We start from the raw sequence: 114,036 nt of genomic DNA, 5'->3' as shown, positions 1-114,036 counted from the left end.
CTGGCCGATGGTTCCATCTCCGAAGCCAAAGCTCGCATCGTTGCCGATGAGACGGCATGGCTCACTCCCGAGGAGCGTCTCCTCGTCGACGAAGAGCTCAAGGACCGTGCATCCGTGGCCGGCAATCGCCGGTTGCGCACCGAGGCCCGCTCACTTGCGGCCAATGTGTCCTCAGACAATGCGCATGAGAGAGCCGAAGCAGCGGGGGCGCATCGGCACGTGACCGTGAGCGCACTCACCAACGGTATGGCGATGGTCAGCGCTACTCTGCCTCTGCAACAGGCTGTTGCTGCTTATGAGAGCCTGGAGGCCGCTGCCACCGAGCGCAAGATCAAGGGCCAAGACTTCGACCGCAATCGTAACCAGCTGATGGCCGATATCTTCGTCGAACGGCTCACCGGGCAGGACTCTGCCGGAGATGTGCCCACTGAGGTCCATATCGTGATGGAAGCCGAAAGCCTGTTCTCAGACGGACAGGTTCCTGCGTGGATTCCAAGCTATGGGCCACTGCCCGCGAAGACAGCACGGAATTTTCTGGCGGCGAATCGGGCCCGGTCCTTCATCCGCCGGATGTTCACTTCACCGGAGACTGGGCAGCTGGTCGGCATGGACTCGCGTAGGCGAACATTCGGCGGTCTGCTGCGACGCATGGTCGTCTTCCGCGACGAGGTGTGTCGCACCCCATGGTGTGACGCCTCGATCAGGCACGCCGATCACGCGAGTCCTGTTGCCGAGGGCGGACAGACCCAGTGGTCCAACGCCTCTGGACTGTGCGCGGCCTGCAACTATGCCAAGGAGCACCCCGGGTGGAAGCACGAGGCGACTGCCGACGACCTCACCGTCTCCACCCCCACTGGCGAAGAATACGAAACAGCCACTCCCCCGTTCGTCACCAAGTTCAGTCATCCACCACCGAGGAAGAACACGACTCCCGGAGACCCTGATGATTCCGGCGAACCTGGCAGTCACCCCGGCAGCGAACCTGTGCCGGAGACGAAAGAATGCATCGTCGACTTCCCCCGGCTGAGCCCGGCAGAAGAACTTTTCGAGAAGCTGATGCTGAGGGACACCGGCTGAATAGCCGCCGCGGCAACGGAGCCGCCAGCCGTCGCGGCTGCTGCACTTCGCCCCGCTACTCCGTTCCTCTGTTCGGTCGCTCTATTCAGCCCGACTACTCAGGCCAGGTTGTTCAGCCCAGGTTGTTCAGGCCAGGTTGTTCAGGTCAGATTTACTTCGATGATCCGACGGCCGCGTGTCTTCGTCTTCGGGCTGTCCGTTTCCATGCCGTCGTCGACACTGACAACAGCTTGTTCAAACTCTGCGATGAAGTCATCGAGCAAGCTGGTCCCATCGTGGAGTCCCACCCTCGAATACTCCCACCCATAGGCGGTCGCGAGATCGCTGAAGCCCCGGCCGTGAGGGACCGTGAAGTATCTTTCGAGATACGGTGCCACATGATCCTGCGAGTGTTCGAGTCCGGAGAAGATCGCACCCCCATCGTCGTTGAGGACGACGATGAGCACGTTCCCGCCCTCTTCGGCGCTCGGTGTGAGCAGGCCGCCCACGTCGTGGAGCATTGCAACGTCACCGATGACCAGCACGACCTGTTCTTCGAGGGCAAGGGAGAGTCCCGTGGCCGTCGAGATCAGACCGTCGATGCCGGCCAGCCCTCGTGACGCGTGGATGCACGCTCTCACATCGGTGGCTTCACTGAGATAGCGGATCGTATTGGAACTCGCGGCAAACAGGTTGATGCTGCGACCGGCCAGATGTTCGGTGACCGCCCGTGCTGTTGACGGCTTCGATTCGACCTCACGTTCACGTCGAGATGCGGCGACGATCGCCTCGCCAGCGCTTACCCACTCGTCGCGCCACGTCGTGTCTTCGCCTGCGTGGGAGTATCTGTCACCGGCGGTGGCAGTGGCCCCGTCGCCGACGCTGTCACCGTTGCTTGCGCTGTCGCCGTCGAGAACCCCGTCGCCGTTGCTCGCGCTGGCGCCCGTACCATCGGCTGCCGAGAGCGACACTGAAAGCGGCACCGCGTCGACATCATCGGGCAACCGCTGAACCAACACTTCGGAGTCGGCAAGCAGTGTGGCAACAGGCCTGGTCAGAGTCGGTTTACCGTGCACGATCACGCTGCGGATCGCTGTACGCAGGTCCTCTCGTTCGCTGAGCACGCGGGCATGCGCAGGAACCGCAGTAGGCGAATTCCGCAGTTCGGAGGTGAGGGGGCTCGAAGGCTCAGCCAGGACTGGAATTGAGTAGGACTCGGCCAGCGACTTCAGCGCCTGGGCTGAGTGACCGCCAGCATCTCCGGCGACGATGACCGTGCCCGGAAAGATTCGGACCGAGGTGCTTCTCGCCGCATCTGGCGTATTTCCCGCACCATCACGCGCATTCCCCGAGTTGAGACCTGAGAAGGCGGACGTCGACGCCTCGTTCGCTCCCCTTGCTGCCACCGTCTGCACTGTTGCTTTCCACTCGGCGAGCTCTGTCACCGTCGGTACGAGCGGCACATCGAATTGCACGTTGAACTGGACGGGGCCGGCTTCACCAGTACCTGTGCCCAGCGAGTGTGCGACTGCCTCGGCCAGCAGGTGATGTGCATCGGCGCTTCCGGCTGGCACATCGACTCGGGCACGCACATCACTGAGCACTTGCGACTGGTCGTCGATCGTCTGATTTGCACCAGTCCCCCGCAGCCGAGCGGGACGATCTGCCGTGATCGCAACGAGCGGAATATGACCGTAAGATGCTTCGAGCACCGCAGGATGCAGGTTGGCCACAGCCGAACCCGATGTTGTCACCAGGGCTACAGCGCCACCGACAGCAGCGGAAGCAGCAGTAGCGGCACCAACTTGCCTACTGCGCAGACCCCGCGCCAGACCCAGTGCCAGGAACCCGGCACCACGCTCATCGATGCGCACATGCGTGCGGATCACCCCCGCCTCGGCGAGAGGGGCGAGCGCATAGATCAACGGTGCGGAACGGGACCCGGGCGCGATGACGACCTCGGTGACTCCGGACGAGACCAACCCACGGGCAATCTGCTGCGCCACTGCGCTCGAATTCAACATCACCTGATATTCAACCACTAACCCACCTGCGGTTCACATTGGCTCCCTACGGTTGACCCATGCGCCGATCGATTCTCATCGCAGTTGGGGCGCGTGCAATCCGTTCGCTGACCGCCGCCCGTTCCCGCAGCGGACGCTTCCCCGCCCTCGACCAGAACAGCTCATTCCTCGGCCCTGAGCCTCAGGGCAAGGACACGAGGAAATGGCACATCCGAGACAAACGCAAACTCTCGAACCGGCTGCGGGAGTTCTTCATCTACTCCCCCGCACTCGGTCGCACCGTCGGCGTGCGTGTACTGCTACCGGGCATCCCGCAGGAGGTCAGCCCGGTCATCCACCTCTACCACGGTAGCGGAGACGACTTTCGGTCATGGACGGACTTCGGGTCTGCCGAGGAGCTCACACTCGACTCGCCCTACCTGGTGGTCATGCCCGATGCCGGAGCCGGCACCTACTCTCGGGTAGCGGTCGACCGCGAGGTCCACGACTGGCCGACCTTCCACACCAAGGAGATCCCGGAATTCCTGCGTAAGAACTTCTCCGTAGACTTCGCACCAGAGAACCAACTCCTGGCGGGACTGTCCATGGGCGGATACGGGGCGATGAAGTACGCCGCCTGGCACCCGGACCGCTACAGCTGGGCAGCGGCCTTCTCCTCACCACTCGACCCGCTGTCAGCGATCCCGGCATTCGACATCATCGCGATGCGGGAGGGCGCAAAGTCGATGACACTGTTCGGCGATCCCGTCACCGACCGCAGCGAATGGATCGCCAACTCCCCCTACGGCCTCGCGGAGAACCTGCACGGCCTGCACTTGTGGCTCAGTGCGGGATCCGGCAGTCTCGAAGAGTCAAAGGACCGCGACCTCCTCGAAACGATGGTCAACCAGCAGGGTGAGCGTTTCTCAGCGCGATTGAATGCGCTGGACATCCGCCACTCGTGGTTTCCCCGCACCACGGGCCTGCACAACTGGACCAGTTGGGAGCGAGAGCTGGGCGCTTGGCTGAAGACCCTGCGCCGTCAGCGCGACTATGCCAGCTCCGATCACCGCAGCATCGAGCGCCGAGGCGGCAGTCCCGATGCTTACCGAGGTGGCAATTCCAGCATCCGCCGAGGCGCCCCACGTGTCGCGGACGGTGGCGAGTTCTCCTATCTGACCGGACATGCCCTGTTCGACATCCGCGGATGGAGAGTTGAGATCTCACGACGCAGAGCACAGATCGTGTGTTTCGGCTCCGTGAGCACGGCCGGCTTCTCCCTGAGTGGCACCGGAAGCTTCCGGGTCCGCACACCGGGCCTGTACGATCCCGGCCGCCGGTACGACATCTCCGTCAGCGGACCAACAGGCTCAAACAACTATTCGCAGCGCGCCGACAAGAAGGGGCGGCTGACGTTCACCGGGCGATTGGCGGCGGCCATGCACGACCCGATCATCCCGAGCAAGCGCACTCAGCATTTCTCGACGGTGGGCCAGTCCGAGGTCACGACGGTGCACATTGCGTCGGCACCGGATGATTCGACTGTGCCGGATACGGCACATGCCGATGCGGATTCTCACTTGGAGACTACCTCTGGTGATAGAGGCTTTCGCGGTACCGTGTCCTTCACACCTGCAACTGAAGGCTGACGTCGAGAGGTCACCCATGAAACCCGTATTCTTAGCCGTCGCTCTCATCGCCGGACTGAGTCTGACAGGCTGTTCGGGAGCTGACTCCCAGACTGGTTCGGCAGAGGAAACGGACACCGCCGCCAAGCCCACTGCGGAGGAGCCTCCGCAGGTCACGCGGCTCGACGTGAACCAGCTCAAGCAGATCATCGAATCCACTGAGGTCGACGGCCGGACGTTCAAAACCCACGACGTCGGTGCGGTCTCCGGCAGCGAAGCAGCCAAGGCCGATGACACCGCCGACTACGAACCTGCCGAATGCAAGCAATTCTCGATGGCCGCCCCCAACGCCACCGAAGCAGGCAACGGGACCGCGCTCTCCGGCGTGTCCTCGGACTCGACGATGAGCGTGGAACTCATCAGCCTGGCCGATGAGACCGCCGCTGGTTTACAGCTGGCGCACTCAACCGAGCTCGCCGAGGCGTGCAGCGAAGTGACCGTCAAGTCCCAGGGTATGGAGACGACCATGTCCTATGCGACCTTCGATGTCACCGTCGCCGGTGCCGACGAAAGCGTGAGAGTCCGTGCCGCCATCGATGCTGGAGGGAAGGCGGTCCTCAACTCCGACACCGTCACCAGCCGCATCGGCGACACCATCGTCACCATCGCCAGCCTCGCCGACACAGCAGATGAGCAGGTGGTGACCACGACCGCCGAGGAATTCGTCGCCTCGGTCAACAACGTCGGCTGAACCCCACTCGTTCTTTCGCGTCAGTGACGCGCACTGGGCAGAGACGGTCGCAGAGCATTCCAGCACTCGTGCAGTCGCGTCGACCACCAGTCGAATCGTCCCGGCTCCACGGCCAGCCTCTCCAGCCGCTGCGGGTCCGGGACGATTCGCCTCACCGGGATCTGACCATCGACAGGGCTCAGGCTCAGATCCGGGTTCACGACATCTTCGGCGAGCAGTCGCCCCGTGCCCAGACCACACGCAGGGTGCTCACCGAGGAGTTCCCGACTCAACTGCGTGCGCGGCAGTGTCGCCGCCAGTTGGGCACCAGCGGCCAGCCCGACAGAGGATTCCAAGGCAGAAGACACCACAGCGGGCAGACCGCAGGCTTCGAGGACCGAACGTGCGGCAGTGATGCCACCCAGTGGCTGGACCTTGACGATGACAACCTCGGCGGCTCCCAGCTCTGCCACACGTAGTGGGTCCTCTGCCTTGCGAATCGACTCATCAGCAGCCAGGACCACAGGCAGTCCGCGTCCGGACAGCTGTTCGCGCAGCCGCGCCATATCCTCAACGCCCGCGACGGGCTGTTCGAAGTACTGCAGGTCAAAAGCCGCGAACTCAGCACAGGCGGCGAGCGCCTCGGGCAGGCCGTAGCCGGCATTCGCATCGAGGCGCAGGGCGGTCGTGGGAAACAGGCGTCGAAATTCTCGCAGCCGCTCCAAATCATCAGGCAGGGAGTCGATTCCGTGTTCGGCCACCTTCGCCTTGACCGTACCGACGGACCCGTAGCGGGCCAGGATCGACTCGACTTCGGAGGTCGCACACGCAGGCAGGGTCGCGTTGACGGTGACGGATCGGGCGACTGCCTCACCCGAGGAGCTGCCAGCAGAGTCCAGACCCGCAGATCCTGCCTCGGCGGCTCCCGGCAACAGCCCTGCGAACTCGAGTGCGGCCTGCAGCCACCGTGAGGATTCGGCTGCGCCGTATTCGGTGAACGGGGAGAATTCCGCCCACCCGTCGGGTCCTTCGAAGAGCATGACCTCACGCTCGGTGATTGACCGAAATCGGGTCACCATGGGCAGCTTGAGAACGTGGAAGTTCGGCACGAGATCAGTGATCAACTCGGGAATCTGCTCCATATCAGCCATGGAGCAACTCTAGCTCTCAGACCACAGACGATAGGCTTGGGGCTATGACGGTTTCTGAAATCTTTGACCCCTCCCAGTGGCGTGAAGTCTCCGGATTCGACTTCACCGACATCACCTACCACCGCGCGGTCAGACCCGACGGCAGCGACCTGGGATGCGTGCGCATCGCCTTCGACCGTCCCGATATCCGCAATGCCTTCCGCCCCCACACAGTCGACGAGCTCTTCCGAGCCCTCGACCACGCCCGCCAGACCTCGGACGTCGGCGCGGTCCTGCTCACGGGCAACGGCCCCAGTTCACGCGACGGCGGCTGGGCCTTCTGCTCCGGCGGCGACCAGCGCATCCGCGGTCGTTCGGGCTACCAGTACGCCTCCGGTGAGAACCGCGAGTCCGTGGACCCGGCCCGTGCCGGTCGCCTCCACATCCTCGAGGTCCAACGACTCATCCGCACCATGCCCAAGGTCGTCATCGCCGTCGTCCCAGGCTGGGCGGCCGGCGGCGGCCACAGCCTCCACGTCGTCTGCGACATCACCATCGCCTCCCGCCAGCACGCAAAGTTCAAACAGACCGATGCCGATGTCGGCTCCTATGACGCCGGCTACGGCTCCGCCTACCTGGCGAAGATGGTCGGACAGAAGAAGGCCCGAGAGATCTTCTTCCTCGGCCGCACCTACTCGGCTCAGGACATGGCAGACATGGGCGCCGTCAACGAGGTCGTCGACCACGAGGACCTCGAGACCGCGGCCCTGACCATGGCCAAGGAGATCCTCGGCAAGTCCCCCAACGCCCAGCGGATGCTGAAATTCGCATTCAACCTCGTCGATGACGGTCTCATGGGCCAGCAGGTCTTCGCAGGTGAGGCCACCCGTCTGGGGTATATGACCGACGAGGCCGTCGAGGGCCGTGACTCCTTCCTGGAAAAGCGCGACCCCGACTGGTCCCCCTACCCCTGGTACTACTGAGCGCCTCGACTCCATGAACGCACAGTCCGTTGAGGACCTGCCCAGCGCGATTGATCGCGCCCTGGACGGCCGGTCGATCCTCATCCTGCCCCGCACCCGTGATGCTGCCATCACCGAGGTCGCTCACAGTCAGTGGACGGGTTCCGGCCGGGCGCCGGCGCTGGTGCTCTTCACCTCTGGTTCCACAGGCACGGCCAAGGCCGTCGCCCTGTCCGCCGAGGCCCTGACCACCTCGGCGCGTGCAACCGAGCGGTTCCTGGCCGGTCCCGGCGATTGGCTCCTGAGTCTGCCCATCAACCACATTGCGGGATTCCAGGTGGAGCTGCGCGCGAAGCTCGCGGGACGGGAGCCGATCAGGACCACCTCGGCGACATTCACCGCCGAGACCTTCGCCGACGAGGCTGAACACCTGTTCTCACACTCCGGGCATCGGCCGACCTACACCTCCCTGGTGCCCACCCAACTGCACCGGATCCTTGCCAACGAACGGGCCACGCTCGCCGCGACGAAGTTCGACGCCATGCTCCTCGGCGGGTCCGCGATCTCCCCCGTCCTGCTTGAGCGCGCCGCCGGTCGAGGCCTGCACATCGTGCGCACCTACGGGATGAGCGAAACCGCAGGTGGATGCGTGTACAACGGGGTTCCCTTCGACGGTGTGGAGATCACGATCACCGAGTCCTCGACGATCAACCTGCGTGGTCACGTCGTGGCCGATTCCTACGTCGAGATCACCGCTGAGGGCCACATCACCCCCGTCGACACCCCCGGCCTGACCACCGACGATGACGGTGCACGGACCATGCACACGAGCGATCTGGGTCGGATCGACGAAGGGGTGCTCACGGTGCTCGGTCGCTCCGACGACATCATCGTCTCCGGAGGCACGAACGTCTCGCCTCATGCCCTCGAGACCGGACTGCTGCCCACCTGGCAGCACCATGGGATCGCCGAGGTGCTCGTGACCTGGGTGCCCGATGAGGAGTGGGGCAAACTGCTCGTCGCTCTCGTCCGCATTGATGATCAGGTGCCCAAAGCCGTGGCCGATTCGATGGGTTCACCGCATGATTTCGCGCGCTGTCTGGACGGACTCGCCCATGGAATGCACGAACAGCTTCTGCCTCGGCTGGTTTTTCCCGTTGCTGAGATCCCCAGACGTTCGATCGGCAAACCCGACCGACAGGCTGCGGCCCGGCTTGCAGCGAAGCTGGCCGAGACAAAGATCCACGGAGCCCCAACGTCCGAATACCCTAATGAGTGAACAATCGCTAATATGAGACCGTTCAAATTTTCATGAGGAAGGTATCGCGCCCAATGGCAACTGCCGCGCAGTGGATCTCCGGAGCCCGACTACGAACATTGCCACTGGCTCTTGCCCCCGTTCTCATCGGAACCGGCGCCGCAATCGGCTCCGTCGGCGGCTTCACCTCATTCATCATCGACGACTACACGCGCAACGGCCACGACCATTCGCTGCCGCAGATCTTCCTCCGGGCGGCACTCGCCCTCATCGTCTCGCTCTGCCTGCAGATCGGGTCGAACTTCGCCAATGACTACTCCGACGGCGTCCGCGGCACCGACGATGTGCGCGTCGGTCCCGTCCGCCTCACGGCCGCCGGCCTCGCCGAGCCGAGCACGGTCAAACGTGCAGCGTTGCTGTTCTTCGGTATCGCGGGAGTGGCAGGAATCGTCCTCGTCCTCATCTCACAGGCGTGGTGGTTCCTCATCGTCGGCGCCGCCGCCGTGGCGGCCGCCTGGTTCTATACGGGCGGCCGGAAACCCTACGGGTACATGGGGCTGGGCGAAGTCTTCGTCTTCGTCTTCTTCGGCCTGGTGGCCACGCTGGGCACGATGTGGATGCAGGTCGGCGGACTCAGCCTCAGCGGCTGGGCCGGTGCGATCGCCATCGGTTCACTCGCCTCGGCGGTGCTCATGGTCAACAACCTGCGCGACATCCCGACCGACATCGAGGCCGACAAGATCACTCTGGCCGTTCGCCTCGGGGACAACCGGTCACGGATCGCGTATGCAAGCCTCGTACTCGTACCCTTCGTCCTGCTGGTAGTGGCCATCCTCGATGGGCATCCGGCCGTAGCGCTGGCCATCCTCGCACTGGTGCTCGCGCTCAACCCGTTGAAGACCGTGATGCGCGGAACCACAGGCCCCGGGCTGATCCCGCCGATCAAGTCGACGGGTCTCACCGCTCTGGCCTTCGCCGCCCTGATGGGACTGGGACTGGCTCTCTAGTCTGGTTCAGCCCTCGTCGTCGACGTCTTCATCGTCGACGATCTTGTCTTCTGCATCCTCGTCGGCGCTCTTCCGGTGAGGGGTCTTGGCCCGCTTCGCCACCCGTTTCTCGATGTCGTCTGCCACCTTAGCGCGCATGCCGCCCAGAAAGAGGTAGCTGAGGATCGCGCCGACGATGATCGCAGCCATCGCCATCACAAGGTTGAATCCGAGGAATGGCTGCAGAATCAGCCCAACGGCGACGATGATGCCCAGACGAGCCAAAGTATAGATCCAGAAGTTGCGCATTGGGCCTATTTTAGTCCGTCCACATCAGTGATTCATCACCGCCCATGTGGGCGTGTGTTCAGCTTAGTGGACTATCCTAGTTGCATGGCTCGAATACTCATTGCCGCGATCGTACTTGCGGCAGCAGTCACATTGTACGGACTCTTCGATTGCCTTTTGCGCGATCGTGGTCTGATCCGAGTCCTGCCCAAACCTGTCTGGGCGATCATCATCCTGTTCATCCCCGTGATCGGCTTCGTCCTCTGGCACCTCTTCGGCCGCGGAACTGAGGACAAGCCCACAGCCGCACCTCGTCGTCGCGGCCCCAGTGCCCCAGACGATGACGACGACTACCTGCGGAAGGTCGATCGCGACGTCAAGTTCGGAAAGCACGCTCCCGAGGCGCAGAAGCCAGAGGACAAGACTCCCGACGCAGACGACATCAGTGATGATGCCTCCACCGATTCCGACACACACTCCGCCGACACCGACGATCACGGTCCGGGCGGTCCCTCCGGCGACGGCCGCGGCCACTCGAACTGAACTTTGCCACTTTGCCACGCACTGGCCCCGGCAAGCGCTGAGCAGGCCCTCCAGCGCCCTGGGTGTGCTGCTCTCAGGCTGATGTCCTGCGCCTCACGCCCTCGTCGAGATTCTCTTGACTGCGCACAGCCGTTGCGCACAGCCGTTGCCAGCCGCGCAAGGATCTTGTGAACTGGCGACAGTCCTGTTTGGGCGCATCGACGCTGATTGGGCGCATCGACCGCAGATCAGCGATAGTGCCTCGTGGCTCCGGCGTGATCTGCCTCGGTTCTGCCGTCGACAGATGGCGCGTTCGCTCCACGAGTCCGGGACAGAGATTGCCCACCAAGCGCGGTCGAGGACTCATCATCTCGTCCCGGTAGGGCTGAGATAACGCCTCTCAAACCGCTCCCGGTCACCGCTGTGCAGCCCTGACCGCTGTGCAGGCGCGCCACTCAGCCCTGGCTGCAGATCAGCCGAGTCCCGAGTACGAGTGCAAGCCGTTGAAGTACATGTTGACGACGGTGAAGTTGAAGATCACGGTGGCGATGCCGACGAGGTTGAGCACGGCGACTTTCGTCGGCCCCCAACCACGTGTGGCGCGGGCATGCAGGTATGCGGCGTAGATGACCCAGACGACGAACGTCCAGATCTCCTTCGAGTCCCAGCCCCAGTAGCGGCTCCAGGCCACCTCCGCCCAGATGGCGCCGGCGATGAGGGTGAACGTCCACGTGATGAATCCGACTGCGGCGATCGTGTAAGAGAACCGTTCCAGGTCGATGCTGGAGGGCATGCGGCGCATGAACCGCAGCCCCTTCGGATCCTTGGTCTCATGTGCGTTCTTGAGGAGCTGGAATACGGCCAGGATCGCGGAGATGTAGAGCAGCGAGGTCGACAGGATTGCGATGGGCACGTGAATGGCGATCCAGTACGAATCCAGTGCCGGAATGACCTTCGCTGCTGGTGTGTAGAAGACGGTGATGGCCAACCCCAAGCACAGGAGCACTCCCCCGGCCACGATGGTTCCCAGGTAGCGGATGTCCTTCTTCACGTTGACGATGAGGAAGATGATGACGGTGATCGCAGTGGCGGTGAGGACGTACTCCATCATGTTGCCCCAGGGCACACGCATCACGGACAGCGCGCGGGTGAGCACAGCGGCCACATGGAGGAGGCCGGCGAGAACGAGGAGCGAGGTGCCGATCCGCGCCCCGCGCCGAGGCTTTTCCCTGCCGGAACCGGTCGTGATCTCGGCCGAAGCATCGGTCTGCGGCGGGTCGAGAAGTGCCGTGGTGGCCTTCCTGTTCGTGCGTCGCACATTCGAAGGTTTGGCGAAGTTCCTCACGCCGGCTTCGGTCTGTTTGAGTTCGCGCCCGCCGAACAGGTCGAAAGCATAGAAGATCATGGCGACGGCGTAGACGACCATCGCCGAGATGATGAGCTGGTTCGACCACATTGCGAGGTCAGTGTTGACGTCCATACATCCTCCGCACCTTACGGTGCTCTTCCATTGCGTTGTGGGTGTTGCTGTAGTCGGGCCACCCGTGTCGGTGCCGACCCGCGACAATTCTACTCCGCGTAGTACCTAAAGCGAATCATTCGTCTCCCCCGGCATTCCGAGCCTGTGCAGTTCGAGCCTAGGCAGTCCGAGCCTATGCATTCCGATCGTCGGGATCATCAGCAGGATCGTCGGCGAGGTCCTTCGCCAGGTCCTGCGCCGCCCGTTCGACCATCTGGTCCTCACCGCGGGCCAGAGCCGCAACTTCGGCCTGACCGTCCTTGATACGCACCCACATGCGTCGGCGTGGGATGAACAGGGACAGACCCAATCCCAACAGCACGGCGATCGCGCTGACAAGCATCAGTCCCTGTGTCGGGTCCTGGGAGATATCGACGGCGATGTAGCGTTTGACTCCGTCGAAGGTCACCGAACCGCCGTCAGGCAGCTCCTGTGTCTCACCCTCGGCGAGTTGGATGAGCAGAGGATTGCCCGTGGCATCGGTCATCTCCGTCATGTTCTCGGCATCGATCGTGTACACCGACTGCGGAGTTCCGTCGTCGAGGCCCAGGTCACCGGTGTAGCCGCTCATCACGAGGTAGGGGTTGCGCAGACCGGCGAAGCTCGAGACCAGTTCGCCGTTCTCGTTCTGAGTCGCGGTCGGCAGGAAGACACCGACGAAGCCCAGCTGGGTTCCGGCGGAATCGGGGACCTTGATGACACCCTCCGAGGTGTATCCCGGGTCTCCACCATCGGGGATGAACACCTGCGGCCCGGACTGTACGACCTGCCCCTTGGCGTCCTTGACCGTGACCTCCGGGGCATACCCGTTTCCGGTCAGGTACACGCCGGTGCCGTTCACGCGCACGGGTTCGTTGACGCGCAGTGTGTGCTGCTGACTCTTCCCGCCGGCGGTGGCCGTGACCTTCGCGTCGAAGGTCCTGGGCTGACCGAACTGGCTGCCTGGGGCCTGATCGTCGAAGACGGCCTCGAAGTCATCGAGCCTGAGTCGGAAGTCCGACAGATTGTCCGCGTTGTAATAGGAGCCTGGCTCGAAGGAGTCGTAGGCCACCAGGGAGTTCGTGAAGGTGTCGCCCTCGACGAGGATCCGCTGGCCCTGATAGCCGAACAGGGAACCGATCGCCATCGTCAGAGTCGCGACGAGGAGGGCGATGTGGAAGACCAGGTTGCCGGTCTCACGCAGATAGCCGCGTTCGGCAGACACATGATCCTGGTTGCGCACGGTCCGGTAGCCGAGCTTCTTCAGCCGGGCCTGAGCAGCATCGAGGAAATCCTGATCTGCGGCCTCACGTGTTTCGGCTGATCCGGTCGCCGAGGTGAAGGTTTCGTATCCGGGCATCCGACCCAACCGCCTCGGCGCCTTGGGTGGGGCCGAACGCATGGCCTTCCAATGCTGGGCCGAGCGTGGGATCACGCAGCCGATCAGCGAGATCATGAGCAGAAGGTAGATCGCGGAGAACCAGATCGAGGAGTACACGTCGAACATCTGTATGCGATCGAGGAACTGGCCCCACGCACCATTGGATTCGAGGAACGTGTTGACCCGGCCCGGATCCTGAATGCGCTGCGGCAGCAGGGAGCCCGGGATCGCTGCCAGGGCGAGGACGAGGAGGAGGATCAGTGCCACCCGCATCGTCGTCAGCTGACGCCACGCCCACCGGCACATGCCGATGAATCCCAGCTGCGGCTGCGTCACAGCAAGTTTGCTGCTCCCAGCGTGCTTGCTGCTCCCAGCGTGCTTGCTGCTCCCAGCGTGCTTGTCGGCGGTCTTCTTCGCCACTAGATCACCACTTCGAAATCATAGATCAGACCCTGCAGAGAGGTCATCCATACGTTCCACAGCCCCGAGGCCATGAGAACGCCCAACACAATGAGCACGATGCCGCCGGCACGGACGATCGCCGTCTGGTGTCTGCGCACCCAGGTCAGGCGACCGGCGCCCTTGTGGATTGCCACTGCCAGGATGATGAACGGAACGCCCAGGCCAAGGCAGTAGACAAAGGCCAGCAGTGCTCCGCGCCAGATGGTTCCGTCTCCGCCGAAGCTCACCGACATCGACAGAACTGCCGACAGCGTCGGGCCCACGCAGGGAGCCCAACCGAGGGCGAAGGTGGCACCGAGTACCGGCGCACCCCAAAGTCCGGCCTTGGGTCGTGCCCGGATCCGGTGCTCGGTCTGGAGCAGACCGAAACCGCCCATGAAGACGAAGCCGGCGATGATGACGACGACGCCCAGGATCCTGATGAGCAGGCCCTGCCACTGTGAGAACAGCGCCCCCAGGGCCGAGAACCCGGTCCCCAGCAGGACGAAGACGACGGTGAACCCGAGGACGAATAGGGTGATTCCAACGACGACCCGCCAGGTTTCCTTGTCCTTGAGGGAGGATCCGCTCAGCCCGGTGACATAGCCGACGTAGCCGGGGACCAATGGCAGCACGCAGGGCGAGACGAAGGAGACGAGACCGGCCAGTGCGGCCGCGCCGGCGGCCAGAAGCAGCGGCCCGTCGAGAACCGTTTGGGCGAAGTCCGCCCCGATTCCACTCACTCCGCCTGCACGTCCTCGATGAGTCCTTTGAGCGTCGACTCATCGACCTCTCCCACGATTCGGGCCGCGGCGCGACCCTTCGCATCGAGGACAACCGTGGAGGGGGTGGCCTGCGGCGGGAGGACTCCCGAGAGCAGAGCCACCATGTCGCCGTTGGTGTCGAGCATGTTCGCGTAGGGAATCTGGTGGTTCGAGACGAAGGCGTTGGCGGCGGCTTCCTGGTCGCGGACGTTGACGCCGAGAAACTGGACGTCATCGCCGAATCCCTCGGCCAGGGACTTCAATGCCGGAGCTTCCTTCCGGCAGGGCGGGCAGGCCGCGTACCAGAGGTTGATGACAACCGGGGTGGGCCGGATGTCGGCCAATGACATCGATTTCCCGTCGAGGGTCTCGAAGTTCAGCTCCAGAGGTTCGCCGCGCTTGTCCCGGGCCACCTGTGACACGACACCGGATCCGGACACATACCCTTGATCGGATCCGGCCTGATCAGCCAATTTGTCATTTTCGCTGCAGGCGCTGAGCACCAGAGCCGTGCCGGCGACCAGTCCGGTCAGGACGGTGCGACGGTTCATCGGGTTGCGGGCATTCATGCCCCCGCCACCGCTTGCCCGGGCTGCAGATCTGCACAGATGCTCTCGTAACTCACGGATACAAGTGTGGACGATTCGAATGTGAAACTGGTGATAGATGCCAGGTCACATTCCCGTTTCCGAGGGTCGTGGACGAGTGAGCGCTGCTCCCCCGCCCGGCGTGTCATCCAGATCGGCAGCTGATGGGAGACGATGACTCCCTCAGCCTCGGGCCCGTGTTTGGCGAGTTTGGCGCGCAGGCTGGCCATGGCCGCCTGCATCCGCAGCACGATCTGCCGGTAGGGCTCACCCCAGGACGGTGTCAGCGGGTTGTACAGCCGCAGCAGATTGCGTGGTTCGCTCAGTCTGCGGGCGTTGACCTGCTGGCCTTCGAAGAAGTTCGCGGCTTCGATCACGCGGTCGTCGGTGAAGACTGGCAGCTCGAGTCGTTGGCGCAGCGGTGTGATCGTTTGTTGGGCCCGCAGCAGCGGGGAGCACACGAGCTCCACCGGGGGCGCCGAGGCTGTGGCGAAGTGTTCGCCGACGCGTCGGGCCATCTCATGTCCGCGTTCGGTGAGCCCGAAGTTCGGCAGCCGCCCGTAGAGGATGCCCTCGGGGTTATCGACCTCCCCGTGCCTGACCAGGTGGATCCTCGCCATCAGTTCCCCTGCGTGTTCGGTACGTCAGCTGCGGCCTTGGCCGCGGCAGGCAGTGCTGTGATGATCCGATCGAGGATCTCATCGGTGTGGGCGTAGGAGAGGAACCAGGCTTCGAACGCACTCGGCGGCATGTGGATGCCCTGGTCGAGCATGGCGTTGAAGAACGCGGAGTAGCGCTCGACGTTCTGCATCCGAGCGCCGTCGTAGTTGATGACCTCACGGTCGGTGAAGAAGACAGAGAACATCGAGTTCGCCGACTGAATGGTGTGTTCGACGCCTTCGGCCTCCAGGCTCGCAGCGACTGCGGGCCGCAGGATGTCCGCGGCGCGCGAGATGTGTGAGTACACGTCGAGTTCGGTTGTCAGCTTCAATGTGGTCAGGCCGGCGGCGGTGGCCACCGGGTTTCCGGACAGGGTTCCCGCCTGGTAGACCGGGCCTGTCGGTGCCAGATGCTCCATCACGTCGGCGCGTCCGCCGAAGGCCGCGGCGGGGAAGCCGCCGCCCATGACCTTGCCGAAGGTGAACAGGTCGGCAGGCCCGTCCGGGTAGCCGAGTGATTCGGACTCGAAGCCGTACCAGCCTGCTGCAGAGACGCGGAAGCCGGTCATCACCTCGTCGCTGACCATCAGCGCACCGTGGGCCTTGGTCAAACGACGGATGGTGTTGGTGAAGCCATCACGAGGAGGCACGACGCCCATGTTTCCTGGACTGGCCTCTGTGATGACGCAGGCGATCTCATCACCGTGTTCGGCGAAGACGGCCTCCAGGCCGGCCGTGTCGTTGTAGTCGACGACGATCGTGTCCGAGGCCTGAGCACCGGTCACGCCCGGGGTGTCGGGCAGGGAGAAGGTGGCCAGACCGGATCCGGCTTGGGCCAGAAGCGCGTCGACGTGCCCGTGGTAGCAGCCGGCGAACTTCACGATCTTCGCCCGGCCCGTGTATCCGCGGGCCAGTCGGATGGCACTCATGGTCGCCTCGGTGCCCGAGGACACGAGCCGGACCTGTTCGACGGGGTCGACGCGGGCGACGATCTCCTCGGCGAGTTCGACTTCACCGGTCGACGGGGTGCCGAAGGAGAACCCCTTGACTGCGGCTTCCTGCACAGCGGCGACCACCTCGGGGCGGGAATGGCCCATGATCATGGGGCCCCACGAGCCGATGAGGTCGATGTAGTCATTGCCGTCGGCGTCGCGCAGCCATGCTCCGGTCGCCGAGGTGATGAAGCGCGGGGTGCCTCCGACGGCCTTGAAGGCCCGCACCGGTGAGTTCACTCCACCGGGGATGACGTGTTCGGCGCGCTCGAACAGCGCGGCCGACTTCGCAGTCTCTTGTTTCATGGGTTCTCCTGAAGAAGTCGCCGGATCGGTGGTCGGTTCAGATGTTAGCTGAGTCAGTGCACTCAGGTGCAGACGTCGAGGCTTCGACATCGGCCGGTGGTGTGTCGACGGGACCCTTGCCGATCTCAAGCATGTGAGTGGTGACCTTTCCGAACACACGCCCCAGGGTCGCCATCTCCTCTGGTTCGAGCAGGTCGACGAGGTGGTCGCGGACGCCTCCCACATGTGTGGGAGCCATGGTGACCAGGAGCTCCCAGCCTGCCTCGGTCATCTGGCAGTTGACTCCGCGTCCGTCTTCGGGGATCGAGAAGCGTTCGAGGAGACCCTTCTTCTCCATCCGGGTCACACTGTGAGTGAGGCGGGAACGCGACATGGTCGTGTCCATCGCGAGAAGCGCCATCCGCATCGTCCGGTTCTCATGTTCGCTCAGCCGCACCAGGATCTCGTATTCGGGTAAGCCGATGCCGTGATTGTCCCGAATCTCCTTATCCAGCTGCACGGTCAGCAGCTGCGAACCGGTGAGATAGCTCCTCCAGGCCTTCTGATCAGGACCGCTCAGCCAGCGTGGCTCGCTCATCAGCGTGCTCCGCCCGGAGTCTCTGAGGTGAGTCGCTGCGCGACTTCCGTGGCCCAGTAGGTGAGGATCGCGTCGGCGCCGGCACGCTTGAACGCGACAAGGGACTCCTCAATCGCGCGTTCGCGTTCGATGGCGCCGGCGGCGGCCGCGAACTCGATCATCGCGTACTCTCCCGACACCTGGTAGGCCCACACCGGCACCGGTGATTCGCAGGCCACCTCGGCGAGGACGTCGAGGTAGGGCATGCCGGGCTTGACCATGACGATATCGGCGCCCTCGGCCAGGTCGAGGTCCAGTTCACGCATGGCCTCACGGCCGTTCGCGGGATCCTGCTGGTAGCTTTTGCGGTCGCCCTGGAGCTCCGAATCCACCGCCTCGCGGAAGGGACCGAAGAACGCAGAGGCGTACTTCGCGGAGTAGGCCATCACAACCACGTCGGTGAAGCCTTCGAGGTCCAGAGCCTCCCGGCAGGCCGCGACCTGACCGTCCATCATCCCGGAGAGTCCCACCACGTGGGCTCCGGCGCGAGCCTGCGCCACGGCCATAGAGGCATAGCGCTCAAGCGTTGCGTCATTGTCGACGCCGCCCGCGGAATCGAGGACTCCGCAGTGCCCGTGTGAGGTGAACTCGTCGAGGCACAGATCTGCCATGATGACCGTCGTATCGCCGAGGTTGTCCCGCAGCAGGGTCAATGCTCGGTTGAGGATGCCCGCGGGGGCATCGGCTTGGGAGCCCTCATTGTCCTTGTGCTCAGGAATTCCGAAGAGCATCAGTCCGCCGACTCCGGAGTCCACAGCCTCGTTGGCTGCTTCGAGAAGGGAGTCCAGCGTGTGCTGGACGACGCCGGGCATGCTGGTCAGCGGCGCTGGTTCGCTCAGCGTCTCCTTGACGAACATGGGCAGGATCAGATCGGCCGGGTGCAGGCGCGTCTCGGAGACGAGACGGCGCAGGGCCGAAGTCGTTCGCAGGCGACGGGGCCGAACGGTGCCGGGGACCAATGTCATGTCAGGCCTTCTTTCTGCGGCGCTTCTGGCTGGGGCGCGTCGGGGTGATTCCCGCCGCCAGGTCGTCCTCGCGTGCGGACATCGCGAATTCGACCAATCCGTCAATGAGGGAGGTGAGATTGGCTTCCTCTGCGAGGACGTCGACTCGCAGGCCGTGTTCGGCTGCGGTGTTCGCCGTGGCTGGTCCGATGCAGCAGATCACCGAGGTGGAAGCCGGTTTTCCGGCGATCCCGACGAGATTGCGCACCGTAGAGGAGGAGGTGAAGAGGAAGGCGTCGAAGTCACCGGCTTTGATGGCTTCCCGGATGGGAGCCGGAGGCGGTGAGGCGCGCACGGTCCGGTAGGCCGTGACGTCGTCTGGGTCCCAGCCCTTCTCGAGGAGTCCTGCTACAAGCACCTCGGTGGCGATGTCGGCGCGCGGCAGCAACACGGTGTTCATGGGGTCGATATCGTCGACGTAGTCCGGCCAGGCCGCGGCCAGGCCACGAGCCGAGTGTTCGCCGTCGGGGACGAGGTCGGGGGTGATGCCCCAATCGATGAGTGAGGCGGCGGTGCGGCCGCCGACGGCCGCAACCTTGACACCAGAGAGCGAGCGGGAGTCGAGACCGAAGTCCTCGAACCACATGCGCACCGCGCGAACAGCGTTCACCGAGGTGAAGCCCACCCATTCGTAGGACCCGTCGACGAGGCCCCGGATCGCCTTCTCCATCTGAGTCGGTGTGCGCGGGGGCTGGACGGCGATCGTCGGCACAACAGTGCCGACAGCACCCAGCTCCCCCAGCGCCTCGGCGGTGGAGGTGCCCTGTTCCTTCGTCCGTGGGACGAGGACCTGCCAGCCGAAGAGCGGCTTGGTCTCGAACCAGCTGAGTGCGCCTCGCGATTCCACACCTTGTCCCATGATGACCACCATACGATCTCCACCGGTCTGAGCCATCGTCAGGGCCTGTCCCAGTGTGGTCTCCACACTCGTCTGATCGGTTGTGGAGATGCCCCACCCCAGGAGCACTTTCGTGTCCACGTCCCATCCGTCGTCGAGCAGAGCCCGGATCGCCTGTTCGTGGTCGGCTGAAGTGCCTGTGAGCACATGGGTGGTGTTGCGGTGCCGGGAGACGTCGACGTGGGTCTGCGGACCGGCCTCGATGAACCGGACCGAGCGCACGCGGTTCGTCGTCAGCGCGGTGCCGGTGTATGCGGAGGTAGCCGCGGACAATCCGACTCCAGGGACGATTTCAACGTCGACGTCGGCTTTGCGGCACACGGCGGCTTCTGCTGTAGTCGTCGTGAATAGGATGCCGTCATCAGAGCTCAGGCGCACCACAGTCTTATCAGGTCGTGCCAACTCAGCGAGCTTACGTCCCCGTGTAGAGGCCGTCGCACCGAGCTGAGCAGCCTCGATGATCTCCGTGGCCTGCGGCACGTAGGCGGTGACGATCTCCGAATGCACGTGGGTGTCGTAGACGACGATCTCGGCGTTCGCGAGGATATCGGCGCCGCGAATCGTCATCAGACCCGACTCACCGGGCCCGCTTCCGATGAAGACGACGCGAGGTGAGACGGGCAGAAGACGACGGGGCTGAACCTGGCCGGTGGTCATACCTGCTCCTGGACTTTGACAGGGGTGAGGTGATCCGCGGACTGCGCGGGATCGATGCCGAGGCGTCCCAGCAGGTCTTCGGCCGCTGCGGTGCCGAGTTCGTCGGCGAGCCGAGCCAGCTCCTTGCCGGTGATCGACAGTTGGTTCGCACTGCTGGAGTCCAGATCCACGTCCGGAGTCATAGGCAGTGGGGCGCTCTGGCGAGTGCGGGCGAGGTTTCCGTCGTCATCGGCCATGACCGCGTCGACGACGAAGTCCGAGCCCTGGATCGTGGCGAGTGCTCCGATGGGGGCTGAACATCCGGCCTCTGCCCGGGAGAGGATCGCCCTCTCGCAGGTCACGGCCAGGTCAGTGGTCTCATCGTGGAGGCGCTTGAGTGCGTCGCGGACCTCAGCATCGGCTGCCATGACCTCGTTGTCGAGGGCGAAGGGGCTGTCTGCTCCCCGCGTTTCAATGGCCAGGGCTCCCTGCCCGGGGGCCGGGAGCATCGTGTCGAAGTCGAGGGAGTCGGTGGCCTCAGCCAAGCGACCGATGCGACGGACTCCGGCCGCGGCCAGCACGACGGCGTCGAGTCGTCCGTCACGGACGTGGGCGATGCGGGTGTCGACGTTTCCGCGCACTCCGCGGACCTCAATGTCGGGCCGAGCGGCGCGCAGCTGCACGGCGCGGCGCGGAGAGCCGGTGCCGATGACGCTTCCCGGAGGCAGATCCGCGAAGTTCAGGCCATCACGGCCGATGAGGACATCGGCAGGATCGACCCGGGGCGGGATGGCGGCCATCTGGATGCCCGCCTCGGGGGTGGTGGGCAGATCCTTGAGCGAGTGCACTGCGATGTCGATCTTTCCCTGGTGCAGAGCCTGCCGAACGGCGGAGACGAAGACGCCTGTGCCGCCGAAACCGGTCAGGGGCGACATGTTGACGTCGCCTTCGGTCACGACCTCGACGATCTCCACGCGCCAGCCGGTCAGTGCCGCCAGCTGGTGGGCGATCGCCGTGGACTGGGAGCGTGCGAGCTTCGAGCGGCGGGTGCCCAGGCGGATCGTGCGACCGGAGAAGTGCTCAGGTTCGACGATGTCGAGGGTGTGGTCGGCTACCGGCCGCACACCGTCCGCCTCAACGTAGTTGGCACTCGAGGCAGTGGCGACTTTGGTCTCTGGCTTCGCAATCGAATGGGCGACCTTGTTCGTCGGCAGGTCGAAGAGCTGCATGAGCGCCTGTGCGTAGTCGACGTCAGATTCGGTGACGGCCAGTTCCTTGACCTTGACCGTCGGCGTGTGGATCAGCTTCTCCGCCACCCGGTGCAGGGACTTGCGGATCTCGGCGAAGGCCTTGTCGCCGACATCGGCACCTATCTTCTTCTCCAGCCGTTTCGTCTCCGCATCGAGCACGTCCTCGGCGTGGCTACGCAGTGCCGTGACTGTGGGTGCGACAGCTCGTTCCTTGGCGCCGGATTCGAGCTTGGTCAGCTCCTCGGCGATGATCGCGCGCACTGCTTCGACGGTTTTGACGACCGCAGCGTCGCGCTGGTTCGCGGAACTGGTGAGCAGGGTGCGGATCTCGCCGAGACCGAAGAGCGCAACATGTTCGAACTCGCGCACCGTGGGGTCGATGTCGTGCGGCAGGGCAAGGTCAACGAAGGCCTTGTTCGCTGCGCCCTTGGGATTCTGGGACAGACCGGCCTGGATGTCTTCGCGGGTGACGACGACTCCTCGGGCACCGGTGCAGGAGATGATGAGGTCGGCGTCGGCGATTTCCTCGGCGAGGATCCGCGAGGTCAGTTCGCGGGCACGGCCGCCCACCTCGGCGACGAGACGCTCTGCTGTGTCTACGGTCCGATTGAGCACCGTGGTCCGCGCCACGCCCTCCTTGTGCAGGCCTGAGACGACGAGGCCTGACATGGCTCCAGCACCGATGACCAGCGCATTCGCGGCGCGCAGTGATCCGATGTGTGCCTGGGCGGCTTCAAGTGCTGCGCTGAACAGTGAGCGGGCGACCTCGTCGAGACCGGTCTCCGAATGTGCTCTTTTGCCGACCCGCAGGCTCTGCTGCAGTGCGTGGGAGAGGCCGGAGGTCAGTGCCCCGGCCGACAGAGAGTCGGTGAATGTCGAGCGCAGCTGTCCCAAGATCTGGGCCTCACCGATCGCCATCGAGTCGAGACCGCAGGAGACCTTGAGCAGGTGCTCCTGGGCCTGAGTGTCGTAGTGGGCGTAGAAGTGCCCGGCGATGTCCTGCCATTCCTTGTCGATCGAGGACACGAGGGCATTGCCGAGGTCGGAGAGGCCTCCGTGGAAGGAGGTGACATCGGCGATGAGCTCCAGGCGGTTGCACGTCGAGAGAACCGCGAGTCCCTCCACATTGTCGCCGGCCAAAGCGTCGGCGCGCAGTGATCCGACCTCACCGGAGCCGAATGCCAGAGCGTCCAACATGTCGATCGGAGCCGAGTGATGGGATATGCCGAGAACCAAGAGAGTCAATTCCTGTGCTCCTCAAAACCTGGATTGAGCGGTGCCGAATCAAGCGCCGAATAGTATGCGAGTACTTGCAGCTCACTGGCCAGATCGACCTGATGCACGCGGATAGAATCCGGGGCGTCGAGCACGGTGGGTGCGAAGTTCAGAATGCCGCGCACGCCTGCCTCGGCGGCGATGCGTGCCGCCGCCGGTGCCGCGGATGCGGGTACTGCCATGACGACGAGGTCGATGTCCTCGGGCCAGGTGGCAAGTTCGGTGAGGTCGGAGACCGGCAGAGTGCCGATCACGGTTCCGATCTTGGCCTCATCGGTATCGAAGATTGCGGTGAGTGAGAGTCCGCGGCGTTTGAATCCTGCGTAGTCGGCCAGGGCCGAACCCAGGCGGCCGGCGCCGATGATGGCAACGCTGCGCGCTCGGTCGAGACCGAGGAATGTGCGCAGAGTCGAGGCGAGGTCCTCACAGGAGTAGCCGACTCCGCGACGACCCGAGCGTCCCAGTTGAGACAGGTCCTTGCGCAGAATTGACGACGACACACCGCTGCGGGCCGCCAACGCCTCCGAGGAGATCGTTGCCTGACCCGTTGCGGCGATCGTCTCAACCGTCTGCAGGTAGATCGGGAGTCGGGAGATGACGCGTTCGGGCACGTCCTTACGAACGACACCCTCAATGCTGTTGGCGGACAGTATCTCGCCCACGAAAACGCGTCACTCCTTCAATCGATCTCATGTGTCCAAAGCCTCAAGGGCTCTGGACAGCCGGTCCGAATCGACCCGATGGAAGCTGTGCTGCCGACCGTTGAGCAGCACGACTGGGACGTCCCAGCCGTACTGTCCGGCAAGATCATCATCGCTGTCGATGTCGATCTCACTCACGCTGACGTCTCTGCCGGCCACAGCCTCGGCGACGGCATCCCTGGCGGTTTCGCACAGGTGGCAGTCGGCGCGTGTCAGGAAGGTCAATGTGACCACTGCAGACTCCTCATCGGGCGACAACAAACCCCGCCGAATTCAGATTCGAGCGGGGGCGTAGGACCGTATTCGGTCTTACTTCTTGTTGCGACGCTGGTGACGTGTCTTGCGAAGCTGCTTACGGTGCTTCTTCTTGGACATACGCTTGCGGCGCTTCTTGATGACTGAGCCCACGCGGGTACCCCTTGTGATCGTCGGTGGAGGTGAACATCTGGTGCCCACCCTTTGAACTAACCGTGCAATTCTATCGCTTGGGCCTCTGCTTTCCCAAAACTGTGTCCGGATCCACAGCGTCGATCGCACGATCCGATGGATTGGCGGTCGAACGATCCCCGAGGACGCGGGCTTCAGTCGAAGCAGGTGGTGAATTTCAGTCGAAGTAGGCGTCGAGGCCGAAGAACGGGAACAGGTTCTTCCGGGTGCCCATTACGGCGCGATCGAGTTCGGATTCGGGGTCGTAGCCGTTCGACCAGCGGGTGAATGAGCCGTCGAAGCCGTCGGTCATCGACAGGGGCGCTTCCCGCCCGGTCTTCGTCTGCGCATAGTTCGCCCAGCGGCCCGGAATGCGAGCACCTGGATCGATGTCGAGTCCTGCGGAGATCGCGAGCACGTTGGTCCAGGCGCGGGGCACCACGTCGATGATCGCATAGCCTCCTCCCCCGGTCGCCAGCCATTTTCCGTCCGAGTATTCGGCGGCCAGGTCGCGGACCCATTCTGTGGCCACCCGCATCGCATCAACGCTGAGTCGCATGTGCGTCAGAGGGTCGTTGCGGTGTCCGTCGCAACCGTGCTGGGAGACGATGACCTGCGGCTCGAATCCGCCGATGATCGCGGGAATCGTGGCATCGAAGGCCCGCAGCCAGTCCGCATCGAGCGTGCGCGGAGGCAGCGCGATGTTCGCCGCCGAGGCGGCGGCGCGCAGTCCGCCGATGTCGGCGGGATAGCCGGAGCCGGGAAACAGGAACTTCCCCGATTCGTGCATAGAGATCGTCAGCACTCGGGAATCGTCCCAGAAGAACTTCTCCACACCATCGCCGTGGTGGGCGTCAAGGTCGATGTAGGCGATGCGTTCGTATCCCGCACCCAGAAATTCGGTGATGGCTCCGGCGATGTCGTTGTAGACGCAGAAGCCGCTCGCGTGATCGGGCATCGCATGGTGCATTCCGCCGGTGAAGTTCACGGCGTGAGAGTAGTCGCCGGAGATGATGGCCCGCGCCGAGTCGACCGATCCCTGGAACAGCATCGCCGAGGCGGCATGCATGTTTTCGAAGCCGGGAACGTCTTCGGTGCCGATGCCGTACTTCTTCGCTTCTTCGTCGCTGAGTCCGCCTCCGTCGCCGACCTTCTTCACCGCTGCGATGAAGTCCGCGGTGTGGAGGTTGCCGAGTGTGCTCTCTTCGATCTCATTGACACCCCGGACGTGGACGTTGTCGGCATCGAAGAGGCCGAAGTCCATGGCCAGCTTCGCGGTCAGATCGAGTCTCAGGGGATGCATGGGGTGGCTGGGACCGAAGTTGTACCCGGTCACCGCATCGTCCCAGACGACGTACACATCGCTATCGGCCATGGGGACCATGGTATATGGCACAGCTCACCTACGAAGATTCTGGGGTCTCACGATCTACCATGGAGCTTGTGTCCAAGAATTCCACGCCGCGCTTCGACCTGATCCTGCGACCAGGTCGGTGGGCTCGCGACTTCGTCGACGAACTCGCCGTCGCTTCGCCTGCCCGCCTGGCGATCGGATCCTTCATTGCGGTGGTGGCATTCTTCGCGATCCTGCTGATGCTGCCTGCGAGCATGCGCGACCCCGGTTCGGTCCCGCAGACGCAACACATCGCAAATGCTGTCTTCGTGGCTGTCTCTGCCGTCTGTGTGACCGGGCTGACCCCGGTGGTGACGGAGACCTACTGGTCCGATTTCGGGATCTCGGTCATCACCGCCGGCATCCAGGTGGGCGGCCTGGGCATCCTCACTCTCGCCTCGGTGCTGGGCATGGCGGTCTCACGCCGACTGGGGGTCCGGCAGCGCCTCATCGCCCAGCAGGCCACCTCGGCGCTCAATTTGGGGCAGGTGGGCACGCTGCTGAAGGCCGTTGTGATCACGATCGTCACAGCCGAATCGATTCTGGCGGTGCTGTTCTTCCCGCGATTCCTGATGCGGGGCGAGACCATCGGCGACGCCGTCTGGTATTCGGTCTTCTACTCGATCTCATCGTTCAACAACGCAGGCTTCACGATTCACCCCGGCGGAGGCGCCTACTTCGCCTCCGATCCGTGGATCCTCTCCCTGATCATGATCGGCGTCTTCGTCGGCGCCCTCGGATTCCCTGTCGTGCTCATGGTGGCGATCAACTGGAACCATCCGAAGAAGTGGGATCTGCACACAAAGCTGACGCTGACGACGACGACCGCAATCCTTGCCATCGGCCTCCTGTTCCTCCTCATCTTCGAGTCCGCCAACCCTGCCACCCTGGGTGACAAGAACGCGGGTCATACCTTCGTTGAGATCCTGTTCATGGCGGTGATGCCGCGCTCGGGTGGGTTCTCAACGATGGAGATCGCGGATATGAGCCAGTCCTCGCATCTGCTGATGGATCTTATGATGTTCATCGGGGGAGGTTCCTCGTCAACGGCCGGCGGGATCAAAGTCACGACGGTGGCCGTGCTGATTCTCGCTGCCTTCGCCGAAGCGCGCGGCCTGCAGGACGTGCACGTCTTCGGCCGGCGCCTGACCTCGTCGACGATCAAGCTCTCGATCTCGGTTCTGCTTACGGGTGCGATCATCGTCTTCATCGGCACTCTGGCGATGCTCCAGATCAGCGCCGAGCCGCTGGACAGGGTCCTGTTCGAGGTGATCTCCGCATTCGGCACCGTCGGGTTGAGTTCCGGGGTCTCTGCCACCGTCAATGAGGCGGGTCTGTACTGCCTGTCCGTGATCATGCTCATCGGTAGGCTCGGTACGATTACACTGGCGGCAGCCCTGTCCATGCGAGACACTGCACGCCTGTACCGCTACCCCGAAGAAAGGCCGGTCGTTGGCTAACGAACACACCTCAATCCTGGTCATCGGTCTCGGACGCTTCGGATCGTCGACCGCCGCCACCCTGGCCAAACTGGGCCGTGAGGTCATGGCGATCGAGCACAGTGCCGAACTTGTCAAGGACTGGAGCGGAAAGCTCACCCACGTCGTCGAGGCCGATGCCACGAACATCGATGCACTGCGGCAGGTGGGCGCCGGTGACTTCTCCACGGCTGTGGTCGGCATCGGCACGTCGATCGAGGACAGTGTGCTGACGACGGCCAACCTCGTCGATCTGGGCGTGGGACAGGTGTGGGCGAAGGCCATCTCCCCCTCACACGGAAAAATCCTCCACCGCATCGGCGCCCACCATGTGCTCTACCCCGAATCGGATGCCGGCCGGCGAGTGGCGCATCTGGTGAGCTCACGGATGATGGAGTACATCGAATTCGACGAAGGTCACTTCGCGGTCGTGAAGATGCGGCCCCCGCGTGAGATCCAGGGCTTCACCCTCAGCGAGTCGGGTGTCCGCGACAGGTACGGGGTCACGATCGTGGGCATTAAGAGTCCCGGCCGCGACTTCACCTACGCCGAGCCCACGACCCGTGTGGGCAAGCAGGACCTGCTCATCGTCGCCGGCCACGTAGAGCTGCTGGGCCGCTTCGCCGGCCGACCATAGGCCGAGAGCGTCAGCTTCCCAAAGGTGCACAGGCCCCTCTTTGTCAGGCTGTGTGTGAGTCATTCAGCCTGACGAAGAGGGGGTGGTGCACATGTGGACGCACCTGTGCGCTTCGGGCAAGCGGGGAGCTGATTTTCGACGACAACGCCGCAGGAAAGAACGCGAATAGGACAACTAGACCGCACGAACGTGCACGAGAGCGGGCGACGGGAATCGAACCCGCGTCATCGGCTTGGGAAGCCGAGGCTCTACCATTAAGCTACGCCCGCAATTCGCCGCCGGAACCTGACCTCACCAGCGCAGATGGCTTGCTGTGGCGAGAGTGTGCCCCAAGCGACTTCCCCAGTGTATATCCTCGGCGCGGAGTCCCGGGTGTGTGGTCCAGGTGCAGGGTGGTCCAGCCCCCGCAGGAGAATACTGCGGCAACGGCTGAGGGGGCGGCCGCAGCCACCCCCTCAGATGAAATTCCCTCACTTTCAGTGCTCGACAGCCTCCTCGGCGCCGAAACCGGTATGGGCGCGCACGTCCATCTCAGCTGCCAGCTCCGGGCTCTCGACGGTCTTGTCGGTGATCGACGCAATCCAGCCGAGGATGAAGCCCAGCGGGATCGAGATGATGCCGGGGTTCGACAGCGGGAAGATCGCGAAGTCGGCTCCCGCGATCATCGCGGTCTCGGAACCGGAGACGACTGGGGAGAACGCGATCAGCAGAATCGCCGAACCCAGACCGCCGTAGATCGACCAGACCGCACCGCGAGTCGTGAAGCGCTTCCAGAACAGCGAGTAGATGATCGTCGGCAAGTTCGCACTGGCCGCGACGGCGAAGGCGAGCGCGACCAGGAATGCGATGTTCTGGCCTTGGACTCCGATGCCGCCGATGATCGCCACGGCACCGATGACGATGACGGTGCGACGTGCGACTTTGACCTCGGCGTCGGGGTCGTCGACCTTGCCCTTCTTGATGACACTCGCGTAGATGTCGTGGGCGAACGAAGCGGCCGCCGTGATCGCGAGGCCCGCGACGACGGCGAGAATCGTCGCGAATGCCACGGCCGAGATGAAGCCCATGAGAATGGGTCCGCCGAGGTGGAGCGCCAGCAGCGGTGCCGCCGAATTCACTCCCCCTGGTGCGTTCTCGATCGCATCGGCACCGACGAGTGCCGACGCGCCGTAACCGAGGACGAGGGTGAACAGGTAGAAGAGACCGATGAGCCAGATCGCCCAGACGACAGAGCGACGGGCTTCCTTCGCCGAAGGTACCGTGTAGAAGCGCATGAGAACGTGTGGCAGACCAGCTGTGCCGAGCACCAGAGCCAACGCCAGGGAGATGAAGTCGAGAGGATTCTCTCCGTACTTCTGACCGGGGGCCAGGAGCTTCTCACCCACGCCTGAATTCTCGACCGCGGAGGCCAGGAGGGTCGAAAGATTGAATCCGTTGAGTGCGAGCACCCAGATCGTCATTGCGAACGCGCCCGCTATGAGCAGGACCGCTTTGACGATCTGCACCCAGGTGGTTCCCTTCATGCCTCCGACGAGCACGTAGATGATCATGAGCGCACCGACCACGGCGACGACCAGCGACTGCCCGACCTTGCTGTCGATGCCCATGAGCAGGGACACGAGTCCACCTGCTCCTGCCATCTGTGCCAGGAGATAGAAGAAGCAGACAGCCAGGGTCGACAGGGCTGCAGCCATCCGCACGGGGCGCTGCTTGAGGCGGAACGAGAGCACATCGGCCATCGTGAACTTGCCTGTGTTGCGCATCAGCTCGGCAACGATGAGCAGAGCGACGAGCCATGCGACGAGGAAGCCGATCGAGTACAGGAAGCCGTCGTAGCCATTGACGGCGATGGCCCCGCAGATACCGAGGAACGAAGCCGCGGACAGATAGTCGCCCGAGATCGCAAAACCGTTCTGCGGTCCGGTGAAGGACCGCCCACCCGCGTAATAGTCGGATGCCGACTTGTTGTTCTTGCTGGCCCGCAGGACGATGAACATCGTCACCGCGACGAAGGCGGCGAAGATCGTGATGTTGAGAACCGGGTTGTTCTCCACCTCAGTCACGCCTTGGGACACTTTGTCGAGACCGGAGGCGAACAGGTCTCCTATGGCAATGGCGCTCATGGGGTGGTTCCTTCCGACTGCTGCTGAAGGCGTTGACGGATCGCCGAAGCCGGCGGATCGAGCTTCTTGTTCGCGAACGAAACATAGAACATCGTGATCGCGAAGGTCGTCACGAACTGCAGGAGGCCGAGGATCAACCCGAGGTTGATCTCACCGATGACCTTCGTGGACATGAAATCGTGCGCGTAGGTGCTCAGGATGACGTAGAGGAAGTACCACGCCATGAATCCGATCGACAGTGGTATCACCACCGAGAACCTTTTGCGCTTGAGCGCTTTGAATTCGGGATTTTCCTCTTCGACGAGGAAATCGACCCGAGTACTGACGGGATCGGTCATTACTTCTCCATTCGAATTGTGCGTCGAGCATCAGTGGTCTAAATCACACAAGTCAAAACTAGCGGTCAGCCTGCACTGTGGAATACCACCGAAAGTTGGTAGCTTGTTCACATGAATGTCAAAGCAAAAGAATCTCGGGCGCTGAAGGCCGAGACGCGTCGGCTCTTCGCTGAAGCCGTTGATTCCCTGCATCGAAGCGGGACCGGTGATGTCGTCTTCGGCGGCATGGTCGAAGAAGGCGAGGTCTCTGTGCAAGCGGTGGCCGGAGGCGGCCAAGATCGCCTGTCCTCGCTTATCGTCAGCACCGGACGCGGCCTCGGTGGACGTGCCCTCACCGAAGGCACCCCACAGCTGACCAAAGACTACGGGCTCGATCCCTTCATCACCCATCACTACGACGAGCAGATCCTCGGAGAGGGGATCCAGGTTCTCATCGCTGTGCCGACCCTGCGCGGCGGTGACGTCACAGGGATGATCTACTGCGGTCACCGCAAGAACTACAATGCGGCGGCCCCGCAGACCAGCGACCTGGTCAAACGTGTCAGGCAGCTGTCAGTGGATCTGGGTCGGCTCGGTCAGCCCCGACCGACCGAGGAACCGGTCGACCCTGAGCATCGGTACTCCGACCTCGAGTCTTCGAGCAGGGAAGCTCTGCGCCGCACCTACGCGGAACTGCGCTCAATCCGTTCAGGCGTCGATGAGAACGAGATGCGCCAGCGGCTGACCGTCGTGGAGAATCGCCTGGCCGATATCCTCTCCGGCCACAATTCGGATCTGTTTCCGAACCCGTCGCCTGCTGTCAGCCTCTCCCCCAGGGAAACCGACATTCTCTCGCACGTGGCACTGGGATGGTCGAATGCCCGGATCGCCGCGGGGCTGGGGCTTCGGGAGTCAACCGTGAAGTCCTACCTGAACACGGCCATGGTCAAGCTCTCGGCCAGCACCCGGCATGAGGCGGTGTCCATCGCGAGGTCGGCCGGGGGCCTCCCCTGAACCAAGCTGTCGAGCTGGCCGGTTTCTCAACCGTTGATGACCTTGGAGTTCTCTTTCTCCATTTCGAGGGAACGGTTGCCTGCAGCCTGCGCAGCCGCCTCGGCGGTGTCGAAGAGCCCCGCATCGATGAAGGTCTGCAGTCCGGCGAGCGTGGTGCCGCCCTTGCTGCTGACGGCCTGACGCTGTGCGCTCGGGTCCGGCTTCTCACTGAGGAGCCGACCGGCTCCGTCCGCTGTGGCCACGACCATCTGCTTGGCCGTCTCCTCGCTCAGCCCCATCTTCACGCCAGCGGCGATCATCGTTTCGGCGAGGAGGAAGAAGTAGGCCACTCCTGAACCGGAGATCCCGGTCATGGCGGGGATCTCGGTTTCATCAAGGGCCACGACGAGACCGGCTCCAGACAGCAGCGTCCGCAGTGTGTCCACTGTGGTCTCGTCCACCTCGGCGGAGGGTGCAAGAGCGATCACACCGTGCCCGATGGAGCTGGGGGTATTGGGCATGATCCGCACGATCTTGTTCTTCGGTGCCAGTGTGGCCAGGTCGGCCATGGCGACACCGGCAGCCATCGAGACGAGCACGCTGTTCGCGCTCAGGCTCGGGGCGAGGTCGGCCACTGTGTCGGCCATCATCCACGGCTTGACGCCGAGGAAGACGAAGTCCGCTCCAGCGGCGGCCTTGCTGTTGGCCTCGGCATCGTCCTCCAGCGAGGTGCTGGTCGCACTCGGGAGCTCCGCAGCGAGTCGCTTCGCCGAGGTGGCCGAATTGGTCGTCGCGCGAACGTCGAGCTTCTCGTCGGCGCTCATGATTCCCTTGATCAGTGCCGTGCCCATGTTTCCGGTGCCGATGGAGGCGATGGAGGTCAAATCAGACCTGCCTTTCTGTGGTGGTTCAGTTGGTGTGAGTTCCGTGTTCATTTGTTCGACGGTTTCTCGCTCGTACCCGTTTCACTGGTCCGCACATGGCTCGAGGCGTTGCGGTGACGGTCCTCGGTATCAAGCCCGAGATGGGTGCGAGCGAAGGCGAGGGAGTCGGCGAGCATCTGCTCCCGGGTGGGCTTCTTCGTCACGAAGCGGGTGTTGACTTCGACGACGACGTCGCCGGACCAGTTGTGTTTGGCCAGAAGCTGCAGAGTCTCGGCCACGGGCATGGTGCCGGCACCGGGGATCAGGTGTTCGTCCTTGAGCGATCCGGAGCCGTCGGTGAGATGGACGTGGCGGAGTTTGTCGAAGATCTCCGACACGGTCTCGACGGCGTTCATTCCAGCCGTCGAAGCGTGGGAGAAGTCGAAGGTCAGGGCATCGTAGTCCTCATCAAGGGGGTTCCAGTCGGGATAGTAGACGAGGATCTCGCGCACGCCTGCACGCCAGGGATACATGTTCTCCACGGCCAGGGTGACTCCGGTCTCCTGCGACACCTGGCGCACACCGTCGACGAAGCCCAGCGCGTATTCTCCCTGCCACCGAAATGGCGGGTGCAGGACCACAGTTTTGGCACCGACCGCCTTCGCGAGGTTCGCGGTGATGCGCAGCTTCTCCCAGTGGTCCTTGTGCAGCACGCGGGGCAGGAAGAGCAGAGTCGGCGCGTGCAGGGACATGACCTCGAGTCCCGTCTCCGCAGCCAGGCCGTTGATGAGGTCGACGTCGCGGGTCTCGGCATTGTGGGTGACCATGATCTCGACACCGTCGTAGCCGTGTTTGGCAGCTTGGGAGAAGGTCTCGGCCACGGTCATCGGGGACACCGAGGAGCTGGAGAGTCCGACCCGGATCCGGTGTTCCGAACTGTGCTGGGTCTCCTGGTCATAGACCTCGTGGCTGTCGAAGTACTCCCTGTGGCGTCGGAAATTGGACCGCGCGGAATTCTTCGCGGTGTACACCTTGCGTGCTGACTTCGACCGTTTCGCCCTGCTCATCTCACCCAGTTTAGTCCTCGAAGTTTCCGTATTCCCTCAGAAAGCATAAGCCCTGAAGTGGCTGAGTTGGATCGATGGCTGATTTTCGAGTCCACTGGGACAGAGCCGATGATGCCTCCCGCATCGCCGAAGTCCACATCGCCGTGTGGGAGGCTGCCCATCGCGGCATCATGGCCGACGAGATCCTCGGCCTTCTCGACCGACTCCCCGACGCCTCGGGACTGGGGCAGCTGGCAGCGATCAATCTCCACCCGGATGCGCTCCGGCGCCGCACGGAGATCACTCACGTCTTCGACGGAGTGTCCCCGGCGGCGCCGGAGTGCATGTTCACGATCGGCCTCAACTGAGGCAAGCCCCCCACTGAGGCCGACCTCGGCGAGGTTGGACCTCGGTCGGAAATCAGTCGGAGAGGGCCTCGACGTCCTCGTCGACCCAGTTCTTCGACCTTTCGACAGCCTTGTTCCACAGACGGTAGGCGCGAGCGACCTTGTCCTCGTCCATCGAAGGCAGCCAACGCTTGTCCTCGCGCCAGTTCGCCTTGACGTCTTCCTCACCGTTCCAGAACTTCACGGCGATGCCGGCAGCGTAGGCCGCACCCAGCGCCGTGGTCTCGACGACCTCGGGGCGGATGACTGGCACGCCGAGGAGGTCGGCCTGGAACTGCATGAGCGTCTCATTGGCAACCATGCCGCCGTCGACCTTGAGCTCAGTGAGTTCGACGCCCGAGTCGAGGTTCATCGCATCGAGGACCTCACGAGACTGGAACGCCACGGACTCGAGCGCCGCACGCGCGATGTGGTTCTTGTTGACGTAGCGGGTCAGTCCCACCATCACGCCACGTGCATCCGACTCCCAGTGCGGGGCGAAGAGACCCGAGAAGGCGGGCACGATATAGCAGCCGCCGTTGTCATCGACATTCTTCGCCAGCTTCTCGACCTCGGGGGCCTCGGAGATGATTCCGAAATTGTCACGAAGCCACTGCACGAGAGAACCTGTGACCGCGACCGAGCCTTCGAGGGCGTAGACCGCGTCAGCGTCGCCGATCTTGTAGGCCACGGTCGTCAGCAGGCCATTCTTGCTGGCCACCGGTTCGGTTCCCGTGTTGATGAGCATGAAGTTGCCGGTGCCGTAAGTGTTCTTGGCCTGACCCTTCTCGAAGCAGGCCTGGCCGAAGGTCGCTGCCTGCTGGTCACCGACGATGCCGCAGATCGGGGTGTCGATGATGAGGCCGTTCTTCGCACCATAGCCGTAGACCTCGGAGCAGGACCTGATCTCTGGGAGCATCGAGAGGGGAATGCCCATCTCGCCGGCGATCTCCTCGTTCCAGTCGAGGCTCTTGATGTTCATGAGCATCGTCCGTGAGGCGTTCGTGACGTCGGTGACGTGGATGCCGCCGTTGACGCCGCCCGTGAGGTTCCAGAGAACCCAGGTATCCATGGTGCCGAAGAGCAGTTCACCGGCCTCAGCCGACTCCTTGACGCCGTCGACGTTGTCGAAGATCCATTTGGCCTTCGGCCCGGCGAAGTAGGTCGCCAGGGGCAGGCCGACGCGCTCCTTGTACTTATCGGGTCCATCGTCTCCGGCGAGTTCGTCGCAGATCTTCTGAGTTCTGGTGTCCTGCCAGACGATCGCATTGTAGACGGGCTTTCCGGTGTTCTTGTTCCAGATGACCGTGGTCTCACGTTGGTTCGTGATGCCCACACCCTCGAGCTGGTGGCGGTTGATGTCGGCCCGGGTCAGGGCCTGACCGACCGCCTCATTCGTGTTCCTGATGATCTCCATCGGGTCGTGTTCGACCCAGCCGGCGCGGGGGAAGATCTGTTCGTGCTCGAGCTGGCCCGAGGACACGATCTGCCCGTCGTGGTTGAAGACGATGGCCCGCGACGAGGTAGTGCCCTGGTCGATGGCGAGGATGAACTTTTCCTGACTCATTCTGACTCCTATGTCGAGGTGATGCTGTGGATTGCTGGTGACTCAGACGAGGGTCTGATGGACTCAGCCGAAGGCCTGGGAGGCCAGCCCGGCGATGACGCCGCCGACGAGTGGGCCTGCGATCGGCACCCACGAATAGGCCCAGTCGGATCCGCCCTTGTTGCGGATCGGCAGCAGGGCATGGACGATGCGGGGTCCGAGGTCACGGGCCGGGTTGATCGCGTAACCGGTGGGCCCGCCCAGCGATGCACCGATGACGAGGACGAGAAGGCCGACCGCCAAAGGTCCGAGCCCGTGCGGGGTTCCTCCGAAGAGGAGGATGACGAACACGAGGACGAACGTGGCGATGACCTCGGTGAGGAAGTTCCAGCCGTAGCTGCGGATCTCGGGTCCGGTCGAGAAGGTGGCGAGAATATTACCGGCTTCCTTCTCTTCGTCGTAGTGCTTCTTGTACACGGCCCAGGCGAGAACCGCACCGATCATCGCACCGATCATCTCGGCCGCGAGGTAGGCGATGGTGTTGCCGAAGTTCACGGCGATGCCGGGCGCGTACTCTTCGGCCCCGCTGGCGAGGATGCCGAAGGTCACTGCCGGGTTGAGGTGCGCTCCGGTCTTGAAGGCGACGAAGACACCGGCGAAGACTGCCAGACCCCAGCCGAACGAGATGAGGAGCCAGCCTCCCCCGTTGCCCTTCGTCTTACCCAGAACCACATTGGCGACGACGCCGACGCCCAGCAGCATGAGCATCGCCGTGCCGGCGATCTCATAGAGGAAAATAGTACCCATATCTCACAAACTCCTATTGTTTGTCTGTCCTTTTTGCAGGTATTACGACTTCTGGGACTCTGCGAGGAGTGCCGCAGCCGAGGCATCGTCGTGGGTCGATTCCGCAGCGATCTGTGCGTCGACGTGGGCGTTGAAGTCTGCGATTTCGCTCGCTTCCCGCTCCTCGTCCCACCCGAGGATGGGTGCGACGATGGCGGCGACCGCCTCGGCGGCGCTCTTGCCTCGATCTTTGACCTCATAGTTGAGCCGCATCCGGCGTTCGAGAATATCGCCGAGGTGGACGGCACCTTCCGATGTCGCCGCGTAGTGGGCCTCGACGCGCAGGTAGCGCTGCGCGCCGGGCAGCGGCCGGCCGAGTTCGGGATGCTCGTCGACGAGGTCGAGGATGTCCTCGACCAGGGTGCCGTAGCGACGGATGAGACGCTTCACACGGTCCTCGTCCCACCCGTACTTCTCGGCGATGCCTGCCTGACCGCGTCTCACGGCACCAACGCCTTGGGCGCCGAGCAGCGGAATCGATTCGGTCAGCGAGCGACGGTCCTTCGCATCGTGACCGAGGGCGAAGTCGACAGCGTCTTCGGCCATCACCCGATAGGTCGTGTACTTTCCACCGGCGATCGCAGACAGGCCGGGTTCGACCTCCATCACCGTGTGCTCGCGTGAGACCTTCGTCGAAGCCTGTCCCTCCTTGGCTACCGGCTGGAGCAGCGGTCGCAGACCCGAGTAGACGCCGATGACATCATCGCGGGTCAACTTCTCCGCCAGAATCGCGTTCGCATGTTTGAGCAGATACTCGATGTCATCGGAGTTCGCCACCGGTGAGTCGACGTCCTGGTCCCACGGGGTGTCGGTGGTGCCGATGACCCAGTAGCCATCCCACGGGATGACGAAGAGCACGGACTTCTCCGTCTTCGAGATGATGCCTGTGTCCGGATCGGCCTTGATCTTGTCTTGGTCGACGGTGATATGCACGCCTTTTGAGGCGAGCACCTTGAGGCCGGCATCGGCCTGGGCCAGGTCCTGCTGCTCCTCGGTCCAGACTCCCCCGGCGAGGATCGTGCGGCGGGCGTGGATGTCGAACTCGCGGCCGGTCATCTCATCTCGGGCACGGACGCCGGAGACCCTGTCGCCGTCGTGAAGGTAGTCGATGACGGACACGTGGTTGGCTGCGGCTGCGCCGTAGCCAACTGCCGAACGGATCAGCGTCATGACGAAGCGGGCGTCGTCGACCTTCGCATCGTAGTATTCGAGGGCACCGACGGCAGCGTCATCTGCCAGGCCGGGGAAGTGAGCGCTCAGGGCCTTCTTGCTCAGGTGCCGGTGCATCGGCACGGCTCGTTTTCGGCCGGGCCGAGTAGCCATGGTGTCGTAGAGCAGAACGCCGGAGCCGATGAACGCACGGTCGATGAGGCGATGCTCGAAGGGGAACACGAAGGCGACGGGCTCAACCAGGTGCGGAGCCGTGTGCTGGAGAAGGAGATCGCGCTCCTTCAGAGCTTCGGCCACGAGTTTGAAGTCGAGCATCTCGAGGTAGCGCAGTCCCCCGTGCATGAGCTTCGAGGACCGCGACGAGGTGCCCGAGGCCCAGTCCTGAGCATCGACGACCCCGACCTTCAGTCCGCGAGTGGCCGCATCGAACGCCGAGCCGGCTCCCGTGACCCCTCCACCCACGACGAAGACGTCCAGGGGGTTGTCAGGGGTGGTGTTCTCTAGTGTGTGCAGGGCCTCATCGCGGAACGATGGGGACAGCTCGCCATTTCTCATTGACAGTTCAATTCCTTCTTCGAGCGTGTGAGTTCCCACCATTATTGCGCCCCGAACTTAACATCTGTTCGATGCGCGGCAGTTAGGGAAAATCTAGCAGGCAATGCGCCGAAGGGAAAGACAAGGGCCAGAAGCCAAAGGGCTCAGACCAGTTCCACCCGCATCGCCGAGGAGGTCTCCGCGGAATCGAGCAGGTCGAGTTTGCGCATGATGATGCCTTCGCGCAGTGCCCATGGGGAGATGCTCATGACGTTGACGTCGAAGATGGCGAAGGCAGCGTCGGCGACGATGGCACCGGCGAGGACCTGACCGGCCCGAGCCTGGGAGACCCCGGGCAGCGTCGCACGCTCTTCGGGGGTTCGGGAGGCCAGGGTCTCGATGATCCCGGCGAGGTCGCGGCGGAAGAGTTTGCGTGGGGCGTAGATGCCGTCCCCGCTCGGAGCGGCACCGGCGATGCGGGCCAGGGAACGGAACGTCTTCGATGAACCCACCACCTGGTCGGTGGTGCCCACTCGGTTGATCTTGCCCGCGATGCGACCGATCTGGGACCGGGCATACTTCTGCAGGCTGTGGATGTCCTCGGCGCTGGGCAGAGGATCGGGGAGGAAGTCGGAATAGGTGCGTCCCGCGCCCAGGGGCACGGACACGGCCGCTTCCGGGTATTCGTCCTGCCCAGCCGCGATTTCGAGGGAGCCGCCGCCGATGTCGAGCAGCAGGATCTTCCCCGCCGACCAACCGAACCAGCGCCTGACCGCGAGGAACGTCACCCGCGCTTCGTCCTTGCCCGACATCACGTTCAGCGTCACACCGAGCTGAGCATTGATGGCGTCGATGAGCTCGACGCCGTTCGGTGCGTCCCTGACCGCCGAGGTGGCGAACGCCAGGATCTGTTCCGATCCTTGGTCTTCGGCGATCTCCACCGCCTCGGCGATGAAGTTGTGGAGTCGTTCCTGACCCGCGGCATCGATCATCCCGTCATCACCGAGGTACTCGGCGAGGCGCAGGACCTCCTTGTGGGAGGTGGCAGGCAGAGGAGGAGCTCCGACATGAGCGTCGACCACGAGAAGGTGGACGCTGTTGGACCCGATATCGAGGACTGCTAGGCGCATTCGATCAGTCTAACCACAGTACGCAGGTTTCCCGGACGACAGTTGACGGTCTGAGAAGCAATTCCCAACCCGGTGCTCACTGCGCTGACCAATCCGTGGCGGCGAAGCCGAACTCGGGCGGGCGTTTGGCGAAGAAGGCTTCCTGTCCCGCTGCTATCTCCATGCGGTAGGCGTCATCGAGCCATCGCGGTGGGTTGAAGGCGGCCGTATCAAGGGCGTGCGCCTTCTCTGTCAGTTCGCCGGCGAGGACCGCCTTCGAACCGATCTGGGACAGCCGTGAGAGTCCCACGATCTTCTCCCCCATCGTCTGTGCCGTGGCCAGCGGAGTCTCGGAGACCTCGTGGAAGAAGCCGAGCTCGCGCATCGTCTCGTACTTCACGATCGATGCCGTGACCAGCAGATACCTGGCCCAGGAGTCACCGAGAACGGTGGCCAGGCGGCGTGTCGGTCCGGGCGGGTAGACGAGTCCGAGCTTTGCTGCGGTGACGCCGAAGATCGAGCCCGGGGCGCCGATGCGGATGTCGCAGGCGGCTGCTATCTCGGTCCCGCCGCCCACGCAGTTTCCTGTGATGGCCGCGATGGTCGTGGTGCGGGCATTCGCCACGGCCGCCTCGGCGGTGGAATTGAGCTCCCAGAAGTCGGCCAGGGCAACGTTGAGGTCCGCGATGTCGGATCCGGCGGAGAAGTGCCCGGCCGCGCCGGTGATCACCAACGCTCCGATCGAGTCATCGGCATCGATGCCGGCGATGATGTCCGGCAGCGCCCGCCACATCGGACGGGAGATGGCGTTGCGCTTTTCGGGCCGATCAATGACGAGGGTTCCGACTCCACCTGTGACAGTGAAGTCGAAACCCTCGAGATCGACCGGACGGTATGTGCCGTCAGCGGTCATGTGCGTAGCCTTTCAGCTGTGGCGCTTCAGCCCCGGTTTTCGGGAACTTCGCGCTGGTCGTGACCGTCGTAGGCGCTCAGCGGACGGATCAGAGCGTTGGACGCCTGCTGCTCCATGATGTGAGCAGTCCAGCCGGTGATGCGGGCCATGACGAAGATCGGGGTGAACTGATCGGTGTCGAAGCCCATCAGGTGGTACGCCGGACCGGACGGGTAGTCGAGGTTCGGGTAGATGCCCTTGCGTTCGACGAAGACGGATTCGAAGGTGTTGTAGAGATCGAGCAGATCGGTTGCGCCCTTGGCCGCGACCATGTTCTCGAAGGCCTTGCGCATAGTCGGCACGCGCGAGTCGCCGTTCTTGTAGACACGGTGTCCGAAGCCCATGATCTTGGCTTTGTTGGCCAGCGCATCGTCGATCCAGGCCGATGCCTTGTCGGCGGTGCCGACCTCTTCGAGCATCGCCATGACGGCCTCATTGGCGCCGCCGTGCAGGGGGCCCTTGAGGGCGCCGACGCCACCGGCGACTGCCGAGTAGAGGTCAGACGTCGTCGAGGTGATGACGCGGGTGGTGAACGTCGAGGCGTTGAACGAGTGCTCTGCGTAGAGGATCATCGAGATGTCGAAGCAGCGCACGACCTCCTCGGTGGGAACCTCGTCGAAGACCATTTTGAAGAAGTTCGCGGCGTAGTCGAGGTCCTTCGTCGGTGCTACGGGCGCGAGCCCGTGGCGGCGACGGTGGTCGATGGCCACGATCGTCGGCAGCTGCGCGTAGAGGCGCTCGGCCTTGGCCAGGTTGGCCTCTTCACCTTCGACGTCTGCTTCAGGATCGACGGCGCCGAGGTAGGACACGGCCGTCTGCACCACGTGCATCGGGTGGCAGTCCTTGGGCAGGTCGAGGATGAGCTGGACGAGCTTGTCGTCGATGTTCCGCTGCGAGCGCTCGCGGGCCTTGAACTCCTCGAGCTGAGTCTTCGTCGGCAGTTCGCTGTTCCAGATCAGGTAAGAGACTTCCTCGGAGCTGCACTTGGCAGCGAGTTCCTGCACGGGGTACCCGCGGTAGGTGAGCGAGTTGGTTTCCTGGACTACCTTCGAAACGGCCGTGGTATCGACGACGACGCCGGCGAGGCCCTTCTTGATTTCTTCGGTCACTGGTGACCCTCCTGTGAAAAGTTGAATACGGCCGCGTCAAAATCGTTGTACGCAGCGTAGTCGATCGTGTCGTACAGGTCCGCACGGGTCTGCATTCCCTCGAGCAGGTCCACCTGAGTGCCCTGGTCGCGAATGGTCTGCAGGCCCGATTTGATCGCACCCATGGCGAGACGCAGAGTTGTGACCGGGTAGATCACAACTTTGACTCCGACGTTCGCCAACTGTTCGGTCGTGAACAGTTCGCTCTTTCCGAATTCTGTCATGTTCGCCAGAATCGGCACATCCACGCTGCTGGCGAACTTCTCGAATTCGCCCAAGTTCCGCATGGCTTCGGGGAAGATCAGGTCCGCCCCGGCGTCTGCGTAGGCCTTCGCGCGGTCGATCGCCGCATCGAGGCCTTCGCCTGCGCGGGAGTCGGTGCGGGCGCTGATGACGAAGCTCTCGTCCCGGCGACCCTTGACTGCGGCGGCGATGCGCTTGGACATCTCAGCAGTGGTGACAACCTCTTTGCCGTCGAGGTGGCCGCAGCGCTTCGGGTTCACCTGATCCTCCAGGTGCATTCCCGAGATTCCGGCATCTTCGAATTCCTGGATGGTGCGGGCCACGTTCATGGCCTCTCCCCAGCCGGTGTCAGCATCGATGAAGGTCGGCAGGTTCGTCACCCGGGCGATGTTGCGCCCATGATCGGCCACCTCGGTGAGCGTGGTGAGTCCGATATCGGGCAAGCCCATGGCGGCAGAGAAGGCACCACCGGAGATGTAGACGCCCTCGAAGCCGGTCTGCTCGATGATCTGAGCATTGATCGGGTTGATGGCACCGGGGAACTGAACGATCTGGTCCCCGGCAAGGAGCTCACGGAACTTCGCGCGGCGTTCGGCCGGCGTTGCGGTTGCCCCCAACATCAGAAGATACCCTTCGAACCGGTGTGCTCGAGTCCGTCGACGGTGAAGCTGAGTTCGGCAACACCCTTGGCGTCGAGGTTCTCGAGGTTCTCGGCCAGGTCGATGAAGCGAGTCTGCTCGGTACCGGTGAGAATGCCCTCGGACAGAGTCTTGAACTTCTCGATGTAGTTCGCGCGAGCGAAGGGTCGTGCGCCGAAGGGGTGCGCGTCGGCCACGGCGATTTCGTCGACCAGGGTCGAGCCGTCGTCGAATTCGATCTCCACGCGGCCGCCGAAGGCCTTCTCATTGGGATCGGTGGAGTGGTAGCGGCGAGTCCATTCCTTGTCTTCGGTGGTCTCGATCTTGTGCCACAGCTCAACGGTCTCCGGGCGTCCGGCGCGCTCGGGAGCATAGGAGTGTTCGTGGTGCCAGCCCTGGTCCTCCATGGCCACAGCGAAGATGTACATGATCGAGTGGTCGAGGGTCTCGCGGCTGGCCTTGGGATCCATCTTCTGCGGATCGTTCGCGCCGGTGCCGATGACGTTGTGCGTGTGGTGCGAGGTGTGGATGACGATGCGCTTGATCTTGCTCAGATCCTCGATCTCGCCACCGAGCTTGCGGGCGAGGTCGATGAGCGCCTGCGCCTGGTACTCGGCCGAATGCTCCTTGGTGTAGGTATCGAGGATCGCGCGCTTGGCCTCGCCTGCGCCCGGCAGAGGAACGGTGTAGCGAGCCTCGGGACCGGAGAGGATCCAGGCGATGAAGCCGTCTTCACCTTCGTAGATCGGGTTGGGTGCACCCTCGCCGCGCATGGCACGGTCGACGGACTCGACGGCCATCTTGCCGGCGAATGCGGGGGCGTGTGCCTTCCACGACGAGATCTCGCCCTTGCGGGACTGACGGGTCGCGGTGGTCACGTGCAGGGCCTGCTGGATCGCCTGGAAGGTGATCTCCGTGTCCAGACCGAGCATGGCGCCGATGCCGGCGGCCGCGGATGGGCCGAGGTGGGCGACGTGGTCGATCTTGTGCTCATGCAGGCACATTCCCTTGACCAGGTCGACCTGGATCTCATAGCCGGTGGCGATGCCGTTGATGAGGTCCTTGCCGCTGATGCCCTTGTGCTGGGCCACGGCGAGGACCGGCGGGATGTTGTCGCCGGGGTGCGAGTATTCGGCGGCGAGGAAAGTGTCATGGAAGTCGAGTTCACGAACGGCGACTCCGTTGGCCCAGGCGGCCCATTCCGGGGAGAAGTGCTCTCCCAGGGGCAGACCGAAGACGGTTGCGCCCGGTGAGTACGGGTGGGTCTGTGCCTGCTCACGAGCGTGCAGCGGGGCCGAGCGGCGTACCGAGGCTGCGGCCACCGCGGCGTTGTCGATGACGCGGTTGATCACCATTTCGGTGACCTCTGAGTCGACCGGAGTCGGGTCTGAGGCGACCTCGGCGATCTTCCAGGCGAGTTGGTCTTCGCGAGCCAGGTTCTCTGAGCTCTTGTGCGTGCGGACTTCATGATCGATCATGGTTAACCCCTTCAAACGTCCTTGACCGTTCAGGTCTGACAGTGGCTGACACAACTGTAGGCTACGTCACGTCGCTGTCACGGTCTGGCCAGAATTTTATCTCGACATCAAGATACTTTACCCGACCGCACCGAGTTCCCACCACCCGGTCTCATCCAAAGAGCCCCTCGAGCACATCGGTGAACTGTGTCACAATTGAGCCATGACGCGCACTGCTCTGGACTTCGATGAAAACTGGTTCGATGATGCCGAGTTCGCTCAGCTGCGACGGCGACTGCCTATCCCCTATGTCAATGCGATTCCCGTGCGTGTGGGCGAATCGGGAAACGTCGAGCGGATCGGCCTGCTGCTGCGCAGTCTGGACGACGGGACACTGGGCCGAGAGGTCGTCGGCGGTCGGATCCGCTTCCATGAGAGCATCCGCTCAGCGCTGATGCGTCACGCGGAGAATGACCTCGGACCGATGGCGCTGCCGGTGATCCCGCCTGCGATCGCACCGTTCCACATCGCCGAGTACTTTCCCACCGAAGGCTCTTCTCTGCTCCATGACCCGCGCCAGCATGCGATCTCTATGTGCTTCATCCTCGAGGTCCGTGGTGAATGCACTCCCCGCGCCGACGCACTGAGCCTCGATTGGCTGACACCGGAGGAGACGCTGCGCGCCGATATCGTCAACGAACTGTGCCACGGTCAGGAACACATACTCAGGTATGCACTGGCCCACATGGGCTTCGCGATCTGAAGGTTCTTCTACGCTCCGTAGAATTGCTTTGGTAGACTGAGTCGCACGGGGACGGTTCTGATGATGGGGCCACCGTCGTCGTCCGGGTGCCTTCGGCCCCCATTGGGAGGTCTGCCATGACTGCCGAGAACCCCACCGCTGACCAGACATCGACGGACCTCGGGATCCTCGTCGGCTACGACGGCTCCGAACTCGCCGCGCGCGCCCTCGAATACGGAGCAGCCGAGGCCACTCGCCGCAACGCCGTCCTCACTGTCGTCGCCGCCTATACCGTTCCTGCGATGCTCTATCCGAACCTCGCATCAATGCCGAAGGAGAACGAGGAGAAAGCCTCACTCCGAGCGGTCGAGTCACTCCTCGGTGAGGCGGCCGGACTCCTGCGAGACCACAGCGGCAAGGTCGTCTACCGCGCCGAGCGGGGCGACGCGGCCGGAGTTCTGAAGGATCTGAGCGCCCACGCACGGACAGTGGTCGTGGGAGCGAGGGGCCGTGGCGGTTTCATCGGCCGAATTCTCGGCTCGGTGTCCACAGCACTGCCCGCACACTCCCACTGCCCGACGGTTGTGGTCGCGCCCCGCCCCTCGGAAACGGCCGAGGCCCCTGTTGTCGTGGCCGTCGACGGCTCGGATGCCGGACGGTTGACCATGTTCACCGCCGCCGAGGTGGCCAGCTCACGAAGAGCCGCACTCGATATCGTCTCCGTCCTCCCGGCTGGCAACGAATGGCTCTACTGGTACCCCGAGCTGGAGCTGAGCGCCGAGGCCTCCGGTCGGAGGCAGAAACAGCTCGAAGCAGCCCTCGAGGCAGAGGTCGCTGCCGTGACTCAGCAGTTTCCGGATATGCAGGTGCGCGCCGAGGTGCCGATCGGAGATCCGACCGAGATTCTCGTCGAAGCCACGAAGACTGCGCAGCTGACCGTCCTCGGCTCCCGCGGACGTGGTCCCGTCAGCAGTGCTCTTCTCGGGTCCGTCTCACGTGGAGTCCTCCACCGTGCGGACGGACCGATCATGGTCGTCCCGAGCTGAGCCGACGCCCCTGTCGTGGACTGCTGTACAGTGGGTGCCACGACAGGGGAGCGCCGACTAAGGCGCTGAGAGTGCAGATGAAGCTGCAGACCCTCGAACCTGATGTGGTTAGCACCGCCGAAGGAAGTCGAGACTCTTCTACCCCTCCTTGATCTGAGGAGGCACAATGCCAAAAACGACCGCGCCGGATACCACCACCGGATTCAAGCCGAAGTATTCCCACGTCCCCGTGACGAAGCAGTGGAAGGTCGTCGACTACGTCGTCACCGCCGTGCTCGGAATCTCCGTCGGACTCATCTTCTGGGTCCTGGCCCTGAGCTGGAAGGTCCTCGAACTCGGGTTCCAAGCCTTCCCCCCATCGATCGGCCTCATTGCCGGCCTGTGGGTCCTCGCGGGACCGTTGGCTGCGATCATCATCCGCAAACCCGGTGCCGCACTGCTATGCGAGATGATCGCCGCCATCGTCGAGGCCGTCCTCGGCTCCCACTTCGGCGCCACAGTTCTGCTCTCCGGGTTCATCCAGGGTCTCGGCGCCGAACTCATCTTCGCCGCCTTCGGCTATCGAAAATTCAGTCTGTGGGTCACGAGCCTGTCCGGACTGCTGGCCGCAGCATTCATGTCTGTGAGCGAGAACATCATGTACAACGCCGAATGGCAGCTGGGCTTCCAAGCCGCCTATGCGGTGTGCGCCATCATCTCCGGCATCGTCATCTCCGGCATCGGAGCCTGGTTCGCCTACCGTGCGATCGCGAAGACCGGTGCGCTGAGCTCCTTCGCCTCCGGCCGCATGCGCTGATGGCTCTGCCGATCACCGCCCGCGGGTTCTCATGGCAACACGCCGATCGTGACGAACCTGCCGTCGGTCCCATCAACCTGCACATCGCCGCAGGTGAGAAGGTCCTCCTGCTCGGCCCGTCCGGGGCAGGCAAGTCCACCCTGCTCCACGCCATCGCCGGTGTCGTGCCTTCCGAGTCCGGTACGGCGACCGGTGAGCTCCTCATCGGCGACTGTCCACCCGACCCTCGCCGAGGTGAGACCGGGCTGGTCCTGCAGGATCCCGATTCGCAGGTGATCTTCTCCCGCGTCGGCGACGATGTCGCCTTCGGCATGGAGAACCTGGGTCTGCCCGCCGAGGAGATCGAGGCCCGGATCGCCTCATCGCTGGCGAGGATGGGCCTCGCCCTCCCCCAATCACATCCCACTGCGGCACTGTCTGGCGGCCAGAAGCAGCGTCTGGCCCTCGCCGGCATCCACGCGATGAGACCTGAGATCATCGTCCTCGACGAACCGACGGCAAACATCGATCCCGACTCTGCCGGGGCCGTTCGCGATGCCATCCTCGAGACCCAGGCGGCAACCTCGGCGACGATGGTCATCGTCGAACATCGAGTCGGCCTGTGGCTCGATCACGTGGACACCGTCGTTGTGCTCGGCCGCCAGGGACTCATCACCCAGGGCCCGCCGAGGCAGGTCTTCGGTGATCCGCAGATCGCCGGGGAACTCCGCGAGTGCGGCATCTGGGTCCCCGAAGACCCGGAGGCTGTCGCGAATCGCGAACCGATGGCTGGGAATCGGGCCACACGAGCCACGCCGAATCCGGCTCCTGGCTCCACCGGAGAGGTGCTTCTGAGGACGCATCGCCTCGGCGTCGCTCGTCCGCGGGCGAAGGTTGCGGCGGCAACGGACATCGACTTCGATGTCCGCGCCGGTGAGGCCCTGGGCATCATCGGGGACAATGGGGCGGGAAAGTCGACGACGGCGCTGACGCTTGCCGGTCTGATCTCCGAATTCGACGGTGAGGTCAATGCCTTCGGGTCCCTGCGATCGGGGGCGAAGCAGGCTCGGCCATTCCGCTGGCCCTCGGCGTTTCTGGCCCCGCGGATCGGGATGGTGTTCCAGGAGCCGGAACATCAGTTCCTGACCTCGAGTGTCGCCGAGGAACTGGCGCTGGGGCCGCGACTGGCCGGATGGTCGAGTTCCGATGTCGACGAGCGTGTCGAAGAGCTGCTGCATGTACTGGGTCTGGAGACGATAGCCGAGGCACATCCGCAGGGTCTGTCCGGGGGTGAGAAGCGCAGGCTCTCGGTCGCTGCGATGATGGCCCCGCGGCCCAGGGTCCTCATCGTTGACGAACCGACGTTCGGGCAGGACGCTCTGACGTGGGCGGGGTTGGTCGAGCTGTTCCTCGATGTGCTTGCCCGCGGCAGTTCCGTCGTGGCTGTCAGCCACGATCATTCATTCCTCGATGCGATCGGCGCCAGGCGGATAGAACTGGGGCAACCAGCTGCCAACGCCTCGCCCGCAACTCTTTCCGAGGCCGCCTCCGATCGGCTGTCGAGGAGTGAGCGAGTTGAGTGATCTGACGAATGCTCCCGCGAAGGTGGAGGTTCAGGATCCCGGTCAGCTCATTCCTGTGGTGCGCTCCACTCCCTTGGTCAGGTGCAATCCGCTGACGAAGATCGCTGTGGCGCTCATCCTCATGGTCGGTGCCCTGCTGAGTATCGACCTCGTCTCGGCCGGTGTGGTCCTCGGGTTCACCCTGATCGGCCTGCCAGCCACTGGGCTCGACATGATCGCCGCACTCAAACGGCTGTGGTTTCTGCCGCTGGGAGCATTGTTGGCAGCCTGGGGCACAGCGATCTTGGCGGAGAAGTCCGGTGCTGTGCTCGTCGATCTCGGCCCGATTCTGATGACAGCGGGATCCCTTGATGCCGCGGCAGCGATCTTCGTCCGGACTCTGGCGCTGGCGATTCCGCTGATCGTGCTCGCATCGACGATCGATCCCAGGGACCTCTCTGATGCGCTGATCCAACATCTGCGCCTGCCCGAGGTCGTTGTCGTCTCGGTTCTAGCCGCCAGTCGGCTCCTGGGCCTGCTTGTTATCGAGTGGCAGACACTGTCGATGGCCAGGCGGGCCAGAGGTGTTGCCGGGGGTTCGATCGCGCGACGGACGAGAAGCCTCTTCGCCGGCATCTTCGTGCTGCTGGTGCAGTCGATTCGACGAGGCACGACCTTGGCGATGGCGATGGAGGGCCGCGCGTTCGGCAGGCCCGGGCGGACCTGGCGCAGGCAGTCGGTCTTCGGTGCCGGGGATGGGGTGGCCGTGGCGGTGTCGCTCGGAGTCTGTGCGCTCGCGATCGTGGCCGCACATGCGCTGGGGACGTGGAATCCGATCATCGCCGGCTGAGTCCCTGGGATGGCAAGCCCCGGGCAGCTGCGAACCCGTCACAATTGACTGAGGAGCTCCTTCAGGTGAGTGCGCCGATCTTCGAGCGCCTCGGCGCTGGGCAGTTCGGAAATGGTGAGCACGAGACGCGTTCTGCCCTCGGATTTCGGTTCGGCGGCCGCTTCGAATCGGGTTCCGTCTTCAAGGTTCGCCCGCCAGAATGAGCGCTTGTCCGTCTTCGATGTGCGAGGCTCACCGTCGATGGCTACACCAGCCAGCGGACCTTGGTCGACGAGGAACGCAAACCGAGTGATGACGTCATCACGGTCGCCGTTCACGGTGCGAGAGACCGCGACATCGAAGGTGCCGTCGGCACGCTGGCCGGGCACACGTCGGCCGATCTCCTGCTCATAGGCGACGACCGCACCTTGGACCCACCAGCCATGTTTCTCAACGACGCCGTCGAACTGCGGATAGAGGGCATCAGCGAGTTCCTTATGACTCGCCGATGACCCTCCAGCTACCTCGAGGCGAGCTCGGGTTGTCGCCCAGGGTTCTCCGAGGGCGTTCTCGATCGCCTGCACATTCACTGCCTTGGTCGCCATGGGAGAAGTATAGGCAATCGAGCCGTCAATGACTATGGCTCAGTCGACGACGATAGCTCAGTCGACTTTGAGTTCGCCCATCTCGTCCCAGCCCTCGCCGTCGATCTTGCGGGAGATGATCTTCGGTGTCGATGCCAGGTGCGGGCGCATGGCCTCGAGCCCAGCGGCGAAATGGTCGCTCTTGACGTGGGGTTCGGCACCTTCGTCGGTGAATGCCTCGATGAGGACGAACTCATTGTCCTTGTCCAGGCTCTTCGACCATTCGAACCAGAGGTTGCCCGGCTCGGCGCGGACCGCCTCGGTGAAGGTGCGCACCGCCTCGGGGAAAGCCTCGACGCTCTCGGGCTTCACGTCGTACTTCACAACGATGAAAATCATGCTGACCGCTCCTGTTCATGTGAGAAAACCGTCGGACTGTATCGAGTCGACGCAACCAGCCAATCATGTTTCGGCTGACGCTCCAAGAGCCACGTCAGTGCGCCCCGAGCCGGTGCACGTCGGCATCACGTTCGCGGTTCGTCCGCGCTGACTGCCTCAATGATCATCAGCGGTTCGTCCGCGGATCCTGTGAACGGAGTACGGTCCCAGTTCCGCCAGACGTCGCTCACTCTCAGACCAGCGGCACCCAGATCGTCACGCAGAGTGGCGAAGGTCCGGAACTGCAGTCGCTGGCTGACGTCGACCACCTCGTCGGCATCGAGAAATTCGTAGACGCTGTCCATGGTGATGATGCCCAGCTCGTCCGGCGCCGAGGTAGTCGTTGCTTCGCGCAGGCGCCCCACTGCGGTGTCCCGTGTCTGGGCAGGTGTGTTCCACTTCTGCCAGGCCTGAGCCAGCGGATTGCGAGCCTCGAAAGTCAGGACACCGCCTTCGCACAGCCCTCGGCTGATGTCGCGCAGAGTCGCAGTCCAAGCATCGCCGAGGATGTGCATCGCGACATTGCCGCTCATCACAATGAGGTCGCTGGAGTTGGTTTCGATCAGTTCAGATGTACCGCGACGCCATTCGACCTTGTCGCCTTCGTGCCGTGCTGCAGCGCGCTCAAGCATGGCCGCGGCAGGGTCGATGCCGACGACGATGCGCCCCGGTCCGGCCATCGTCGCGGTGAGGATTCCCGTGCCGCATCCCAGATCTGTGATCTGAGTCGCCGACAGTTCCCGTGCACGTGCACGAAAGTAGTCGTGATCTGGCCCATCCGGATTGTCATCGTCGTAGATGGCAGCGAGGAGCTCCTCCTCGTAGGCGCGATTGCTCACCTCGGAATCCTCGTTCACGCACGTTCGGCGATGAGGACGAGGAAGTTGCTGTCGGGCTCGTAGGGGTGGATCTCCCAGGTCGAGAGTTTGAGGTTGACGAGCATTCCCGTCGACGTCACATCGTCGATGAAGTCAGCGAAGTCATAGCCTCGTCCGGCCCCGAAGCCGGCGACGAAGCGTCCTCCGGACTTCAGCGTCGATTTGATGTTGGATAGGGTCTGCCGCCGTGAGGCGGGGTCGAGGAAGGAGAGGACGTTGCCCGCGCAGAAGGCCACATCGATGTCGTTGATGCCAACTGCTGAGAAGTCGAATTCGGCGAGATCGCCCGTGTGCCATTCACCGCTCGGGAAGTCCTCCTCGGCGACGGCAATGAGGAACTCGTCGAGGTCGACTCCGTAGACCGTGTGTCCTTCGTTGATGAGCAGACCACCGGCACGGCCTGTGCCGCAGCCGGCGTCGAGGATGCGTGCTCCGCGCGGGGCCATCGCGTTGACGAATCGCGCCTCTCCCCCGATATCGTGCCCTGCGGCGGTGAGCTTCCGCCACCTGTCCGCGTAATTCGCAGAGTGATCGGGGTTGGTCTCACGGATGCGGTTCCACTGATGATCGAAGTTCATGGCCCCATCCTAGGGCGAAAGCTGTCGGCGAAGACGTCGGTGACCACCTCGGCGACGGCCCCGACCGGGTCTGCCGGGTCCGGGGAAGTCAGGACGATGATCTCCCTCCCGCCTGCCTCGTCGATCGGATGCAGGTCGACTTCGGGTCCGCCCAGGGACATCATGATCGGCGTGGCCAGGGTCAGTCCGAGCCCCGTGCCTGCCAGGGCGAGCGCGACGGCGGTGTCGGTGACGATGTGGGTCTCCTTCGCAGCGATCCCCATCGCCGAGGTGGCTAGGCGCATCGCTCGGCCGAAGAGCTCCTCGGCCGGCGGCAGGATCCAATCGGCCTCGGACAGGTCCGTCTGTGTAGGTCGCGGTGCGCCTGCGGGCACCACGATGCCGAAGGCCTCGCTGGCCACGGTCGTCCAGCTCAGACCCCGCATAGGCGGCAGGGGCACGGCCGGATAGTTGATGCCGATACCCAAGTCGATCGCTCCGTCGATCACGGCCGCCGACATCGTCTCGACGTTGATCTCACGGGCTCGGACTTCGATGTGCGGATGCCGCTGACCCAGGAGCCTCACGATGGAGGGCAATGCCTTAGTCGATGCCGAACCGAAGACGCCGAGGGTGACGATGGCTTCGCTGCGGAAGTCTCTGCCCAGCATCGCCATCTCTGCCTGCTTCTGGGCAGCGAGGATGCTTCGGGCACGCGGGAGCAGCGTTCGGCCGGCCTCGGCGAGGACCATTCCCCTGCCTCGGCGCAGAAAGAGTTCGGAGCCGACGGCGCGGCGCAGGGCGCTCATGTGCTGGGAGACAGCGCCGATACTGTAGCCCAGCTGTTCCGCGGCTCTGGTCATCGACCCCAGTTCGGCCACGGTGACGAAGGTGCGCAGCTGTCCGAGAGTCCATGCCATGGCTACAGCCTAGCTCTTTTCACGTTTCCTAAAAACAGTTTTCATGAACTCGCTCTTGCCCTTAAACGTGACTGGAACCACAATGGGCAGTGAGCCGCAATTCGCCGACATCGACGTCGGCACTCCCCGTTGCTGCGACGACCAAGGACGGACGTTCGCAGCAGAAGACAGTGAGGTGGAAGTTGGAGAGCACATCACCGACCGGCACGGTCCCGACGAGCGCCGAGGTCGTCATCATCGGCGCCGGAGTCATGGGAGCATCCATTGCCTATCACCTGGCCAAGCATGACGTGGAAGACATAGTTCTCGTCGAACGGGACGTCCCCGGTTCGGGATCGACGTCGAAGGCCGCCGGTGGGGTGCGCTGCCAGTTCTCCGATGAGGTCAACATCGCCCTGTCCACACGCAGCCTCGAGGTCCTGCGCAACTTCGAGACCAATTTCGGCGTCGACATCGATCTGGTCAGCAATGGGTACCTGTTCCTCCTCGATTCCGCCGAGACGGCCGACACCTTCGCTGCCAATGTCGAACTTCAGCAGCGGATGGGTCTGGATTCCCGGATGCTCACCGTCGCCGAGGTGGCTGAGCTGGCCCCGTACATCAACACCGAGGGTCTCGTGGCGGGGGCGTTCAATCCCACTGATGGGCACTGCACCCCTGAGGCCGTGGTGTCCGGATACATCAGCGCCGCACGAGAACTCGGAGTCACGGTGGTCAAGAACTGCGAAGTGACCGGGTTCGAGTCGACCGTGGGTGAGGACCCGAGCGGCAGCACCCGCACGGTGCAGTCTGTGCTCACGACGAAGGGCAGAATCGAATGTGTGCAGGTTGTCTGTGCTGCCGGCGCCTGGTCCGGGCTCATCGGCGAGGCTGCCGGTGTTGACCTGCCGGTGAAGCCCCTGCGACGGGAGATCATGGTCAGCGAGCCCGTGGATGAAGCGAAACTGGGCATCGACCTGTCGCGGATGCCGTTCACCATCGACTTCTCCACGAGCTTCTACGTCCATCCGGAGGGTCCGGGCCTGCTCTTCGGATGCCCCGACGAGACGGATGTCTGGGATTTCGACGACAAGCGCAATCCCGACTGGTTGCCCACTCTGGCCGAGCTCATCGAATCACGGGCTCGGGGCTTGGGCGAGGTTGAGGCCAAGCGCGGCTGGGCGGGACTCTACGAGATGACGCCCGATCACAATGCACTCATCGGCGAGGCCGAAGAACTCTCCGGATTCTTCTACGCCTGCGGGTTCTCCGGACATGGATTCCTCATGGGCCCGGCAGTCGGAGAGGTCGTCGCTGACCTCATGACCGGTCGCGAACCGTTCGTCGACGTCTCAGGCCTGGACAAACGACGCTTCGCCACCTCGGGACTGCGCAAGGAGCTCAACATCGTGTGAGCCGCCACCACCACCCCAACCCACACAAACACCAGCGAAAGGACAGCAATGACTGCATTGCCCACCGACCAGACGATCACCGATCTCCTCACCTCCGGACTCAATGCCTGCGGAGTCGAGGCCTCCGTGCTGAGCGCAGGGTCCGGTGCCCCGGCGAACCTGCCTGCCCGCTCCCCCATCACCGGTCAGAGCCTGGGCTCCCTGGCCGCGGACACCAAGGAGTCTGCTGCCGACAAGATCGCCGCGGCCGCTGAGGCCTTCGCCACTTGGCGTGACGTCCCAGCACCCGTGCGTGGTCAGCTGGTGCAGCGCTGGGGGCAGCTGTTGGGCGAACACAAGGAGGATCTCGCGAAGATCATCACCGTTGAAGCGGGCAAGACCCCGTCCGAGGCCGCTGGCGAAGTGCAGGAGATGATCGATATCTGCGAATTCGCGCTCGGTCAGTCCCGGCAGCTGTGGGGCAAGACGATGCCCAGCGAACGCCCCGGACACAGGCTCATGGAGACCTGGCATCCGCTCGGAGTCGTCGGCGTCATCTCGGCCTTCAACTTCCCTGTGGCCGTCTACTCCTGGAACACCGCACTGGCACTGGTCGCCGGGGACGCTGTGGTGTGGAAGCCCTCAGAGAACGCTGTGCTCGCCGCCCTTGGCGCCCAGTCCCTGCTGGCCCGTGCTGCCGCCGAGGTGGGGGCTCCGGAAGGACTCGTGCCTATCCTTGTCGGCGGTCGGGACATCGGTGATGCCATGGTTCGCGATGAGCGTGTGGCCCTCGTCTCGGCCACGGGCTCGGTGCGCATGGGCCGAGAGGTCGGACCCGTCGTGGCCGAGCGCTTCGGTCGGGTCCTCCTCGAACTCGGCGGCAACAATGGTGCGATCGTGGCCCCCAGTGCGGACATCGATCTGGCGCTGCGCGGCGTCGTCTTCGCTGCGGCCGGCACCGCCGGGCAGAGGTGCACCACCCTGCGCCGCCTCATCGTCCACGAATCGATTGCCGATGACCTCGTGGAGAAGATCGTCGCCGCTTATAAGACCTTGAGCATCGGCTCCCCCACCGAGGACGGCGTGCTCGTCGGGCCACTCATCAACGAGGATTCGTTCGCGGCGATGCAGTCTGCACTCAAGCAAGCCGAGTCGGAAGGCGGCACGGTCCTCTGCGGTGGCAGGCGGGTTCTCGACGACGAGCGGCCCGAAGCCCACTATGTCGAGCCCGCGGTCGTGCGGATGCCCAGCCAGACCTCGGTGATGGAGTCCGAGACCTTCGCCCCGATCCTCTATGTCGTCACCTATTCGGATCTCGATGAGGCGCTCGACGTCCACAATGGAGTGCCGCAGGGACTGTCCTCGGCGATCTTCACCACGGAGTTGGCCGAGTCGGAGAAGTTCCTGTCGCGTTCGGACTGCGGCATCGCCAACGTCAACATCGGCACCTCCGGTGCGGAGATCGGCGGCGCCTTCGGTGGTGAGAAGGAGACCGGCGGCGGGCGTGAGTCGGGCACCGATTCGTGGAAGGCCTACATGCGCCAGGCCACGAACACGATCAACTACTCCGGTGAGCTGCCGCTGGCGCAGGGAGTCGAGTTCCTCTGAGAGCCACGAGTCAACGAGGCTGTTCTGGATCCTGACCTGATTCGCAGGGATTCGGGCGTCGGTTTTGTGCCGGCGCCCGTTTTCTGTGCTTGAGAAGCAGGGAAACGATTCCTACCAGCACGGCGAGCGGGAATACGATGAGTTCCAAGATCCACGTCGCACCACCCTCATTGACCGACTCGATGCCCGAGGTCACCGAAAGCCCAAAGGCATTGCCCATGATGACTGTCAAAACGATGCCCCTCATATCGGCGAACCTACATGTCAGCAAGATCCCCTGCAATGAAATCTGTTCGCAACTGTCTGCTTGATCACGGACAGGCAGGGCGACCGCGACGGAAGAGACGCAAACGACTAAAGTTGAGGTTGAGCCCGTGAAGACTGAAGGAGAACACCTGTGATTGAGCTGAAGACACCCGCCGAGATCGACAAGATGGCGGTCACCGGCCGATTCGTCGCGAAGACACTGGCCGAACTGTCTGAGCTCGCGGAACCGGGCATGAACATCATGCATCTGGAGAAGCGCGCCAGGAAGCTCATCGAAGAGTCCGGCGCCGAGTCCTGCTATTGGGACTATGCCCCTTCCTTTGGTGAAGGCCCCTTCCGGAACGTCATCTGCCTCTCAGTCAACGATGGAGTCCTCCACGGCAAGCCCCGCGACTACGTGATGAAGGACGGTGACCTGCTCACCTTGGACTTCGCCGTGTCCATCGACGGTTGGGTCGCCGATGCCGCCCGCTCCGTCGTCGTCGGTAACGGCAGCGATGAGGACCAGCACCTCATCGACTCCACCTGGGCAGGCTTGGAAGCCGGCATTTCGGCCGCACAGCCGGGCAACCGCCTCGGCGATATCTCGAAGGCCATCGGTGATGTTGCCGATGAACAGCGGATTCCGGTGAACCTCGACTTCGGCGGCCACGGGCTCGGCCACACGATGCACGAAGATCCCCACGTGGCCAACCGGGGCAAGGGTGGACGCGGCCTGGTACTCAAACCAGGCCTGACACTGGCGATCGAACCGTGGTGGTCGTTCACCTCGAAGAAGCTGGCCGTCGACAAGGACGGCTGGACCCTGCGCCTGGCAGACGGATCGAACGGCGCACATTCGGAGAACACGATCGCCATCACCGAGGACGGCCCGCGAGTTCTCACCACCCTGGACTGAGATCGCCCGCGCTCGCCCACTGTACGTGCGGCTGTGTCAGTGCGGCGTGCCAGAATTGTCGTATGTCTTTCACCTGCACCGAATGTGGCTATTCGACCGTCAAATGGCTGGGTCGCTGCCCTGAATGCCAAGCCTGGGGCACACTCGAGGAGAAGGGCGCGGGGAAGACCTCGGTCAAGACGAAAGTCAAGAAGTCCAGCGGGGCGAAATCGATCAACCAGATCGACTCCACCCTGGCTCAGGCGAGGACGACGTATGTCAGCGAATTCGACCGCGTCCTCGGCGGTGGCATCGTCCCCGGTGCTGTCGTCCTCCTGTCTGGTGAACCGGGCGTAGGAAAATCGACTCTTCTGCTCGACGTCGCTTCACGCCTCGCCAAATTCGGCTCCAAGGTCCTCTACGTCACCGGTGAGGAATCCGCCGGACAAGTCCGACTGCGGGCCGAGCGCATCAACGCGCTCGAGGACTCTCTGCTGTTGGCCGCGGAGAACGACCTCGGCGCTGTCCTGGGAATGATCGAAGCAGAAGAGCCCGACATGCTCATCGTCGATTCCATCCAGACCCTCGCCTCATCCGAGATCGACGGTGTGCCGGGAGGAGTCACTCAGGTCCGCGAGGTGGCTGCTGCCCTCATTCGGGAGGCAAAGTCCAGGTCGCTGCCAACAGTGCTCGTTGGCCACATCACGAAGGACGGCACGATCGCCGGACCCCGACTTCTCGAACACCTCGTCGATGTGGTGTGCAACTTCGAAGGGGAACGCCACTCCCGACTGCGTCTGCTGCGCGCTGTGAAGAACCGGTTCGGACCGACCGACGATGTCGGCTGCTTCGACATGGAGGAAAACGGCATCAAGAGCCTCGAGGATCCCTCGGGCCTCTTCCTCTCCCGCAGCGGCAGCAATCCCCCAGGCACCTGTCTGACAGTGACGCAGGAGGGCAAACGTCCGCTCCTCGTCGAAGTTCAATCGCTCATCACCGAATCCGCTGGCGGGCAGTCTCGCAGGTCCGTCTCCGGTGTGGACTCCTCACGAGTGGCCATGATGCTCGCCGTGCTCAGTCAGAAGATCGGGACTATCAGTTTGGCCAAGTCCGATGTCTTCACCGCCACGGTCGGAGGCGCAAAGCTCAGTGAACCGGCCAGCGACCTCGCGATCTGCCTCTCGCTGGCGTCGGCCGCGATCGGTAAGTCCATGGCCGCAAAATTTGTTGCGATCGGTGAGATCAGTCTCTCGGGAGAGATCCGCAATGTCCCTAACCTGGGCCAGCGGCTCAATGAGGCCTCCCGCCTCGGCATCACCCATGCGATCGTCGCTCACGGCGCATTGCGAAACGTCTCGACTCCCCAGGGAATGCGCGTCAAGGAATGTGAGCACGTCTCCGAAGCCGTTGAGCTGCTGTTGGGAGGCAAATGAGCTTGACATCGCACGGAGAGAAAGTTCGGGACATCTGCACATAAATAGCGCATCCTGGAAGTATGACCACGACAGTTTTTCCGGCAATGAGAACCACGGACGCGGCCGCCACGACCGCTCTGTTGGCAGCACTCGGTTTCACTGAGCGGCTCACAGTCAGGGACGAGGCCGATCCCGAGCTCATCGTCCATGCCGAATACGCACTCGGTGATACGGGTGGAATCATGTTCGGCTCCGTCCGCAACGACGGGTCAGCACTCGACAGCGTCGGCGGCAACTCTCTCTACATCGTCGTCGACACGGAACGAGAAGTCGACCGGCTCTACGAGGAGATCACAGACATGGGCCATGCGATCGTCAAGCCGGTGGCAACACAGCCACATGGCGGCCGAGAGTTCGACTTCCGCGACCACGATGGCAACTCCTGGGGCGTGGGCTCCTACCGCGGAGCCTGAGCCCGCAGCCGCCCCACCGACGCGAACAGCTCAGTCGTCCGAGGAACCTGAACCGTCGGGATTCTCGTCCGACTTCTTCTCGTCAGGCTTCTTCTCGTCAGGTTCCTCGGACTTCTTCTCCTCAGCCTTCTTCTCCTCGGCTTCTCTCTTCTCTTTGGCCTTGGTGGCGGCGTCCTTCTCCAGTTCGAACTTCGCCGGCTTGCTCTCCTTATCACCAAGCTTGACGACCAGCTCGTACTCCCCCGGACCGAAATCCTTGTTCGTTCGGTTGCAGTTCTTGTCCACCTGGACCCGGTTCCATTCAAGCTGAGCAGTCTTCTCCGACTCAGGTGCGAACTCGGTCGAGACCTCAGCGTTCTCGTCTTCACCTGCAGCGCAGAACTTCGAGGACCAGACCACGTCACCGTTCTTCTGAACGAGGTATTCCTGTTCCTTGGTGCCGACCTCGATCAGGCAGGTGGCCGTGTGATTGTTCTCAATCACCATTTTGAACTTGGGCTTCGCGTCCTCGTCGAAGCTCTTCTCGTCGACACCGGCTCTGAGGCCGACCTTGCTCTCAGGGCATTTTCCGCTCGCGGCCTTCTCATCCGGCACCGGCGCTTGTGTCGTCGGGCTCGCCGACGGCGTGTCTTCGGCAACAGGTTCTTCCCCGCCGCCTCCGCCCAGTCCTCTGACTATTCCGACGGCTCCGAGCACCACCAGGGCGACCACCACGAGGCTGGCAAACAACAACATGTAGCGCCGCCGACGGTACACGCGCGCTGGCAGCTTCCCGCTAGACTGGCGGGGCTGCCTGGCGCCGTTCTTCGGCTGCGAACCACGATTGGAAGGAGTCATCGCTTTGAGCCTAAGCCGAAGCGTTTGAGCATCCAAATGACACACCGAGCCACCGCCGAATCGAGATCTTCGCGTCCCGATTCCCCATTCCCCACAGTTGCAGACACGGATATTCACCGCGTTCGCCAGACGATCATCACTTGGTTCGAAACCGCGGCTCGCCCCCTGCCCTGGAGAGATGCCGACACCAGCGCGTGGGCGGTCCTCGTCAGTGAGATCATGTCACAGCAGACTCCCGTCTCCCGGGTCGAACCCCGCTGGCGGGAATGGCTGCAGAAGTGGCCCACACCCGCGGATCTGGCGCAGGCGCCCACCGCCGAAGTGCTCCATAGCTGGGACCGTCTCGGCTACCCGCGAAGGGCTCTGCGGCTGCAGGAAGCCGCGCGGGTGATCGCCGAGGAACTCGACGGACGCGTGCCCCAGACCGCACAGGAACTCGAACGTCTCCCCGGCATCGGTGCGTATACCGCAGCTGCTGTGGCCTCCTTCGCCCACGGTGAACGCACCACTGTGCTCGACACAAATGTGCGACGTGTTCTCATCCGGCTCTTTGCGGGACGTGATCGCCCCTCAGCCTCACCGGGCCGTGCAGAGACCGAGTGGGCCAGCCAGTTCGTACCCGAGACGGACCATGAGAAGTGGAACGCCGGGGTCATGGAATTCGGCGCACTCGTGTGCACGGCCAGGAATCCCGGGTGCCAGACCTGCCCGCTCAATGACCTCTGCGCCTGGCAGAAGGCGGGAAGACCTGCCTCGGCGGAGAAACCGAAGACACAGAAGTGGGCAGGCACGGACCGTCAGCTGCGCGGCGCCATCATGGACGTGCTCAAGTCTGCCCATGCGGAGGCAGCAAGCGACTTCCCGGATTCCGTGACCCTCGACCTCTTCACAGCGTCGACCACGACGATCGATTCGGATCTCTTAGACACCGTCGGCCATGCGACCTCCGAATCACTGACAAAGATGCGCGACCTCACCGCGGATTCAGATCGGATCCTGCGCATCATCGACGGGCTCGTCGTCGACGGACTCGCAGCACAGCACGAGGAACGCCTCAGCCTCCCTCAGTGAAGCTCACAGGAACTTGATCATCCGAGCATTGCCCAACGTATTGGGTTTGACTCGGGCCAGGTCCAGGAACTCGGCCACGCCTTCGTCGGCGGAGTGCAGAAGCTCGACGTAGACCTCTGGGGAGACTGGAATGCCCTTGATCGGCTCGAATCCGAGCGAACCGAAGAACCCGGTCTCGAAGGTCAGGCAGAAGACCCTGTCGACACCGATCGCCACAGCGTCTGAGAGGAGCTGCCGGATGAGGGCCTTACCCACTCCGCGCCCCCGATAGGCCGGCGAGGTGGCAACCGTGCGCGTTTCCGCAAGGTCGGCCCAGATGATGTGCAACGCCGCGCATCCGGCAAGAATCTCGGTTCCGTCCGGCTGCGGGTCCACAACCAGCCAGAATTCCTGCAGGGTCTCAAAGTAGGTGACGGTGTCCTTGGCCAGCAGGATGCGCTCTTCGGCCAGCGGCGCGACCAACGCCTCAATCCCCTTGACATCGCTCGTCCGAGCCCTGCGCAGGAAGAGGCCGCCGGGAAGGCAATGGTTGAAGTGGTGGTCTGCGGAGACCTGATCATGGTCGAAATCGATTGGGGCTGAGCTCATATCTTCATTCAACACCATCGGAAGCGAGCATGAAAAAGCCCGGGGACTCAGCCGATGCTGTGTCCCCGGGCGCTTTCAGCGCTCTAGGAGGAGATCAGGAAGCAGAGCTTCCAGAACCGCTGCCGCCGGACGAACCGGCTCCAGCGAGTTCTCCACCGGAACCGGAATCATCCGGACCGCTGGCGGCAATGCTCTCGGTCTCCACGCCCTCGAACGTGAATTCCATTTCCTTGCCTTCTCCCTTGACGTCGACCCTGATGGTCTGACCGCTTCCGATCTCCTTGAACAGGATCTTCTCGGACAGGTGGTCTTCGATCTCGAGCTGAATCGTGCGACGCAGCGGACGAGCACCCAAGACCGGATCGTAGCCACGGTCGGCGAGGAGGCTCTTGGCCGCATCGCTGACTTCGACCTTCATGCCCTGATCGGCCAGACGTGCGTCCAGACGTGCCAGGAACTGATCGACGATCTGCAGAATCTCTTCCTTGTTCAGCTGAGGGAAGACAATCGTGTCATCGACACGGTTGAGGAACTCGGGCCGGAAGTGCTGCTTGAGCTCCTCGTTGACCTTCTGCTTCATACGCTCGTAGTTGTTGTTGGTACTGCCCTCAACTTGGAAGCCCAGCTGCAGACCACTCGAGATGTCTCGTGTACCCAGGTTGGTGGTCATGATGATGATCGTGTTCTTGAAGTCCACCTCACGACCCTGCGAGTCAGTCAGACGACCATCCTCGAGGATCTGCAACAGTGAGTTGAAGATATCCGAGTGAGCCTTCTCCACCTCGTCGAAGAGGACCACCGAGAACGGTTTGCGACGGACCTTCTCCGTCAGCTGACCACCCTCTTCGTAGCCCACATAGCCGGGGGGAGAACCGAACAGTCGCGACACGGTGTGCTTCTCCGAGTACTCCGACATGTCCAGGCTGATGAGCGAATCCTCATCACCGAACAGGAACTCCGCCAGAGCCTTCGCCAACTCAGTCTTGCCGACGCCTGTGGGGCCAGCGAAGATGAATGAGCCGGAGGGCCGCTTCGGATCCTTCAGACCCGCACGGGTCCGGCGGATGGCACGGGAGATCGACTTGACCGCGTCGTCCTGCCCGATGATGCGCTTGTGCAGTTCGTCTTCCATCCGCAGCAGACGCGAGGATTCTTCCTCGGTGAGCTTGAAGATCGGAATACCGGTGGCGGCTGCCAGCACCTCGGCGATCAGGTCCGCGTCAACGACGGCAGAGGTGTCTTTGCCGCTCTTGCGCCAGGCCTCGGTCTGTTCGTCCTTGTCCTGCTGCAGCTTCATCTCTGAGTCACGTTCAGATGCCGCGAGCTCAAAGTCCTGGGCATCGATGGCGGCTTCCTTGCGATGGCGAGCCTCGAGGATCTTCTCCTCCAGGTCACGGACCTCCTGCGGCACCGACAGACGCGAGATGCGCAACTTGGCACCTGCTTCGTCGATGAGGTCGATCGCCTTGTCCGGCAGGTACCTGTCATTGACGTAGCGGTCGGACATGTTCACGGCAGCCGAGAGTGCGCCTTCTGTGATCGTGACCTTGTGGTGCGCCTCGTACTTGTCGCGCAGCCCCTTGAGGATCTCGATCGAATGCGCCAGCGATGGTTCGGGAACCTGAATCGGCTGGAACCGACGTTCCAGAGCCGCATCCTTCTCGATGTGCTTGCGGTACTCATCGAGAGTTGTCGCACCGATCGTCTGCAGTTCGCCTCGAGCCAGCATGGGCTTGAGGATCGAAGCCGCATCGATGGCGCCTTCAGCAGCACCCGCACCCACCAGGGTGTGGATTTCGTCGATGAAGAGGATGATGTCCCCGCGTGTGCGGATCTCCTTGAGGACCTTCTTCAGGCGTTCCTCGAAGTCACCACGGTAGCGGGAGCCGGCCACCAGTGAACCGAGATCCAAGGTGTAGAGCTGCTTGCCCTCGAGGATCTCCGGAACTTCGCCGTTGACGATCGCCAAGGCGAGTCCTTCGACGACTGCGGTCTTGCCGACACCGGGTTCACCGATGAGGACAGGGTTGTTCTTGGTCCGGCGGGACAGGATCTGCATCACGCGCTGCATCTGCTCGTGCCGGCCGATGACAGGATCGAGATTGCCTTCGCGTGCGGCTGCGGTCAGATTCGTGCCGAACTGGTCGAGGACCAGCGAGCCGGAGGGGGTTCCCTCCTCTCGTCCGCCTGCAGAGACGGGTTCTTTGCCCTGGTAGCCCGACAGAAGCTTGATGACTTCCTGACGGACTCGTCCCAGGTCGGCGCCCAGCTTGACGAGCACCTGTGCGGCAACGCCTTCACCCTCGCGGATCAGACCGAGCAGGATGTGCTCGGTTCCGATGTAGCTGTGTCCCAGCTGCAGTGCCTCACGGAGGCTGAGCTCGAGGACCTTTTTCGCACGCGGAGTGAACGGGATGTGCCCACTCGGTGCCTGCTGTCCCTGTCCGATGATCTCTTGGACTTGGTCGCGCACCTGCTCAAGGGAGATGTCCATTCCCTCAAGTGCTTTGGCTGCCAGGCCCTCACCCTCGTGGATCAGGCCGAGCAGGATGTGCTCGGTTCCGATGTAGTTATGTTTGAGTAGTTTGGCTTCTTCCTGGGCAAGCACTACCACTCGGCGTGCTCGGTCAGTGAACCGCTCGAACATATTCACCCTCCTCGGTCTTGTTATTCTTTAGAGCCTAACGACCATTGGCCACTATCTATTGCACGTTTCGCCATCAGCCGAACCCGTTTGGCTGTGGGCGAAATTCGATGCCCGCCCCTCCCACACTCTGATGGCCGGCACACAGCCGTCCTCGTTCTGCGCCACCGGCTCTGCGGTGACCGTCACTTCAGGCCGCGAAAGACAGCGCACTGCACCCCTGAGCCCCTTCTGGCTCTGCGCGTCGATGAGGTGAGTCGATTCCGTACTGCTCAACGGGAAATCAAGATGCCCCGTACATTAAAGCGGACGCCTCGTCATACTTTGCTGTCCGCGATCAGGTCACACCGTGATCGAAGGCGATTCCCACGTTCGACAACTGCAGCGAGCATTCGTTGAATCAAACGTCATTCGCGGCGCAGATATTCCAGTTCTGGTTCCAGATCTCCCACCTGCGAAACTCATCAGCAGAAACACTGAAGGACCAACGGGCGCACCGTTAGTCCTTCAGAAAACAATTATGGAATCAGTCGAAATCAAACGATTCGCTATGCCGGTTCAATAATGGACTGTACCTGGAAGCAGTCGAATCAGCTGTCTGCAGCTTCGTATGCCTGGACGATTTCAAGCGGAATGCGTCCACGATCGCCCAGCTGGTATCCGTTTGCCTGTGCCCATTCGCGAATCTTGGCAGTGTCGCGCTTCGGACCCGCAACGGAGCCGGACCCTGTGCGACGTCCACGACCGCCCGGGTTCGCTACCCGACGAGCCTTGGCGATGAACGGGGCGAACGTTTCACGGAGCTTTTCGGCATTCTCTGTCGACAGTTCAAGTTCGTAGGTACCTTGGTCGAGGCTGAAGCGAACTGTTTCCGACGCCGCCGAACCATCGAAATCATCCGTAAGAACGAGTCGCATCTCCCTTGCCATGTTCACTCTTTTCATCATCAGAAGTATTTGTCGAAGTCATCTTAACATCTGATTCATGATTATCGCCTAATTCGCTAACTTCATGCTCTGAATAGAATTTGTCGATCTGCTCGCGCTCTGTCCGATCTGCACGCAGGATGTTTCTCATCACGTACCAGAACAGCAAACCAACACAAATCGACGGTAATAGAGCCTTCATCAGATCCATCATGTGCTCAACCCTCCTCAGCAATTTCCGAATTATCGGAGGCAATTGGCTTCGTAAATGGGAAGAGAATGGTTTCTCGAATTCCCAGGCCGGTCAAAGCCATGAGCAGACGGTCAAGTCCCATCCCCATACCGCCTGTCGGCGGCATTCCGTGTTCCATGGCAGTGAGGAATTCCTCGTCAAGCCCCATTGCTTCTTCATCACCCCTGGCCGCGTCAGCCGCCTGAGCCTCGAACCTCTCACGCTGGATGACCGGGTCGACGAGCTCGGAATAGCCTGTGGCCAGTTCGAAGCCGCGAACATAAAGGTCCCACTTCTCCACAACGCCCTTCTTGGTCCGATGTTCACGGACCAGAGGTGAGGTGTCGACGGGGAAATCGGTGACGAATGTCGGCGCCCACAGCTTGTCCTGGTAGAAGTGTTCCCACAGCTCCTCGACATACTTTCCATGTGAGCGGAAGACCCCACCCAGGTCGACATTGTTCTCAGCCGCGATGCCTTCGAGGACGTCGAGCCCGGTGTCCGGGGTGACTTCGACTCCGGATTCCTCGGACAAGGTCTCGTACATGCTGACGACTCGCCAGTCACCACCGAAGTCGTAGTCCTCGCCGTCCTCCAGCTTCACCACGAGGGATCCGGTGGCTTCCTGTGCCGCATTCTGGACCAGGGTCTTCGTCAGATCAGCGATCGAGTGGTAGTCGCCGTAGGACTGGTAGGCCTCGAGCATCGCGAACTCCGGGGAGTGGGTGGAGTCGGCACCTTCGTTGCGGAAGTTGCGGTTGATCTCGAAGACGTTCTCGATGCCGCCGACGATCGCCCGCTTGAGGAAGAGTTCCGGTGCGATGCGCAGGAACATATCGATGTCGTAGGCGTTCATATGTGTTTTGAACGGACGTGCCGCAGCGCCACCGTGCATGGTCTGGAGCATCGGAGTCTCAATCTCGACGAACTCCTGACCGGCGAACGTCCGGCGCAGGGATGACATGACCTCCGCTCGGGTCAGCATGGTCTTCCGTGCTTCTTCGCGTGTGATCAGGTCGAGGTAGCGCTGACGCACGCGAGTGTCCTCGGCCAGCTCGGTGTGCAGGCCCGGTAGCGGACGCAGCGCTTTGCTGGCCATCGTCCAAGAATCGGCGAGCACCGAAAGTTCGCCGCGTTTGGACTTGATGACCTTGCCGTGGACGAACAGGAAGTCTCCCAGATCGACGTCGGTCTTGAAGTCGCCGAGGCGCTCTTCCCCCACTTCACGCAGAGACAGCATGCCTTGGAGGCGCGTCCCGTCCCCAGATTGCAGAGTCACGAAGCAGAGTTTGCCCGTGGTCCTGACGAATACGACACGGCCGACGACGCCGACGATGTCCTCGGTCTCATCTCCAGCTTGCAAACCGTCATGCGCGGCATGAACCTCGGCGAGGGTGTGCGTGCGCGGAATTCCGACCGGATAGGCATCGGTGTCGGAGTCCAAGAGCCGTTGGCGCTTTTCCTTTCGGATCCGGATCTGCTCGGGATCGAGATGCTCGGGTGAAAGGTCTGCGTTTTCGGGCGTGTTCGACTCGGTATCTGCCATACCCTCCAGGCTACCGCGAGCGCGGCCCCGGGGGAATTCGGACCGGCCATCGACCGCTCCGGCGATCAGCCCAGGCGGGACAGGATCTCCTGCGCCTGCGACTCCGTGATCCGCCCCAGGCTCAGAGCCCTGGCGGTGGTGGATCTGGCCAGAGCAATGTAGCTGTTGCGTGCCGCAGGGCTGGAGACGTTGAGACTGAACTCACTGAGCGCTGCCAGGTGCGCGGAGACCGTGCCCACGTCTCCGCGGCTGACGGGTCCGGTCAGTGCCTTCGACCCATTCTGCAGGGTGTTCGTCACGCTCGCGTCGACGAGGGCTGTGAGCACACGTGAGGGGTCGCTGACTCCCGCCTCGGCGAGCATCTCCATGGCTTCGCTGATGATCGTGATCGAGTGATTGGAGGCGTGCGTGATAGCTGCATGGTAGAGCGGGCGGTCCGCTTCGGCCACGTCAATCGGCTCGGCGCCCATTTCGACGACGAGGGCCTGGCCCACCGGACGAATCGGTGCCGGTGCGGTGACGGCGATCGTCGATTGCCGCAGACGTGGAAGATCGACCGCGGTGCCGGTGAAAGACAAGGATGGATGCAGTGCGATCGGCAGCGCGCCGAGGCTGATCCCGGCTTCGAGGACGTCGGTTCCGTACCGGCCCGAGCAGTGGACGAGGATCTGTCCCGAGTGGATTCGCGACACCTTCGCGAGGCCGCTGACAAGGGATTCGATCTCATCGTCGGGGACGGCCAGAAGCAGGAGTTCGGCACGATCTGCGACATCGTCCGGGGGCAGGACGGGTACTCCTGGCAGCATGTTTTCGGCCCGTTGCAGGCTCTTCGCTGAGGTGGCACTGACACCGATGATGGCGTGACCGGCTTCGCGCCAGGCGGCACCGATGCTCGCCCCGACCTTCCCACAGCCGATGATTCCGATTCCCAGGCGAGGGGCCTCGTCCTGGTTCAATCCTGGGTGGCTCATGGCCTGCCTTCCTTGGCCCTGCGGGCTTCCTCGTCGTAACGCTGCCGCGCGATCCGCGTGCGTTCGGAGTGTTCGCTGAAGAACTGCTTCGCGTCGTCGACACTCTGATGGGTGACCCGCGGATCGATGGGGCCGGCCGTGGAGTGCACGGCGACCGTACCCAAACCAAGCCAACGCATGAGTGGGCCCTGATGGTAGCTCATCGACTGCACTCGCACATGGGGCACGAAGTCGACACGACGGTCCAGGACACCCAATCGCAGCACGAGTAGAGATCCGGTGACGGCATAGGCTCGCCGCTTCCACACCAATGGGTCGATGAGCCGAGAGGTCCGGGGCTGGCCAGGGAAGAGCTCTTCTGCCGTTTCGGCCTGCGGGTCCTCGGACTTGCGGTCGTACATGGCTGATCGCATCAGGGTTGCTGCGCTGATGCCTTCTGGCATCTGCGGGTCCGGGAGCGCGAGGCCGACCATGAGCAGCGCCTGGTCTATGTCGCCGACGGGCAGGAGGATGTTCGACTCGTCCGAGCCTCCGGCGCTGGCTATATTGTATTCGACCTTCCACCAGCCGGCCCACCGCCACAGCAGCGGCTGATGGAGGCACACGGCCTGCAGACGGTCAAGCGGGATCACCTTGCGGGAGGTGGAGACGAGTCCGTGGTTGACGGCCAGTCCGTTCTCCCCCAGGTTGACCACGAAGTTCGCGTTGTCGAGGTTCTTCCTGAAAGCGGAGAACGCCGCGAAAAGGCCGGGGATGACTGCGACGAGCATCGGAATGAAAGCCTCGGTCAGCCCCATCACTAGGAGGACGATTGCTGCGGCGATGACGAAGAGGACGGCCAGGACCGAGATGATCGTCTCCGATTTCAGCAGTGAGGAGACCACGACCCGGTGCACAGGTACGCGGATGATCTCGCCTTCCTCACTGACGTTGGCGGAGACATTGTAGGGAGCCAGGAGTTCATTGAGGCTGGACTCCGCCTCGTGTGAGGCGCCTTCGGCCAGCGAGCCGAGGCGTTTGCTCAGGCGTACGCCGATGCTGTCATCGCGGCGCTCGGGTACGGTGCGATCGATGACGGGCTCACCACCGGGGACACCCGGGACATCCGTGGCATCGCCTGGAGCCCCGGTCACACTCGCGGGGGGCGAACTTATGGTGCTCGGTGCTGTCCCAGCGGCCGCCTCGGCGGAGAGTCCGGCGGTCGGAGTTCGCTCACCCTGCTGGCCACCTTGCTTCTTGGCGCGGACAGCGGCGAGAAGCTCGTCACGCAATCCTTCGGCACGCTTCTTCGACAAGTACTTCAGAGAGATGTTGGAATCGGAACCACCGGCGACGTCGAAGACGAGTTCTGCCATTCCCAGGATCCGGGGCAGCAGCTTCTGCTGCAGGTCGATCGACTGCACACGGTCAAGCCTGGCCTTGCGCAGCTTCTTCGACAGCAGACCGCGCCGATAGTAGATGGCCTCGGAATCGATTCGATAGCCCCTGACCCTCCACGCCAACCAGCTGAAGAGGGCGGTGAGGAGGAGAAGGAGAACGATCCCTCCGACGCCGCCAAGGATGACGAAGGGGTGGGTGCGCAGCCAACCGGCGAACCCCAGGTCGACGCCATCTCCCCTGGCCAGGTCTTCGATGGCAGTCTGGGCGAAATTCTGCAGGCCGTAGGCGCCTGCGATGAAGATACCCACGAGCACACCGAGGCTTTCGAGAATCGGCGTCAGCGGGTGGACCCGGTGCCACACTTCGGGAACCGCGGCATCGTGTTCTGTGAGCTCACCTGTGGATTGGTCTGTGGGTTCGCCTGGGGATTGGTCTGTGGGTTCGCCCGTGGAATCCGGAGGTTGGTCGTTCGGTCCTTCCTCGACCATGCTCACAGTCCCGCCAAGTTGGCCTGGCCCAGGCCGGCGAGGCTATCGCGCAGACGATCGGCCTCGGCGCGGGGAAGGCCCGGGATGGTGGCGTCTGTGGCTGCCGAGGCAGTATGAAGTTTGACCGAGGCCAGGCCGAACATGCGATCGATGGGGCCGGCGTCCACGTCGACGAACTGCAGTCGTCCGTACGGGACGACCGTGGCCTTGTGGAACATGATTCCACGCCGGATGAGAAGGTCATCTGCCCTCTCCGCATAGCCGATGGCTTTGGCCTGGCGGATGATGATGACGACGAGGACGACGGTGAGCGCCACGAGGGCGGCCCAGATCGCGTGCAGCCACGGGACTTCGGAGGTGAAGATGATGGCGAAGACGAGGGCCACGATGATCATCGGAACGAGGATCGTCAGAGACGCGATCGTCTCCTTGAGCCCGTATTTGGGACTCACCCGGTTGAAGTCGGCATCTATTCCGGACAGATAGTTGAAATCGCGACTCATGCGGCTTCGGCTCCTGGTGGGTCTTGAGGGGGCAGCGCGCAGAAGCCTTCGACGATCAGGCCGACGATCATCAACGCTGCGGCTGCGATCATAGCGAAAAGCATACCTGCCGCCAAATCATTGCGGATTCCCGGTGCGGACAGGAAATAGTAGGCGGCGTTGCCCATGTACCACCCGGCCAGTCCGGCACCTGTCAGTGCGCTGGCCTTGGCCATGACGGCTACGCGAGCTGCTTGAAGCGGGTCGATCTCCTTGGTCCGGTCGCCGTCGTTCCATTTCTTGATCGGCCAGCCCAGGACCAGCAGGACGGCGGCGAGTATGAGCATTCCGATGATGGCGAACCAGGGCAGGCCAGGCAGTGAGAAGCCCTGACTCTCCAGCAGGACGTCGAGAGTTGGCGCCACCACGACACCGATGACGGCCCAGATGACGAGAGTGCCCGACGCTGTTCGCTGCATAGCTCCAAGTCTCTCAAACCCCGGGCACTTATGGGGCCTGGATTCGCGTGATTTCCTGGTCTCCCAGTTCGGTGAGGACTGCAGTGATCGGGCGCGGGCCGGTAGGGGTGAGTATTTCTGCGCCCCCATCGAGCTCGACCCACGGTGCGAGCACGAAGGCTCGTTCGTGCGCCCGCGGATGGGGCAGGGTCAGTGCCTCGGTGTCGAAGACGAGTTCCTCGTGGTTGGTCCCGAAGCGGATCAGATCGATGTCGAGGGTGCGTGGCCCCCAGCGCAGTTCCCGGGTCCGTCCGCAGGAAACTTCGATTCCCTGCGCCACGGCGAGGAGTTCCGGGGCAGGCAGACTGGTGCTCACGATGAGGCCCAGATTGAGGAAGTCGCCCTGTTCGACTCCGCCCCAGGGCGCGGTGCGATACAGCGAGGATCGCCTGAGCACAGTGATTCTGGGATGTCTGTCGAGAGCGGCAACGGCCTGGTCGAGTGTATCCGCCGCGTCGCCGAGGTTGGCCCCAAGATTGAGGTATGCCTCGGTCTCCGTCTCGGCGATGACGGTGCTGTCTCGGGAACGGACGACGGTGACGCTGACGTCGTTGAAGGACCGTTGGATCGGGGCACCGGGCTTATGGACAACGACCTCGACATGCTCAGCCAGGTCCAGGCAGTGCTCGGCAATCCGGGAGGCCAGGGTCTCGATGAGGTCGAAGGTGTTGTCTTCGACGATGTGTGCGACATCTTCGGCCAGTTCACCGTAGTGGACGGTGTCGGCGATGTCATCGGTGGCCGCGGCCCGGGTCACGGAGGTGTGCAGGGTGACGTCGATGACGAAGTCCTGGCCCTCACGCTTCTCGAAGTCGAAGACCCCGTGGTTGCCGCGCACTCTCAGCCCGCGCAGTTCGATCCGATCCCGATGGGCACTCATGCGTTCCCCTTCGCTGCACGGACATCTGGTGTGGCTGCCGGGGAATGCGAGTTCACGGCGTTGATGACCGTGGCTGCGATCGCCGAGGTGGTGGGTTCGTGGACGCGCACCGCCCACGCTCCTGCTCTGGCCGACAGTGCCGAGATCGCGGCCGTGGCCTGATCTTTCGCCGATTCCTCGGCGAATTTCGGATCCTTAGGTGAGAGCAGGGTGGAGATGAAGCGTTTGCGGCTGGCAGCAACGAGGAGCCGGTGATCCAGGTTCGCAAATTCGTCGAGGGCTCCGAGGATCTGCCAGTTGTGTTCGGCGTTCTTCGAAAATCCCAGCCCCGGGTCGAGGATGATGTTGTCCGGTTCAACACCGACGGTGATTGCTTCGTCGATTCTCATCTTCAGCTCCGCGATCACCTCGGCGACGACATCGTCGTAGTAGAAGGACGCCGACGCACGGTCGAGATAGCCCCGCCAGTGCATGAGCACGACGGGGGCAGCGGTCTCGGAGGCGACAGCCAGCATCGTCGGATCGGAGAGTCCGGCAGAGACGTCGTTGATGATATGGGCGCCGACATTCAGTGATGCCTCGGCGACCTTGGATCGCATGGTGTCAACGCTGATCACAGCCCCCGCAGCGGCCAGCTCACGGATCACAGGGACGACGCGCCGCAGCTCCTCCGCCTCATCGACCCGGACCGACCCGGGCCGTGTGGACTCCCCTCCGACATCGATGATGTCGGCGCCCGAGCGCAGCAGTTCGAAACCGTGGGCGATGGCCGCCTCGTGGTCGAAGTAACGACCGCCGTCGGAGAAGGAGTCGGGCGTGACGTTGAGTACGCCCATGATCTTCGTGCGTTCCGGTGTGGGCATGTCAGACCTCTATCTCCGGATGATCAGGCTCATGGCTTCTGCTCGGGATGCCGTTTCACGCAGCTGCCCGCGCACCGCCGAGGTGATGGTCGAGGCGCCCGGTTTCCGGACTCCGCGCATGGTCATGCACAGATGTTCGGCCTCGACGACGACGATTGCACCCTGCGGCTCGAGGTGTTCGACGAGGGCGTCGGCGATCTGAGTCGTCAGCCGTTCCTGGACCTGGGGGCGACGAGCATAGATCTCGACGAGGCGGGCCAGCTTGGACAGTCCTGTGACTTTGCCGTTCTTGCTCGGAATGTAGCCGATATGGGCGACCCCGTGGAATGGCGCGAGATGATGCTCGCACATCGAATACAAGTCGATGTCGCGAACGAGGACCATCTCCTCGTGGCTGATGTCGAAGGTGACGCCCAGAACATCTGCCGCATCGCGGTGGAGGCCGGCAAAGACCTCTTCGTAGGCACGAGCGACCCTGGCAGGGGTCTCCAGCAGCCCTTCCCGATCAGGGTCCTCGCCGACAGCGATGAGGATCTCACGCACGGCGGCGGCGATCCGAGGCTGATCGACCTTGTTGCCGGTCCCGGCTGGGGCCTCCCCGAGCACCTCCGTCACCTCTTCGAGCTCAGACATCAGTAGCTGCTCTCCCCACTGCCGTCGGAATTGTGTGGGCCAGTTGGGCCAGTCGGGCCGGTTGGGCCCATCGGGTCGTTGGGATTGATCGGTCCCGTGGGGTTATGGGGAACATGAGGTCCATTCACGCCCGTGGGTCCCGCGCCCGGAACGTCGGTGGTGTCGACCTCCGAATCGCCGTTGCCCTTGCCGTTGCGGTCCCCACTCAACGGAGCGGGCGGATCGATCGGGCCGCGTTCGGAGACCGGGCGTTCGTCGTTGGCCAGCCACACATCACGTGTGGGGCGCTTGACGATGGGGGTGAAGATCTCTGCCAGTGCCGCCTGATCGAGGGTTTCCCGTTCGAGCAGCTGGTAGGCGAGATCGTCGAGGACGTCGCGGTTGTGCGTCAGCGCCCAGTAGGCGTCGGCGTGCGCGGCGTCGATGATGTCGCGGACCTCGCGGTCGATCGAGGACAGGGTCGCATCGCCGTACTCGTCTCCCCCGCCATAACCGCGACCAGCGAAGGGCTCGCCCTGATCCTCGCCGATCTTGACCATGCCCAGCTTGTCGCTCATGCCGTACTGGGTGACCATCTTCCGAGCGATGTTCGTCGCCTTTTCGATATCGTTGCTGGCACCCGTAGTCGGATCGTGGAACACGACCTCCTCAGCCACACGGCCGCCCATCGCGTAGGCGAGCTGGTCCAGCAGTTCGTTGCGGGTGGTGGAGTACTTGTCCTCGTTGGGCAGGACCATGGTGTAACCCAGAGCCCGTCCGCGGGGCAGGATGGTGACCTTCGTGACCGGGTCGGTCTGGTTCATCGCGGCAGCCACCAGGGCATGTCCGCCCTCATGGTATGCGGTGATGAGACGTTCCTTGTCGTTCATCAGCCGAGTCCGCTTCTGCGGTCCGGCGATGACGCGATCGATCGCCTCGTCGAGGATCCGGTTGTCGAGGACCTTCGACCCCTCGCGGGCGGTCAGCAGGGCCGCCTCGTTGAGGACGTTGGCCAGATCGGCGCCGGAGAACCCCGGGGTGCGCTTGGCGATCTGGGCCAGATCGACGTCATCTGCCAGGGGCTTGCCCTCGGCATGGACCTCGAGGATGTGCTGGCGGCCCTTCATGTCCGGGGAATCGACAGGGATCTGACGGTCGAAGCGACCGGGGCGCAGAAGCGCTGGGTCGAGGACATCGGGACGGTTGGTTGCGGCGATGAGGATGACGTTGGTCTTCACGTCGAAGCCGTCCATCTCAACGAGCAGCTGATTGAGCGTCTGCTCGCGCTCGTCATGGCCGCCGCCCATGCCGGCTCCGCGTTGGCGACCGACGGCGTCGATCTCATCAATGAAGATGATGCAGGGAGCGTTCGTCTTGGCCTGCTCGAACAGGTCGCGCACGCGGGAGGCACCCACGCCGACGTACATCTCGACGAAGTCAGAACCCGAGATCGAATAGAAGGGGACGCCGGCTTCACCGGCCACGGCCTTCGCCAGCAGTGTCTTGCCGGTACCTGGCTGTCCGTAGAGGAGGACTCCCTTGGGGATCTTGGCGCCGACTGCCGTGAACTTCTCCGGTTCGGCCAGGAACTCCTTGATCTCTTCGAGCTCTTCAAGAGCCTCATCAACACCGGCGACGTCCTTGAACGTGACGTCCGGATTCTCCTTGTTGACCAGTTTCGCCTTGGATTTGCCGAAGTTCATCATCTTGCCGCCCGACATCTGCGAGATGAGGAACCAGAAGACGACGAAGATGATGACGAACGGAATCAGGGTGCCCAGCAGTGACATCAGCCAGCTCTGCTTGGGCACCTCATCGGTGTATCCCTTGCTGGGCTCGGCGGAGTCCACAGCCTTGACGATCTGGTCTCCGCGCTGCTCCACGTAGAAGAACTGGACCTTCTTGCCGAAGTCCTTGCCCTCGATCTTGAGATCCTTCTTCAGGGTCAGATCGACGCGCTGGTCGTTGTCGACGATCTTGGCCTGTTCGACCTGCTTGTCGTCGAGCAGCTTGAGACCTTGTTCGGTGTCGATCTGGCTGAACCCGACTCGGCTGAAGAGCAGAGCACCGATAGACACTATGAGAAGTGCCAGAACGATCCAGACCAAAGGGCCTTTCGTCGCCTTGTTGAGCAGTGGGCGACGCTTATTCGACTCGGCCATAAGTCCTCTCAGGAAAAAGATGTGGGCAACCTGTTCAGGCTACCGAGGCTGCCTGGGAACATCCCCCACAGCCTAATACCTCGCACTGACTTAGCTCGAATGCACCCGGTTTTGTTCCCGGGCGAAACAGGCACTCAGCCAATACGCGGATTGCTCATGCGCAACGCTCAGCTGTAGACGTGCTGAGCCAAGGTGGCGACGAACGGAACGTTGCGGTACTTCTCCGCATAGTCGAGCCCGTAGCCGATGACAAATTCGTTGGGAACGTCGAAACCGATGTACTTGACGTCGATGTCGACCTTGACAGCCTCGGGCTTGCGCAGCATTGTGCAGATCTCAACAGTCGCCGCTCCACGCGAACGCAGGTTCTGGACCAGCCAGGACAAGGTCAGGCCCGAGTCGATGATGTCCTCGACGATGAGCACGTGCCGGTCTGAGAGGTCCGTGTCGAGGTCCTTGAGGATGCGCACCACGCCGGAGGACTTGGTGCCTGAACCGTAGGAGGAGACGGCCATCCAGTCCATGGTGACAGGCGAATGGATCGCGCGAGCCAGATCCGCCATGACCATGACAGCACCCTTGAGGACGCCGACGAGCAAGATGTCCTTGCCCTTGTAGTCTTCATCGATGGCGGTTGCCAGTTCAACGAGTCGCGCGGCTATCTGTTCTTCCGAGACAAGTACCTTTTCGATGTCATTGCCGAGATCGTTGATGTCCACTGGGGTCGTTTCTCCTCGCTTGGGGTGGGATGTGTCTCCATTATGATTCACTTCTGCCCCGGCATGCCACCACGGAGGCCCGCCGTGCCGCCACAGGTGCCTGACGCGCCACCACGAGGCCCTGCTGTCTCCAGCTCGTCGTCGACCGTGCCCGGGGTGGCGGCGAGGTACCCGGTCACACCCATGAGCGCTGCGACGCAGATCATGAACCACAGCGGCACCGACCAGCCGCCGCTCAGCCCGAGGAGTCCACCGACGGCCAAGGGACCGATCGCAGCCAGCACATAGCCACTGGACTGCACGAACGCTGAGGTTCGGGCGGTGATCGACACGTCCTTCGTGCGGCCTGTGATGAGGGCGAGCGCAGCGGGGAAGGCGAAGCCACCGTAGCCCAGGAGGATGGCCCACAGCACTGGCACGGTCGTGGGAATCAGGAGCAGTCCGAGGTAGCCGCACACGGCGCTGACGGAGAAGGTGACGAGGAAGAAGCGCGGCAGGATGTTGCGCATGATGATCTGCGGGGCGAGGAATCCACCGGGGATCCCACCGAGGGTGACGACCGTGAGCATGAGACCGGCGAGAACCGGATCGATCCCCGCATCACGGTAGATCTGCGGCAGCCACCCGAACTGGACGTAGGCGTTGACCGACTGCAGACCGAAGAACATCGCCATGTACCGGGCCTTGGACGAGGTGAAGATATGCCGCCGAGGCGGGTCCGCCTCGTGCGTGTCCTGCGCAGGCTGATCCAGGTTGGGGACGGATCGGGCGAGCTTGAGGATGATCCAGCTGACCAGTGCGCAGGCCGGCACGAGTGCCCAGACACCGAGTCCCACGCGCCAGTTGTCGAAGTGGCCGGTGATGGGTGCGGTGAGGAAGGCAGGGAACATCGCCCCCAGTCCCAGCGACACAGTGAAGGCGGTGGCACCGAGGCTGGCTCGGTCGGGGAAGCGCGTTTTCACGTACACCGGCAGAATGACGTTTCCGATGGACATTCCGGCCAGAGCGACCACGGACAGCCCGGCGAAGCCGACCCAGTTGTCGACGAGCACCCGAGCGCCCACACCTACCGCGATCAGCACGCAGGTCATCACCAGCGAGCTGAACAGCCCGATCTTCTTGAGCACGGGAACGGCGATGAACCCGCAGATCGCGAAGATCAGCCCGGGAAGTGCTGTGAGCAGGCCCGTCTGCCATTCGACCAGAGTGTAGGCGCCCTGAACTTCGGAGAGGACGGGACCCAGCGACGATGCTGCCGGGCGCAGCGAGCAGGCGATGAGGATGAGGCACACGAGTGCCAGCACGTCGAGTCCCCGACCCGTACGATGGCCGTATTCGGGCTGAGAGGTCATTGCCTCATCCTTTCAGACGATGTGCACGCTGGGCCCACGGGTCCATGCCCGAGCCACATCGCGGTATACCATTTGGAGGACAGGTGCCCTCCCACGTTGAAGGATGATGATGACCAGTCTGAGAAATGTTCGCCTCTTTCCCCGCACTGCCGATGCCGCCACCGTTGATGTCGAGATCGAAAACGGACGCTTCGCCGCTTTCACAGCGGCTGCCTCGGCGCAGACGGTCGGCGGCACCGATGTCGGCATCGACGGCGCCGACGTCATCGATGGGGCGGGACGAGCCCTGCTGCCCAGCCTCGGTGACGTTCATGCCCATCTCGATTCGAACCGGATGGGTCAGACCTTCCGCCCCCACACGGCAGACGGAACGCTGCACGGCTTCATCATGAACGATCGGGAGAACTGGAGGCAGGGCGAGCGCAGCGTCCGTGACCAGGCTGCCTTCGTGATCGCAAAGATCGTCTCCTCCGGGGGGACGCGCATCCGCTCGCACACCCAGATCGACGCCGACTGCGGTCTCGAGCGCTTCCTCGGCGTCCGGGACGCGCTGGCCGATCACGCCGCGATCCTCGACTCTCAGATCGTCGCCTTCCCGCAGGCCGGCATCGTGGCCGAAAAGGGTGTCAGAGATCTTCTCGACGCGGCCTTGAGCGAGGGTGCCGATCTGGTCGGTGGGCTCGACCCACTCCAATACGACCGCGATCCGGTCGCGCATCTCGATGTCGTCTTCGGTCTTGCGGAGAAACACGGCAAGGGCGTCGATATCCATCTGCATGAGCGCGGCAGCGCAGGCGTGTTCACGTTCGAGGAGATCGCTCACCGGACGAAGGCTCTCGGCCTGGAGGGGCAGGTGACGATCTCCCATGCCTTCGCTCTGAGCTCGAACCCTGCATCAGAGGTCGACCGGATCGTCGAGCTCGTCGCTGAGGCGGGCATCTCGCTGACGACTGTGGCACCGCAGAACGGTGTCCTGCCGCAGCGAGGCCTGCGTGAGAATCGGGTGGCGCTGGGCCTCGGCGAGGACGGACAGCGCGACTACTGGAGTCCCTACGGTGACGGTGACCTGCTGCGGCGGACCTGGCAGCTGGCATTCACGAATGGGCACCGTCGTGATGAGGACATCGAGACCTGCCTGGACATCGCCTCCCGCGGTGGGGCGCAGGTGATGGCCGGTGCCCGACCGGATGGAACAGCGCTGGTCGATGATGCCCGCTTCGGTCTGGGCATCGGTGCGCCCGCGGACTTCCTGCTGGTCGAGGCCGATACAGTCACCTCGGCGATCATGGACTGCCCGGCCGATCGTGACGTCTTCAAGAACGGAGAGCTGGTGGCCACCGGTGGCCACCTGGTCGACGGCGAGGCCTGAGCCCAACGACCGGGCGCTGAGGTCAGACAGTCTTCGCGTCGCGTCGGAAGACCAGGAACTGCTCGGTGACGATGACCTCTGTGTCACCTGGCAGTGACAGACGAGCGTGTGCCTGACCCGATGCGCCAGGTTCCCGGAGCAGGGCGCACAGTTCGCTCACACGGGCGGCGCCGAAGCTCTGCGCGGGCACGTCGAGGGAGATCAGCCAGTCGCGGACGACGCGGGAGAGGATCGCATCTTCCAGCCCCGCCACTTCACTCAAGCTCACCCTCGTGCGCCCGCGGATCGTGGCGGCAGAGGTCTCAGCGAGTTCGTCGAGGCAGTCAGCATCGGCACGGCACAGTTCGGCGGTGCGAGCCAGGTTCGCGGTGATGGGTTGGCCCAGGTCGGTCTCCAGGGAGGCCAGTAGGCTGCGAGCCCGCACCCGGGCGAAGGAATCGTCGACGTTCATCGGGTCGTTCCAGACCTCAATTCCCTGAGCCCGGCACGAGGCGACGGTGCTCGCCCGTTCGATGCCGAGCAGGGGGCGCACCACGGTGTCGGTGCGCAGAGCCATTCCTGCCAGGGACCTCGTGCCCGAACCGCGCATCAGCCCCAGCAGCACTGTCTCCGCCTGGTCGCTTCGAGTGTGCGCGGTCAGCACCCAATTCGCCGCATGTACTGCCCGGGCGGCTTCGAGTACGCCGTAGCGAGCATCACGGGCGGCGGCTTCGAGCCCCTCAGCACCAGCATCGACGGTGACGGTGGCGACTTCGGCGGGAACACCCCAGGATTCGGCGATCGCTACGACCCGGCGGGCCACCTCGGCGGTCGAGGGCTGCAGCCCATGGTCGACGGTCACGGCATGCGCACGCAGTTCGCCTCGTCGGTGGAGGAAGGCGCAGGCGTGCAGCAGCGCCATTGAGTCCGCTCCCCCGGAGACCGCGACGATGACATTCGGCTGCTGCTCGGAAGGCTGCCCCACCAAGGCCAACGCTTCACGGACACAGTTGCGGATCGCCCCGCTGTCTGGATCGAGGCTCGGACGCCGAGGTGGTGGCCCCTCAGCCGTGGACACGGTCCAACCACAGGCTCGGGGTGTGGATCTCCTCGCTCTTCGGCAGGTTCTCCGGGCTGGCGTAGATGGCGGAGAAGCCGGTCTGTCCGACTTCCTTGCGGATGGCGCGGACGAAGGTGGCGCCGTCGCGGTACTGGGCAAGTTTGAGGTTCATGCCCAGCAGATTCGACAGGAATCCGCCCTGACCGGCGTCTCGGCGGGCTTCGAACTTGCGTCGCAGCTTCGCCACGCTCGGGATCACTTCGATGCCGACCTCGTCCATGACCACATCTGCGTGTCCTTCGAGCAGGCTGAGGATAGCAGTAGCCTCGTCGAGTGCGCTGCGCATCTCCTCGTCCCTGATCAGGTCGACCATGCTCGCCTCACCCTTGACGATCTGGCCCACAGTGGAGAAGACGTCGGCGAGGCCGCGGATCCCAGGCGCCTTGAGCGGGGTCGCGACCACTTGGGACAGGAGAGAGCGCATGTGCTCACGCAGCCAGGGTGCGGTGGCGAACTGAACCTGATGCGTCGCCTCGTGCAGGGCCACCCACATACGGAAGTCGCGGGCAGAGACGTTCATGGCCTCCTCGGCGAGGAGGACCGCGGGGGCGACGAACATCAGGCGGCCCGTGGCCACCGCGAAGGGGTCGAATTGGCCCAGGACTCGCGTGGACAGCAGCGAGAGCACACCTGCCAGTTCCACGGCGGCCGCCTTCGCCGCCCCCGGGCCGACAGGTGCGGGCAGAGCGTCCGCGTCGACCATGCCGTTGAGGGACTGGGCGTTGGCTTTGATCCAGCCGATCTGATCAAGCACGAGCACGGAGCCGGCGCCCAGGCGCGTGCGCACATCATCGGCATGGGCAGGGTCGAGGAGGAACGAGTCGACGACGAGCTCCTGCGCCGTCAGCGCATTGTCCTTGAGTCCGGCGACCAGTTCGTCGAGTTCATCGGTGTTGGGCACGCGCGCTGCGGGGACGAGTTCCCGGGCTGTGCGGGCGGCGAATTTCTCATCGACGATCATCGGCAGCCGCAATTCGCGAGTGCTGCCACGATATCGTCCACGGTCTTCCTGGCTTCCAATATTTTGTCCTTGTCCACGTCGTCGATCTGCAGGGTGAAGACGAGATAGCGTCCATCAGCGTCGAGCACCCCTCCTGCCAGTGAGGTCACGGTCGACAGGGTCCCCGTCTTCGCGTGCACCGTCCCGGCTGCGTTCTTATCCTTGGTGAAACGTTGTGTCAGTGTGCCGGTCAATCCGCCGACGGGCAGATAGCTGATGAGGCTGGCCAGCGAATCGTCGGCGACGACCGATGCCTGCAGGATGGTCGTCAGGTCGTGCGGGCTGATCTGGTTGTCATAGGACAGGCCCGAGGTGTCCTCGAGGTGGGTGCTGCCCAGGTCGACGGAATCGGACAGGGCCGCCAGCACGGCTTCGGGGGCGGCCTCCAGGCTGCCCGGCTCGCCCTGGGCGATGGCGACCTCATTGCCGAGAACCTCGGCAACGACGTTGTCACTGTGCACGAGCGCGTATTCGACGATCTCGGAGATCGTCGCCGACTCCACCTCCGCCAGCTCGCTGGTTTCAGAGTCTCCATCGGGTCTCGCGGCGCCCCCGGTCTCTGCGGCAGTCTTCGGGGTGTCGGTGACCGTGATCCCGGCCGCTTTGAGTTTCTTGGAGAAGACGGCGAAGGCGTCCTTGGCCGGGTGCTCGCTGCGTCCGCGCCACTCCTTGTCTTTGCTGCCGACGTAGCCGGTGTCGATCATCAGCGGCTGGATCGGTGTGATGACGCCCTTGGCGATGTCACCACGTTCCCATCCGGGGCTGAAGTCCTCGCCCGTGTACCGGGATGTGTCCAGGTCCAGGGCCACCTCGGCGACGTTCTGGCTCTGCAGTGACTCAGCGGTGCGCTGCGCCAGTGTTGTCAGTCCAGCGTGGCCATTCACGGCGCCCGGCAGGGACTCCCCCGCACCCAGCAGCGAGTCGCCGCCGCCGGTCAGGGTCACCGTCGAGGTGGACGGGTCGAATTCCGTGGTCGTGCTCAGACGCTTCTGCCCACCGATCGTCAGCAGCGCCGCCGACGCAGTGAGCACCTTCGTCACCGAGGCCGGCGTGCGGGGTCTGTTCTCTTTCTTGGCGTAGAGGATGTCATCGCTGAGCCCGTCGCGGAGCTCGATACCGAAGCCCTTGACCTTGGCGTCGGAGAGGACCTTGTCCACCTTGTCGGGGACCGTGGTGGGCACGGGTGCGGAATCATCCAGCGCCGAGGCTGGCGCGGGCAGGTCTTTCCCCTGTGCGTCGGGCGCGGGGATCGCCTGGACCTCGATCGCGGGGTCAGTGGTCAGTATTCCCGGCAGCTCGGGGAAGACGTCGTAGGCGTCGACTGCCGCCACCGCGGCCAGCACGACGGCGAGGCTGCCTGCAGTGATACCGGCGACAGCCTTCTTCGACCGCTTCCGCCTTCTCCGCTCAGAGATCTGGTTCAAGCGCGGGCTCTCATTCTCATTGCAGTCGTCCTCGCCGTAGCCGTTGTGGTTGTCGTTCGTGGGGACTTGTAAGCTCTATTCTAGTGATGCAACCCTAGCTTGAAGGAGCACTATGGAACTCTTGGCCACAATCGAGATCCCGCGCGGATCGCGCAACAAGTATGAGGTCGATCATGAGACCGGTCGAGTCAAGCTCGACCGCTACCTCTACACCTCGATGCAGTACCCCGCAGATTACGGCTTCTTCGAGGACACCTTGGGCAACGACGGTGACCCGCTCGACGTTCTCGTGCTGCTACCCGAGCCTCTGTTCCCGGGCGTCCTCATCGATGTGCGCCCCATCGGCATGTTCAAGATGGAAGACGAAGCAGGCGGGGACGACAAGGTCCTCGGTGTCACGGCCGGCGATCCTCGGTGGGAGAGCTACCAGGACATCGGCGACGTCGACCAGTTCACCCTCGACTCGATCGAGCACTTCTTCACTCGCTACAAGGACCTTGAGCCGGGCAAGTTCGTCAAGGGCTCCAGCTGGGTCGGCCGCACTGAGGCCGAGGCCGAGGTCAACGCCTCGATCGCCCGCTTCAAAGAGTCTCACTGAGTTCAGCCTCGCCGAGGTGGGGTGAAGCTTCACCCCACCCGTGATGAGTGACCGCCCGAACCTCGCCGTCCGGGCGGTCGCTGCATTCTTCAGATGAGTGGCTGCTCTACCTGGAACGACCCACTACTTAGGTGATCCTAATAAGAAGTGTGAGCCAGGTTATGCCAGTGTCGAGACATGAAACTCGATCATGTGTCCTTCGCCAGCGAACCAGACGGGTACAAAGCCACTGCCGAGAGAATCTCGGAGAAGCTCGGCGTGGTTCCCTACGACGGTGGTGTGCATCCTCGATTCGGTACCAGGAATCTGATCTTCCCTCTCGCAAACGGTCATTACCTCGAAGTCGTCGAAGCCTTGGAGCACCCGGCCGCGCTGTCAACGCCCTTCGGCCAGGCAGTCCGAGCTCGATCCGAGCTCGGCGGCGGCTGGATGGGCTGGTGCGTTTCGGTCGATGACCTCGCCGGTGTGGAGACCCGCCTCGAGCGCAAAGCCGTCGACGGAAACCGCACCCCAGAATCAGGCCTGGAACTCAGGTGGCTGCAGATCGGAATCAAGGGGCTCATCGCCGACCCCCAGCTTCCGTTCTTCATCAAGTGGGCAGCCGACTCGTCTCAGCATCCCTCGTCGTATAAGACCAACGGCGACGTCGCCCTCGACACCCTGCAGATCGCCGGGGATCGTGAACGACTCCGCGACTGGTTGGGCACTCAGGATCCCAAGCCGATCCCGGAGATCCACATCGACTGGTCGGCGCCGCACGGCACCCCAGGCATCATGTCGATCAGCTTCGACACCGCGAAGAACGGCCTCGTCACCATCTGAGATGCCGTAGTCCGTTCTGATCGGCATTCGCCGGTCGACTGACGCCGCACAACGTTGAGGGCAGCACACCGTTTCGGTGTGCTGCCCTCAACAATTCTGACGAAGACTGACCGACGGTTGGTATGTGCTGCTCGAAGTTTTGAACTTCTTCGAGCAGAACATACCAACCGTCGGACGTCTGCCAGGCCAGCGGTCGCGCGGGTCGACTTCAGGCCTCCGCGGACTCCTCTGGGAGGTCCTCAGCGCCTTCAGCCGACTTCTTCTTGCGCATGTGCGCGGCAGTTGCCATCGCACCACCCGCGGCAAGCAGACCAGCTCCTCCGCCAAGCAGCGGCAAAGTGCTGTCGTTGCCGGTGCGCGGCAGGTCACCGCCACCACCGGAGCCGGAGCCACCTGACCCCGAACCGCCTGACCCCGAGCCGGACCCGCTCGAACCCGATCCGCCGTTCGAACCGGCATCACTCGCGCCTGCCGCTCCGGCCGCGGCGGCGTCTTTTGCACCGTCCTGCGATCCGCTCTTCGACCCCTCGGACGAGGCGTCAGATCCATCGGCCGATCCCTCAGACCCATCGACTGAGTCCGACGAGCCGTCCTCGTTCCCGTCAGCGTCTGCGTCCGCGTCCTTCGGATCCTCTGTCGGCGGGTCGGTGGGCTCTTCGCCGCTGCCCTTGATCACCTGGACCACCGTCGGGCGGGGAATCGCGGCCATGCCCTTGTCGACATCCGTGGCGTCGACATAGTCGGGGAACCGCGAGTGCTGATCCGAGTATTCGCCGTCCTCACCGGGGTGCTGGACGGCCACGAACGCCGAGTTGTAGGAGTCGTGGACGAGCGGTCCGCAGACCTCGCCTTCACGCGGGACGGAGAGGAACTGCTCGACGCGTCCCCGCTGCTCACCCTCGATGGTGACCCTGAACAGGCCGTCGCAGTATCCGATGCCGTCGGGTGCACCATCGGTTGAGATCCACAGGTTGCCGGCGGTGTCGAAGGCGACATTGTCGGGGCAGGAGATCGGTGAGATCTGGTCGTCGGGGAAGCCTGCGAAGTAGGTTGCGTCGCCCTGCTTCGGGTCACCGCACACCAACAGCAGAGTCCAGTCGAACTCGGTGCCGGTGTGGTCGCCGCTGCGCTCGGTCAGTTCCACGATGTGTCCGTCGCGGTTCTCGGTGCGCGGGTTCGCCTCGTCGGGCGCGGCATTGCCGTCCACGCCTCGGTCCGAGTTGTTCGTGCACGCGACGTAGATCTTTCCGTTGACGGGGTTGGGCTCGACGTCCTCACAGCGGTCCATCTTCGTCGGGCCGACCTTGTCCGCTGCCAATCGGGTGTTGACCAGCACCTCTTCGATGGCCATTCCCGAGACCTGCGACTTGCCGTCCTTGATCAGGGGCAGCCACTGCCCGCTGCCATCGAACTCACCGTCGGTCGGCACCTCACCGCTGCCGTCGATCTCACCCTTCGGGGAGTTGCCCGTGAACTTCGCGACGAACAGGTCGCCCTTGGTCAGCAGGGTCATGTTGTGCGACAGGTCGCCTGCGATGTATTTGTCCGTGGAGACGAACTTGTAGAGGTAGTCGAACCTCTCATCATCGCCCATGTAGGCGACGGCCTGACCGGAATCGGCGATCGTGATGTTCGCACCCTCGTGCTTGAGGCGTCCCAGGTTCGTGTGCTTGAGCGGAGTCGATTCGGGATCTCGCGGGTCGACCTCGACGATCCAGCCGAATCGGTTGGCCTCGTTAGAGTAGCCGGAGTTGTTCGTGTCGAAGCGGTTCAGATCGGCTTCCCAGCCGTTCGCGGAGGCGTCGTTGCTCAGACCGTAGCGCTTGTCGGCCGCCGAGGTGCCCTGCGCCTTGAAATAGGAGTTGAAGTTCTCCTCCCCGGAGACCAGTGTTCCCCAGGGAGTCAGACCGCCCGAGCAGTTGCCCAGGGTGCCCTGGACCTTGTCGCCGCCCGGGTAGTCCTTGGTCCGGAGCAGGTCGGATCCGGCTGCCGGTCCGGTGAACTCGTATTCGGTGTCGATGAGGAAACGGCGGTTGTTCGCGCCGTTGACATCAACCTTCCACGGGGTCTTCTCATTGGTCCGGACCAGTTCCGCCACGGTCAGCCCGTGAGCGTCGCGGCTGATGGCGCGCTGGGTGGCTTTGTCTAAGGTGTCCGGGTACATGAGCGCGTCGTTCGTGTACTCCTGGTTCGAGAACAGGAGGGCACGGTTGCCGTCTCCACTGTCATCGACCTGGATCTGGAGGTAGTCGTTGTTGTACCCGAATTGGCGACGCTGCGATTCGACGCTCTGGTTCTCGGGATCGAACTTCGGCGCGTCCGGGAACAGCGGGTCACCCCAGCGCACGACGGGATGCCAGGAGTAGCCCTCGGGGACGATGAACGCGTCGACCTCGTGCTGGACCGGGTCGATTGCGGTGAAGTCGAGGCTGCCTCTGGTGCCGGCCGCTGCCGCTGCTGCACGCGTGGTCGGACTCGGTGCGGTCGTGACTGCGATGGCCAATGCTCCCGCCGCCGACGCCCCCAGCACTGCTCGGCGGGACAGCTGTGCCCCGACGATGTCACGGAAGTAGCTGTTGGACGACGTGTTGCAGATGGCCTTCGTGCACGCGTTGTCGCATTTGAGCGCGCAGGTGACGGGGCTGCGCTTGCCACGGACGTGGCCGGCCATGGGCAGAAGTTCACGTAGGGGTGCCATCGGTTCGGTTGTCTCCTCGGATCGGGTCTGTCGGCCCTACCTCGCGAAGCGGAGTCGGGCTCACCAGATCGAGACTGTCAGGATCAGTTGGACCCAGAACCACCGGTGCATGAACTGCGCGTGAACCAGTTCAGCCTACGTCGACGAGGGCGAGGATTCCCGGTGCCAGGAAGCCCACGGCATCGATGATGAAGTGCGCCCACACCAACGGCATCAGTCTGCCCCTGCGCATGAAGTACCATCCGAAGATGATGCCCATGGCGACGTTTCCGATGAACGGCCCAATGCCCTGGTACAGGTGGTAGCTGGCACGAAAGACCGCCAGGCTGATGATGATCGGCCACATCCCGTAGCCCAGACGCTGGAGCCGTTCGGCCCCGAAGCCGAAGATGATGATCTCTTCGACGATGCCGTTCTTCGCTGCCGCCAGGATGAGCACGGGAATGGCCCACCAATGATCGCCGAGGTTGGCAGGCTGGATCTCGGCCGTGATCCCCAGGGCCCTGCCGCCCGCGTAGACGGCCAGAGTGCCGATGCCGATGATGGTGAAGATCAGCGTTCCACGACCGAAGTCTTTCCCGCTCTGACCGTTCACGCCCAGCCGTGTGCTCAGGGGCGGGGCATCGGTGTCGCGAGTGAGCAGGTAGAGGGCCAGGAGCACGGGCACGAGCGTGAAACCGATATCGAGGATCTGGTAGACGAGGTCGAACCCGGGCCGCGGCGACATCGAGGTGTTGAGCTTCGCCTGGGCTTCGCTGATCGGACCGCGGGAGGTGATGTCGGCCAAGCGCACAATCGCATATACAGCGGATTGGCCCAGCGAGAGTGCGGCAACGAGACCGAGCTCGAACCACAGGCGTTTCTTCTCCTGTGGTTCGAGCTCGCTTCTCATGGATCCCACTGTAGTGGGCGAGACATCAGTGCTTCGGTTCCTCACCTGTGTCAGGGCGCTCAACCGCAGTGCCCGAAGCCGGCGGGCTCGGCTCGTCGCGTTCGGCTGTGGCCACTGACCCCGCCTCGGCGGTGGTGCCCGACTGCTTGCCGGAGCGGGCGCGGTCCGGCGCATCCGGACGTTGCTCGGCTCTCGCCTCGGCGACGTCGAGGACCTGGCCACGCGCCATGTTCTTCACGTACTTCTTCTCGGCCCGACGTTCCTTCGCCCCTTCGAGCAGGAGGTAGAGGACAGGCACGAGGATGAGCGTGAGCAGGGTCGAGCTGACGAGACCGCCGATGACGACGATCGCCAGCGGCTTCGAGATGAACACTCCCCCGCCGGTCAGGCCCAGCGCCATCGGCACGAGCGCGAAGATCGTCGCTGCCGCGGTCATGAGGATCGGACGATAACGCAGCCTGGCGCCATGGACGATCGCCGCGCGCAGATCGACGCCTCGAGTTCTGAAACGGTTGATCAGGTCGATGAGCACGATCGCGTTGGTGACAACGATGCCGATGAGCATGAGCAGACCGATCATCGACGTCAGGCCCAGCGGAGTGTCGGTCAGCAGCGACAGCCCGATGGATCCGGTGGCTGCGAACGGGATCGAGACCAGCAGGATCAATGGCTGCAGCAGCGACTTGAACGTGGCGACCATGATGACGAACACGATGAGGATCGCGGCCAGCATGGCCAAGCCCAGCTGGGAGAACGCGTCGTTCTGCTCCTGCGTGGCACCACCGGTGTCGACGCTCACCGAGTCGGGAACGTCGACCTCGTCCAGTGCTGACTGCACATCCGCGGACACGGTTCCCAAGTCGTCACCGGCGGGGGTCACCGACACCGTGGTCGAACGCTGAGAATCGGTGTGCCGGATCGTCGGTGCGGTCTTGACCTCTTTCACCTCGGCGACGTCACTGAGATCGATGAACCGGGGCTCAGACGTCGGCGCTGGAGCGCCAGCCATGGCCCCGGGGTCACCGGCCGCGCCGGCGTCACCTCCGGCTCCTCCTGCAGCACCAGCTCCGCCGTCTGCACCACCAGCAGCGGCACCGGCTGGAGCGATCTCCTTCGGCTTGCCGGGGATCTTGAGGTCGCGCAGTTCGTCGACCGTGTCGGCGTTGCGGTCGAAGAGGAGCACCGAATGCGACACGTTGTCGATGACGACCTCACCGATGTTCTGACCGTGCATAGCCCGCTGGACGTATTGGCCGATGGTTGCTTCCGTCAGGTTCTCCTCCGCGGCCTTCTTGTGATCGACCTTGACCTCGATGACGGGCTGGACCGCTTCGATGTCACTGGTCACCGACTGGGTGCCGGAGACGCCCTCGAGCTTGTCCGTGACGGCCTTCGTAGCGTCGTCGAGTTCTTTGGTGTCGGATCCCGACAGCGTCACGTCGATGGTCTGGGCACCGGGCATCGAACTCTGGCTCTGCACCTCGACCTGGCCGACGTCCTTGAGCCCGTCGAAGTCCTTCTGCAGCTCGTCGGAGATCGACTGCGCCGAGATCCCCGACTTCGAGGTGACGATGTAGGTGCCTGTGATCGACGAATCGTTCGTGAATCCGAATGTGGTTCCGCCCACGGAGAGCTGATAGGACTCGACGTCGCTGTTGTCCTTGAGGATCTTTTCGACCGGTTCTGCCTGCTTCGAGGCTTCATCGAGGTCGGTGCCCGGGTCGAAGGTCTGCGAGATCTGCAGGCTGTCCTGGCCGGTGTCGCCGAAGAGTTCGGTCTTCAGCTGCGGAATCATCGCTCCGGTGCCGCCGAGGACGAGGACGGCGACCAGGATCATCACGACCGGGTGCTTGGTGGAGAACGAGATGAGCGGCATATAGGTCTTCTGCAGCCGTGTCACCGGCGAATGCATGCCGGCAAGCTCATCGACCTCACCGGTCTCCTCCGCACTGGAGTCATAGCGCGGCGGTGTCGAGGTGGTGGCATCGCTTCTGGTGCCCACAGACCCAGCACCTGCAGTCCTGGACTCGGTGCCGGGCTCGTCATGGCGTCCCGCGGTGAGGATATTCTGCTTCTTGGACGCCTTCTTCGCGGCCTTGCTCTCGCTCCTCCATTCGGAGAGCATCCCCTTGCGGCTGCGCCGGATCTCCTTCTTCTCCGCGCGGGTGAGCTTGACCTTGGCCTCACGTTGCCGCAGGAACCAGTAGGCGAGGACGGGCACAATGGTCAGTGCCACGAACAGGCTCGAGAGCAGGGCGATGGTCGCGGTCAGGGCGAAGGGGCGGAACATCTCGCCGGTCTGGCCGGAGACGAAGGCCAGCGGCAGGAACACGGCAACGGTCGTCAGGGTCGATGCGGTGATGGCGCCGGAGACTTCGGAGACGGCGGCAAGGATGTTCGCGAACTTCTCACCGCCCGAGGCGTGCCGTCGTCGGATGGCTTCGATGACGACGATCGAGTCGTCGACGACGCGTCCGACCGAGATCGTCAGCGCACCCAGGGTCAGCATGTTCAGGGTCTCCCCGCCCATCCACAGACCGACCATGGCGATGAGCAGAGACAGCGGGATCGAGATCGCTGTGATGATGGTGGCGCGGACCGAGAGCAGGAACACGAGGATGACGAGGACCGCGAAGAACAGTCCCAGTCCGCCTTCGACGAGCAGATCGTGGATCGACTGTTCGATGAATGGTGCCTGATCGAAGGCGGAGACGAACTCGGTGTTGTCCCCCATCGACTTCTCGAGTTCGGGCAGCTTCTCGGACACGGCAGCGGAGACGTCGACGGTGTTGGCGTCGGATTCCTTCATGATCGACACCGACAGCGAGGGCTGGCCGTTGGTGCGCGAAATCGATTCGACGGGCTGGTTCTCGATCTTGACGTCGGCGACGTCGGAGAGCTTGATCGGGTCGTCCTTGCCGCTGATGACGAGATCCTTGATGGCATCGACGGAGCGGATGCGGGTTCCGACCTCGACCGGTGCCGTGCCCTCATCGCTCTTCAGCTCGCCCGCCGAGGTGGGGATGCCGTTGGACTGGAGGATGCCGGCGATCTCGTCGAGGTTGGCTCCCTCGTCTTCGAGGTCGTCACGACGGATCGTGACCTCGACCTGTTTGGTCTTCGCACCGGCGATCATGACCTGTGAGACGCCGTCGACCTTCTTCAGCTCGGGTTCGGCGATGTCCTCGAGGTTGGCGGCGAGCTTGTCCTCATCGGCGTCCGAGGTCACGGACAGCGCGAGGACGGGAATGTCATCGGTTCCGGCCGTATTCACGGTGGGTTCGACACCCTCGGGCAGCGTGGCCTGGACCTGCGAAACCGCGCGTTGGAGGGACTTGACGACGTCGTCGGAGTCCTCGCCGTACTTGGTGCTCACGGTGATCGAGGAACTGCCCGCCGAGGACGTCGAAGTCATGTCCTCGACCTCTGGCAGCGCCGTCAGCGCACCTTCCAGGGGGTCGGTGACCTCTTGTTCGACGGCCTCCGGGGTTGCGCCCTCGTACGAGGAGGTGACCGTGGCTTGGGGGTTTTCGAGGGAGGGGAAGAGCTCCTGTTTGAGAGCTCCCGCCCCGATGATGCCGAAGATGATGGCGACGACGGAAATGAGCGCAATGAGCGCACGATTCCTCAGGCTCAAACGGGTCAGAAAACTCACGTGGTGACTCTCTTGTCGATGCATGTGCGCAGAGATCGTCTGCAAGGAAATGATGTTGTCTACATCAATACTAGTGATTCACACTATCCAAAACACGTGAGTGGACCCTGAGTGCATACTCCCGGGCCGAGCTCAGTTCAGATCGCCCTCGATCCGCTCATTCTGCCCAGCTTTGCGCACCACGCGGGGTTTGGTCTCACGGCCGGTGAACCAGAAGGCGGCGGCTACGACACCAAGGAGTCCGGTGAGCAGGAATGCCCACGAGTAGTCGAAGCGATCGACGATGGCGCCGGCGATGATGGGACCGACGATGGCGCCGCCGTCGAGGGCCATCTGGTATCTCGAGAGCACGCGGCCGCCCTTGCGATCACGCCCGATGACGTCGGCCACGGTCGCCTGCTGGGCGGGGTTGGCCAGTCCGGAGCCGATGCCGGCGACGACGGAGAAGACGAAGAACACCCAGATCGCGTCCGTGAAGGCCAGCGCCGCGGTGGTCACGCCGAGGACCAGCAGCCCCCCTTGGATGAAGGGCTTGCGCCCGTAGGTGTCCGCATACCTGCCGACGACGGTGACAGCTGAAGCGTTGCCGATCGCGAACATCGTCAGCGCCAGCCCGGCCACGGCTGTGTCGGCCTTGAGCGCCTGGATGGCGAAGAGCGGGTAGATGGCCACACGGATGCCCATCGCCGACCAGCCCTGGACGAACGCCGAGAACAGCGCGCTGCGGTAGGCCGAGTCCTGCCACGCCTGTCGGAAGGTCATGACCTCCTGCTCAGGGTCGCCTTTGGCCGCACCGAGGCGAGCGCGCCCCAGTTTCGTCGAGGACCCGGCCTCTGCAGTGGAGGCGAGGAAAATACGGACGACGATGGCCGCAATGAGGAGCCCGACGGCATAGATGATGAACGGGACACGCATGCCCCATCCGGCCATCGCTCCGCCGAGGACGGGGCCGGCGATATTGCCGACAAGAAAGGCCGTGGCATAGGTGCTCGAGGCCTTGGCACGGGCGTCGATCGGGGCCAGCCGGATGATCAGGGCCATCGCTGAGACGGTGAACATCGTCGACCCGATGCCGCCCAGACCGCGGAAGATCAGCAGCTGCCAGTAGCTCTGTGCGAAGGCGACGGCCGCGGTGGAGGCGGCGACGATGAGGAGGCCGGAGATGTAGATGCGGCGTTCTCCGAAGGCGTCGACGAGGCGACCGGAGGAGGGTGAGAAGACGAACCGGAAGAAGGCGAAGGAGGAGACGACGATCGTGGCGGCGGTGACTCCGAAGTTGAAGCTCGCGGCGAACTGCGGAAGCACAGGGGCGATGATGCCGTAGCCCAACGCCACGATGAAGGCCGCGGCGACGAGGACGTAGATCTCCTTCGGGAGTCTGCGTGAGGAAGCAGTCGGTTCTAACTGCGCGTCATCGTTGTCTGTCACAGGGTATCGAGGAACTGCTCGGGGTCCGGCAGCGGCCGAGTGCTGTTGGGCAGACGCAATCGGTAGCGTTCGGGGACCGCACCGATGTAGAGCCAGCCCATGAGCAGTTCGCTCTCTTTCAGTCGGTGGAGTCTGCGCACGGCAGGTTCGTTGGTGAGGTTTCCGCTGCGCCACATGACGCCCCAGCCGGCCTGCCACAGGGCAAGCTCGAGCAGGTGACCTGCCCCGGCGGCCGTGGCGTGCTGTTCCCATTCGGGGACCTTCGGGTTGTCCTGTGGGGAGGCGACGAGGGCCAAGAGGAGTTCTGCCCGCAGCGGCTTCTCGTTGATCTCACCGGTCTTGCGCTGGACGTTTCCTGCTTCGTCGAGGGCCTCGCCGAGGCGGTTCCGATCGTGTCCGCGGATGATGATGAACCGCCAGGGCTTGAGCCCTTTGTGGTCGGCGACCGAGGAGACTGCATGGATGAGTTCTCGCAGATCGGCGTCGTTGGGAGTCTCCGGACCGAGCTTCGAGATGGACCGACGAGTGGAGATCGCGTGCAGAACGGGGTCAGCGACGATGTCGATCGAACTCGGCACAGAATAGTCCGGGCCCACCGGACGGGACGCCGCCGACGCCGCTGTCTCTGATGAAGAGGATGCCGAAGCCTCAGCGTCGGTCGATGGCGCAGAGTCCGTCGCCGACGGCTCTGCGCCCAGCTTCCTCGCCCAGGGGCCGGTCTGGCCGTCGAGGAAGTGCGCGCGCACGCGATCCCTCGTCACATCACAGGCGCCGACGTCTTTCTGACGCCTCTTCTTGCCCGCCTTCTTCGACATTCAGCTCACCCATTCCGCAAACGCCTCCCGTGCATGGGACAGCTTCGGATCAATGATGACACGGCAGTACCCGTTGTTGCGGTTCTCGGTGTAGAAGTCCTGGTGGACAGCCTCGGCGGTGTGGAAGACACCCAAAGGCTCAAGGGTCGTGACGATCGGAGCCTCGAAGAGTCCCTGTGCCTCGGCGATGGCGGCTTCGAAGCGCGCCTTCTCCTCCTCGTCGGCGTAGAACATGGCCGACCGGTACTGGGTGCCGACGTCATAGCCCTGAGCGTTGAGGCTCGTGGGGTCGTGCCCGGTGAAGAAGAGGCCCAGGATCACGCTTTCGGGCACGATCTCGGGATCGAACGTGACCTGAAGCGCCTCGGCGTGGCCAGACGTGCCGGAACATACTTCGCGGTAGTGCGGGTTCGGCGTATGGCCTCCGGTGTATCCGGAGATCACCGAGGTGACTCCAGTGGTCCGCTGGTAGACGGCGTCGAGGCACCAGAAGCATCCGGCGCCCAGAGTCAGGGTACGAAGTTCACTCATATTCCGTACAACCATGATGTGTGCCAGTTATTCCCGCTTCCGCACCCGGTGCCTGCTGCTGGTGCTCGTGGTGGCAGTTGGTGCGGTCAGCGACGAAGGTCAGCTGATTGGGCTCAGGCCACTGGGCGAGAGTCAGTGGCCCGTCGTCGAATTCCTCATCCTCGACCTCGAAACTGCTCGAATAGCCGACCCCGTCACCGCCGAGACCGAGCGGATGCAGCGTCCCTGACTTCGCCGCAGTCGACAGTTCGGCGGACGTCCGGGGCGGTGAGTCGGCATCGGTGCCGAAGAGATTGAGACTGCTGAGACGACCATCGACGATGTCGAGCGTGAGCTCCAGTCGCGCCGACGCATCTGCGTCCTGGGTGCCGACGACGGGGTAAGTCTGCTGTGCCGGGACGATCAGTGCGGACGACGCCTCTGGGTAGACGTCGATGTTCGAGACATCCTCGTCGCGCAGCAGTTCGGCGAGCTGCCGCGCATCCAGGGTGATGGGTTCATCGCCCGGATGCTGTGTGCGCGAATAGGTCACCCACACGAAGAATCGTGCGGATTTGAACTGTGCTCGCGCCGTATCGGCGGCTTCGGCAGAGACCGGATGCGGCTGTGCGAGCAGCTGATTGACTGCTCCGCGGATATGCTCCGGCAGTTCGATCTCGACCGGAGCGTACTCCAGGTCCTCGATCTGGTCGTGCTCCTCGAACTTGTCGAGGAGGGCCGCACAAGCGGCGACGAACGTGCCGCTGGCCGCTGCGCCCAGTCCTCGCCCGAAACCGGTAGGAAATTTGGCGTCAATCGTATCGGCGAAGTTCTGGGTCGGGTGCCACAGTGCCCAGCTGAAGGCACCGGAGGCAAACGCGGTGGTGAGATTGCGAAAGGACTGAGCCTTCTCCGCCTGCTCCCTCGGGTCCACCGTCGAGTACCGGACGGCTTGTCCTTCGTCCTCCTCGCCAGGCCCCCACACTGCACCCAAGTCGAACTCACCGTCGAGCGGTCCCGCGAAGGCCTTCGTTCCAACGATCCAGGTCAGCCCCGCATTGGCAACCGCATTGCCCAAGCGTGCCGCACGATCGTGTTCAGGCGCGAAGTCACGGCTGCGCACCAGAGCGAGGGCACTGGTTCCGGCAACGGCGATGGTACGGACAAGACTGCGATGACGAGGCGAGATATCGGGAAGATGCATGCGTCAATCGAAACATGGCTGCTTGTGCCGATCATGGGAATCGCCCCGGAAGGCGAGTTCTCCGGTCTCAGAGGAGCATCGAACTGGGCAGAGTGAATCCGAGCTCGCTGGCCGCCTGCTGGGTCGAGGGTTGGTTCCAGAATTTTGCCACCGAGGTGTTCGTCGACAGGGATCGCATCTCTGCTTTGTCGAGGTACATGATGCCGTCGAGGTGATCGGTCTCGTGGGCGACGATGCGTGCCGACCATCCGGCGACCACCTCGGCGATGGGCGTGCCGTTGAGATCAACGCCGGTGAGCTCAATCGAGCGCGGCCGGGCGACGACCGCCTGGTAGCCGGGGATCGACAGGCAGCCTTCGAAGAAGGCGACGTTCTCCGAGGTGGCGGGGGTGTATTCGGCGTTGAGGACGACGCGCAGGGGCATCGGGGACCGCTGTCGCACCTCGGCGGTCTCCGGGTCGAGGCTGCCGGGATCCTCTGCGACGAACATCGACAGACCGATGCCCACCTGCGGCCCGGCCAACCCCACGCCAGGTGCGGCGAGCATGGTTGCCCGCATCACCTCGGCGAGTTGGGCCAGTTCCGCGTCGTCGACCTGCCCGTCGAAGGGACGGGTGGTCTGCCGCAGGATCGGATCGCCGGCTTCGACGATCGGGGCCACTCCCCCGCCTGCTTCAGCGGCGGCGAGGACGGCGCGGATCTGGGCGGCGACGTGGGCATCGGCATCGTTCATGGGCATGACGCTGTCAGCTCAATCAGACGTCGCGGGCGACGATGAGCTCGGCGTGCTTGAGCAGCGGTGCGTCGATCATCTTGCCCTCGTAGGCAAACGCACCCTTCTCGGACTTCGCGAGTTCGAGCACGGCCTTCGCCCAGGTCAGCTGCTCTTCGCTGGGGCGGAAGGCATCGCGGACGACGGGGACGTGGTTGGGGTGGATGGAGACCTTGCCGCTGAAACCGGACTGGACGGCGTCCTCGGCCTCCTCAGCCAGGCCCTCGAGGTTCGGGATGTCGGCCCAGATCGAGTCGAGGGCGAACTTGCCGTGGGCGCGGGCGGCCAAGAGGGTCGAGTTGCGCACGTGTTTGGCCACGTCGCGGTAGCTGCCATCAGCGGTGCGCGAGGATCCCCCGCCGAGGTCGGCGATGAGGTCTTCGGATCCCCACATCAGTGCGTAGGCGTTGGCAGCGGCGGCGATCTCGGCGACGTTGACGGCACCCAGTGCCGTCTCGATCAGGGCGATGACCTGGTAGTCGGCGAGGACCGTGAGGTCGGAGGCGTGCTCGGCCTTCGGCAGCATGACGGCCGTGTAGGCGGTCTTCGCCAGCATCGCCAGATCCTCGCCGAGGTGGTCCGAATCTCGAGCATTGATGCGCACCACCGTACGGGTGGGGTCCAAGGGGTAGTCGATGATCGACTCGCGGGCAACGGCTTTGTCACCGTCGTTGACGGCGTCCTCGAGATCGAGGATGACGATGTCGGAGCGTTCGGCGGCCTTTGTGTAGCGGTCGGGGCGGTCACCGGGGACGAAGAGCCAGGCCGGTTTGAATTCCAATGTCATCGTGGTGCTCACTTTCCTGTCTCGGGCGCTGTGTCTGCGTGGCTGGAGTCGAACATCATGGTCTGGCGCACGGCCTTGGCCACGAGCGTTCCGTCCTGGTTGTAGCCACGGTGTTCCAAAGTCACGATGCCCTGGCCGGGACGGGACTTCGACGCGCGTTTGTCGAGGATCGTCGTCTCCGCATACAGGGTGTCGCCGTGGAAGAGCGGGGCCGGGAAGCTGACTTCGGAGAAGCCGAGATTGCCGACGATGGTGCCCTGCGTCAGCTGCGTGACAGAGAGGCCGATGAGGGTGGAGAGCGTGAACATCGAGTTGACGAGGCGCTGGCCGAAGGGCTCGGTCGCGGCGAACGCCGCGTCGAGGTGAAGGGCCTGCGTATTCATGGTCACGGCGGTGAACCAGGTGTTGTCCGCCTCGGTGATGGTCCGGCCCGGTGCATGCTTGTAGATCGCGCCGACTTCCATCTCGTCCAGCCACAGACCTCGTTGTTCGATGACCTTCTGCTCACTCATGCGTCACTCCTCTGTGTCACGTGTGTCTCTGACCACTTGTCGTGATGCGAGCTTATCGTCTGCCGCCCGACGGCAGGCAGTCAGGGTCCCTGCGTGGGATCCTGACTGCCTGCGGCCGGCTTAGCTGCCGATTTCACCCGAGCAGCACGGTTGGCGATCTCAGTTGGCGATCTCGGCCTCGAAGACGTTGAAGGCGGAGTTCCAGCCGTCGTAGGCGCTGGCGTCGGAGCCGGAGTCGTTGGGAATGCCGGTCAGAGCGAACGTCATCCGGGTGGTGTTCGCATCGATCTCCTCGAACACGACGCTGACCTGCGGAGCGTCGTCGACATCGTCGGGACTTCCCCAGGTGAAGTCGAGCCGGTGAGGCGCGTCGATTACCAGGTATTTGCCCGCGGTGGGGAATTCCTGTCCTGTCTCCTCGATGCGCATGGTGTAGGTGTAGAGACCGCCGACGCGCAGGTCGACGCTGACGGACTCTCGTGGCGTGACCAATGTTTCCGGATGGAACCAGCGGGCAATGACATCGGGATTGGTCCAGGCTTCCCAGACACGGTCTCGTGGTGCGGCGAAGTCTCTCACGATGGTGAAGCCGGGCTCCTCCGTCGTCGGCTGCGCGGTGTCGGCGGCTGTGCTGTTGTGGTTCATGATGATTCTCCTCCTTGAGTCGATCATTTCTCCTCGGCCAATACCTGGTCGAGGTTGTCGAATCGCTGCTGCCAGTCCTCGTGTGCTGCCATCAGCCACTCGTTTGCGGCCGACAGCGGCCCAGTGTTGAGATGCACGATTCGTCGCTGTGCGCTCTTGACCCGGGTAATCAGCCCCGCGTCCTCGAGCACCTTGAGATGCTGTGAGACCGCCGATCGGCTGATCGGCAGCGGTTCGGCGAGGTCTCCGGCGCTGAGGTCACCGTCGCGCAGACGATCGACCATCGCCCGCCTGGTCGGATCGGCCAGAGCACCGAACAGAGCATTCAAGTTCATTTCAGCACTTCCTTAATTAAGGGATTACTACAATACGCCGCTGTGATGAGCTGTCAAGGGTTTTCGCTCAAACCCGACTAGGCTAGGAGACAGCCGTAAGGGCTCGCCGACTATCTTCAGGAGAGACATGGACCGCGACTCGATCGAATGCTGGTTGACCGACATGGACGGTGTCCTGGTCAAGGAGAACAATCCCCTGCCCGGCGCGGCCGAGCTCCTCGCGCAGTGGCGTCAGGCCGACATTCCCTACCTGGTGCTGACGAACAATTCGATCTACACCGCCCGAGACCTCTCTGCTCGGCTCCGCTCGAACGGCCTCGACGTTCCCGAGTCGAAGATCTGGACCTCGGCGATGGCCACCGCAGACTTCCTGTCGAACCAGGTCGAGCACGGCACCGCCTATGTCGTCGGTGAGGCGGGACTGACCACCGCCATCCACGAGGCGGGGTTCATCATGACCGAGAAGGATCCGGACTTCGTCGTCGTCGGCGAAACCCATTCCTACTCCTTCGAGGCGATCACCAAGGCGATCCGCCTCATCCAGGGCGGTTCGCGCTTCATCGTGACCAACCCCGACGCCACCGGCCCCAGCCCTGAAGGTATCCTCCCTGCCACCGGCGCCATCGCCGCCCTCATCACGAAGGCCACGAACCGTGACCCCTATGTCGTGGGCAAGCCGAACCCGATGATGTTCCGCTCCGCACTCAATCAGATCGGCGCGCACTCGGTGAGCACCGCAATGATCGGCGACCGAATGGACACCGACATCATTGCGGGAATGGAGGCAGGCATGCACACGGTGCTCGTTCTCTCAGGCATCTCCACCGCCGAGGATGTGCGCCATTTCCCCTTCCGCCCCAACGAGATCGTCAACGGAGTCCATGACCTCCTCGACGTCCCCCTCGATCAGCGGGATTCACTGGGACCCGACGCCACCGGCTCCGCCTGAGGCGCCCCGCGGGACACCGAGCCAACTCGCCTCAGCGAACTCGACTCACTGCAGTGACGAAGTCAGGCGCATGACTGACTCCAGGTAGCGGCGGATGTAGGGTCGCTGCTCCCATTCGTCGAGGGAGAGCTCACTGCTCTCGGCCTGGTACTCGGCGACCACCTCGGCGATGTCGTGGACGAGGTCACCGCCTGTCGTGAGCAAGCTGATCTCGTAGTTGAGGCCGAATGAGCGCATGTCCAGGTTCGACGAGCCCATCACCGCGTACTCATCGTCGACGATGAGGCACTTGGTGTGCAGGACCTGCGGCTTCGGGTAGCGGAAGATCCGCACTCCGACTTCCAGCAGCGACCGGTAGTACGAGGCCTGGGCGAAGTCGACCATGAACTGGTCGGCCTGTTCGCTGACGTAGAGTTCGACGTCGACGCCGCGCTCGGCGGCGGTGACGACGGCGGCCAACAGGGACTCGTCGGGCACGAAGTACGGGCTGACGATCGCCAGACGCTTCTGCGCCAGGTATATCAGCGAGGTGAAGACTTTGAGGTTGGGTTCGGTGGTGAAGCCCGGGCCCGAGGGAACGAGCTGCATGGCGCTCGTCTGCCCACCCACGTCCGGTAGGTAGGCATCACGATCATAGGTCCTGATCCCCAAGGCCTCATCGCATTCGGTGTACCAGTCGGTGGCGAACACGGCCTCGACGGCGGCGACGATGGGCCCGGAGAGTTCGACCATGATGTCGTGCCAGGCCCGGCCGATCTTCACGTTCGACTTCTTCAGGTACGAGGAGTCGATCATGTTCTGGGACCCCATCATCGCCTTCTTCCCGTCGACGACGAGGAGCTTGCGGTGGTTGCGCAGGTCAATGCGCCGGGCCTTCCCACGCCAAGGGATGAAGGGCAGCATGAGGTGCCAGTCGATTCCGCCCTTGGTCAGACGCTTGCCGAGGCGGTGGAATCCCGGATACTTCCGCGAGCCGATGTGGTCGAAGAGGACCCTGACCTTCACACCCCGGTCAGCGGCACGTTCGAGTGCGCGGAAGAAGACGTCGGTCGTCGAATCCCAGGCCATGATGTAGATCTCGACGTGCACGTATTCGCGCGCCTCATCGACGAGTTCTGACATCCGCTTGATGCTGGCCTCGTAGTCGCTGGTGACACCGTGGCTGTCGCCGGTGACCATCGGCAGAGCCGTGAGCCTGCGCCCCAGCTGAGCGATCGACACGAACCCGGGGGCAGTCTGCAGCGACGGGGGCACGTCGGGCAGGTCGTCGGCACCCTCGTGCATGAGCTCATCGGCCTGCGCCTGAATGCGTGCCCGACGCCGATTGATGTAGGGGCTGCCGAGCATGAGGAACAGCGGGATCCCGACGATGGGGACGAACAGGATGAGCAGCAGCCAGGCCGAGGACGAGGAGGGCCTGCGGTCCTCGGGGACGACGCCGACGGCGATGATCTTCACCACGTATTCGATGACGATCCAGCTCGCGCCCAGGACCGACGCCACGACGCTGTAGTCCACGTACATCCTCTCTGTCCTCGACTGATTCTGTGTTCCACACTAACTGAGCCTGTTCCCAGCAGATGACAGCACCGCCCGCCGAGGTGGCCCTGCACTTCCGTACGGAAGCGTGGAACCACCTCGGCGGGCGGTGTGCTGGTCTCGGTGAGCTCAGATCCCGAGTTCGCGGGCGATGAGCATGAGCTGGACCTCGGTGGTGCCCTCCCCGACCTCGAGGATCTTCGAGTCGCGGTAGTGGCGGGCGACGAGGTATTCGTTCATGAAGCCGTAGCCGCCGTGGATCTGTGTGGCGTCGCGGGCGTTGTCCATTGCGGCCTCACCGGCGACCATCTTCGCGATCGCGGCTTCCTTCTTGAACGGCAGCCCGGCGAGCATGCGTGATGCGGCCAGGTAGTAAGCCGAGCGGGCGGCGACCACGCGGGCCTCCATGCGGGCGATCTTGAAGGAGATGCCCTGGAAGTCGGAGATCGGCTGACCGAAGGCCTGACGCTCCTTGGCGTACTTCACGGATTCGTCCACGCAGCCCTGCGCGGCACCGACGGACAAGGCACCGACGGCGATGCGTCCCTCGTCGAGGATGCGCAGGAAGTTCGCGTAGCCGCGTCCGCGTTCGCCCAGCAGGTTCTCTTCGGGCACCTGCACGTTGTCGAAGGTCAGCGGGTGCGTGTCCGAGGAGTTCCAGCCGACCTTGTCATAGGCCGGTTCGGCGGTGAAGCCAGGGGTGCCGGTGGGGATCATGATCGTCGAGATCTCAGGCACTTCGCGGCCCGACTTCGACGTTCGGGTTCCGGTCACGGCGGTGGCGGTGACCAGGCGGGTGATGTCGGTTCCGGAGTTCGTGATGAAGCACTTGCTGCCGTTGATCGTCCAAGTCCCGCCCTCCAGTGTGGCCTTGGTCCGCGTGCCGCCGGCGTCCGAGCCAGCTTCGGGTTCGGTCAGGCCGAAGGCACCCAGCCCGGAGGCGTCGGTGAGTTTGGGCAGCCATTCGCGCTTCTGCTCTTCGGTGCCGAAGCGGTAGATCGGCATGGCACCCAAAGAGACGCCGGCCTCCAAAGTGATGGCCAGCGACTGGTTGACGCGGCCGATCTCCTCGATGGCCAGGCACAGGGCGAAATAGTCCCCGCCCATGCCGCCGTACTCTTCGTCGAAGGGCAGGCCGAAGAGGCCCATCTCGCCCATCTTCGCTACCAGGTCGTAGGGGAACTCGTGCTTGGCGTCGAGTTCGGCGGAGACCGGTGCGACCTCTTCGTCGGCGAACTTCGCGACGCCCTGGCGCAGGTCCTCGTATTCTTCGGGCAGCATGCCCGGAACGAAAGCTGTCATGATTTCCTCCCCGCTCAATGCGTGGTCAGTGGATTTCTTGTGGTCAATGAGTTTGTTGTGATCAGTTGGCTGCTGGTGCGGCGGCTGCATCGTCGCTTGCGTCGGCGGCTTCTGCTGCGGCTTCGTCGACGACGGTGGCGAGCACCTCGTCGAGTCCGACCTGGGCGCCTTGGACCGCGGTGACGGTGACGCTTCCGGTCGCCGGTGCGGTGAGCACGTGCTCCATCTTCATCGCCTCGACGACGACGATCGGATCGCCCTGTTCGACGTGGTCTCCGGACTCGACCTTGACTTCGACGACAGATCCGGGCATCGGGGCAAGCACCTCGGCGCCGTCGAGACCCGGGGTCAGGGACGTGTCGGACTGGGTGCGGGTGAACGCGTAGACGCCGCGGTCGCTGCTGACCCAGATGCTGCGGTCCCGAGCATCGGAGAACACGCGGGCCGTGTACTGGGTATCGGCGACGCGAACATGCCACAGGCCGCTGTCATCGACAGTGACATCATCGGCGACTGCTTCGACCTTGAAGACATCGCCCCCGAAGTTCAGCTCCACGACAGGACGGAAATCCGGACGTGAGGTTCGCCAGGCAGTAGGTCTCCCCCACGCCGAGGCTGGTGCCGGGTTTCCTGCTGTCGCTGGGTTTCCGACAGTGCCCGACAGGTCAGGCTTCGTGATCGCTCCGGTGAGGTCGGTACCTGCACGGCCCGCCGTGACGAGCACTGCTGCGGCTGCGATCTGCCGGTCGATTTCGCTCGCGGTGTGTGCTAGCTGGTCCTCGTCGAGGCGGTCGATGAGCGAGGTGTCGAGGTTACCCGAAACCACCTCGTCAAGGGTGATGAGCGTGCGCAGGAAATCAATGTTCGTCACGATCCCGGGCACCGCCGAGGCGGCAAGCGCGGCATCGAGACGGGCGATCGCGGCGCCGCGGTCCGGGGCGTGGACGATGAGTTTGGCGATCATCGGGTCGTAGTCCGAGGCGATCGTCTGCCCGGCTTCGAGCCCGGCATCGACGCGGATGCCCTCACCCTCGGGGAAGACGACATCGAGCGCACGGCCACCGGTGGGCAGGAATCCGCGGGAAGGGTCCTCCGCATAGATACGCGCCTCGATCGCATGCCCGGTCATCGTGACGTCGTCCTGGGCCAGCGACAGTTCTTCGCCGGCACCGACACGCAGCTGGAGTTCGACGAGATCAACGCCGGTGACCTCCTCGGTGACCGGGTGCTCGACCTGCAGACGGGTGTTCATCTCCATGAAGAAGAACTCATCGGGGCGGTCGGCGCCGACGATGAATTCGACGGTGCCGGCCCCCCGGTAGCCCACGGACTTCGCGGTCTCGCAGGCCGCCTGGCCGATCCGCGCACGGGTCGCCTCATCCAGCAGTGCCGAGGGCGCTTCTTCGATGACCTTCTGATGGCGTCGCTGCAGCGAGCACTCACGTTCACCGAGGTGGATGACGTTGCCGTGCGCATCGGCCATGACCTGAACCTCGATGTGACGCGGGGTCGCGACGAGGCGTTCGAGGAACAGCGTGTCGTCTCCGAAGGAGCTCGCGGCTTCACGGCGCGCGGTGTCCAGAGCCGCAGGCAGCTCGGAGGGTTCGAAGACCGCGTGCATGCCCTTGCCGCCACCACCGGCGGAGGGCTTGATGAGCACGGGGAAGCCGATGTCGGCGGCCGCTGTGACAAGTGAATCGTTGGACATGGCAGCGTCCTTGGTGCCGGGCACCAGCGGGACTCCACGCTGAGACACGGCATTTTTAGCCGTGATCTTGTCACCCATGATGCGGATGGCTTCGGCTCCGGGGCCGAGGAAGACGATTCCGGCATTCTCGCAGGCGGCGGAGAACTCGGCGTTCTCGGACAGGAACCCGTAGCCGGGGTGGATCGCTTCAGCGCCGGTGGCGTTCGCTGCGGCGATGACCTTGTCGATGCGCAGGTAGGACTCGGAGGCCTGTGCCGGTCCCAGGTGCACGGCGGTGTCGGCGGCCTTGACGTGGGCGGCATGGGCGTCGGCGTCGGAGTAGACAGCGACTGTTCTGATGCCCAGTCGGCGGCAGGTGCGGATGACGCGCAGTGCGATTTCGCCGCGGTTGGCGATGAGTACGGTATTGAACATGGATGAGCTCACATTCTGAAAACGCCGTAGCCGCTGGCATTCAGCGGGCGTTCCATGGGTCCGAAACGGGCGAGTTCGAGTGCCAGGGACAGCACCTGACGAGTGTCGGCGGGTTCGATGATTCCATCGTCCCAGAGCCGGGCCGTCGAGTAGTACGGATTGCCCTGGGCTTCGTACTGATCGCGGACGGGCTGCTTGAACGTGTCCTCTTCCTCGGCACTCCAGGTCTCGCCACGGCCTTCGATCTGATCGCGCTTGACCGTCGAGAGAACGCTGGCGGCCTGTTCGCCGCCCATGACGGAGATGCGCGCATTGGGCCACATCCACAGGAAGCGTGGGCTGTAGGCACGGCCGCACATCGAGTAGTTTCCGGCGCCGAAGGAGCCGCCGATGACGACGGTGAACTTGGGCACGCGGGCCGTGGCGACGGCGTTGACCATCTTCGCCCCGTGTTTGGCGATGCCGCCGGCTTCGTAGTCGCGACCAACCATGAAGCCGGAGATATTCTGCAGGAAGATCAGTGGCACGCTGCGCTGGTCGCAGAGTTCGATGAAGTGCGCCCCCTTCTGAGCGGATTCGCCGAAGAGAATACCGTTGTTTGCCACGATGCCCACCGGGTGTCCGTCGAGGTGGGCGAAACCGGTGATGAGGCTGGTGCCGTACTCGGCCTTGAATTCGTGGAATTCGGAGCCATCGACGAGGCGGGCGATGACTTCGTGGACATCGTAGGGAGTTCTCGAGTCGACGGGCACCACCGAGGTCATTTCCTCGGCAGCATGCTTGGGTTCCCGGGGCTCGATGACGTCCCAGTTGACCGCCGACTTCGGTCCCAGCGTGGAGACGATATCGCGCATGATCTCCAGGGCGTGGGAGTCATTGGCAGCGAGGTGGTCGGTGACGCCGGAGACGCGCGAGTGGAGTGCTCCTCCGCCGAGGTCCTCGGCCGAGACTTCCTCACCCGTTGCGGCCTTCACCAGGGGTGGGCCACCGAGGAAGATGGTGCCCTGTTCACTCACGATGATCGACTCATCGGCCATTGCCGGCACATAGGCACCGCCGGCAGTGCAGGAGCCGAGCACGGCCGCCAGCTGCGGGATGCCTGCGGCGGAGAGTGTGGCCTGGTTGTAGAAGATGCGACCGAAGTGCTCCCGGTCGGGGAATACGTCGTCCTGGTTGGGGAGGTTGGCTCCGCCGGAGTCGACGAGGTAGATGCAGGGAAGGCTGTTCTCTTTCGCGACTTCCTGGGCGCGCAGATGCTTCTTCACCGTGACCGGATAATAGGTTCCGCCCTTGGCCGTGGCGTCATTGGCCACGATGACGCATTCGCGCCCGTTGACGCGGCCGATGCCCGTGATGATCCCTGCTCCGGGGCTGGCATCGTCGTACATGCCGTTGGCGGCCAGAGGCGAAAGTTCGAGGAACGCTGTGCCCGGGTCGAGGAGGCCTTCGACGCGCTCACGCGGAAGCAGCTTGCCTCGATCGATATGGCGTTGCCTGGATTTCTCGGGTCCACCCAGGGCCGTGACCCGGATGCGTTCCCGGAGTTCAGCGATGAGTTCGGCGTGGGCATCGGCGTTCGCCTGCCCCGTTGCCGGACTGACCGCAGTTCCCACTGCTCTCATTTCACTCCCCGTTTCAGTTAATGTTTGTTAACTGAATGCTATGATACTGCTCAAAAGCCGTTGTGACAATGCGCACGATCGAATGCCGTGCCGACGGCCTCGCGCGGAGTTCGCAGAAGAAAAAGGGGGTGACGGATATGGTGCCGAAGTCGGTGCTGCCGCCAGTGGCAGACGGGTCAGCGCCGCTCGCAGACGGGTCAGCGCCAGTGGCAGGGACTTCCCGGGCCGCAGCGAAGGCAGCGCGACGTGAACAGCTGCTGTCGGTGGCGAAGAATCTCTACGCCCAACATGGCTTCCATGGAGTCCGTCTCGATGACCTGGGCAAGGGTGCGGGGATCTCTGCACCGGCGGTCTATCGCCATTTCGATTCGAAGGAAGCGGTCCTCGAGGAGCTCCTCGTCGGTATCTCCGAATATCTGAACTCGGGTGGGGACGCGATCATCACGGGCCATGACAACGGCTCGTCCACCTCGGCGCTCATCGAGCTCATCGACTTCCATGTCGCCTTCGCGATGCGCGAGCCCGAACTCATTCGGATTCAGGATCGGGACCTGGCTGCACTGCCCGAGACCTCACGGCGCACCGTTCGTCGCCTGCAGAGAAGCTATGTCAGCCAGTGGTCTGAGGTCGTAGCGCGGGCCAATCCGGGATGGTCGCTCGATGCGGCGACCGTGCGTGTGCATGCGGTCTTCGGCATGATCAATTCGACCCCGTACCAAGCCCGACGCTCAAGCGCCGAGGTGGTCGGGGTCGAATTGCGGGCCGCCGCTCGGGCAGCACTGGGTATCGCCTGACGCCGCTCAGGGGACGATGACGAGCTTTCCTCGCGTGTGTCCTTCCGCGCTGGTGCGGAATGCTTCGGGCACCTGATCGAGGCTGAAGGTCTGGGCAACCTCGACGCTCAGTTCGCCGGACTCGACGAGCTCGGCCACGCGTGCGGTCTGCGAACCGTAGGGGCGGACCCAGATGTAGCGTCCGCCGTGTTCGGCCACCGAGGGATCTGCGACGGAGGCATGTGCCCCGCCGTCCCTCAGCACCGCGAGGGTGGTCTCGAGCATTTCTCCGACGAAGTCGACGGCCCCGTCGATCGGGCCGCCTGCGAGCTCGAGGACGCGATCACTCAGTCCGTCCCCGTAGGTGACCGGTTCGGCGCCGAGGGTGCGCAGATAGTCATGGTTGGCCTCCGAAGCGGTGCCGATGACTCGGGCGCCGAAGGACTTTGCGATCTGCACGGCGAAGCTGCCTACTCCCCCGGAGGCTCCGTGGACGAGAACGGTCTTGCCGTTGATGTCACCCAACGCTTCGAGGGTGCGCAGGGCGGTGCCACCAGCCAACGGCAGTCCGCCCGCCTGTTCCCAGCTCAGGGAGGCCGGCTTCGCGGTCACCGAATGAACAGGCACAGCCACCTTCTCGGCGAAGGTGCCGGCACCGAGGACGTCCTTGCGGGCGTAGGCGATGACCTCATCGCCGATCTGGAACTCGGGGACATCTGCGCCGAGTCCGATGACGACGCCCGCAACGTCCCAGCCTGGGGTGACGGGGAACTGGGTCGGCATGACCGGGTCGAGGTGTCCGCCGACGAGTTTCCAGTCGACCGGATTGACTCCGGCGGCGCGGACCTCGATGAGCACGGATGCCGGCGGAACCTTCGGGTCGTCGACGTCGCGAACCGTGATGTCGCTGAAGTCATCGGTGTACTGGTCATAGACTGCTGCACGCATGTGTGAGGACCTTTCGAAGGGACGACATGTCTTAGGCGTGGCCGTCACCGGCCTGCCACAAACAGAACACGATGACAGCGACTGCTATTCCTATAAGGTTCAACGGCACTGGGCCGGGCCGGTTGATTCCGACCCGGCCCAGTGCCGTGACTGTGTCAGCGGAGTGACCCGGTGACAGTCCTATTCGTACGTGTTGTTCGCTGCAGCACGCTCAACGAGTGAGGCAGGTGGCACAAAGCGATCGCCGTAGGTCGCGGCGAGTTCCTTGGCACGTTCGACGAATCCGTTCAGACCGCCCTCGTACTGGTTGACGTACTGGAGCACGCCACCGGACCAGGCCGGGAAGCCGATTCCGAAGATCGAACCGATGTTCGCATCCGGAACCGAGGTGAGCACACCCTCGTCGAGGCATTTGATCGTCTCGATCGCCTCGGCGAAGAGCATCCGCTCCTGCAGGTCCTCGAAAGGCTGCGTCGCCGAACCGGAGTTGAAGTGTTCACGCACACCGGGCCACAGCTTGGCGCGCTTGCCGTTCTCGTCGTAGTCGTAGAAGCCGCGTCCGTCCTTGCGTCCGGTGCGCCCCTGCTCGATCATCCAGTCGAAGACGCCGTCTGAGGGGTGGCCTTCTGGCGTTCCGCCTGCGGCTGTGATTGCATCCTCGGTTTCCTTTCGGATGTTCTGCGACAGCGTCAGCGTCAGTTCATCGAGCAGCTGCAGAGCGCCGGTCGGGTAACCGGCCTGCAGTGCTGCCTGCTCCACCGTTGCCGGCTCCACTCCTTCACCGACGGCGGCGACAGCCTCGGCGATGAAGGTTCCGATCACACGGGAGGTGAAGAATCCGCGGGAGTCGGTGACGACGATCGGGGTCTTCTTGATCTGCTGCACGAGGTCGAAGGTGCGCGCCAGGGTCTCATCTGAAGTGTTCTCACCACGGATGATTTCGACCAGGGGCATCTTGTCAGCGGGTGAGAAGAAGTGGACGCCGATGAAGTCGGAATCGCGCTTCACACCGGTGGCCAGTTCCGTGATCGGCAGGGTCGAGGTGTTGGAACCAAGGACTGCGTCGGACTCGACGATGTCCTGGATCTCACTGAAGACCTGCTGCTTGACGGGCACGGACTCGAAGACCGCCTCGATGACGAAGTCGACTCCGGCGAAGTCCTCAACCGAGGCGCTCGGGGTGATCCGGTCGAGAACAGCCTTGCTCTTCTCTTCGGTCGTCTTGCCCTTGGCCAGTGCCGATTCCTCACGCTTGGCCGCATAGGCCTTGCCACGTTCGGCGGCTTCGATCTCGACGTCCTTGAGGACGACGTCGATGCCGGCCTTCGCTGCGGTGTAGGCGATGCCGGCACCCATCATTCCGGCGCCGAGGACGCCGAGCTTCTTCACCTGGCGAGGTTCGAAGCCATCGGGACGCGAGCCGCCGGAGTTGATGTGTCCGAGGTCGAAGAAGAACGCCTTGATCATGTTCTTCGCCACCGGCGTGTGAGTGAGGTGGACGAAGTAGCGGGTTTCGACTGCCAGTGCCGTGTCGATGTCGACGTAGGCACCTTCGACGGCGGCGGCAATGGCCGCGCGAGGAGCGGGCATCGGCGCACCCTTGGTCTGACGGCGCAGGAGCGCCGGCAGCGCGGGCAGCATCGCACCCAGCGATGGTGAGGTGGGTGCTCCGCCGGGGATCTTGAAGCCCTTGACGTCCCAGGGCTGAGTCGCCTCGGGGTTGGCCTTGACCCAGTCCTTGGCGCGTGCTTCGAGTTCGGCCACCGGAGCGAGTTCGTCGATGAGGCCGAGCTTGAGAGCGTCGGCTGCCTTGAACTTCGTCGAGGGCAGGATGGCCTTCTGCAGTGCGTTCTGGAGGCCCATCAGGCGCACGGCCCTGGCTACACCACCACCACCGGGCAGGAGACCCAAGGAGACTTCGGGGAATCCGACGCGCAGGCTGGAGACGTCCTCCGCTGCAATGCGGTGATGCGCGACGAGGGCGACCTCGAGGCCACCTCCGAGTGCGGCACCGTTGATGGCTGCGACGACGGGCTTGCCCAGCGTTTCGAGGCGACGCATGACCGTCTTCATGTGGTTGGTCAGTGCGGCTTCGGCTTCCGAGTTCTCAGGGTCGGCCGCACGCAGCTTGTTGAGGTCACCGCCCGCAAAGAAGGTCTTCTTCGCCGAGGTGAGGACGACGCCGGAGATGTCATCGACGTTCGCTTCGAGCCATTCCACGGTGCCTTCGAAGGCAGCCTTGAAATGGTCGTTCATCGTGTTGACCTTGGAATTCGGGTCGTCGATGACGACTGTGACGATTCCGTCGGAGTCGGTGGAATGCGAGTATGCAGTTGAAGTCGTTTCAGTGTTCGTCATGTCAGACCCTTTCGATGATCGTCGCAATGCCCATTCCGCCGCCGATGCACAGCGTGACGAGACCACGCTTGAGATCGCGACGTTCGAGCTCGTCGAGGACGGTCCCGAGGATCATGGCACCGGTAGCACCCAGCGGGTGTCCCATGGCAATTGCTCCGCCGTTGACGTTGACCTTGTCATGCGGGATGTTGAGGTCCTTCATCCATTTCAGGACCACTGCGCCGAAGGCTTCGTTGAGCTCGAACAGGTCGATGTCATCGACGGTCAGGCCCGCCTTGTCGAGCGCCTTCTGCGTCGCGGGAGTGGGACCGGTGAGCATGATGGTCGGCTCGGATCCGGTGACGGCAGTGGAGACGATGCGAGCCCGCGGCTTCATGTTCATCGTCTGTCCCACCTCGGCGTCGCCGATGATGACGAGGCTGGCCCCGTCGACGATTCCCGAGGAGTTCGCGGCGGTGTGGACGTGGTCGATCTCTTCGACCCAGTGGTATTTCTGAAGAGCAACCTCGTCGAAGCCTGCTTGCGCGGCGACCTTGGTGAAGGCTGGGGACAGCTTCGCCAGCGACTCCACCGTCGAACCGGGGCGCATGTGCTCATCGGTGTCGAGCAGGGTCACACCGTTGAGGTCTTTGACGGGGACGATCGACTTCTCGAAGTAGCCGTTTTCCCAGGCGTTGGCGGCGCGCTTCTGTGACTCCTCAGCGAATTCGTCGATGTCGGTGCGGCTGAATCCTTCAGTGGTCGCGATGAGGTCGGCGCTGATGCCCTGGGGCACGAAGTAGGTGTCGAAGTTCGTCGTCGGATCCTGTGCCCATGCGCCTCCGTCGGAGCCGAGGGGAACACGCGACATCGATTCGACGCCGCCTGCTAGGACGAGGTTCTCAAAACCGCTGCCGACCTTCTGTGCAGCGATGTTGACCGCTTCGAGCCCGGATGCGCAGAATCGGTTGATCTGAACGCCGGCGACGGATTCATCGAGACCCGCGACGAGAGCCGCGGTGCGAGCGATGTCTCCGCCCTGTTCGCCGACGGGCGAGACGACGCCCAAGACCATGTCGTCGATCGCCTTGTCGTCGAGATCGGGGTTACGCTCGCGCAGGGCATCGATGAGCCCTGTCACGAGATCGATTGGTTTGACGCTGTGTAGGGCTCCACCGCGGTTCTTTCCGCGCGGTGTGCGCACTGCGTCGTAGATGTACGCTTCGCTCATCTGTTCCTCACAGTCCTAGAGAACGGCCGATGATCGGTTTCGTGATCTCGGCCGTGGATACGTCAATGACGCTCGCTCAGCCTCACCGGCTGATCGATCGTTCAGTAACATTCACACCACCATTCAATACCAGTTGCCTGTGATGGTCAACACGGAAACGGCGACAGTCGGCACGTGCGCATTGGGAGTCCTGCACTGCGACAGACGCAATGCAGAAGACGGAGCGGGCTCGACGCGGGATGGGAGAATGAAGCATGCGTCGTTTTTTCGCAGTGACCTCGATCCTGGCCCGGAGAAGGACAGGCTGGATGTACTTCTGGCCGATCCTGGCATCGGCGTGCGTATATGTCATCGCACTGTCCGTCCTGGTTCCGCTCTTCGGTGTCGTCGAACGGGCAGGTGCCGATGAGGGGATCCCGACCCCTGCCCCGACCGCAGCGAAACAGCCCTCAGGCTCGCCCCCGAACTTCTCGATCGCAGTCGGCACCGACGACGAGGCGCAGGAGATGCCGGCGATCCAGAGCGCAATGACGGACTACCTGTCGTTCTCCGATGAGTTCTTCACCCGAATCGAGCAGGGCGCGATCGCTCCCGACTTCTCCACCCGTGAACGCGAGCTCTCCCCTGAGTCCGCCCGTGCCCAGGTCGAAGACGGAACTTCGGTTCTCGCAGTCCTGCTGCCGAAGAACCTCACCCCTCGAGTCATGGACGACATCGGGGCGTACTATCGCGGCGACGCCGACGCCCCGCGTTATACGATCACGGTCCTGGCCAGCCCGCAGGCCTTGAACGAAGACGAGTTCATCCTGGACCAATATCGGGACCAGGTCATCCGCCAGGCCGAAGAGCATATCTCCGAGCAGATTCGAGTCGTGGCCCGGAAGCTCGGGTGCGAGGCCGGTGGCCAACAGGACTGCCCACGTTCTCAGCAGGACGCGGAGCGCGCCTTCGAACGGCCCTTCGACATCAGGGTTGAGGATGTCAGCGGTCCACCAGCTGTCGACTACTTCAGTCAGGGATCCGATGGTGACGGTCCTCCGCCAGCTGCGCAGCCCTCTGCCCCAGCACCGAAGGTCACGGCGTCCACGCCGCACGAGTCACAGCCGTCCACGATTGCCACACTCTCTGCCATCATCAGTGCGCTCGTCCTCGGTGCAGTCACTCTGGCCATGTTGTCGTCTGCAGCCATCAATCGAGCGGCAGGCCTTCAGGTCGTCATCATCGGACCATGGCGGTCGCTGTCGCCGCAGAGACCATTCCCCAGAAGAACGCTTCTGAGCCAGAAGTTCGGCTTGGCCGCCGCCGGGACCCTGGCACTGACGACGGTTGCCGGCATCAGCTCGATCTGGCCGGGGAGGAACATCGTGGACAGCCTCGGCGCCTACCCGAGTCTGCGGATGATCGCGATCATCGGATCCCTGTGTCTGGTCTGCCTGACTGTGGCTGTCGTGGTCCTCGCCGTGACCGATACCCTGGGGGTGCTGGCCGGAGCCGCAGTCGCCGTCGGCGCGATTGCCGGGGGAACTCTCTGGACTGCTGTGGCGAGTCTTCTCGATCCGAGCTACTCGGGCCTGTGGGCCAAGGCTCAGGTGCTCATCGGTGGGAACAGGCAGACCGTTGTCGAGCTGGGGCCGACAGTCGTCGTTCTGCTGTTCATCCTTGTCGCGTCTTTGCTCGGAAGCCTCACCGCGACCGGCGCCTTCGACCGGAGATTCAGCACTCAGATCAATCGATCATAGGCCGAACCGAGCCGGCGCAAGAGAGAACCCCTGTGCCGGTGTGTTTTCACCGGGCACAGGGGTTCTTTGCCGAGCCGCCTGGGAGAATCGAACTCCCGACCTATTCATTACGAGTGAATCGCTCTACCGACTGAGCTAAGGCGGCAACCGACCTAACTTTAGCCAAAACCAGTACTCCTGGTCAAAAGGAGCATGACTGAAGTCTGAGTAGGTAACACAGCTCACATATGCTGGACCCTATAGACCAATCCTTGCGCATCTCAGAAGACACATGAGAACCGCTGAGCTGGTCGGCCCTCAGGTCGCCGAACTTCCCAACATCGGTGCCGTACTCGATCGTTGGCAGTCCGACGATGGACCTCTCCACCACCACACGGGAGACCTGGGCTGGTATTCACTGAGAGGCGCAGAAGCAACAGCCCAGGCGCTGCGGGTCTGGCGGCGCCAGGACAGGATCCTCGCAATTGGATTGCTTGACGGTGAGGACCTTCTGCGCCTGTCCGTTGATCCGGATCTCAACCATGACGACTCTTTGGCGCCACAGATCGAATCAGACATCGACTCATCGAACCGCACCGTCCTGGAGACGAACAGCACTGTCTTAGGGTCCGAAACGGCAATTGTCGAAGCTCGGGGAGCAACCCGCCTCCGCGATCGGCTGACAGAGCCAGGATGCTGGGGCGCGGACGAGCCCTGGCGATCGCTGCGGCAAGAAGCCTACAGCAACCGGGATCGCCATGAGCATCAGTCTGTGCAGAGAGCTCGAACAAGGGTGCTGTCGCGGCCTATTCGTCCGCTGGCTACATTCCCCGCACTCAAGTCAGGGATCTTCGCCGAGTCAGTTGAAGGTTCGCTGTCGTCACGTCTGACTGGCAGCTCACCCGTTAACCTGGTGAAGACAGACTTTCCAAGAGAGAAATGGGTGACGCACGTGGGCGAGTTCGACTCGAAGGACTTCATGAGTGATTTCAAGGCGCTCATAGAATGTGAGTCGTTCTCCCAGGATCCCGAATCACTGGCTCGCAGCGCTCAGCTCGTCTCCCGGATCGGCACCGGCCTGCTGGGGGCGGCTCCGCACATCATCGAAACCGATTCGCACCCCCACGTGCTGTGGCGCTTCGGCACCGGGCCCCGCAAGGTCGTGCTCATCGGTCATCATGACACCGTGTGGCCGACCGGCACGCTCGCCGAGTTTCCCTATTCGGTTGCCGACGGTGTCGTGCGCGGGCCGGGCGCCGACGATATGAAGGGCGGTCTGCTCATCGCTCTCTATGCGATGGCGCGCCTGCGTGACGAGCGCGGCAACCTCGACGGCGTCAGCATCCTCATGACCGGAGACGAAGAGCTCGGCTCCCCCGGCTCACGCCAGATCATCGAAGACGAAGCCCGTGGAGCCAAGGCGGCGTTGGTCTTCGAAAGCGGCGCGCCCGATGGAGGGGTGAAGATCGCCCGCAAAGGCGTCGCCATCTACTCACTCGAAGTCACTGGTTTGGCCGCCCATGCGGGCGTGGAACCGGAGAAGGGCATCAACGCCACAATCGAGGTAGCCAACCAGGTGGTCAAAATTGCGGAGCTGCATGACCCGTCCGTGGGAACTTCGGTTGTGCCGACCCTCATGCACAGCGGTTCGACGACGAACACCGTGCCTGCCAAGGCCGTTGTGGGTGTTGACTCCCGAGCCGCCTCGGTGACAGAGCAGGAACGCATCGACGCGATCCTCAGCACTCTCTCCCCCACTGTGGCCGGGGCGAAGGTCGACGTCCGAGGCGGAATCAACCGGGCCCCGCTGGAGGAGAAGATGGCGATGGGTCTCTACGCTCGAGCCCAGCGTCTGAGCGCTCACCTGGGGCACCCACCATTGCGGTCGGTCGCCGTCGGCGGTGGATCGGACGGCAACTTCACAGCCGGAGTCGGAACTCCGACCATTGACGGACTCGGCACTGTGGGCGGCGGCTCGCACGCAAGAACCGAGCATGCCCTGCAGCTGTGGATCCCTCGCCGGGTCGAGCTCACCACCGCACTGGTCGGCGAGCTTCTGGCCGAAGATGAACCTCCTGCTCAGGACTGAATTTCACAGCGCCCCGGTGCGGTCCTCGAGCAGCCAGGGGTTCGACAGCAGCACGAACGCCGATTCGACAATGAGCACGGGCGACATGTTCGTCTGCAGCCGTCGTCTCGCCTGGGTGATGGCGTCAATGCGCAGCAGAGTCGTGTCGGGTCCGTCCCTGTTCGCCTGCTCGGCGATGAGATCGACTTCGCCGGCGTTGATCCACCCGTCGCGGATCCCCAACTGGTGCATGAGGATGTCGCGGTAGAGACTCATGAGTTCGAGGAAGATCCGATCGAGTTCATCGTTGCGGGCGCGCACCGACCGTCGCTTCTGCTCCTCTTCGAGCTTCCTGATCTGAGATCTTGCCGAGGGTGGAATGGACTTCTCGGATTCGATGCCCAAAGTCGCCATGAGATCGCTGCGTTCCGAAGCATTGCGTTCCTCGACACGAGATTTTGCGGTCTCCGCGGCTTCGTCGACGATGCGTCCCGCCAAACGGATGGTTGCCCCGACGGAGGTCAGCTTGCCCGGGATCGCGAGGATCTGTTTGCGCTCCTCACCTGCGGACTCGTTGAGCGCCATGTATTTGGCCCGGCCGATGTGGTTCTGCGCCACGGCTGCTGCCCACTTTGCTCGGTCCTCATCGACGTGGTCTCGTTCGATGAGGAGCTGCGCCACGGCATCGCGAGAGGGAATGCGCAGACGAACTGGACGGCACCGAGAACGGATCGTGGTGAGCACATCGATGGGGCTTGGCGCGCACAGCAGCCACACCGTGGCTGGGGGTGGCTCCTCTATGGCCTTGAGCAGGACGTTGGCGGTCCGCTCGCTCATCCTGTCTGCGTCTTCGATGATGACGACTCGCCACGGGGAGTTGACTGGAGCTGACTGTGCTCTCGACACCAGTTCCCGCACTTCGTCAATGGCGATCACCGATTTCTGAGTCGACATGATCGTCAACGATTCGTGATGCCCCTTGAGCACGCGCGCGGTGACACCGTTGGGGTCTTCACGGCCGGAGATCAGTGCCGCAGCGAAGGCTCGTGCTGCATTGGACCGGCCGGACCCCGGAGGCCCGGTGAATAGCCAGGCATGGGTCATCGCACCCGGCGATTGGAGAGCGTACCTGAGCTGGGTGATGACGTCGTCCTGGCCGACGAGCTCATTGAAGACGCTCACTCAGTGACCTTCCGGGTTGTTGAAGCGCTGATGGTTGCGTTCTCGCTGCTTGCGCAGCCGCTCGCGTGCCTGACGTTCGATCTCCGCCTGGGCCTGCAGTCGCTCTCGACTCATCTGTCGGGGGCTGCGCACGGGCAGAATTGTTGTCTCTGCATTCTCGCCCCCGCTCTCGGTGCGGGGCCTGTCTCC

Annotated in this window: 104 protein-coding genes, 2 tRNA genes and 1 riboswitch (2 of these 107 running past the window's edge); of the genes, 29 read left to right on the top strand and 77 right to left on the bottom strand. The window is 63.5% G+C overall.

The window, feature by feature from the left end; translation table 11 throughout:
• On the top strand, positions 1-1,077 hold the 3' portion of the coding sequence (locus tag BANT918_RS06690) for an HNH endonuclease (protein ID WP_101619501.1). The gene continues 393 nt to the left of window position 1, outside the view; the window shows 1,077 of its 1,470 coding nt (coding positions 394-1,470); its start codon lies off the left edge, out of view; it ends in the stop codon at positions 1,075-1,077.
• A 140-nt stretch (positions 1,078-1,217) separates the two neighbouring features.
• Here BANT918_RS06690 and BANT918_RS06685 read toward each other — a convergent pair whose 3' ends face one another.
• A complete protein-coding gene (locus tag BANT918_RS06685; RefSeq protein ID WP_233430383.1) occupies positions 1,218-3,080 on the bottom strand; it encodes a thiamine pyrophosphate-binding protein in 1,863 nt (620 codons plus the stop codon).
• Between the two features lie 59 nt (positions 3,081-3,139).
• On the opposite strand from BANT918_RS06685, the gene BANT918_RS06680 reads away from it, so the two are divergent.
• Complete coding sequence (locus BANT918_RS06680) at positions 3,140-4,708, top strand: alpha/beta hydrolase (RefSeq protein ID WP_233430382.1); 1,569 nt, start codon at positions 3,140-3,142, stop codon at positions 4,706-4,708.
• Between the two features lie 16 nt (positions 4,709-4,724).
• Positions 4,725-5,438, top strand: coding sequence for a hypothetical protein (locus BANT918_RS06675; RefSeq protein WP_101619499.1), 714 nt, complete (start codon positions 4,725-4,727; stop codon positions 5,436-5,438).
• A gap of 20 nt (positions 5,439-5,458) precedes the next feature.
• On the opposite strand, the gene BANT918_RS06670 is transcribed toward BANT918_RS06675, so the two are convergent.
• Positions 5,459-6,568, bottom strand: a complete 1,110-nt coding sequence (locus BANT918_RS06670; RefSeq protein WP_101619498.1) for an o-succinylbenzoate synthase — start codon at positions 6,566-6,568, stop codon at positions 5,459-5,461.
• A gap of 44 nt (positions 6,569-6,612) precedes the next feature.
• On the opposite strand from BANT918_RS06670, the gene BANT918_RS06665 reads away from it, so the two are divergent.
• From BANT918_RS06665 to BANT918_RS06655, 3 genes are read left to right on the top strand one after another with little or no spacing between them, the layout of a single operon-like run.
• Complete coding sequence (locus BANT918_RS06665; protein WP_101619497.1) at positions 6,613-7,530, top strand: 1,4-dihydroxy-2-naphthoyl-CoA synthase; 918 nt, start codon at positions 6,613-6,615, stop codon at positions 7,528-7,530.
• A gap of 13 nt (positions 7,531-7,543) precedes the next feature.
• Positions 7,544-8,788: an AMP-binding protein gene (locus BANT918_RS06660; RefSeq protein ID WP_101619496.1), complete on the top strand. Its 1,245-nt coding sequence runs from the start codon at positions 7,544-7,546 to the stop codon at positions 8,786-8,788.
• Between the two features lie 53 nt (positions 8,789-8,841).
• Positions 8,842-9,774, top strand: a complete 933-nt coding sequence (locus tag BANT918_RS06655) for a 1,4-dihydroxy-2-naphthoate polyprenyltransferase (RefSeq protein ID WP_101619495.1) — start codon at positions 8,842-8,844, stop codon at positions 9,772-9,774.
• Positions 9,775-9,780: 6 nt separating this feature from the next.
• On the opposite strand, the gene BANT918_RS06650 is transcribed toward BANT918_RS06655, so the two are convergent.
• The gene (locus BANT918_RS06650) at positions 9,781-10,062 is read right to left on the bottom strand and encodes a DUF4229 domain-containing protein (RefSeq protein WP_101619494.1); all 282 of its coding nucleotides are present in this window, start codon (positions 10,060-10,062) and stop codon (positions 9,781-9,783) included.
• A gap of 84 nt (positions 10,063-10,146) precedes the next feature.
• On the opposite strand from BANT918_RS06650, the gene BANT918_RS06645 reads away from it, so the two are divergent.
• Positions 10,147-10,584 carry a PLD nuclease N-terminal domain-containing protein gene (locus tag BANT918_RS06645; protein WP_101619493.1) on the top strand — a complete coding sequence of 146 codons (438 nt, stop codon included), beginning with the start codon at positions 10,147-10,149 and terminating at the stop codon, positions 10,582-10,584.
• A 451-nt stretch (positions 10,585-11,035) separates the two neighbouring features.
• On the opposite strand, the gene ccsB is transcribed toward BANT918_RS06645, so the two are convergent.
• The 14 genes from ccsB to BANT918_RS06575 all read right to left on the bottom strand — a co-directional run bounded on the left by ccsB (position 11,036) and on the right by BANT918_RS06575 (position 25,381).
• A complete protein-coding gene (ccsB, locus tag BANT918_RS06640) occupies positions 11,036-12,043 on the bottom strand; it encodes a c-type cytochrome biogenesis protein CcsB (RefSeq protein ID WP_101619492.1) in 1,008 nt (335 codons plus the stop codon).
• 172 nt (positions 12,044-12,215) lie between these two features.
• Positions 12,216-13,778 (bottom strand): cytochrome c biogenesis protein ResB, encoded by a 1,563-nt coding sequence (gene resB, locus BANT918_RS06635; RefSeq protein ID WP_233430381.1) that lies wholly within the window; start codon positions 13,776-13,778, stop codon positions 12,216-12,218.
• An 83-nt stretch (positions 13,779-13,861) separates the two neighbouring features.
• Positions 13,862-14,617: a cytochrome c biogenesis CcdA family protein gene (locus BANT918_RS06630; protein ID WP_101619564.1), complete on the bottom strand. Its 756-nt coding sequence runs from the start codon at positions 14,615-14,617 to the stop codon at positions 13,862-13,864.
• 5 nt (positions 14,618-14,622) lie between these two features.
• On the bottom strand, positions 14,623-15,216 hold the full coding sequence (locus tag BANT918_RS06625) for a TlpA family protein disulfide reductase (RefSeq protein WP_101619491.1): 594 nt from the start codon (positions 15,214-15,216) through the stop codon (positions 14,623-14,625).
• Positions 15,213-15,854 (bottom strand): histidine phosphatase family protein, encoded by a 642-nt coding sequence (locus tag BANT918_RS06620; RefSeq protein ID WP_101619490.1) that lies wholly within the window; start codon positions 15,852-15,854, stop codon positions 15,213-15,215. Before BANT918_RS06620 ends, BANT918_RS06625 begins: the two co-directional genes overlap by 4 nt.
• Positions 15,854-17,191 (bottom strand): glutamate-1-semialdehyde 2,1-aminomutase, encoded by a 1,338-nt coding sequence (gene hemL, locus BANT918_RS06615; RefSeq protein WP_101619489.1) that lies wholly within the window; start codon positions 17,189-17,191, stop codon positions 15,854-15,856. Before hemL ends, BANT918_RS06620 begins: the two co-directional genes overlap by 1 nt.
• A 37-nt stretch (positions 17,192-17,228) precedes the next feature.
• Positions 17,229-17,768: a MarR family winged helix-turn-helix transcriptional regulator gene (locus BANT918_RS06610; protein ID WP_101619488.1), complete on the bottom strand. Its 540-nt coding sequence runs from the start codon at positions 17,766-17,768 to the stop codon at positions 17,229-17,231.
• Positions 17,768-18,772: a porphobilinogen synthase gene (hemB, locus tag BANT918_RS06605; protein ID WP_101619487.1), complete on the bottom strand. Its 1,005-nt coding sequence runs from the start codon at positions 18,770-18,772 to the stop codon at positions 17,768-17,770. The genes BANT918_RS06610 and hemB overlap by 1 nt, the downstream gene beginning before the upstream one ends.
• Before the next feature lies 1 nt (position 18,773).
• Positions 18,774-20,366 (bottom strand): uroporphyrinogen-III synthase, encoded by a 1,593-nt coding sequence (locus tag BANT918_RS06600; protein WP_101619486.1) that lies wholly within the window; start codon positions 20,364-20,366, stop codon positions 18,774-18,776.
• A complete protein-coding gene (gene hemA / locus BANT918_RS06595; RefSeq protein WP_101619485.1) occupies positions 20,363-22,840 on the bottom strand; it encodes a glutamyl-tRNA reductase in 2,478 nt (825 codons plus the stop codon). Before hemA ends, BANT918_RS06600 begins: the two co-directional genes overlap by 4 nt.
• On the bottom strand, positions 22,837-23,532 hold the full coding sequence (locus BANT918_RS06590) for a redox-sensing transcriptional repressor Rex (RefSeq protein ID WP_101619484.1): 696 nt from the start codon (positions 23,530-23,532) through the stop codon (positions 22,837-22,839). Before BANT918_RS06590 ends, hemA begins: the two co-directional genes overlap by 4 nt.
• A gap of 27 nt (positions 23,533-23,559) precedes the next feature.
• Positions 23,560-23,805, bottom strand: coding sequence for a glutaredoxin family protein (locus tag BANT918_RS06585; protein ID WP_101619483.1), 246 nt, complete (start codon positions 23,803-23,805; stop codon positions 23,560-23,562).
• Between the two features lie 75 nt (positions 23,806-23,880).
• Positions 23,881-23,979: a 30S ribosomal protein bS22 gene (locus BANT918_RS06580; protein WP_009882927.1), complete on the bottom strand. Its 99-nt coding sequence runs from the start codon at positions 23,977-23,979 to the stop codon at positions 23,881-23,883.
• Positions 23,980-24,175: 196 nt separating this feature from the next.
• Entirely contained in the window at positions 24,176-25,381 is a 1,206-nt protein-coding gene (locus BANT918_RS06575; RefSeq protein ID WP_101619482.1) for an acetoin utilization protein AcuC, read from the bottom strand.
• A 50-nt stretch (positions 25,382-25,431) separates the two neighbouring features.
• Between BANT918_RS06575 and BANT918_RS06570 the strand changes: the two genes are divergently transcribed.
• Both BANT918_RS06570 and BANT918_RS06565 read left to right on the top strand, forming a co-directional pair.
• Complete coding sequence (locus BANT918_RS06570; RefSeq protein WP_167389402.1) at positions 25,432-26,850, top strand: TrkH family potassium uptake protein; 1,419 nt, start codon at positions 25,432-25,434, stop codon at positions 26,848-26,850.
• Positions 26,843-27,505: a potassium channel family protein gene (locus BANT918_RS06565; protein ID WP_101619480.1), complete on the top strand. Its 663-nt coding sequence runs from the start codon at positions 26,843-26,845 to the stop codon at positions 27,503-27,505. Before BANT918_RS06570 ends, BANT918_RS06565 begins: the two co-directional genes overlap by 8 nt.
• Positions 27,506-27,703: 198 nt before the next feature.
• Here the strand turns inward: BANT918_RS06565 and BANT918_RS06560 are convergent.
• The 3 genes from BANT918_RS06560 to BANT918_RS06550 all read right to left on the bottom strand — a co-directional run bounded on the left by BANT918_RS06560 (position 27,704) and on the right by BANT918_RS06550 (position 29,966).
• Positions 27,704-27,774 (bottom strand) — tRNA-Gly (locus BANT918_RS06560).
• A gap of 207 nt (positions 27,775-27,981) precedes the next feature.
• A complete protein-coding gene (locus BANT918_RS06555) occupies positions 27,982-29,628 on the bottom strand; it encodes a cation acetate symporter (protein ID WP_180957431.1) in 1,647 nt (548 codons plus the stop codon).
• Positions 29,625-29,966, bottom strand: a complete 342-nt coding sequence (locus BANT918_RS06550) for a DUF485 domain-containing protein (RefSeq protein ID WP_101619479.1) — start codon at positions 29,964-29,966, stop codon at positions 29,625-29,627. The genes BANT918_RS06555 and BANT918_RS06550 overlap by 4 nt, the downstream gene beginning before the upstream one ends.
• Positions 29,967-30,077: 111 nt before the next feature.
• Here BANT918_RS06550 and BANT918_RS06545 point away from each other — a divergent pair, with 111 nt between their 5' ends.
• The gene (locus BANT918_RS06545) at positions 30,078-30,959 is read left to right on the top strand and encodes a LuxR C-terminal-related transcriptional regulator (protein ID WP_101619478.1); all 882 of its coding nucleotides are present in this window, start codon (positions 30,078-30,080) and stop codon (positions 30,957-30,959) included.
• 26 nt (positions 30,960-30,985) lie between these two features.
• On the opposite strand, the gene proC is transcribed toward BANT918_RS06545, so the two are convergent.
• Both proC and BANT918_RS06535 read right to left on the bottom strand, forming a co-directional pair.
• A complete protein-coding gene (proC, locus tag BANT918_RS06540) occupies positions 30,986-31,822 on the bottom strand; it encodes a pyrroline-5-carboxylate reductase (RefSeq protein WP_101619562.1) in 837 nt (278 codons plus the stop codon).
• Positions 31,823-31,869: 47 nt separating this feature from the next.
• Complete coding sequence (locus tag BANT918_RS06535) at positions 31,870-32,868, bottom strand: sugar phosphate isomerase/epimerase family protein (protein WP_101619477.1); 999 nt, start codon at positions 32,866-32,868, stop codon at positions 31,870-31,872.
• A 74-nt stretch (positions 32,869-32,942) separates the two neighbouring features.
• On the opposite strand from BANT918_RS06535, the gene BANT918_RS06530 reads away from it, so the two are divergent.
• Positions 32,943-33,215, top strand: a complete 273-nt coding sequence (locus tag BANT918_RS06530) for a hypothetical protein (protein WP_101619476.1) — start codon at positions 32,943-32,945, stop codon at positions 33,213-33,215.
• A gap of 52 nt (positions 33,216-33,267) precedes the next feature.
• Here BANT918_RS06530 and glpK read toward each other — a convergent pair whose 3' ends face one another.
• The 8 genes from glpK to BANT918_RS06490 all read right to left on the bottom strand — a co-directional run bounded on the left by glpK (position 33,268) and on the right by BANT918_RS06490 (position 42,897).
• Positions 33,268-34,800 carry a glycerol kinase GlpK gene (glpK, locus tag BANT918_RS06525; RefSeq protein ID WP_101619475.1) on the bottom strand — a complete coding sequence of 511 codons (1,533 nt, stop codon included), beginning with the start codon at positions 34,798-34,800 and terminating at the stop codon, positions 33,268-33,270.
• Positions 34,801-34,863: 63 nt separating this feature from the next.
• Positions 34,864-35,586: an MIP/aquaporin family protein gene (locus tag BANT918_RS06520; RefSeq protein ID WP_101619474.1), complete on the bottom strand. Its 723-nt coding sequence runs from the start codon at positions 35,584-35,586 to the stop codon at positions 34,864-34,866.
• 42 nt (positions 35,587-35,628) lie between these two features.
• A complete protein-coding gene (locus BANT918_RS06515; RefSeq protein ID WP_101619561.1) occupies positions 35,629-37,350 on the bottom strand; it encodes a glycerol-3-phosphate dehydrogenase/oxidase in 1,722 nt (573 codons plus the stop codon).
• A gap of 143 nt (positions 37,351-37,493) precedes the next feature.
• Positions 37,494-38,459, bottom strand: coding sequence for a Ppx/GppA phosphatase family protein (locus tag BANT918_RS06510; protein ID WP_101619473.1), 966 nt, complete (start codon positions 38,457-38,459; stop codon positions 37,494-37,496).
• Positions 38,460-38,535: 76 nt separating this feature from the next.
• The gene (locus BANT918_RS06505) at positions 38,536-39,351 is read right to left on the bottom strand and encodes an enoyl-CoA hydratase/isomerase family protein (RefSeq protein WP_101619472.1); all 816 of its coding nucleotides are present in this window, start codon (positions 39,349-39,351) and stop codon (positions 38,536-38,538) included.
• Positions 39,352-39,377: 26 nt separating this feature from the next.
• A complete protein-coding gene (locus BANT918_RS06500; RefSeq protein WP_101619471.1) occupies positions 39,378-40,499 on the bottom strand; it encodes a bifunctional 2-methylcitrate synthase/citrate synthase in 1,122 nt (373 codons plus the stop codon).
• On the bottom strand, positions 40,496-41,401 hold the full coding sequence (gene prpB / locus BANT918_RS06495) for a methylisocitrate lyase (protein ID WP_101619470.1): 906 nt from the start codon (positions 41,399-41,401) through the stop codon (positions 40,496-40,498). Before prpB ends, BANT918_RS06500 begins: the two co-directional genes overlap by 4 nt.
• Positions 41,401-42,897 carry an MmgE/PrpD family protein gene (locus tag BANT918_RS06490; RefSeq protein WP_101619469.1) on the bottom strand — a complete coding sequence of 499 codons (1,497 nt, stop codon included), beginning with the start codon at positions 42,895-42,897 and terminating at the stop codon, positions 41,401-41,403. Before BANT918_RS06490 ends, prpB begins: the two co-directional genes overlap by 1 nt.
• Positions 42,898-43,099: 202 nt before the next feature.
• Here BANT918_RS06490 and BANT918_RS06485 point away from each other — a divergent pair, with 202 nt between their 5' ends.
• From BANT918_RS06485 to BANT918_RS06465, 5 genes are all read left to right on the top strand, one after another.
• Positions 43,100-43,639, top strand: coding sequence for a DUF4916 domain-containing protein (locus BANT918_RS06485; protein WP_101619468.1), 540 nt, complete (start codon positions 43,100-43,102; stop codon positions 43,637-43,639).
• A gap of 116 nt (positions 43,640-43,755) precedes the next feature.
• Positions 43,756-44,664: a universal stress protein gene (locus BANT918_RS06480; RefSeq protein WP_101619467.1), complete on the top strand. Its 909-nt coding sequence runs from the start codon at positions 43,756-43,758 to the stop codon at positions 44,662-44,664.
• 34 nt (positions 44,665-44,698) lie between these two features.
• Positions 44,699-44,807: riboswitch (TPP riboswitch) on the top strand.
• Between the two features lie 23 nt (positions 44,808-44,830).
• Positions 44,831-45,460 carry an ECF transporter S component gene (locus BANT918_RS06475; protein WP_101619466.1) on the top strand — a complete coding sequence of 210 codons (630 nt, stop codon included), beginning with the start codon at positions 44,831-44,833 and terminating at the stop codon, positions 45,458-45,460.
• Positions 45,460-47,022: an ABC transporter ATP-binding protein gene (locus tag BANT918_RS06470; protein WP_101619465.1), complete on the top strand. Its 1,563-nt coding sequence runs from the start codon at positions 45,460-45,462 to the stop codon at positions 47,020-47,022. Before BANT918_RS06475 ends, BANT918_RS06470 begins: the two co-directional genes overlap by 1 nt.
• On the top strand, positions 47,006-47,851 hold the full coding sequence (locus tag BANT918_RS06465) for an energy-coupling factor transporter transmembrane component T family protein (protein ID WP_418904355.1): 846 nt from the start codon (positions 47,006-47,008) through the stop codon (positions 47,849-47,851). The genes BANT918_RS06470 and BANT918_RS06465 overlap by 17 nt, the downstream gene beginning before the upstream one ends.
• Before the next feature lie 38 nt (positions 47,852-47,889).
• Here BANT918_RS06465 and BANT918_RS06460 read toward each other — a convergent pair whose 3' ends face one another.
• The 5 genes from BANT918_RS06460 to BANT918_RS06440 all read right to left on the bottom strand — a co-directional run bounded on the left by BANT918_RS06460 (position 47,890) and on the right by BANT918_RS06440 (position 51,207).
• Complete coding sequence (locus tag BANT918_RS06460) at positions 47,890-48,435, bottom strand: hypothetical protein (protein WP_101619463.1); 546 nt, start codon at positions 48,433-48,435, stop codon at positions 47,890-47,892.
• 57 nt (positions 48,436-48,492) lie between these two features.
• The gene (locus tag BANT918_RS06455) at positions 48,493-48,813 is read right to left on the bottom strand and encodes a putative quinol monooxygenase (protein ID WP_101619462.1); all 321 of its coding nucleotides are present in this window, start codon (positions 48,811-48,813) and stop codon (positions 48,493-48,495) included.
• A gap of 125 nt (positions 48,814-48,938) precedes the next feature.
• Entirely contained in the window at positions 48,939-49,691 is a 753-nt protein-coding gene (locus tag BANT918_RS06450) for a methyltransferase domain-containing protein (protein ID WP_233430380.1), read from the bottom strand.
• A gap of 14 nt (positions 49,692-49,705) precedes the next feature.
• A complete protein-coding gene (locus BANT918_RS06445; protein WP_101619460.1) occupies positions 49,706-50,308 on the bottom strand; it encodes a class I SAM-dependent methyltransferase in 603 nt (200 codons plus the stop codon).
• A complete protein-coding gene (locus tag BANT918_RS06440) occupies positions 50,305-51,207 on the bottom strand; it encodes a LysR family transcriptional regulator (protein WP_101619459.1) in 903 nt (300 codons plus the stop codon). Before BANT918_RS06440 ends, BANT918_RS06445 begins: the two co-directional genes overlap by 4 nt.
• 89 nt (positions 51,208-51,296) lie before the next feature.
• On the opposite strand from BANT918_RS06440, the gene BANT918_RS06435 reads away from it, so the two are divergent.
• Positions 51,297-52,601 (top strand): NAD(P)/FAD-dependent oxidoreductase, encoded by a 1,305-nt coding sequence (locus tag BANT918_RS06435; RefSeq protein WP_233430379.1) that lies wholly within the window; start codon positions 51,297-51,299, stop codon positions 52,599-52,601.
• A 48-nt stretch (positions 52,602-52,649) separates the two neighbouring features.
• On the top strand, positions 52,650-54,188 hold the full coding sequence (locus BANT918_RS06430; RefSeq protein ID WP_101619458.1) for an aldehyde dehydrogenase family protein: 1,539 nt from the start codon (positions 52,650-52,652) through the stop codon (positions 54,186-54,188).
• A gap of 10 nt (positions 54,189-54,198) precedes the next feature.
• Here the strand turns inward: BANT918_RS06430 and BANT918_RS06425 are convergent, their stop codons facing one another.
• On the bottom strand, positions 54,199-54,420 hold the full coding sequence (locus tag BANT918_RS06425; protein WP_101619457.1) for a hypothetical protein: 222 nt from the start codon (positions 54,418-54,420) through the stop codon (positions 54,199-54,201).
• Positions 54,421-54,585: 165 nt separating this feature from the next.
• Here BANT918_RS06425 and map point away from each other — a divergent pair, with 165 nt between their 5' ends.
• The 3 genes from map (at position 54,586) to BANT918_RS06410 (ending at position 57,220) form a co-directional block, all read left to right on the top strand.
• Complete coding sequence (map, locus tag BANT918_RS06420; RefSeq protein ID WP_101619456.1) at positions 54,586-55,353, top strand: type I methionyl aminopeptidase; 768 nt, start codon at positions 54,586-54,588, stop codon at positions 55,351-55,353.
• 62 nt (positions 55,354-55,415) lie between these two features.
• Positions 55,416-56,765, top strand: coding sequence for a DNA repair protein RadA (gene radA, locus BANT918_RS06415; protein WP_101619455.1), 1,350 nt, complete (start codon positions 55,416-55,418; stop codon positions 56,763-56,765).
• Between the two features lie 62 nt (positions 56,766-56,827).
• Positions 56,828-57,220, top strand: coding sequence for a VOC family protein (locus BANT918_RS06410; protein ID WP_233430378.1), 393 nt, complete (start codon positions 56,828-56,830; stop codon positions 57,218-57,220).
• Positions 57,221-57,250: 30 nt separating this feature from the next.
• On the opposite strand, the gene BANT918_RS06405 is transcribed toward BANT918_RS06410, so the two are convergent.
• Complete coding sequence (locus tag BANT918_RS06405; RefSeq protein WP_233430377.1) at positions 57,251-58,057, bottom strand: hypothetical protein; 807 nt, start codon at positions 58,055-58,057, stop codon at positions 57,251-57,253.
• Between the two features lie 219 nt (positions 58,058-58,276).
• Between BANT918_RS06405 and BANT918_RS06400 the strand changes: the two genes are divergently transcribed.
• Complete coding sequence (locus BANT918_RS06400; RefSeq protein ID WP_418904413.1) at positions 58,277-59,128, top strand: A/G-specific adenine glycosylase; 852 nt, start codon at positions 58,277-58,279, stop codon at positions 59,126-59,128.
• Positions 59,129-59,131: 3 nt separating this feature from the next.
• On the opposite strand, the gene BANT918_RS06395 is transcribed toward BANT918_RS06400, so the two are convergent.
• The 15 genes from BANT918_RS06395 to BANT918_RS06325 all read right to left on the bottom strand — a co-directional run bounded on the left by BANT918_RS06395 (position 59,132) and on the right by BANT918_RS06325 (position 75,491).
• Positions 59,132-59,716 carry an amino-acid N-acetyltransferase gene (locus BANT918_RS06395; protein WP_208618042.1) on the bottom strand — a complete coding sequence of 195 codons (585 nt, stop codon included), beginning with the start codon at positions 59,714-59,716 and terminating at the stop codon, positions 59,132-59,134.
• Between the two features lie 94 nt (positions 59,717-59,810).
• Positions 59,811-62,363, bottom strand: a complete 2,553-nt coding sequence (locus tag BANT918_RS06390; protein ID WP_101619451.1) for an ATP-dependent Clp protease ATP-binding subunit — start codon at positions 62,361-62,363, stop codon at positions 59,811-59,813.
• Between the two features lie 587 nt (positions 62,364-62,950).
• Positions 62,951-63,289: a histone-like nucleoid-structuring protein Lsr2 gene (locus BANT918_RS06385; protein ID WP_167389401.1), complete on the bottom strand. Its 339-nt coding sequence runs from the start codon at positions 63,287-63,289 to the stop codon at positions 62,951-62,953.
• Positions 63,255-63,500: a hypothetical protein gene (locus tag BANT918_RS06380; RefSeq protein ID WP_101619449.1), complete on the bottom strand. Its 246-nt coding sequence runs from the start codon at positions 63,498-63,500 to the stop codon at positions 63,255-63,257. The genes BANT918_RS06385 and BANT918_RS06380 overlap by 35 nt, the downstream gene beginning before the upstream one ends.
• A 4-nt stretch (positions 63,501-63,504) precedes the next feature.
• Complete coding sequence (lysS, locus tag BANT918_RS06375; RefSeq protein ID WP_101619448.1) at positions 63,505-65,064, bottom strand: lysine--tRNA ligase; 1,560 nt, start codon at positions 65,062-65,064, stop codon at positions 63,505-63,507.
• A gap of 65 nt (positions 65,065-65,129) precedes the next feature.
• Positions 65,130-66,035 carry a Rossmann-like and DUF2520 domain-containing protein gene (locus BANT918_RS06370; protein WP_101619447.1) on the bottom strand — a complete coding sequence of 302 codons (906 nt, stop codon included), beginning with the start codon at positions 66,033-66,035 and terminating at the stop codon, positions 65,130-65,132.
• Positions 66,032-67,903 carry a PH domain-containing protein gene (locus BANT918_RS06365; protein ID WP_101619446.1) on the bottom strand — a complete coding sequence of 624 codons (1,872 nt, stop codon included), beginning with the start codon at positions 67,901-67,903 and terminating at the stop codon, positions 66,032-66,034. Before BANT918_RS06365 ends, BANT918_RS06370 begins: the two co-directional genes overlap by 4 nt.
• 2 nt (positions 67,904-67,905) lie before the next feature.
• Positions 67,906-68,406, bottom strand: coding sequence for a PH domain-containing protein (locus BANT918_RS06360; protein WP_101619445.1), 501 nt, complete (start codon positions 68,404-68,406; stop codon positions 67,906-67,908).
• Positions 68,403-68,864, bottom strand: a complete 462-nt coding sequence (locus tag BANT918_RS06355; protein ID WP_101619444.1) for a DUF3180 domain-containing protein — start codon at positions 68,862-68,864, stop codon at positions 68,403-68,405. The genes BANT918_RS06360 and BANT918_RS06355 overlap by 4 nt, the downstream gene beginning before the upstream one ends.
• A 28-nt stretch (positions 68,865-68,892) precedes the next feature.
• Positions 68,893-69,783, bottom strand: a complete 891-nt coding sequence (gene folK, locus BANT918_RS06350; RefSeq protein ID WP_101619443.1) for a 2-amino-4-hydroxy-6-hydroxymethyldihydropteridine diphosphokinase — start codon at positions 69,781-69,783, stop codon at positions 68,893-68,895.
• Positions 69,780-70,646: a dihydropteroate synthase gene (folP, locus tag BANT918_RS06345; protein WP_101619442.1), complete on the bottom strand. Its 867-nt coding sequence runs from the start codon at positions 70,644-70,646 to the stop codon at positions 69,780-69,782. Before folP ends, folK begins: the two co-directional genes overlap by 4 nt.
• 9 nt (positions 70,647-70,655) lie before the next feature.
• Complete coding sequence (gene folE, locus BANT918_RS06340) at positions 70,656-71,279, bottom strand: GTP cyclohydrolase I FolE (protein WP_101619441.1); 624 nt, start codon at positions 71,277-71,279, stop codon at positions 70,656-70,658.
• Positions 71,279-73,420, bottom strand: coding sequence for an ATP-dependent zinc metalloprotease FtsH (ftsH, locus tag BANT918_RS06335; protein WP_101619440.1), 2,142 nt, complete (start codon positions 73,418-73,420; stop codon positions 71,279-71,281). Before ftsH ends, folE begins: the two co-directional genes overlap by 1 nt.
• Before the next feature lie 167 nt (positions 73,421-73,587).
• Positions 73,588-74,139: a hypoxanthine phosphoribosyltransferase gene (hpt, locus tag BANT918_RS06330; protein ID WP_009883401.1), complete on the bottom strand. Its 552-nt coding sequence runs from the start codon at positions 74,137-74,139 to the stop codon at positions 73,588-73,590.
• 47 nt (positions 74,140-74,186) lie between these two features.
• Positions 74,187-75,491 carry a CynX/NimT family MFS transporter gene (locus BANT918_RS06325; RefSeq protein WP_101619439.1) on the bottom strand — a complete coding sequence of 435 codons (1,305 nt, stop codon included), beginning with the start codon at positions 75,489-75,491 and terminating at the stop codon, positions 74,187-74,189.
• 109 nt (positions 75,492-75,600) lie between these two features.
• Between BANT918_RS06325 and BANT918_RS06320 the strand changes: the two genes are divergently transcribed.
• Positions 75,601-76,860: an amidohydrolase family protein gene (locus tag BANT918_RS06320; protein WP_101619438.1), complete on the top strand. Its 1,260-nt coding sequence runs from the start codon at positions 75,601-75,603 to the stop codon at positions 76,858-76,860.
• A gap of 22 nt (positions 76,861-76,882) precedes the next feature.
• Here the strand turns inward: BANT918_RS06320 and tilS are convergent, their stop codons facing one another.
• From tilS to dacB, 3 genes are read right to left on the bottom strand one after another with little or no spacing between them, the layout of a single operon-like run.
• Positions 76,883-77,917, bottom strand: a complete 1,035-nt coding sequence (gene tilS, locus BANT918_RS06315) for a tRNA lysidine(34) synthetase TilS (RefSeq protein WP_101619437.1) — start codon at positions 77,915-77,917, stop codon at positions 76,883-76,885.
• On the bottom strand, positions 77,904-78,920 hold the full coding sequence (locus BANT918_RS06310; RefSeq protein ID WP_101619558.1) for a zinc-dependent metalloprotease: 1,017 nt from the start codon (positions 78,918-78,920) through the stop codon (positions 77,904-77,906). The genes tilS and BANT918_RS06310 overlap by 14 nt, the downstream gene beginning before the upstream one ends.
• Positions 78,917-80,383 carry a D-alanyl-D-alanine carboxypeptidase/D-alanyl-D-alanine-endopeptidase gene (dacB, locus tag BANT918_RS06305; protein ID WP_101619436.1) on the bottom strand — a complete coding sequence of 489 codons (1,467 nt, stop codon included), beginning with the start codon at positions 80,381-80,383 and terminating at the stop codon, positions 78,917-78,919. The genes BANT918_RS06310 and dacB overlap by 4 nt, the downstream gene beginning before the upstream one ends.
• Before the next feature lie 112 nt (positions 80,384-80,495).
• On the opposite strand from dacB, the gene BANT918_RS06300 reads away from it, so the two are divergent.
• Positions 80,496-80,981, top strand: coding sequence for an inorganic diphosphatase (locus tag BANT918_RS06300; protein ID WP_101619435.1), 486 nt, complete (start codon positions 80,496-80,498; stop codon positions 80,979-80,981).
• 177 nt (positions 80,982-81,158) lie between these two features.
• Positions 81,159-81,803, top strand: coding sequence for a VOC family protein (locus BANT918_RS06295; RefSeq protein WP_101619434.1), 645 nt, complete (start codon positions 81,159-81,161; stop codon positions 81,801-81,803).
• A 208-nt stretch (positions 81,804-82,011) separates the two neighbouring features.
• Here the strand turns inward: BANT918_RS06295 and BANT918_RS06290 are convergent, their stop codons facing one another.
• The 12 genes from BANT918_RS06290 to BANT918_RS06235 form a co-directional block, all read right to left on the bottom strand.
• Positions 82,012-84,501: a PhoX family protein gene (locus BANT918_RS06290; RefSeq protein ID WP_101619433.1), complete on the bottom strand. Its 2,490-nt coding sequence runs from the start codon at positions 84,499-84,501 to the stop codon at positions 82,012-82,014.
• A gap of 130 nt (positions 84,502-84,631) precedes the next feature.
• The gene (locus BANT918_RS06285; RefSeq protein WP_101619557.1) at positions 84,632-85,393 is read right to left on the bottom strand and encodes a CPBP family intramembrane glutamic endopeptidase; all 762 of its coding nucleotides are present in this window, start codon (positions 85,391-85,393) and stop codon (positions 84,632-84,634) included.
• Positions 85,394-85,418: 25 nt separating this feature from the next.
• Positions 85,419-89,048: an efflux RND transporter permease subunit gene (locus tag BANT918_RS06280; protein WP_233430376.1), complete on the bottom strand. Its 3,630-nt coding sequence runs from the start codon at positions 89,046-89,048 to the stop codon at positions 85,419-85,421.
• 132 nt (positions 89,049-89,180) lie between these two features.
• The gene (locus BANT918_RS06275; protein WP_101619431.1) at positions 89,181-90,476 is read right to left on the bottom strand and encodes an MFS transporter; all 1,296 of its coding nucleotides are present in this window, start codon (positions 90,474-90,476) and stop codon (positions 89,181-89,183) included.
• A complete protein-coding gene (locus BANT918_RS06270) occupies positions 90,473-91,291 on the bottom strand; it encodes a nitroreductase family protein (RefSeq protein WP_208618040.1) in 819 nt (272 codons plus the stop codon). Before BANT918_RS06270 ends, BANT918_RS06275 begins: the two co-directional genes overlap by 4 nt.
• Positions 91,292-91,822: a peptide-methionine (S)-S-oxide reductase MsrA gene (gene msrA / locus BANT918_RS06265; protein ID WP_009883388.1), complete on the bottom strand. Its 531-nt coding sequence runs from the start codon at positions 91,820-91,822 to the stop codon at positions 91,292-91,294.
• Positions 91,815-93,005: a hypothetical protein gene (locus BANT918_RS06260; RefSeq protein ID WP_101619430.1), complete on the bottom strand. Its 1,191-nt coding sequence runs from the start codon at positions 93,003-93,005 to the stop codon at positions 91,815-91,817. The genes msrA and BANT918_RS06260 overlap by 8 nt, the downstream gene beginning before the upstream one ends.
• Positions 93,006-93,072: 67 nt before the next feature.
• On the bottom strand, positions 93,073-93,738 hold the full coding sequence (locus BANT918_RS06255; protein ID WP_009883386.1) for a peptide deformylase: 666 nt from the start codon (positions 93,736-93,738) through the stop codon (positions 93,073-93,075).
• Positions 93,739-93,760: 22 nt separating this feature from the next.
• Entirely contained in the window at positions 93,761-94,564 is an 804-nt protein-coding gene (locus tag BANT918_RS06250; protein WP_101619555.1) for an HpcH/HpaI aldolase/citrate lyase family protein, read from the bottom strand.
• A gap of 8 nt (positions 94,565-94,572) precedes the next feature.
• Positions 94,573-95,076, bottom strand: a complete 504-nt coding sequence (locus BANT918_RS06245; protein WP_101619429.1) for a MaoC family dehydratase — start codon at positions 95,074-95,076, stop codon at positions 94,573-94,575.
• 159 nt (positions 95,077-95,235) lie between these two features.
• Positions 95,236-95,721 (bottom strand): SRPBCC family protein, encoded by a 486-nt coding sequence (locus tag BANT918_RS06240; protein ID WP_069601286.1) that lies wholly within the window; start codon positions 95,719-95,721, stop codon positions 95,236-95,238.
• A 23-nt stretch (positions 95,722-95,744) separates the two neighbouring features.
• Entirely contained in the window at positions 95,745-96,056 is a 312-nt protein-coding gene (locus BANT918_RS06235; protein WP_009883382.1) for an ArsR/SmtB family transcription factor, read from the bottom strand.
• Positions 96,057-96,183: 127 nt separating this feature from the next.
• Between BANT918_RS06235 and BANT918_RS06230 the strand changes: the two genes are divergently transcribed.
• Entirely contained in the window at positions 96,184-97,005 is an 822-nt protein-coding gene (locus BANT918_RS06230) for an HAD-IIA family hydrolase (RefSeq protein WP_101619428.1), read from the top strand.
• Between the two features lie 45 nt (positions 97,006-97,050).
• Here BANT918_RS06230 and cls read toward each other — a convergent pair whose 3' ends face one another.
• From cls to BANT918_RS06210, 4 genes are all read right to left on the bottom strand, one after another.
• Positions 97,051-98,529 carry a cardiolipin synthase gene (cls, locus tag BANT918_RS06225; RefSeq protein ID WP_009883380.1) on the bottom strand — a complete coding sequence of 493 codons (1,479 nt, stop codon included), beginning with the start codon at positions 98,527-98,529 and terminating at the stop codon, positions 97,051-97,053.
• Between the two features lie 144 nt (positions 98,530-98,673).
• Complete coding sequence (locus tag BANT918_RS06220; RefSeq protein ID WP_096167123.1) at positions 98,674-99,846, bottom strand: acyl-CoA dehydrogenase family protein; 1,173 nt, start codon at positions 99,844-99,846, stop codon at positions 98,674-98,676.
• Positions 99,847-99,907: 61 nt separating this feature from the next.
• Positions 99,908-101,968, bottom strand: coding sequence for an acetyl-CoA carboxylase biotin carboxylase subunit (locus BANT918_RS06215; RefSeq protein ID WP_101619427.1), 2,061 nt, complete (start codon positions 101,966-101,968; stop codon positions 99,908-99,910).
• Between the two features lie 8 nt (positions 101,969-101,976).
• The gene (locus BANT918_RS06210; RefSeq protein WP_101619426.1) at positions 101,977-103,590 is read right to left on the bottom strand and encodes a carboxyl transferase domain-containing protein; all 1,614 of its coding nucleotides are present in this window, start codon (positions 103,588-103,590) and stop codon (positions 101,977-101,979) included.
• A 68-nt stretch (positions 103,591-103,658) separates the two neighbouring features.
• Here BANT918_RS06210 and BANT918_RS06205 point away from each other — a divergent pair, with 68 nt between their 5' ends.
• Entirely contained in the window at positions 103,659-104,384 is a 726-nt protein-coding gene (locus BANT918_RS06205; RefSeq protein ID WP_291545251.1) for a TetR/AcrR family transcriptional regulator, read from the top strand.
• 6 nt (positions 104,385-104,390) lie between these two features.
• Here BANT918_RS06205 and BANT918_RS06200 read toward each other — a convergent pair whose 3' ends face one another.
• The 3 genes from BANT918_RS06200 to BANT918_RS06190 form a co-directional block, all read right to left on the bottom strand.
• Positions 104,391-105,311, bottom strand: a complete 921-nt coding sequence (locus tag BANT918_RS06200) for an NADP-dependent oxidoreductase (RefSeq protein WP_101619425.1) — start codon at positions 105,309-105,311, stop codon at positions 104,391-104,393.
• Positions 105,312-105,491: 180 nt separating this feature from the next.
• Complete coding sequence (locus BANT918_RS06195) at positions 105,492-107,669, bottom strand: 3-hydroxyacyl-CoA dehydrogenase NAD-binding domain-containing protein (RefSeq protein ID WP_101619424.1); 2,178 nt, start codon at positions 107,667-107,669, stop codon at positions 105,492-105,494.
• A 1-nt stretch (position 107,670) separates the two neighbouring features.
• On the bottom strand, positions 107,671-108,879 hold the full coding sequence (locus tag BANT918_RS06190) for an acetyl-CoA C-acetyltransferase (RefSeq protein WP_101570662.1): 1,209 nt from the start codon (positions 108,877-108,879) through the stop codon (positions 107,671-107,673).
• Between the two features lie 254 nt (positions 108,880-109,133).
• On the opposite strand from BANT918_RS06190, the gene BANT918_RS06185 reads away from it, so the two are divergent.
• Positions 109,134-110,618, top strand: a complete 1,485-nt coding sequence (locus tag BANT918_RS06185) for a hypothetical protein (protein ID WP_145996946.1) — start codon at positions 109,134-109,136, stop codon at positions 110,616-110,618.
• A gap of 72 nt (positions 110,619-110,690) precedes the next feature.
• On the opposite strand, the gene BANT918_RS06180 is transcribed toward BANT918_RS06185, so the two are convergent.
• Positions 110,691-110,763, bottom strand: a tRNA-Thr gene (locus BANT918_RS06180).
• Positions 110,764-110,889: 126 nt separating this feature from the next.
• On the opposite strand from BANT918_RS06180, the gene BANT918_RS17705 reads away from it, so the two are divergent.
• Positions 110,890-112,686, top strand: coding sequence for a M20 family metallopeptidase (locus tag BANT918_RS17705; RefSeq protein ID WP_233430374.1), 1,797 nt, complete (start codon positions 110,890-110,892; stop codon positions 112,684-112,686).
• Between the two features lie 3 nt (positions 112,687-112,689).
• Here BANT918_RS17705 and BANT918_RS06165 read toward each other — a convergent pair whose 3' ends face one another.
• Positions 112,690-113,847, bottom strand: coding sequence for a DNA polymerase III subunit delta' (locus tag BANT918_RS06165; RefSeq protein WP_101619422.1), 1,158 nt, complete (start codon positions 113,845-113,847; stop codon positions 112,690-112,692).
• A protein-coding gene (tmk, locus tag BANT918_RS06160; protein ID WP_233430373.1) for a dTMP kinase crosses the window boundary here: on the bottom strand, positions 113,848-114,036 show its final stretch. 2,580 nt of this gene lie beyond the right edge of the window; the window shows 189 of its 2,769 coding nt (coding positions 2,581-2,769); its start codon lies beyond the right edge, outside the window — the gene reads right to left on this strand; the stop codon is at positions 113,848-113,850. It abuts the gene before it with no gap.

It is taken from the genome of Brevibacterium antiquum CNRZ 918 (assembly GCF_900169145.1).
GTDB lineage: Bacteria > Actinomycetota > Actinomycetes > Actinomycetales > Brevibacteriaceae > Brevibacterium > Brevibacterium koreense.
The sequence above is the reverse complement of the archived record's forward strand: the minus strand, read 5'-3'. Positions and strand labels throughout refer to the sequence as shown.

Excerpts from the sequence above, each read along its gene's own strand:
- BANT918_RS06685 (WP_233430383.1), bottom strand. The coding sequence starts at position 3,080 with ATGTTGAATTCGAGCGCAGTGGCGCAGCAGATTGCCCGTGGGTTGGTC.
- BANT918_RS06680 (WP_233430382.1), top strand. The coding sequence starts at position 3,140 with ATGCGCCGATCGATTCTCATCGCAGTTGGGGCGCGTGCAATCCGTTCG.
- BANT918_RS06675 (WP_101619499.1), top strand. The coding sequence starts at position 4,725 with ATGAAACCCGTATTCTTAGCCGTCGCTCTCATCGCCGGACTGAGTCTG.
- BANT918_RS06670 (WP_101619498.1), bottom strand. The coding sequence starts at position 6,568 with ATGGCTGATATGGAGCAGATTCCCGAGTTGATCACTGATCTCGTGCCG.
- BANT918_RS06665 (WP_101619497.1), top strand. The coding sequence starts at position 6,613 with ATGACGGTTTCTGAAATCTTTGACCCCTCCCAGTGGCGTGAAGTCTCC.
- BANT918_RS06660 (WP_101619496.1), top strand. The coding sequence starts at position 7,544 with ATGAACGCACAGTCCGTTGAGGACCTGCCCAGCGCGATTGATCGCGCC.
- BANT918_RS06655 (WP_101619495.1), top strand. The coding sequence starts at position 8,842 with ATGGCAACTGCCGCGCAGTGGATCTCCGGAGCCCGACTACGAACATTG.
- BANT918_RS06650 (WP_101619494.1), bottom strand. The coding sequence starts at position 10,062 with ATGCGCAACTTCTGGATCTATACTTTGGCTCGTCTGGGCATCATCGTC.
- BANT918_RS06645 (WP_101619493.1), top strand. The coding sequence starts at position 10,147 with ATGGCTCGAATACTCATTGCCGCGATCGTACTTGCGGCAGCAGTCACA.
- ccsB (WP_101619492.1), bottom strand. The coding sequence starts at position 12,043 with ATGGACGTCAACACTGACCTCGCAATGTGGTCGAACCAGCTCATCATC.
- BANT918_RS06625 (WP_101619491.1), bottom strand. The coding sequence starts at position 15,216 with ATGAATGCCCGCAACCCGATGAACCGTCGCACCGTCCTGACCGGACTG.
- BANT918_RS06620 (WP_101619490.1), bottom strand. The coding sequence starts at position 15,854 with ATGGCGAGGATCCACCTGGTCAGGCACGGGGAGGTCGATAACCCCGAG.
- hemL (WP_101619489.1), bottom strand. The coding sequence starts at position 17,191 with ATGAAACAAGAGACTGCGAAGTCGGCCGCGCTGTTCGAGCGCGCCGAA.
- BANT918_RS06610 (WP_101619488.1), bottom strand. The coding sequence starts at position 17,768 with ATGAGCGAGCCACGCTGGCTGAGCGGTCCTGATCAGAAGGCCTGGAGG.
- hemB (WP_101619487.1), bottom strand. The coding sequence starts at position 18,772 with ATGACATTGGTCCCCGGCACCGTTCGGCCCCGTCGCCTGCGAACGACT.
- BANT918_RS06600 (WP_101619486.1), bottom strand. The coding sequence starts at position 20,366 with ATGACCACCGGCCAGGTTCAGCCCCGTCGTCTTCTGCCCGTCTCACCT.
- BANT918_RS06575 (WP_101619482.1), bottom strand. The coding sequence starts at position 25,381 with ATGGTCCCCATGGCCGATAGCGATGTGTACGTCGTCTGGGACGATGCG.
- BANT918_RS06570 (WP_167389402.1), top strand. The coding sequence starts at position 25,432 with ATGGAGCTTGTGTCCAAGAATTCCACGCCGCGCTTCGACCTGATCCTG.
- BANT918_RS06555 (WP_180957431.1), bottom strand. The coding sequence starts at position 29,628 with ATGAGCGCCATTGCCATAGGAGACCTGTTCGCCTCCGGTCTCGACAAA.
- BANT918_RS06550 (WP_101619479.1), bottom strand. The coding sequence starts at position 29,966 with ATGACCGATCCCGTCAGTACTCGGGTCGATTTCCTCGTCGAAGAGGAA.
- BANT918_RS06545 (WP_101619478.1), top strand. The coding sequence starts at position 30,078 with ATGAATGTCAAAGCAAAAGAATCTCGGGCGCTGAAGGCCGAGACGCGT.
- BANT918_RS06535 (WP_101619477.1), bottom strand. The coding sequence starts at position 32,868 with ATGAGCAGGGCGAAACGGTCGAAGTCAGCACGCAAGGTGTACACCGCG.
- BANT918_RS06530 (WP_101619476.1), top strand. The coding sequence starts at position 32,943 with ATGGCTGATTTTCGAGTCCACTGGGACAGAGCCGATGATGCCTCCCGC.
- glpK (WP_101619475.1), bottom strand. The coding sequence starts at position 34,800 with ATGAGTCAGGAAAAGTTCATCCTCGCCATCGACCAGGGCACTACCTCG.
- BANT918_RS06520 (WP_101619474.1), bottom strand. The coding sequence starts at position 35,586 with ATGGGTACTATTTTCCTCTATGAGATCGCCGGCACGGCGATGCTCATG.
- BANT918_RS06515 (WP_101619561.1), bottom strand. The coding sequence starts at position 37,350 with ATGAGAAATGGCGAGCTGTCCCCATCGTTCCGCGATGAGGCCCTGCAC.
- BANT918_RS06510 (WP_101619473.1), bottom strand. The coding sequence starts at position 38,459 with ATGCGCCTAGCAGTCCTCGATATCGGGTCCAACAGCGTCCACCTTCTC.
- BANT918_RS06505 (WP_101619472.1), bottom strand. The coding sequence starts at position 39,351 with ATGACCGCTGACGGCACATACCGTCCGGTCGATCTCGAGGGTTTCGAC.
- prpB (WP_101619470.1), bottom strand. The coding sequence starts at position 41,401 with ATGTTGGGGGCAACCGCAACGCCGGCCGAACGCCGCGCGAAGTTCCGT.
- BANT918_RS06490 (WP_101619469.1), bottom strand. The coding sequence starts at position 42,897 with ATGATCGATCATGAAGTCCGCACGCACAAGAGCTCAGAGAACCTGGCT.
- BANT918_RS06485 (WP_101619468.1), top strand. The coding sequence starts at position 43,100 with ATGACGCGCACTGCTCTGGACTTCGATGAAAACTGGTTCGATGATGCC.
- BANT918_RS06480 (WP_101619467.1), top strand. The coding sequence starts at position 43,756 with ATGACTGCCGAGAACCCCACCGCTGACCAGACATCGACGGACCTCGGG.
- BANT918_RS06475 (WP_101619466.1), top strand. The coding sequence starts at position 44,831 with ATGCCAAAAACGACCGCGCCGGATACCACCACCGGATTCAAGCCGAAG.
- BANT918_RS06470 (WP_101619465.1), top strand. The coding sequence starts at position 45,460 with ATGGCTCTGCCGATCACCGCCCGCGGGTTCTCATGGCAACACGCCGAT.
- BANT918_RS06460 (WP_101619463.1), bottom strand. The coding sequence starts at position 48,435 with ATGGCGACCAAGGCAGTGAATGTGCAGGCGATCGAGAACGCCCTCGGA.
- BANT918_RS06455 (WP_101619462.1), bottom strand. The coding sequence starts at position 48,813 with ATGATTTTCATCGTTGTGAAGTACGACGTGAAGCCCGAGAGCGTCGAG.
- BANT918_RS06445 (WP_101619460.1), bottom strand. The coding sequence starts at position 50,308 with ATGAACTTCGATCATCAGTGGAACCGCATCCGTGAGACCAACCCCGAT.
- BANT918_RS06440 (WP_101619459.1), bottom strand. The coding sequence starts at position 51,207 with ATGGCATGGACTCTCGGACAGCTGCGCACCTTCGTCACCGTGGCCGAA.
- BANT918_RS06430 (WP_101619458.1), top strand. The coding sequence starts at position 52,650 with ATGACTGCATTGCCCACCGACCAGACGATCACCGATCTCCTCACCTCC.
- radA (WP_101619455.1), top strand. The coding sequence starts at position 55,416 with ATGTCTTTCACCTGCACCGAATGTGGCTATTCGACCGTCAAATGGCTG.
- BANT918_RS06410 (WP_233430378.1), top strand. The coding sequence starts at position 56,828 with ATGACCACGACAGTTTTTCCGGCAATGAGAACCACGGACGCGGCCGCC.
- BANT918_RS06405 (WP_233430377.1), bottom strand. The coding sequence starts at position 58,057 with ATGACTCCTTCCAATCGTGGTTCGCAGCCGAAGAACGGCGCCAGGCAG.
- BANT918_RS06400 (WP_418904413.1), top strand. The coding sequence starts at position 58,277 with ATGTCACAGCAGACTCCCGTCTCCCGGGTCGAACCCCGCTGGCGGGAA.
- BANT918_RS06395 (WP_208618042.1), bottom strand. The coding sequence starts at position 59,716 with ATGAGCTCAGCCCCAATCGATTTCGACCATGATCAGGTCTCCGCAGAC.
- BANT918_RS06390 (WP_101619451.1), bottom strand. The coding sequence starts at position 62,363 with ATGTTCGAGCGGTTCACTGACCGAGCACGCCGAGTGGTAGTGCTTGCC.
- BANT918_RS06385 (WP_167389401.1), bottom strand. The coding sequence starts at position 63,289 with ATGGCAAGGGAGATGCGACTCGTTCTTACGGATGATTTCGATGGTTCG.
- BANT918_RS06380 (WP_101619449.1), bottom strand. The coding sequence starts at position 63,500 with ATGATGGATCTGATGAAGGCTCTATTACCGTCGATTTGTGTTGGTTTG.
- lysS (WP_101619448.1), bottom strand. The coding sequence starts at position 65,064 with ATGGCAGATACCGAGTCGAACACGCCCGAAAACGCAGACCTTTCACCC.
- BANT918_RS06370 (WP_101619447.1), bottom strand. The coding sequence starts at position 66,035 with ATGAGCCACCCAGGATTGAACCAGGACGAGGCCCCTCGCCTGGGAATC.
- BANT918_RS06365 (WP_101619446.1), bottom strand. The coding sequence starts at position 67,903 with ATGGTCGAGGAAGGACCGAACGACCAACCTCCGGATTCCACGGGCGAA.
- BANT918_RS06360 (WP_101619445.1), bottom strand. The coding sequence starts at position 68,406 with ATGAGTCGCGATTTCAACTATCTGTCCGGAATAGATGCCGACTTCAAC.
- BANT918_RS06355 (WP_101619444.1), bottom strand. The coding sequence starts at position 68,864 with ATGCAGCGAACAGCGTCGGGCACTCTCGTCATCTGGGCCGTCATCGGT.
- folK (WP_101619443.1), bottom strand. The coding sequence starts at position 69,783 with ATGAGTGCCCATCGGGATCGGATCGAACTGCGCGGGCTGAGAGTGCGC.
- folP (WP_101619442.1), bottom strand. The coding sequence starts at position 70,646 with ATGCCCACACCGGAACGCACGAAGATCATGGGCGTACTCAACGTCACG.
- folE (WP_101619441.1), bottom strand. The coding sequence starts at position 71,279 with ATGTCTGAGCTCGAAGAGGTGACGGAGGTGCTCGGGGAGGCCCCAGCC.
- ftsH (WP_101619440.1), bottom strand. The coding sequence starts at position 73,420 with ATGGCCGAGTCGAATAAGCGTCGCCCACTGCTCAACAAGGCGACGAAA.
- BANT918_RS06325 (WP_101619439.1), bottom strand. The coding sequence starts at position 75,491 with ATGACCTCTCAGCCCGAATACGGCCATCGTACGGGTCGGGGACTCGAC.
- BANT918_RS06320 (WP_101619438.1), top strand. The coding sequence starts at position 75,601 with ATGACCAGTCTGAGAAATGTTCGCCTCTTTCCCCGCACTGCCGATGCC.
- BANT918_RS06310 (WP_101619558.1), bottom strand. The coding sequence starts at position 78,920 with ATGATCGTCGATGAGAAATTCGCCGCCCGCACAGCCCGGGAACTCGTC.
- BANT918_RS06300 (WP_101619435.1), top strand. The coding sequence starts at position 80,496 with ATGGAACTCTTGGCCACAATCGAGATCCCGCGCGGATCGCGCAACAAG.
- BANT918_RS06295 (WP_101619434.1), top strand. The coding sequence starts at position 81,159 with ATGAAACTCGATCATGTGTCCTTCGCCAGCGAACCAGACGGGTACAAA.
- BANT918_RS06290 (WP_101619433.1), bottom strand. The coding sequence starts at position 84,501 with ATGGCACCCCTACGTGAACTTCTGCCCATGGCCGGCCACGTCCGTGGC.
- BANT918_RS06285 (WP_101619557.1), bottom strand. The coding sequence starts at position 85,393 with ATGAGAAGCGAGCTCGAACCACAGGAGAAGAAACGCCTGTGGTTCGAG.
- BANT918_RS06270 (WP_208618040.1), bottom strand. The coding sequence starts at position 91,291 with ATGTCGAAGAAGGCGGGCAAGAAGAGGCGTCAGAAAGACGTCGGCGCC.
- msrA (WP_009883388.1), bottom strand. The coding sequence starts at position 91,822 with ATGAGTGAACTTCGTACCCTGACTCTGGGCGCCGGATGCTTCTGGTGC.
- BANT918_RS06260 (WP_101619430.1), bottom strand. The coding sequence starts at position 93,005 with ATGCATCTTCCCGATATCTCGCCTCGTCATCGCAGTCTTGTCCGTACC.
- BANT918_RS06255 (WP_009883386.1), bottom strand. The coding sequence starts at position 93,738 with ATGAACGATGCCGATGCCCACGTCGCCGCCCAGATCCGCGCCGTCCTC.
- BANT918_RS06250 (WP_101619555.1), bottom strand. The coding sequence starts at position 94,564 with ATGACATTGGAATTCAAACCGGCCTGGCTCTTCGTCCCCGGTGACCGC.
- BANT918_RS06245 (WP_101619429.1), bottom strand. The coding sequence starts at position 95,076 with ATGAGTGAGCAGAAGGTCATCGAACAACGAGGTCTGTGGCTGGACGAG.
- BANT918_RS06240 (WP_069601286.1), bottom strand. The coding sequence starts at position 95,721 with ATGAACCACAACAGCACAGCCGCCGACACCGCGCAGCCGACGACGGAG.
- BANT918_RS06235 (WP_009883382.1), bottom strand. The coding sequence starts at position 96,056 with ATGAACTTGAATGCTCTGTTCGGTGCTCTGGCCGATCCGACCAGGCGG.
- BANT918_RS06230 (WP_101619428.1), top strand. The coding sequence starts at position 96,184 with ATGGACCGCGACTCGATCGAATGCTGGTTGACCGACATGGACGGTGTC.
- cls (WP_009883380.1), bottom strand. The coding sequence starts at position 98,529 with ATGTACGTGGACTACAGCGTCGTGGCGTCGGTCCTGGGCGCGAGCTGG.
- BANT918_RS06220 (WP_096167123.1), bottom strand. The coding sequence starts at position 99,846 with ATGACAGCTTTCGTTCCGGGCATGCTGCCCGAAGAATACGAGGACCTG.
- BANT918_RS06215 (WP_101619427.1), bottom strand. The coding sequence starts at position 101,968 with ATGTTCAATACCGTACTCATCGCCAACCGCGGCGAAATCGCACTGCGC.
- BANT918_RS06210 (WP_101619426.1), bottom strand. The coding sequence starts at position 103,590 with ATGAGAGCAGTGGGAACTGCGGTCAGTCCGGCAACGGGGCAGGCGAAC.
- BANT918_RS06205 (WP_291545251.1), top strand. The coding sequence starts at position 103,659 with ATGCGCACGATCGAATGCCGTGCCGACGGCCTCGCGCGGAGTTCGCAG.
- BANT918_RS06200 (WP_101619425.1), bottom strand. The coding sequence starts at position 105,311 with ATGCGTGCAGCAGTCTATGACCAGTACACCGATGACTTCAGCGACATC.
- BANT918_RS06195 (WP_101619424.1), bottom strand. The coding sequence starts at position 107,669 with ATGACGAACACTGAAACGACTTCAACTGCATACTCGCATTCCACCGAC.
- BANT918_RS06190 (WP_101570662.1), bottom strand. The coding sequence starts at position 108,879 with ATGAGCGAAGCGTACATCTACGACGCAGTGCGCACACCGCGCGGAAAG.
- BANT918_RS06185 (WP_145996946.1), top strand. The coding sequence starts at position 109,134 with ATGCGTCGTTTTTTCGCAGTGACCTCGATCCTGGCCCGGAGAAGGACA.
- BANT918_RS17705 (WP_233430374.1), top strand. The coding sequence starts at position 110,890 with ATGAGAACCGCTGAGCTGGTCGGCCCTCAGGTCGCCGAACTTCCCAAC.